The organism is Clostridium sp. CMCC3677 (assembly GCF_023845585.1).
Classification (GTDB): Bacteria; Bacillota; Clostridia; order Clostridiales; family Clostridiaceae; genus Clostridium; species Clostridium aquiflavi.
Map to the genome: position 1 here is coordinate 115,343 of NZ_JAMQHS010000007.1, position 115,343 is coordinate 230,685.

Genomic DNA, 115,343 nt, shown 5'->3' on the forward strand with positions numbered 1-115,343 from the left:
AACCTGATATAGCTCCAAATGCTAGCATCAAAGGAACTGTTCCTAAAGAAAACAAAAACATTGATATAGCTCCAGTTATAGCACTGCCAGTACCTAATGCATAAAGCTGCATTGTTTGAAGTGGTCCACAAGGCATTAATCCATTTAACATACCAACTAAAAATGATGATTTAGATTTATTTTTTATATTGCATGAAGACCATGGCAATTTAATATTAAATTTTCTAAATAAAGAGAAACCAGTCATATTTAATCCCATTATTACCATAAATAATCCTGCAAATATTTGAAGTCCAGCTTTTACATTAAGTGATAAGGATAATACAGAACCTAAAGCCCCTACAATACCACCTATGATGGTATATGATGTTACTCTTCCCGCATTATATAGAATTGAAGGCATTAAAATTTTAAATTTATTCTGCTTTTCATTTACAATACTATTTTTAGATAAGCTTTGTGTAAGCATTATACCCCCGCACATACCAACACAATGGATAGAAGTAAGCATGCCGACAATAAATAATACTACATAAGATGCATTGTTTAGCTTAGCACTCATATCAAAGCCGGTTGTTGAATTACCAAGGAGTAAAACAGCTGCAGCTACAACTAAAAAACCTGTAATTTTAATAGTGCTTGAATTTTTAGTACTATACCCTGCTTTATTAATAGCTTCATTTAATTGTTCTTTAGTACAAAGTACGTTATCATATTCAACAATTACTTGCTGAGAACTATAACTAGCCATTACATTTACAACGCCATCAACCTTCTTTAATGCTTTTTCTATTCTACTTTCACATGAAGTACATGTCATATTATAAACTTTAATTATTTCTCTTTTAATAGTCATACTATCTCACCTCTTATATAATTTTTATTTCACCAATATGTTTTAATTAAAATTCCATCTTATGAAATGAATTATAATAAAAAGTTATGAAGATTTTATGTTTATATTAAAAATAGCACAGATTTTTTCTGTGCTATTTTTGATAACTACTAAAATAAAATTTATATTTTTCTACTGATATTATACTATTTTATAATTTACTATGTGATTTCATTATTTTTCTTTATACATACTATAAATTTAGTTCCTATATTTTCTTTACTTTCTACATCAATAGTTGCAGCATGCAATGTTAGTATTTTCTTTACAATCGTAAGACCAACTCCGTTACCTTCAATTTTGTGTCTACTCTTATCTCCACGATACATCCTTTCAAAAACATATGGCAAGTCTTCTTTTTTAATACCAATACCATTGTCCTTAATTTCAATTCTAACAAAATTTATATCACTATTAACATTAACCCATACAGTTCCATTTACATAATTAAATTTAATTGCATTAGAAATAAGATTTATAAATACTTGTTTTAATTTATCATAATCACCTAATACTATAAGATTTTTGCTTTCATCTTCATTTATAAGTAATTCTATATTTTTTTTTGTTGCTGCAATTGAAAAGTCGTCTATTACTGTTAAAAGTAGTTGCTCTATATTAACTAAACCTAAATTGAGTGCTATTTCATCAGATTCAATTTGTTTTAGTTCATTTAAGTTATTTAAAAGCTTACCAAATCTCACTACTTCATCATTTAAGTTAATGAGCTTATCAATAGTTATAGGTATAATGCCATCTATCATTGCTTCTAAATTATTCTGAAGTACATTTAAAGGAGTTCTTATTTCATGAGATATATCTGCAATAAGCCTCTTTCTTAGTAAATCTTGACTATTTAACTTATCACCTAAAGAATTTATGCTCTCAGTTAAGTTTCTAATTTCTTCAATGCTACTTTTTATATTTGATTTTGAGTTATAATTTCCTTTTGATAAACTTACAGAAGTTTTTGCAACTGATTTTATAGGTTCAGAAAATTGCTTTGATAAAATTAAACTTATAACTGCTACTATTACTAAAGTTAATATACCACTAAATACAATCCCCTTATTAATCTGTCCCTTAAAACTTAGATCTTCTTGAGAAAGTAAAACAGGTGAGTATTGACCAACTATAATATATCCCACTGTTTTTTCATTAACATTTATATCAAAAGTGTTAGAAGTATAAATTCCTGTTTCTTCTTTACCGTTTATTGTCATATGATTTTTATATTGTATATCCTCATGATTCATCTGCCAAACAACTTTTTTATTTTCATCTAAAAGAGTTAAACAATAATTACTCATATATGCTTCGTGCATCATTTCTTCCCCTGAAGTTTTATTCCAATTACCATCACTTCTATAAACTTGTTGAAAATATTCTACCAATCTTGTGTTTCTTTTAGTTTGTATATCCTTCATGTATTTATTAAAAGTGTTTGTTATTGTCATATTTATAATTAAAGCTGATAAAAGTACTGAAACTATGGAACAAAAAATTAAAATAAAACTTAAGCGTTCTCTAACATTTTGTTTCATATTTCATCACCAAACTTATAACCAATTTTGGTAACAGTAATTATGTATCTTGGAGATTTACTGTCTTCTTCAATCTTTTTACGTAGATTCTTAATGTGTACATCAATAATTCTATCTGAGCCATCAAAATCAATACCGAATACTCTTTCTATTATAGCTTCTCTTGAAAATACTTTTCCTTTGTTTGAAGCTAAAACATATAATATATCAAACTCATTTGGAGTTAAACTTACTTCTTGCATATTTAATTTAACTACTCTTTTTTCATTATCTATTGTTAATTTACCATCATCAAGAAAAAGAATATTATCATTACTTTCACCAATTCTTCTAAACAAAGCATTTACACGTGCAGTAAGTTCTCTTGGACTCAATGGTTTTGTTAAATACTCATCTGCACCAATATTTAACCCCTCAATTTTATCACTTAATGTACTCTTAGCAGTTAACATAAAAATATATACATCTGATATTCTTCTAAGTATTTTACAAACTTCCTCTCCATCTATATCTGGTAGCATTAAATCTAAAATAACAAGATCAATTTTTTCTTTTCTAAAAATTTCAATTCCATCTAGTCCATTTTCTGTAGAATACACTCCATATCCTTCTTTTTCTAGGTATGCCTTTAAAACTTCTGATACACTTTTTTCATCTTCAATTATTAAAATGTTATTCATTACTATCACTCCATAAAGTTTTTATTAATATTACATTATCATAAACTTATAAATTTTATATGTAAATGATATATATTACATATAAATTCCTTTGCCAATGAATAACTCAATTGTTTGAGTATCAAATACATTCACCTCTTTAACGATTTTCCTATATTAAGCTACAATACTTTACTCTATAATATATGTAAATACATTTAAGATCTTATTAGCAGTTATAGTTCTTAGGTAAATAGAAAAATACCTGTAGAACAATAGAGTAAAAAGGAGCTACTTATGCTTAATAAAATTAAACATAAATAACCCCTCTAAAATAATAATATTACTTAATTAAATATTTGAGCTTTATATTATTCACCTTGCGGTGTATATATAACTTTATCATTACCATCTATTATTATAAGAGATTTTGCTGGTATTTTTTCTCCTTCAGCATTTACTTCATTATTTGAGAAATTACACACTACTTTTATACCATCTTCATATTGAGTCATTTGAACCAATTTATCATCTGATAATATTTTGTAATCAGTCATTTCTTTATTTATTACTTTTTTACTAAAATCTGACCAAACTTTGCTATGTTTAATTATTATTTCTTTGTGCTCTACCCATTCATTTTTATCTAAATGATATAATGGTGGTACATTATAAAGGACTTCATATAACATTCTATTTTCTATCTCATCTTTTATTTTTAGTGTTCCCCATCCCCACCAATGTGTTGTTATAACTGAATCATTATAAACTAATTTATATAATGGAATAGTATAAGTTGTATCTAAAAATATTTTTTTATATTTGTCCTTTAATGGAATTTGTTTTGAGAACATTTCTGGTACGCCATTAGTATTGGAATAATATCTGCCAACATAATATTCACTATCTTTATTTTTATTCATATCCTTATCCATCCAAGAAAATGATGGTGTTTCTATTCCCTGTGCAAAAGCTATATTTTTGCTTGCAAAATCATTTCCACCTTCAGTACCAACTACCATGTTGTACTCTTTTTGAAGATAATCCATTCTTTCAAGTCTTGCTTTTATATCTTCTTCTTCAGTTGTAATATGATTTGATGAATAATCATCAAAAATTTCTCCAGTTCCATCTGTATCTAGGAACCATGAATTAAATTGTAATCCTGTATTTAAAATTGATGTTACTCTTTCCTTTACACTAGGCATTGCTAAAGTTGGATTTAACTTTCTTCCTACACCTTGGAATCCTTCAATTTTCTTTCCATCCTTTTTGGCTACAGTAGCTTCCTCAAAAAGAGATTTATCATTAAATTTAGCTGTTATCCATTGTTCTTCCCCTGGTTTGTGAATTGAATGATATGAGTCATAAGTTCCTATTAAATATCCTGCTTTATTTGCACTTTCCACAAGTTCAGGCTTTATAAAACCTTCTTGCCAATCATCTAGTCCAAGCCACATATTATCTAACCCTGAATTTTTCATATCTTCTATTACATCAACAGTGTTAGCATCAGACCATTTTTCAATAGGTACTAAATCATCTGATAGTACACTTTTTAACAATCTTTTATTTAAATTTATAAGTTCTACTGAATTTAAGTTATCAATACCTTTGTCTACTAAAACTTTGCTTTCATTATCTAAATTAGTGAAAATTTCAGAATTATAGAACTCTTTTAATTGCAATATTTCATTAAAACCTTTAAGCATTCTATTTTTAGTATACTTATCTGTATAATCTAACTTTTGAAATTCATCAAAAGCTGTTGCAAGCTCACCCCCATCTAAAACTTTTGTATTCAATAAATTTTGTATCCAAAGTTTTATATTTTGAGGCATATTTTCTCTTAATCTATTCCACTTAATATTTTCTTCTGATATAACATTTCTGTCCCAAAAATACGCATGTGGTGCTCCATATAGTTTTTCAATATTTTTATTTTCTTTAGCTTTCTCTTCTAATGTTTTAAAGTTATCATTTTCAATTAAATAATTTTTATATGTTTTAGCGATATCTACAGGACTATTTTTAGTTAAGTAGACTCTAAAACCATATTCTTTATTTTTATTTATAGATGGGTATTCATGATTAAATGTAAACTTTATATTTTCTTTAGTATCAAAAGTAATATTGTTGTTATATGGATTTTTAATTATATATAATAACGAATAATCTTTCTTACTTGCTGCAAAAAACTGCATTGAAAAAGATTCTATAACTTTCATTTCAGATTCATTTAAATACTCTTTCCAAACTAAATCATTGCTTGGAATATACTTACCCTGATTTAGTGGAAGCATATAGCTTTCTCCGCTTACATTAGGCCAAGAAAATTTATTCTCCTCATCTTTAGTAGATTTTATAGAAATATCTAAGTAATTATTTTGTTTTTTAACATCAACATTTAAATTTTTCTCATCGTATTTCCATGACACTTCATCACCATTATTTTTCAGATCAGATACCTTCATATTTTCTAATGGTTCTGAAACTATTTCATTCACTCCATTTGATTCAACTTCAACCTTAAATGTTTCTGGATCTACTTTAAAAGTAAAATCTAAATCTTCTACCTTTGAATAAAGCTTATTATTAATTTTATCTTTGTTTATGCATCCCATTAAAACTGTTGTAGCGCATGATACCGCTAGTATTAAAGATATTACTCTTTTCATTATTATCACCTCTTAAACAAAATAGCTTAAGAATGTTACATGAATGTTACATAAAACTCAATACTATCACCTTTTAAATTAAATCCAAAATCAAAGTTATATTTTTCTAATATACTTTTTATTATTGATAAACCTAACCCTGTTCCCGATATGTTTTTATTCCTTGATTTTTCTAATACACAGAAAGGTTGCCATATTTCATTTAAATTATATTTTTCTCTGTCTTCTATACCATTTGATATGAAAAATTCTACTTTCCCTAAAGTTTCTAATAATTTTATTTCAATACTATTATTGCTAGTATATTTTATAGCATTAGTAATAAAATTATTTAATACTACCTCAATATCTTCTTCATCAGCATATATGATATATTCTTTCTTTTCATCAAAATTTAAATATAGTTTTATATCACTTTCTTTAAGAATAAGCTGATATTTTTTTATTATATCTTTAATATTTTTTCCTATGTCAAAAGTTGAATTATTCCTTAGTTTATTTTCTAATTTTGCCCAAAATAATAATTTTTCTATTAAATAATCCATTTCATCAATTTGCTCTTGTATTGTATTTATATATGTACCGTCATCTAATCCATCTTCTAATCCCTGACTGTATACTTTAATCAAAGCTAAAGGTGTTTTTAATTCATGAGATATATCTGAAATTAATTCCTTCAATCTTTTATTTTTTATATTAATTTCACTATGAGCTTTCTCTAGACTTTCACTCATGCTATTTATACTTATTGCAAGTTCTTCTATTTCATCATTAGTATGTATTTCTTCTTTTCTAAAATTCAACTCAGAAATATCCCTAGATAATTTTTTAAGATGCTCTAATGGATTTATTATTTTTTTTGATATTATGGCGCATAATATAATAATTATAATTATAGATAACATATTTAAGTATATGTTGAATTTATTTACACTGCTTATAGTCTCATCAATATAAGGGATGGATAATCCTATTGCAAATATATATGAATCTTTCTTTACAAATTTTGTTAACATCCTATATTTAGGTACGCCTTGATCATATATCTTATTAATGCTTCTATTATTTATATTATTTAGTGTTTCTTCAGTAACCCAAAATTTATTTAATTTAACCTTCTTTAAATTAAAATTTGAAATTAAATTTTCATTTATATTATTCAAATTATCATTTAAGTCTCCATATACGATGACAACACTGTTTTCTTGTTCTATTTTAGGTATATCATCAATTAGTACATCTATGTCTTCTGTTAATATTTGATTTTCTACACTATTTAAAATTTTACGTTTTTCAAATATATAATATTTTCCCACAAAGAATAAGTTTATTAATATAGAAATTATTAAAACTATAATCACAACTGAAGCTATGCTAACAGTAAGCTTTCTGCTTATCTTAATTTTCATCAACCTCCAAACTATAACCTATTCCTCTATATGTTTTTATATTATCTTCTCCTATTTTTGCCCTTAATCGCCTTATATGAGTATCCACTGTTCTATAATCTCCAATATAATCAATTCCCCACACTAAATCTATAAGTTTATCTCTCGATAAGATAATACCTTTATTTTTCATAAAAACTAAAAGAAGATCATATTCTATTTTAGTTAGTTTTAAAATTTCATCATTTTTATATACTTTTTGTTCATTAATATTTAATTTAATACCATTAACTATCATTTTTTCATTAAAATTCACAAGTTTTTTAGCTCTTAATAAAAGTATTCTTGGATCAAATGGTTTTTTTACATATTCATCTGCCCCACAATTTAATGCTTCTATTTCATCATCATTTTGAGATTTTGCAGTTAATATTAGTACCTTTGCAGTACTGTTTTCCTTTATATATCTGCAAGCTTCTATTCCACTAATTTTAGGCATCATCCAATCTAACACTGCTATATCTATCTTATTTGAATGAAATATTTCTAATGCCATTTCACCATCTTCTGCCACAAAAGTATTAAATCCTTCTCTTTTAAAATAAGCTTCTAGTATTTTAAGCATCTGCTTTTCATCATCTGCAATCAATATATTCAATCTATACCGCTCCTTTTTTGTGCATCATATACATTAATTATATCCTATTAAATAAAGAAATAATATTATTTAGGTTTTAATCCTTATCCTTAAAATAAAATTATAATTTAAGTTATCTACAAATTTTTCAATAATATAATTTCCTAAATAATAAAAAAATTAGCACCTCAGAAAAACATTCTGAAGTGCTTTTTGTAAATAAATTGTTTTATAAAATGGGCTAATTTTGAGAGGATAATTTATATGATATTAAACTACTATATAATTAGTAGGATAAAGCTTTAATAAATTTATTGGTTATTTTTTAGTTCTTGTCTTCCTGCTACATAAACAAATGGAAGATATATTAATACACTAATAACTAAACAAATAAGAGCTGTAACTCCACCCCTAATTGAGTTAGTAGAGAATATTGCACCTAAAATTGGAGGTGTTGTCCATCCTGCCATAATTGAAACTTTTGGTACAAAGTGTATTGCTGTTAAACCATATGCTGTTAATGCAGATACTAATGGTGCTAACATAAATGGAATAAAGTACATTGGATTTAATATTATTGGCATACCAAAAATTATTGGTTCATTAATATTAAAACATCCTGGTGCTAAGCTTAAATTTGCAATCATCTTTTGTTGAGATCCTGATTTCTTTCCTAAAATATATATCGCTATAATTAATGCAATAGTAGCTCCTGATCCACCCATATTTACATATGAATCTAAAAATTGACTACTTACAATATATTTTGGTTCTACTCCTGAATTAATTGCTTCTGTATTTAAAACAAGCAATGGAAGTAGTAGCGCATTTATAATTGGTGCAAGTATATTAGAACCATGTAATCCAAAGAACCATAGTAATTGAGATACAAAAATTATAAGTAATACTCCACCTAAACTACCTGCAACACCTTGTAGTGGTTTTTGTAGTGCTAAGAATAATGCCTGATGAACATCTGGTATATTTATAACTATTAATAATTCCTTAACTCCAGCTGTTAAAGCTAAAACTATAATTGATGGCAATAAAGCTGCAAAAGATTTAGAAACTGCTGGTGGAACTCCCTCGGGCATCTTTATAATTAATTTAGGATTTCCTGATAACTTAACAAAAATTTCTGTAACAACTAATGCTACTATTATAGATATAAATAGTCCTTGAGCTCCTAAGAAAGTAAATGGTAATGCACCTTCAGCATTTGTTGCATATAAAAGCATTGCAGATCCTAATGATAATATACCTGCTGCTAATGGATCCTTATCATATCCTTTTGCCAAATGATAAGATATTGTAAATACTATTAATATTGACATAACACCAAAAGAACCATTAGAAATAGCTACACCCCAAGCTTTCCATCCCACTGGTAATAGCCAATCCAGAAAGTTTTGATACCATTTAAAACCTAAATTATTAAATAATACTGCAAATGCTCCTGCCATAATTAATGGTGTTATTGTTGCAAACCCATCACGTATTGCTACTAAATGCCTTTGAGCACCTATTTTAGCTGCGATAGGTACAAAATGCTCTTCCATCCAATCAAAAAATTTTTTCATAGACCTTTTCCTCCTTACTTAGGTATATTTTTTTATTCTTATAACTTTTAACCTTTTACTTCTCTAAAACAAAAACTTGTCCAAGGTTCTATATAATTTAATAAAAATACTTCTTCATCAACTACCTTTCCAACCACATTTGTTTTTCCACTATTTTTCATATCCTTTAATGCAACTTGAAGTTCACCTGCATATCTAGTGTATAAATCCGAATCTATTAATAAATCTCCTCTTTTTATATTTGGAGTATTAACTGCTGGAAAGCGCTTATCTTTATATTTAACTCTACTTTGCGTAGACCTTATCATGTATTCTGATACATCACCTCTATTGTAATGAAATTCTTCAAGAACTATCTTTTTATCAAGTTCTGTTGCAGTTTCATCAAATTCAATATTAAGCATTAATTTTTCTTTATTTATTTCACTTAATATCTTTAATTCCTGTTCTGATGCAAAAGAATTTGCTATTATTACATCATCTATAAGTCCTGTTGCTAAAAAATGTTTAGCTTGTACATCTATTGGTAAGTTTCTATGCATTTCTAAAGTACATAACCCTTCTGATACAGGCCAAGGTCCATACTTGGCTTCTTTAGAATTTACAAAGGCGGCTGTTCTTAATCCAAGTTCCTTAAATTGTTTTGAACACTTAATAAAATGTTCAAGTGAAAGACCTGTATATTTATGAGGATAGAAATTATGACATCCATATAGATTATCAATATTGGATTTGTAAGATAAAATATTATCTATATACTTAGTCCCATTGCTCATATTAAGTTCTATTTTTAATCCATACTCATTAAAACTCATGATAGATTCCTCTAATCCACTAAAGCCTAAGTCTAGCCTTATTCCATCTAATCCAATATCTTTAAACACTTTTAGGTCATATATAGATGCCCCTAAACTTTTAAATACACTTGGATCTAAATCTGCAATCACCTCCATATTTTCTTCTTTAGCTGCACATAACATAGTTTTGAAATCACTAATTACATCTTCAGTGTTTTTATCAGCTACAGAAATTAAGCATGTAAAGATTCTTTTAAATCCATATTTGCCAGCTAAATGTATATACTTCACAATTTCATTTATATCTGCATGATTAGGATAAACTGAAATCCCGAGTCCTATCATTCTTTCATCCCCCATTCCATATAATAAGCTCCTATTGTTGGAGATACTTCTTCATCTAATTAACTTTATTACTTATTTAGCTTATCATCAAATTTCTCATACATATCTATGAATTCAATAGCAAGAGATTTTACTGTCATGCTTGTCATCAAATGATCTTGAGCATGTACCATAAGCAATGACACCTCTATTTTTTCTCCACCAGCTTCTTTTTGTATTAAAGATGATTGAACATTATGAGCTTTTGACATTTCTTCATCAGCTTTTTCTATCAATTCCCTAGCTTTATTTAAATCTCCCTTTTTAGCACATTGAATTGCTTCCATTGAATAACTTCTAACTTCCCCACTATGAACTATAAGATTCATTATTATTTCTTCCATATAGTTTCTCCCCTTTTTTTGATTATTTATTATCTATAAGTTCTAAAGCCCTTGCTAGTACTTTCTTTCCATTCATTGTTCCATAATCAATAGTGTTTATAACTTCTACTGGCACATTCTTATCAGCTAGGCTTTTTTGAAATTGTTTTAATAAAAATCTAACTTGTGGCCCTAATAATAAAATATCAATATTATCTATATGATCTTTAACTTGTGCTTCTCCTGTTGCTTCTATACTACATTCAATTCCCTTCTCTTTTGCTGCTGCTTGCATTTTTGAAACTAATAAACTAGTAGACATTCCTGCACAACAAACTAACAATATCTTTTTCACTTAAAATCCTCCTTTAAATTTACAGTTTTATGTTACAGTTTTATATTACAGTTTTAAAACATATTCATTCTTGTTTATTATTTTTACCTTACACCTATATACTAAGCAATAACCATGCCAAAATTTATATTAAAGAAATTTTTCTTTAAAATCATGTTTTTCCTATGTTTATAGTCTATTCTCATATTGTAAAAATCTCAAAAAAAGTGTGTAAAATCAATTACACACTTTCTTATTTTTACACTCTATATAAAGTTAACTCCTTATATCACAATCTACAGTTAAGTTATAACTAATATTTACACTATATTTTCTACAACCATTCTAACTATATAAGCTAATTCATCATCACCAATTTCAATATTATAATTATTTTCTAAAATGCCTAAACTTTTTCTAATAATCAAAAACTCCTTTAAATACTTGTATCTATATTCTTCTAATTCATTAAACTTAGTCTGATTCATTCCATGTTTTAGTTTGTCTATAAGAAAGCTTATATGAATTAGAATTCCAATTTGTATATCATGTTGAATTTTAACATTCAAACTTTCTTCTATATCTCTTATAATATTTCTAATGTCACTAATTAAAGCCATACAATTAATTTCTGTTATTTCATTTTCTAATGCTTTTCTTACTTTTAAGAAATTACTCTCTATTTCAATTAAATCATCTAATTGCTTTACTCCATATTCCATAAAAACATCCTGTGCAGATACAAATGGTACTCCTTCAATAAATATATTTACAGTTCCAACCACAGCTAATATTATATATTTTTCTTTCAATGTACTTACCTTTTTTAAGAAATCTTCTTTATCTAATATATCAATAGAAATAATGCTAACCTTTTCTATGTTTTTCAAACTACAACTTATTCTTGTTTTTATTCTTTCCGCTGCACCTTCTCCTGTAAAACAAGTTGTAATTATTATAAATTCTTTATGGTGGCTATAATATTCCTTAGACATTTGTATTGAAGTTCTTCCTATTTCTTGACATGAACTATAAATAGAATCTAAACTTCTTCCATTTATTGCTTTCCTTCCTGCCTCTATAACAGTTAATGTTGTTACCATGTCCACTGTCTTAACTTTAATACCTAATTCATCACTAATGATACTTCCAAAATTAATCAATGATCCCATATCCACCAATATTAATAATCCTTTTTTAGTATTCATTTCTTTAATTTTTTCTTTAGCCTTTTTAAACATAACCTCTGCCTTCATTGTTAACGGCATATCTAATGATTGTATATATTCTTCCCCTATAAGTATATTAGCTACTTCAGTAATGCTGCTGGCCGTACTTCTTCCATGCATCATAACAAGGACACTAACTTTTTCTTCTACGTATTCACGAGCTTCATCATCACATGCAGATAAAAACATAGTTACATATCCAATCTCATCTAAAGGAACATCTACATTAAATTCTTTTTCAATAATTTTAACTATCTCCATGGCTACATTGAATTCTTCTCTATATTGAACTCTAATAATATTAAGTTTAGGATGATATATCTTTTTTCCACAAGTAATTCTCTCAATACTCCCTTGTAAATGTAGTGAAAGTCCAAAATAAACTCTTTGATTAAATTCTCTGTTTAATCTTTTAGAAGCTATAGATAACATATTTTCAACAACTCTTATTATTTTTAATCCAACAATCTTAGAAATTTCTTCTTTTTTTAAATTTGTATTTATTGTATTTATATACTTTTTAAAATACTCTTCAAAATCAATATTTAAAATATTATTAATACTTTCTTCATCAATTCCTTGATTCTTTAATAATTCTACCTTATTTTCTATAATTGAATAAAAGCTCTTATTTTTAACATTATTAGATTCACCAAATTCTAATTCAAAATTTCTTTGAAAATTATCTTTACTTGAAAATCTTAAAATATCAGTAATATTTTTAACTATAACCTCTATTTCTTCCCTATGTTCTTGAATTTTCATTATTCCTTTTTGAACTCTAGGCTGTAATTCTTTTTGATCTACTAAAATATAATTGCTCTTATTTATTTTATAATTTAAAAATGCCTTAGCACACGAAAGTTGAACATCACTTTTTAATTGTCCTATATTGTTAGGACAATCATATAGCAAAAAGGATATTATTGAATTTTTACTTACATATATACTTTTACCAAGTCTTAATGATTCCGCTATTATAAATTCACTTAACAGCCTATATCTTTCTTCTAGCATTCTCTCTCTAAGTGGTGGTAATACTATTGTCATTGGAATTCTTCTAGTAAATGTCTTTAATAAAAATGATTCAGGTGATTCTGTGGTTGCTGCTATAATTTGTACTTCTGCTCTTATTTTCTTTTCTGTATCACCTAAAGCTCTAAAATATCCTTTATCAATAAAAGTAAATAGCATTTCTTGTCCTTGTGGAGACAATCTATGTATCTCATCCAAGAAAAATATTCCACCATCTGCTTTTTTTAATAAACCTTCTTTATCACTATCAGCACCAGTAAATGCTCCTTTTTTTATTCCAAATATTTGCCCAATAACTAATTGAGGGTTATCAGCATAATCTGCACAATTAAACCTGACAAATGGTGCATCATTCAATATCATATTAGACTCTTTTGCAAAGTAATACATAACTTCAGCAAATAATGATTTTCCAACACCAGTTTCACCTAATATTAAAGTGTGAAGTCCTCTAGGTGGATATAATATAGCTGCTTTTGCTTGTTGTATTGGCAATTTTAGTGAATGTTTTGAACCAACAAGCATCTCTAAACTATCTTTTTTATTAACTGTTCGCTCTTTACTATTTTCGCTTAAATTATTATTTTGTTTTATTTTTATACTACTATATACAACTGGTCTTCCATCCTTTTTATCCAATCTTTTATCTTTATACAGTTCATTTAGATATCTACTTACATTAGTACGATCTAATTTCATATATAAACTTAATTGAGTAGCTGTTACTCCTTTTTCACTTTTACTTTCAAGCTCTAGTAGTTTTTTCATAACCTCTTCTTTTCTAGTTATGTTAACCATTATAATCCCCCCTTCCTATATAAAAGTTAGTTTCTTAATATTAGACTTTATTTTAATATAATCCCTATATTAATACACAAAATTGAACAAAATACTTGACTTCATACATAAAAAACTATTCAAAATGTTTTTTATTCTGAATAGTTTTTCATTGTCAATTAAACAAAACATGTTATCTATAAGCTTTTATACAATCTAACTATGCTCTGTACTATACATAATCCTTACAGACTCATTGATAACAAATTTATAACCATTAGTTTTTATAAGCTCTATCTAAATATAATAATTATGCTTGTACTAAAATACCACTAGTTCTTAAAGTATAGCGTCTCCTTTAAATTGAGGTAAATACTTTTTATGTGCTAAAAGTAATTCATCTAATACTGTCTTTGCAACATTACCACTTGGAACTAATGGATTTATTATAAAAGCTTGTAATGCTTTATTATAATCACCACTAATTGCTGCTAAAATGGTTTCTTGTTCCATAGATTTCATTAATTGAAGCATTCCCCTTGATGATGCATCTAATTGTCCAAAACATATTGGTTCTGGACCATGTGATGTTATTATACTTGAAACTTCTGCAACAGAATCATATGGAAGATCTATAATTGCTCCTTTGTTTAAAGTGCTCACCACCATAATATTTCTTTTATCGTTAAATATTGAACTTATAACTTCACATGCTGAATCGCTATAATAAGCTCCACCTCTTTTAGTTAATTGTTCTGGTTTATAATCTAAATTAACATCTTTGTATAATTCAAACAATTCCTCTTCTGTTTTTTTAACAACCTCAGCTCTTGTTTCTCCCTTTGAAAAACCTTCCAGTTCTTCATTTAGCATATCATCTGTAGCATAATAGTAATTATGGTATGGACACGGTAATAATCCTAAATCTTTTATTTGTTCATATATAAATTTTGATTCTTTAATATTTGCTACTACCGCTTCATTATTTGAATTTTCATTAATTGGATTATATAATAATTCTATTAATTCTTTTGTTCTTTCATTTCCACAACTATCCCATACCCTATGATAGTGAAAATGATTTATTCCTCCAAACTTAAAAAATAAATCTTCTTCTTCAAGTTCTAATGCTTTACTATCTTGTTTTATACAATTGATTGGAACATTACATAATCCTATAGTTTTATTCCATTCTCCATATTTAATAGCTGCTTCAGTTATCATACCTGCTGGATTTGTAAAATTTATAAGCCATGCATTTGGACATAATTCTTTTATATCTTCAATTATTTCTAAAATAACTGGAATTGTCCTAAAGGCTTTAAACATTCCACCTGCACCATTGGTTTCTTGTCCCATTAGTCCATGGCTTAAAGGAATTCTTTCATCCTTTATTCTCGCATCCAAAAGGCCTACTCTAAATTGAGTTGTTACAAAGTCAGCATCCTTTAATGCCTCTCTTCTATTTAAAGTTAAATTAATTTTCCAATTTAATTTAGCTGCCTTAATCATTCTTTTAGCCATAGCACCAACAATTTCTAGTTTTTCTTTTCCATCTTCAATATCTACAAGCCAAATTTCTTTAATTGGAAGTTCATTACTACGCTTTATAAATCCTTCAATTAATTCAGGAGTATAACTTGAACCCCCTCCAATAGTAACTATTTTTATTTCTTTTTTATCCATATTTTTAACCTCCATAAAAATTATTTGTTAAACAATATGAATATGTTTACACAATTGCTGAATTAGCATTTTAAAACATAAAATACTACTATTTATTTAAAATATTTTGTAAGGTATATTTTTAATCATTCATTAAATTCAGCAATCTTTTAGTAAAACTGTATGTATTATTAAAATTAATGTTTTTTTAATTTTATTTCTAACTTCATCAGGCAATTCACACTTTAATGTTCTTTCTAATAATCCCTTATTTTTTATTCCATTTGATATTAGATAGTCCTCTATGAAATTCACTTTTTTCTCTCTATTTGGAATTAACTGATATATAACGTACCAATCCTCTAAAGAAGTTAATGGTATATTTACTCCATTTATATTCTTAAATTCTGAAATTGACTTATTATCAAAAGTATATTTAAATACTCCACCATTATAGTTAATGTTTAATCCAGCCATGACATCAATATCAATTCCATTCACAACATATTCATAAAAGTATTTTGTAGAATATGTCTTTGACTCTTTTCTTTCTTTCTTTTCTCCAATACTTTTTAAAATTTTATCGACTCTTTCAATATCATTTGTGTCTACTAAAACATCAATATCATTAGGATGATCTGCAAGTCCATAACTATTTAATAAAATAGATGCTCCTACAGCCCACACTACTCCACTATCATTTAATTTTTCTCCTATGTAACTTAAAGTCTTAAAAATCATTGTCCACCTCATAAGTTGATTTTTTTATTGTTAATCTCTTATTATTATATTAATAATATCTTTTTATATATACAAAGCAAAGGAGTTATTGAAATAATAATACATAGCCATAATGCATATAAGTTTCTCCCCCTATGTATCTTAAATTCTTCTATATTATAATATCTTTTGTTAAATTATAACATATTTATCTGTTTGTGTTATAATTTAGCAAAAGATTAAATTTATATTTAGGAGTAATAATTATGAAATTTAATGCTACTTATATTAAACTTTCACGTGGTAATTTAATATAATAAAAAAAGAACTCCTTGCTTATAATGATTAAGCAAAGAATTTTTTTATCTGTATTAACTTAATTAAACTAATATTTATTTTTAGAATTTTAAATTAAATTTCCTATTTTATAAACTTCATATTAAAATACAAACATAATCTAAAATAGCAATCCTCTACTTATTAAAACTATAATAATTAGATGAATGGGATAAATTACATAAAACATCCATTTACTAAATTTATTACGCAAACCTAATTTTCCATTATACATAAGTATTAATATTATTGAAAATACCATCATCCATTGATAATCCCAAATAAATATTGATTCCATAAAATATTCTCCAAGACTTAATGATGATAAAATAGGTGATATACTAAATAGTATATATGCTATGGACATTAATATCTTCTTTTCTTTTAAGAAATAAAATATTAATGTCATTCCCAAACCATATACAGATGCTTCTGTAAAAATCATCAATATTCCAATTACCACACTACACAATATTCCAATCCAATAATCCTTACCTTCTTGTTTACACTTTTTAGTGTACTCTATCATATTCATAAGCGCTACTGCTAATCCTAATGATAAAAATATATTGTTATGGATATTAAATGTAATATCAACAAAAATCATTATAATTCCAAATACAAATAGTCTTTTCATATAACTAATTCTACTCTTAGTCTTAAAAAATCCTTCTACTATTAAATAAAAGAATACTGGTGCTGCAAGTTTTCCTAAATATCCAAACCATATAGGAATATTTACTCCACTTACTGGTCCCATATAAGTATAAATGTGATCTAATATCATAAATATTAAAGCTATTACTTTTAATTGAAATGAGTTAAACATAAATCATCTTCTCCTTTGTTATATTCTACATAAATTATTCTATACTAACTTAATAGAATCACATATTTAAATATCTTTCATTTACATTACATTTTTGTAAGATAAATTTCTATTAAATCTGCATATATTTCTATTAATTGCTCATATTCTAAAATATATCTTATTATTTTTGGATTTTAGTCATTGAATACCTGAAAGATGAATATATATTTAATAAATTATAATTAGAGAGGATTTATTATATTATGAGTAAACATTGTTTTAATTTTGATAATTTAACCGATAAGTTAGTTCACATTTTATATGTAGCAAAAGTAGAAAATGCTTTAGGATTAGTTATTGTTGAGTTAATAAACTATTATGGAGAAAATACTGTTAAAGACTGTATCAATATATGTAAAAGCCGATATCCTTATATATTTAATTAAATCTCTTCCTTATAATAAAATTAAATCCTCTCATATAATATATAAAAATTTGGGCTACATCTTAAAAATATGAAATATTCTTAAGATGTAGCCCGCATTCGTAATTTTAATTAATAACCTGCCATTTCATTATACACTTTTTAACTAACCACGTACAATAGTATATTTATAAAATATTTGCTTATTATAGTTATACAACAAAATTTTAAGTTGTATGGTAAATTTATGATTCAAGTTCTAATAATTTAAATGCTTTTTCTTCCTCTACTGGTTTAGAAAATAAAAATCCTTGAACATAATCTACATTCATTTTATTTAATTTTGCTAATTGTTCTTCTGTTTCTACGCCTTCAGCTACTATTGGTAAATTTAAAGAATGAGCTGATGCAATAATTAATCTTAAAAGCTTTATATATTCTTTTTTTACATTCATTCCGCTAATAAAACTCTTATCTATCTTTATTAATGATAAAGGCATATTTACAATATAATTAAGAGATGAATAGCCTGTACCAAAATCATCTAAACTAATTATAATTCCCATATCCTTTAATTCTTTAATCTTCATTATATTTTCTTCTATATTTTTAACTAATATTGTTTCTGTTATTTCTATTCCAATACAATTAATAGATACACCGGTCTTATTAATTATTGATTTTACCTTTTTTATAAAATCTTTTTCCATTATTTGAATAGCAGATATGTTTATTGAAACTACTATCTTCGCTTTTCTATTTACATTTATTTTTTTTGCAAATTTACAAGCTTCACGCATTATATAATAGCCCATATCTATTATTAAGTTTGTGCTTTCCATAACTTCTATTATTTTTATAACAGGAACACTAGCATATTTTTTACTTTGCCATCTAAATAACGCTTCAAATCCTTTTAGTTTTCTATCTATTGTATACTGTGGTTGATAAAATACCTTTACTTCATTTTTGGCTATTGCATACTTTAAATCTTTTTCTATATTTAAAGTTAAGTTTTTTTCTGCTTCTAATTCTTTAGTATATGTCATAAATCTATTTTTACCTAATTCTTTAGATTTGTACATTGCAAGGTCTACCTTTACAAGCAACCTATTTATATCTGATATATTATCTCCCATTGCAATACCTATACTAACAGAAAAATCATGCTCTTTATACAAACGTATTTTTTCTAATATTTTTTCAGCTTGATTACTTATAACATCTTCATTTTCTACATCTTTAAAAACAATCAAAAATTCATCTCCGCCAAATCTACATATAAAAGCATCGTTACAGATTTCCTTAAGTTCATTTGCTACATGTACAATTACTTTATCACCAAAGTTGTGACCATAATAATCATTAATATCTTTAAAGTTATCAATATCTATAAGCATCATACCTATTTTACTATAATCATTTTCATCTTTCATATAATCATATAATGCAGTTCTATTTGATATTTGAGTTAAAGCATCTGTAAAAGCTTGTTTCTTTATTTTTCTTTGTGCTTCTTTAATCTCTGTAATATCTATAAGAGCACTAGTGATACCAATAACCTTATTTCCTATATCAAAAACTGGAGTTTTATATATTTCTACATTTCTAATTTCACCTTTAATTTTAATATCAGACTCAAATTTTCTAGTCTCTTTGGATTCCATTACTTCATTATTTTCATCATGAATATTTTCTACAACATCTTCTCCAAAAAATTCATGTGGGACTTTTCCTATTAATTCATCTATGTTTACATTAAAATAATCTGAAAATTTATTGTTTCCATTAACGTATCTTGCTTTCGTATCAGTTAACCATACTGGAAATGGTAAATTATTCATGAGTATTTGTAATTTTGCATCTTTATTTTTTAAATCAGTAATATCTCTTGCAATACCTATAGTACCTATTACTTCATCAAATTCATTTAATACTGGTGCCTTATACATGTTAAATTGCTTAAATCCCTTCGCTCCAGGAATTATCTCATCAAAAACTACTTGTGTTCTTTTATTCATTACTTCTAAATCAAACTGTCTACACCTATCTCCTACCATTCCACTCCATACATAATGATCACCTTTACCTTTTATTTGCTTCATGGTTTTTCCACTATGTTCCATGAATTCATTGTTTACCTTAATATAATTACTGTCTTTGTCCTTAAACCAAGCCATAAAAGGAGTGTTATTTAATAATGCATCAAACTGAATATCTTTTATCTTAGAATTTGTTTCTGCTTTCATTAACTTAATTTGATTACTAATTCTTAAATCTATTTCTTCAAAGCTAAATGGTTTTAATATATAATCATCTGCTCCAATTTTTATGTACTCTTTTAAACTCTCAATATTCTCTTTATCTATACATATTATAATTCCTAATTTAACTTTTAAAAATTCATTCTTTAGTTTTTTTATAGTTCTAATAACTTCTTCATTACCTACATTAGTGTCTATTATTATTAAATTTTCATCTAACTTAATAACTTCATCTATGCTTTCATGTATTGAAAATTCAAATTTATTATTTTTAGCTTTATTAGATACTTCTAAAAATTTTTTTGCATTACTAGAGATTATAACTAGTTGCCTTTTATCCATCCGTGAATTGCCTCCTAATATATCCTATAATCAGTAGTATAGCATAATGAAATAAAATATTCCTTAATATCTTGTTTTTTCTTACTCTATAATAAAAATATTGGCTATGTTTTATAGTAGAGTGTTGATATATACATAAGTAAAATGGACTGAGTAATTGAACTTCTCCTAACCAGTTATTTTTTGCTAATTACTTTGAAATTTTCTTTAATCTATTATATTGTTAATCTTTTCTGCTTCATATTCAGCATTATCATTTATTTCATTTGATATTGTAGATATTGAATTAGATATCTCACTAGTTTTATTTAATAAGATTGCATCCAATTTATCTGCTAACTCCCTACTTTCTAAAAACTTTTTATCTACTACTTCAATTAATTTTCTATTCCAGATAGTAATACAGTAAATTAAAATTGTGATTCCATTTAAAATAACAAAAAAATTTAACATATTTGAGTATGAAAAATTTTCCCCTAAAAGACTTCTAGGATTAAACAAAAATAAGATTGCAATGCATATATCTAAAACAAATGCATCTATAATTAATACTTTTTTACTAAAATATAATGCACCACATACAATACCTGCTTCAAAAACTAATGCATCCGATGCAGTAGTTTGTTCATTAAAGTTTGCAAATAAAAGATATCCAAAATTTGAGAGTATTATACTTAAGCTAAAAGATATAGCTTTTATGAAATCATTTATATTTGAAAAAAATATTATAATTGAAACTATTATTGTTATTATGAATGGTAATAAATCATTAATACGTAGTTTAAAATTAAGCATTGACATAGTAGTTAAACTCATAAGTAAACTTATAACAATTATAGTTATATAATTTACTTTATGTATAATTTTAATATCAAAACTCCAATCGTTTTCCATTTTAATACATCTCCTAATCAAATTAATTTCCAATTCCATTATATATTATCGATATTAATACATTTAACTTTAGTAATCGTTGTCATTTTTGTTTATATTTTGAATATATTAATACATTAATTTATTGAAATTAACAAAAATGCATACTAATTTACAGTATGCATTTTAACTTGTATTTAAAATATTAAATTTCTTTTTCACTAAATAAATGTTAACGTACTGCTTTCTCTCTATGTTTTTTAATTACTATCTATCTAGAAGAAAGTTTCTTTAAATTTTTACTTAATTCGCTAATTTCTTCTATAGATAAAGTCATTGAGTTAATTTTCTTGCTTTGCTCATTGATTGTTCTATCAATTTCTTCTGTAGATGCTGAATGTTCTTCAGTAATACTTCCTATCCCTTCAATCTCTATTTTTATAGGTATAAAATTATCCACTACATTTTTAATAAGAGTATGTTCTTCTCCTATATACTCATTCATTGTTTTAAAATATTCTTCAATGTTATTGAAAGAACTACACACATCATTAACAACTTTAATTCCATCATCTGCTGAAGTGTTTCCTTCAGAAACCTTAACAACTGCATCATTAGTAATTAAATTTATTTCAGTAATTATTTCATAAATATTTTTTACTATCTTAGTACTTTGATCAGCAAGTTCTTTAACTTCTTCTGCAACTATAGCAAATCCCTTTCCATGTTCTCCAGCTCTAGCTGCTTCAATGCTTGCATTTAATGATAATAAATTAGTTTGAGATGAAATCTCATAAATACTATTAATTTCAGAATTTATTTTATCAATGCTATTTTTTAGAGTGTTAACTGTATCCAAAGATATTTCTACAGCTGATTTAATTGTCTCCATAGTACTATTCATAGAATTGATTTTTTCTGATCCATCTTTAACATTATCATTCATCTCATTTGCTATCATAGATATTGAATTAGATATGTCACTAGTTTTATTCAATGAATCAGTTGAGTTATTTATTCTTAAGTTTATATCTGACATACTCCTTACTATTTCTTGAACTCCAATATTTATTTGTTCCATAGACTCATTTATATCTTTACTAGTACCATTAACAAGTTTAATATCTTCAGAAAAATTTTCGATGTTACCATCTAAGTCATTAGTAACACTTTTAATATTTAATAACAGTTCATCTAATTTATCTATTAAATTTTTACTTTCTGAAGATTTTTTATTTGCTGCTTCAATAAGCTGTCCCCCCCAAATAGTAAGACAATAGATTAAAATTATAATTCCATTTAAAATTACAAAAAAATTTAGCATATTAGAATATGAAAAACTTTTTCCTAAAATACTTCCTGGATTAACCCAAAATAATATTGCAATACATATATCCAAAATAAGTGCATTAGTAACCAATAATTTTTTGCTAAAATATAATGCTGCACATACTATTCCTGCTACAAAAACTAATGTATCAGAAGCTATGGTTTGTTCATTAAAATTCGCAGATAAAAAATACCCAAAATTTGAAAGTATTATAGCTAAACTAAATGCTATAGCTTTTATCATATCCTTTATATTCGCAAAGTATATGATAGTTGAACCTATTAATATTATTATGAATGGTAATAAGTCTTCCATACTTACTTTAAAGTTAAGCATTGACATAGTAGTTACACTCATAAGTAAACATATAACAATTATAGTTATATAATTTACCTTATGTATCTTTTTTACATCGAACCCCCAGTTATTTCCCACCTTATACATCTCCTTCTTATATCTAGTGTACTAAAATTTTATAGTATCTTGTAAATTAGATTCTTTATTAAATTAAATTGCAATTTCATTATATATTATCGATATTAATCTATTTTGCTTTAATAAGATTTCAACATGTTGTTTAAAACTTCATATATATTAATGTATTAATTTATTCATATCAATAAAAAAAGATCTAGATTAAATCTAAATCTTAATTTTAAACACTATTTAACAATGCTTTATTCTATATTTATTGTTTATAATCTTAGTTCATATTTTCAATTTCATTCATTAATTTATCACAGTATACTTTAACAAAAACTACCTTAAGATAATCGCCTTCAGGATATTTATCTGAAACCGCAAAATCCTCTGGTAATGTATGTTCCTCAAGAATAAAATACTTCTTATTACTTTCTACAAATGCTTTATCAATAAACTTCTTAAATTTATCCATATTAAATGTAGAACAATTAGTAGAACAAACTATTACTCCCTCATCTTCAGTAACATCAATAGCACTCTTAACTAAATCTTTGTAATTACTTGCTGCACTAAATGTATTATCTTTAGAAGTAGCGTAACTTGGAGGATCTAATATAACTAAATCAAATTTCTTATTATCTTTTTTAGCTTCCTTAAAGTAATGGAATATGTCTTCTACAATAATTTCATGATTATTTGGATCAATCTTATTTAATTCAAAATTTTCAATAGTCTTTTTTAAACTTCTACCTGCCAAATCCACACTAGTAGTTATAGCACCACCCATTGCTGCTGCCATTGAGAATGCTCCTGTATATGAAAAAGTGTTTAATACTCTCTTACCATTAGAATAAGTATTCTTTATAGATTTTCTAACATCCTTTTGATCTAAGAATACCCCAACCATAGCACCATCATTTAAATAAATGGCAAAATTCACGTTGTTTTCTTTAACAACTAAAGGTTCTGGTGCTTTTTGACCACAGTAATAGCTATCTTCATCTACAACCATTCCATTGTCTTCAAATCTCTTCTTTTCATATATTCCTTCAAATGAAACTAAAGATTTTATAGATTTTATTATATACTCCTTGAATGCATAAATACCTTTGCTATACCAGGTTATAAGATAATATTCATCAAAATAATCTATAGTTAATCCACCAATTCCATCACCGCTGCCATTAAATACTCTAAAAGCATTTGTATCTTTAGAATGGTATAATTTCATTCTTTTTGAAAAAGCATTTCTTAACTTATCATAGAAAAACTTATTATCAAAATTACACTTTTTACTATTACTTAAAACCCAACCACAACCCTTGTTTTGCTTTCCATAATAGCCTTTACCTAAAAATTGTTGCTTCTTATCTACTAATGTAATAATATCTCCTTCATTTTTTAACACCTGTGGATTTTCTAATGTTTCCGCTGATATTAATGCATATTTATTGCTATATTTTTTTACATATTCATTTTTCACTATAACTTTTAATTCTTTCATTTGTTATCCCTACCTTAAATTAATACTTATATTATATATTTATCTCAATTATATAGCAAAGATTTTTAATTTATGTAATTAATAAAATGGTTAAATTAACATATCCTAATACTATTGACTCTAAGGCAACACTATGTTTTATTATAAATAGTATGAATTTTAAAATTATATTAAGATATAAATAAGAATACTCTTATTTTGATTAATAAAAGGGGTTAATAAAATGGTAGAAACGCATAGGAATTATTTAATTGATAATAGTAAAGGTATATTAATTTTTCTAGTAGTCTTAGGACATAGCTTAGAATTCTTACGAAAGGATTATGATATTGTTAGAATTATGTATACCTTTGTTTATCTTTTTCATATGCCAGTATTCATCTTTATATCAGGTTATCTTTCTAAAAATATAGAAAAAGGACGTAAAAATGCAGTAAAAAATTTATTTATACCATTTCTATTTTTCAACATAATATGGAATATAATTGAGATGTATTCTAGATATTTTCTAGGAAATAATGCTGTTGAAATTACAAGTATAACTGTATTTTCATTTTTTACTCCTGGGTGGGCATTATGGTATATATTTTCAATGTTCCTTTGGAAAATATTTTTACCAGATCTTTTAAAAATTAGAAATATATTTATGATCAGTATCATTGTAGGAATAGCTGCTAGACTTTTTAGTGAATTAGGTACATTCATGTCGCTTTCACGTACTCTTGCATTTACTCCATTCTTTCTAGCTGGATATTATACAAGTGAAAAAAAATTACATGAATTAAGAAAATTTGGACAAGTCCCTTCTATATTAATTACTGGTATAGGTATTACACTTGCAATTCTATTTGTTAAGCTTTTTAATATTCCAGGAGAATTTTTATGGGCTGATCGTTCTTATAATCATTTTGAAATAGGTATGATAAAAAGTATTATTCTTGCTACACTAAACTACGGAATTGGTTTTCTATTTATATATGTATTTGCAAATTTGGTAACTAAAAAGGAAACTTTTTTATGCAAATTGGGTAGAAATACTTTATCGGTATATTTACTACATACTTATTTTATTGGTGTTGTGTTGGGCATATGTTCTCTTATACCAAGTGATATTGTTAAATTTATAATCATTATAATAGGTACTTTTATTATTACATTTTTACTTTCACGAGATGTTGTAGCTATTAAATTTAATTGTTTCTTAAATGGTCTTAATAAAAAAATATTTGCTAAGGAAAAGTAAATCTTAAAAAGGTTGTTACAAAATAAAATGAACTGCTCCCTGTCTGCTTAACAGGGAGCAGTTCAAAATGTAACAACCTTTTATATTTAGTTACTTAAAAAACTCTATAATCAGCTCTAACATTAAATGCTAAAGAAGTCATACATAAACTCTCCATTTTACTCCCATTATTTAAAGCTTTATTAATTGCATTAAATAATGAACTTTTAAAAACAATATTCATTATCTCACTATTTTCATAGTATCCACTTTTAATAGTTCTTTCAATAATATCATATATTAAATTATAAGACATAATTTGTTCTTTAAATAATTGAATCTTTTCATTTCCTTTTAGTAATATAATTTCATCTGAATACTTTACCTCTGGGAATATAAACTCACAAAAAATTTCTGGTATAAAGCAAAATAATTCAGTAGTTAAAGTGTTATCAGCACAGAAATTAAAAATTTGAGTATATAAATTATTGTATTTTTCTGCTGAATCACATTGTTTGTATAAATCCAATGCTTTCATAGTAATATTACTAATATGTATTGGGGTAAAATTATATGGTACATATGTATTTTTTCCTTGAATTAAAACAAAAATTTGTTTTTCGGAATACAATGCTTCTTCTATTTTCCACACTTTAATATGTTCATTAATAATCTTACTTATGCTAATATTAACTGTTCCATTTATTCTACATTCGCAGTTTGTTGAATTACCAGTTTTAGATGCATATATCTTTATATAATAAACCCTTTTATTTCCTAAGCGCTTTTTTATTTCTTCCCCCAATAGTTCCCAATAATCTATTTTTTTACCTTCCAACTTTTTTCCTTGAGCTGTTAAACAGCTTTTATAGAGCGTAAACTCATTTATTTTATCATAATATTTTATTTTTAATTTATGACCTTCTTCATTTCTTAATGCATGTGTTATTCCACATAATGATGATAAAGAAAAACTAGATACTGCATGTTCAATAGCTGAATTAATATTACTTCCAACTCCTGCTACACATTCAAGTAAATCTTCATCAAAAATCTCATGCTTAAGTACAAATATAACTTGAATAAATCCTTTATTTATTTGTGATACATGTGCTTCTATTCTTAATTCTATGTCTTTAATATATAAATTTTCATTTTTTATTTCACTTCCTTTTATTACATTGTTTAGTACTCTAATAACTTTTTGATCATTAGTTAAATTTACATTACTTTTCATATCTTCCTTATTGGTTTCTATATCTTTTATATTTTTACTTTTTCTATTAAATATCTTGTTAAATATTCTCATTTGATTATTTTTCCTTTTAATTTGATTTTTAGTAATTTACTTAACCTCTTTAACATATAAAAACCTATTAGTTAAGTTACACTTTAATATCGGATTATTTTTCCATTACTTTATATTTATCCCTATTTTTATACTTAAAGTTTTTAATAGAATATATATTTATTTTATAAAAAACAAAAAAAATCCTAAAGATTAGCAATATTATCTATAAGAATTTTACATATTTATAATATTTCTTTTAATTATATATTAATATTTCTTTTATTAATTCTCTATCATAAACAATATTTAGCAGTATTTAATCAATGAATTCTCCTCAAAACTCGTATTAATTATACATATTATGGTATGAGCCTTGACATTTTATAAAAATTTATTATAAGCATACTTATACACTCATAATAAATTAATTTCTAGAAGCCAGTAAGTTAAGCCTTCAATAAATTTTGCCTACTGGTTCTTATTTTTATTAATAAATCTTTATAACAAAAAAGACTGTAGTTTAAACTACAGTCTTATTTATAACAATATAAAATTATCTTCTATTTTGTTCTTTTTTAGCTCTTCTACAAGCTGCACATCTTGTTGGTTCATTATCGAATCCTTTTTCTTTGTAGAATTCTTGTTCTCCTACTGAAAATATGAATTCACTACCGCAATCTCTGCATACTATTGTCTTATCTGTCATAATAATTCCTCCCTAATTTAAAGATCTTAATTCATTAATAATCTCCATTTACGAGAAACTATTTATCAAATACAAGTCTTTATTTTAGTAACATTTCTGCTACTCATTTATAATAACACATAACTTTATTTATTACAAGGTAATTTTATTATTTTATATATTTAATCTATACTTTCATATATACAATACAATTAACTTATATTTTAATTTGTTAAACATTTTTATTGATAATATCTAAAAATATGTTCTCTGAAGTTATATCCTTTCTTAAAATTTTCTATGCTACCATATAATTGATATTTAACAAGCTTATCCTTCAATTATTTCTACAAATTTAGTTGAAGCTAATGAAAGTGGAACTCTTTTTAAATAACACACCCCTATATTTCTTTTAGGAATTTCCTCTACTGTTTTTACTTCATATATTAAACCTTTATTTAAATATTCCTTTGCAAATTCCTTAACTACACATGCTATTCCTAAATTTATTTTTGCAAATTCTAAGAGCAAATCATATGAACCGAGTTCAAACTCTGGTGATATTTTTATACCTTTTGAAATCATAAAATTTTCCACATATTTTCTTGAATTTGATGTTTGTTCTAAAAATATTAACGGCAAATTAGCCACATCGTCAAGTGACATATTATCATTTAATAAATACTTGTACTTCTCTCCACAAACGAAAATATCTTGTACTTCTACACATGGTCTTAATTCTAAAGATGGGTCATCTATTGGAAAATTACATATTGCTATGTCTATCTCACCACCTTTTATAAGTGTGCACAGCTCTAATGTTGTACTATTAATGATTTTAAACTTAATATTAGGATACATATTATGAAACTTCTCCAAATAAGGCATTAAATAATATTTTGAAATTGTATCACACACACCAATTTTAAGTTCTCCTACAGATAAATTGTGAAATTCTAAAATCTTTTCTTCTCCAGCTTCTATTAAACCTATAGCTGAATCTACATATTCAAAGAGATGTTTTCCTTCATTAGTTAATGATACTCCCTTAGGTGTTCTATTAAAAAGACGAGTGTCTAATTCTCTTTCAAGCTGCATTATAGATTGACTTATAGCTGGTTGTGTCATATAAAGTTCCTCTGCCGCCTTTGAAAAGCTCTTACTTTTTCCTACTTGACGAAAAATTTTATATAGATCTAATTTACTTATCATATAAGCTCTCCTTATATTAGATATATTTACTATTTATTTTACTTATATCATTAATTGGAGTATATTACAAGTATAAACCATATTATTTTGAATTTATTTTAAGGGAGAGATTATTGTGGAAAGAGTTATCGGAACAGTTGTTAGAGGACTTCGTTGTCCAATTATAAAAGAAGGAGACAAAATTGAAGAAATCGTAGTTGATAGCGTATTAAGAGCTTCAGCATCTGAAGGAATTTCTATTAATGATAAAGATATAGTTACTGTAACTGAATCAGTTGTTGCACGTGCTCAAGGAAACTATGCTTCAATAGATAACATAGCTACAGATGTTAAATCTAAGTTTGGTGATGATACAATTGGTGTTATATTCCCTATCTTAAGCCGTAACCGTTTTGCTATTTGTTTACGTGGTATTGCTAAAGGAGCTACTAAGAAAATAGTTTTAATGTTAAGCTATCCATCAGATGAAGTTGGAAATCACTTAGTAGATTTAGATCTTTTAGATGAAAAAGGTGTTAATCCTTGGACAGATGTTTTAACTGAAGCAAAATTCCGTGAATTATTTGGATATAACAAGCATCCTTTCACAGGAGTTGATTATATCGACTACTATAAATCTTTAATAGAAGAATACGGTATAGAATGTGAAGTTATCTTCTCAAATGATTGTAAGACTATTTTAAATTACACTAAGAGCGTTCTTACTTGTGATATACATACAAGATTTAGAACTAAGAGAATATTAAAAGCTAACGGTGGAGAAAAAGTATATAGCTTAGATAATATATTATCAGAATCAATTGATGGAAGCGGATGCAATGAAGCTTATGGATTATTAGGTTCTAATAAATCAACTGAACAAACAGTGAAGTTATTCCCTCGTGATTGTCAACCAATCGTAGATAATATACAAGCTTTACTTAAAGAAAAGACAGGTAAAAATGTTGAAGTTATGATTTACGGAGATGGCGCTTTCAAAGATCCAGTAGGTAAGATTTGGGAACTTGCTGACCCAGTTGTTTCTCCAGCTTATACTCAAGGATTAGACGGAACTCCAAATGAAATTAAATTAAAATATCTTGCAGATAATGATTTTGCAGATTTAAAAGGTGAAGAATTAAAAACTGCAATTTCAAATTACATTAAGAATAAAGAGGCTGATTTAGTAGGTTCTATGGCTGCACAAGGTACAACACCAAGAAGACTTACTGACCTTATTGGATCATTATCTGACTTAACTTCAGGTAGTGGAGATAAAGGAACACCAATAATCTTCATTCAAGGATATTTCGATAACTACACAAAATAATACTTAATTAAATATAATAGCCACTTAGATAAATTAACTTCTAAGTGGCTATTTTTCATATCAATATACTCTGGTTATCCAACCCTATGTTATAAATCAAATTTCATTGACTACAATACTTTTAAGTGATATTATTTTACTAAAACAGTTATTATTTAAATATTGATTATTTGTAGAGCTTGGTTGTTTTTAACAGATACCAAGCCTTTATTTATTTAATGGATATTCTAAGAAATAATAGTCTCATCTGCTAGTCTATTTTAGGCTATTATTTTCTTACATTTGCATAATATTAAAATATACTAATTGAAAGGATAATAATTATGAACTTTAAAACTTTAGGCATAAATGAAAATATAGTTAATGTACTAAACAAAAATGGAATTAAAACTCCAACTCCAATTCAGGAAGAAAGTATACCACAAATTTTATCAGGTAAAGATGTTATCGGAGAAGCAAAAACTGGAACTGGAAAAACTCTTGCTTTTCTTCTTCCCATTTTTCAAAACATATCACCTAATACTAATGGAACACAGGTGTTAATTCTGTCTCCTACTAGAGAATTAGCAATTCAAATAACAGAGGAAACAAAAAAACTTAATGTAAATAATGATATTAATATATTAGCTGCATATGGTGGTAAGGATATTGGAAGTCAATTAAAAAAACTTAAACATAATATACATTTGGTTATTGCCACTCCTGGTAGACTGCTTGATCATATTGATAGAAAAACTATCGACTTATCAAAGCTAAAAACTATAGTTATAGATGAAGCTGACCAAATGTTATTAATGGGATTTAAAAATGATATTGAAAAAATTATGAAAGCAGCTTCAAAAAAGCACCAAACACTTTGTTTTTCCGCTACTATGGATTCACAAGTAAAAAAACTTGCCTATAGATATATGATTGATCCATTATTTATAGACATAAAATCACCAACTATAGCTGTTGATAAAATCAAACAGCAAGTTGTAGAAACCACTGATAGATGGAAACAAGATGCCCTTTGTACTACTTTGCAAGAAGATAATCCATTTATGGCAATGATATTTTGTAGAACTAAACGCAGAGCTGATGTCCTTGAGATTGCACTTCATCAAAAAGGTCTTAATTGTCAAAAAATACATAGCGATGTTCCTCAGTCTAAGCGTGAAAGAATAATGAAATCTTTTAGAAATGCTGATATTCAATATTTAATAGCAACAGATGTAGCTGCAAGAGGAATAGATATTTCTGGTGTTTCACATATTTATAATTATGATGCTCCAGAAACTCCAGAAAGCTATATTCATCGTATAGGAAGAACAGGACGTGCAGGTGAAAATGGTTATACCTGTATGTTCATTGCACCAAAAGATTCTTATCATCTAAATGCAATAGAAAAAAAATTAGGATTTACAATACCTAGACGTGAAATTTAAAAGATTTCTTTTATTTAGGCTATGTTTTAGCAGAGTGTTGATATATGCATAAGCAAAGTGGGTGGAGTAAATGAACTTAAGAACACTAAAATGATTATAGTCCCATTTTAGCTTGCTCCCAATATAAAATTAGGACAAGCAGTAAATGTGACAATACTCATTAAGGGTTCTAAAAGTCCATTTACAATGCCACTTTACCTATTGCATATATCAACACACATTTAAAACATAGCCTTTATTTAAAATATAATTTAGTATTTTTTTACTTCTTTACAGTGTTGTGCTATTGAATTAGCAACATTCATCCCACTATTTAAAGCCCCTTGCATCCACCCATGTTTATTTGAAGCATGTTCACCTGCAAAATACACTTTATCTTTATATTCTGATTTTGTCATTGAATATAAAAAGTTAGTATGTTGATTAGGTGTAAAATAACAGAACGCGCCTAAAATTCCAGGTTCATTATTCCAATTTATTGTTTTAAAATCCATTACTATTTTATCAAGATATTTACTTGGGAGACCATTCACCTTCTCAACTTGTCTTTTTATCGTTTCAAAACGCACATCATTATTTAAGTTTCCTAAACGTATAGCATCTTGTCCAAGATTATATGAAGCTAAAAGTACTCCATAATTATTATATTTACTATGTTTTTTTATATTATAATTATAATATGGATACCATATACTTTGAATTGGCAAATCGGTGTAAGATCCACCCCCTAATATTTTTTCATTATCATTACCTTTTTCCCAAAAACGTTCATTACACATAAAAAGTGTTTTTTGAGATGATGAATAATTTACTTCTTTTATTGCTTGCATTTTTTCAGTACTAAACATTGGAAATATATTCATATTTCTAAGACTAGAGAGAGGAATTGCACAAATAACATAATCAAAACTTCTACTGAAATTTTTTGAAAAATTTTTATATTTATACTCAAGTATAACTTTATTATTCTTATTATCATTAAATATACTAGTTACTGTTTTTCCATTTTCTAAAGTCACTTTTCCTAAATTCTTTTTTTCTATGTTAGTATATTCTTTAGGATTTTTAGAAATTAATGAATTATAAAAAGCAAGAGGTAAATTAACTGAACCACCAACTATTTCATATCTATAAGCATAATCTACACTATAGTCTTCTTGCAAATTTTCTAAATAGCTATTATCATAAAAAGCACCAAGAAAAGGAGCAACACATGATATGAGTTCTATAGCACCTTCACTTAAGTTCATTTTTTTTAATTCATCTCTTATACTTAAATTGTCTAAAGATTGAATTAGAACTGAATATTGCTTTTTTATATGTAATAGTTCATTTCTTATAGATGGATTTATCTTTAAAAGATTATCTGCTAGAGCATAATCTATAAGTTTTTGCCAAGAGGTATTTTTTTCTTCAGGAGTTAGATTAAATTCAGGATAAATTTTTTCCATTACATTTTTACCTTCAGAATCATTTCTTACACGTTTATTTCTTATGTACATAAATGCATTTTCATTTGTTTGGATAAATGGTCTTGTTTGTAAATTAAAAGTATTTATATAATGCCATGTACTTTCATGACTTATTGGTATACGCATAGCTCCAAGTTCACCATAAAAATTTTTATTTTTATCAAAATAATGTGTATAGACTCTACCACCAATACGGTTGCTTTGCATTTCAAAGATTGTAACATCAAAACCTAACTTTCTAAGTTCAAAAGCAGAAGATACGCCCGCAAGACCACCACCTATTATACCAACTTTAATTTCTTTACAATCTTTTGGAGAGGCAATTGTTGTAATATCATTTGGTGGAGCAAGTGCTGATATTATATCATCAAAATCTTCAATACGATTGGATTTTTCTAAAGCAGTTTTTAACATTTTATATCTTTCTTCATTGGATGGATTGAGTGATTGTATATATCTAAATTCTGCATTCATCTAAATTCAACTCCATTTTATAATGATATATTTAAGTTATATATTAAATATATTACTTTTTAAAAATAACATACCAATTATTTTTTAGATTAAAATTCATTAAATAAAGTATCTACATAAAAAATAAATAGAATTTATTACTCTAAACATAAAAATCCTTAACAGTACATTCCGGTATTGTCAAGGATTTTTCCTTTGATGAAAATTAATTCAACATATCATTTAATCGGGCATTAATATGAATCTAATTGTAAATAATATCGCAAATATGTATGAAAGTTCATGTACTTCTTTTCCTCTTCCAGTTGATACTTTCATGATAGGGTAAAATATTGTTTAGTTATAAAAGAATGTGTCCCTTATGGGAAATAACAAAAGATATTAATATAGATTTAGAATAGATATATTGTGAATTTTATAAAGGAAGATATGAAATCCTTATGCTTATAAATGCTCGAATTGCTATTTAGTTGTTTGAAAAATTTGTATAGTGATAATTCATCTGATATAATTGAGTTCATAAACATTTATACATATCTCCAAGTTGTATTTTGTGTAGGAACTTAATTATAATAAGGATTTTGTATAAATGTTTTTTATTCAATTGTAAAAATTATTGAAATGTTTTTTGCACTATCATAATTATATACATATCTTAATTTTGCATAAAAGTATAATTATTTTCCTATAAGTTTATCATTTGAATAGATATGTCCTGTTAACCAATCATTTAGAAGTTGCAATATACTGACTATATATTCATCTTGATCCTCATCAATCTTTGAAAAATCTACATCTTTAATTCTTTTTATAAACGCATCATGCTCAACTTTCTGAGTAAACATTCTTTTATAATTAATACTTTTCATGTATTCTTCTTCAGCATTAAAATGAAAAACAGTGTAGTCTTGAAGTTCTTTTATTAAATCTACTACTTTATCATATTTATCAATTGTAAGATCATTTTTTAATAAAGCATAAGTTCTATCAGCTATTTCAAAAAGAACTTTATGCTGTTCATCAATAAAATCTATTCCAGTCTTATATTCTTCTTTAAATTCATACATTAAACACTACCTTCTTTCAATCTTTATATTTTGTAATTATTATACACCCAATAATATATTTTATCAATTAATAATTATTACACATTAAAGCAAACTCCTAATTTAATAAAAGTAAAATAATGTGCAACAAAGTTTTATTGTACGCTATTTTACTTTTTAATATCATTTCTATTGTTACTTTTTAAATACTGATTTTTTCTGACCACATATTGGACAAATATAATCATCTGGTAATTCTTCAAATGGAATGTCTCCTGAATACTCATATCCACATACACTGCATACATATTTTTCACTCTTGTTTTCTACTTTTGTATCTTCTGCAATATAAGTTGGAGCATTTTTAGGGCTTTTTCCTTTTACAACTTTATGATAATAGGAATATGTCATAGCATCATCCTTTGAAAGAACATCTCCATCTATTACTTTACCTAAGAAAACAGTATGTGTATCTGTTTCCATCTTATTAACTACCTCACAGGTAATATAAGCACATCCTTCCGTTACAATTGGCATATTCCCTTTGATTTCATACTTTACTGAATCAAATTTATTTACATTTTTTCCAGACTGAAATCCAAAAGTACCAATGATTGATGGATCTGAATTCTCTCCTAAAATTGAAATTGCAAATTTTCCTGTTTCTTTAATACACTGATTTGTATAGTTATCATGATTTATACTAATTGCAATTGTCGCAGGTTCTGATGTAATCTGCATAGCACTATTAGCTGTACAACCAGTTGGTCTTCCTTCATCCCATACAGAAATTATATAAACTCCATATGATAGGTTTCTAAATGCGTTGTTATTCATAATTGTTGCCTTCTTTCATATATAAAATTTATAATTCTCTAATTTTAAAATTAATAATTCTCTGCTTTTATTTCAAAATAGCTTTGTGGATGTGAACATACAGGACAAACTTCTGGAGCCTTCTTCCCAATACATATGTGTCCACAATTAGAACATTTCCAAATTACATCTCCATCCTTTGAAAATACTAAATCATCTTCAATATTAGCAAGTAATTTTTTATATCTTTCCTCATGCTCCTTTTCAATCTTAGCAACCTCTTCAAATAAATATGCAATCTTATCAAATCCTTCTTCTTTTGCTTCTTTTGCAAAGTTTACATACATATCTGTCCACTCGTAATTTTCGCCTTCAGCAGCTGACTTTAAATTATCAGAGGTATTGCCAATTCCATTTAAAAGTTTAAACCACATTTTAGCATGTTCTTTTTCATTATTAGCTGTTTCCTCGAAAATAGATGCTATTTGTACAAATCCATCTTTTTTAGCTTTTGATGCAAAATAAGTATACTTATTTCTTGCTTGAGACTCTCCTGCAAATGCAGCCCATAAATTAGCTTCTGTCTTTGTTCCTTTTAAATTACTCATAAATCATCTCTCCTTATAATATACATTAGTTAACTATTTTTATTTGTTAATTATTTTTATTTGTATATGTAATATTATATCATTATGCATATTAAATTCCAATTTTTTTAACAAATTTTGATGTTATATATAATAAAAATTTAAAGTCTGATCAATAACTATCCTTTTATTTACGCCTCTTTATTTGCATATTTTAAGTTCGATATTAAATATTTTACTAAATACTATTTTTGTATTTAATTCTTTTACTAATAAGTGAGATGACTCTGACTCTATACTGTCCTGTAAAATCTATATTCATTTTTTCTTAATTATGGTATATAATAAAAAAAAGAAAGAGGAGGTTATTTAGATGAGTTTTAAAATAAATGATACTGTAACTTGGGTTGGAAAAATCGATTGGGAATTAAAACAATTCCATGGAAATGAATTGTCTACAGATAAAGGTTCCTCATACAATTCATATTTAATCAAAGATGAAAAGACAGTATTAATAGATACTGTTTGGACACCATTTACTACAGAATTTATTACTAATTTAAAAAAAGAAGTAGATATACAAAAAATTGATTATATAGTTATGAACCATTCTGAAGTTGATCATAGTGGTGCCTTAGTAGAACTTATGAAAGAAATACCTAACACTCCAATTTATTGTGCTAAAAATGGGGTTAGAATATTAAAAGGACTTTATCATCAAGATTGGAACTTTGTGGAAGTGAAAACTGGAGATACATTAGATATCGGTAAGCATAAACTTACTTTTATAGAAGCTCCAATGCTTCATTGGCCAGACACTATGTTTACATATTTATCAGGTGAAAATATATTATTTAGTAATGATGGTTTTGGTCAACATTATGCTTCAGAGCTTATGTATAATGATAAAGTTGATCAATCAGAACTATATCATGAAGCACTAAAATATTATGCAAATATTTTAGCTCCATTTAACAGACAAGTTGCAAAGAAAATTGAAGAAATATTAAACCTTAACTTACCAATTGATATGATTTGTCCAAGTCACGGTATAATATGGAGAGATAATCCAATGCAAATAATAAATAAGTATGCAGAATGGGCAAATGAATATGCAGAAAACCAAATAACAATAATATATGATAGTATGTGGAATGCAACAAGAAGAATGGCAGAATGCATAACAGAAGGAATAACAAGTAATAATAAAGATGTTGTAGTAAAAATTATTAATTCAGGTAAGACTGATAAGAATGATGTAATTGTTGAAGCATTCAAGTCAAAGATAATTCTTTTAGGTTCCTCAACTATAAATAATGGTATTTTGGCTTCAACAGCTTCAATTCTAGAAATGATAAAAGGTTTTAAATTTAAAGGCAAAAAAGGAGCAGCTTTTGGTAGTTATGGTTGGAGTGGCGAATCTATAAAATTAATTACAGAAGAATTAGAAAAAGCTGGAATTAAGACAATTAATTCAGGAATAAGAGAATTATGGACTCCTGATGAAGAAGCATTAGAGAGATGTAGAGAGTTTGGAAAAAATATTGCAGAAGAGCTTTAATTATATACATATTTACAATTAATAATTTGCTTTATATAAAGGAAATTATTATTCTTATAATATGTATATTTAATTAATATTACTAATTCAAAGGAGGATTTATATTATGGAAAAATACGTTTGTACAGTATGTGGTTATATTTATGATGAAGCAGCAGGTGATCCAGATAATGGTGTTGCATCTGGAACAAAATTTCAAGATATTCCAGAAGATTGGGTTTGCCCATTATGTGGAGTTCCAAAATCAGATTTTGAAAAAGAAAACTAGTATAAATTTTAATTAATATAATAAATAACATATAATGCACAATGTTTTTGTCTATGTGCATTATATGTACCTCTTCTATATAACATATATAGTAATGTATGTATCATCATTACATCTTTTACAGCAGCATTGCAGGTTTTCTTTTACGTCTTTTCCTAATCCTGATTTATATTAATTATACAATGAATGTGGGTTCTTCAGAATTCACATTTTTTTATTCTTTAGGAATTTATATTATTAAAAAATTTGTGGATAACTTTTAAAATAATGTGTTTTAAAGGTATTATGAGTACCCCTAAAGAATAAAAAATAATCATATGCCGCACCATTATTCCTGCACTGCGTTTGGAAAGGGCGCATGGCTAAAAAAATCCACGGCTCCAAAGTCGCCTTAGCGATTTTGTTCTTTTTACAACAAAATGGGCCGTTGCAAAACTAAATTTTAAGTAAGTTTTGCAACAGCCACAATTTTTATTATTTTATCTAATTTATGTTCTCTTATTATTTTGCAGTTTCTTTAGTTGATGGAAGTATAACTTCTACTTCTGAGTGTGGACGTGGGATAACGTGAACTGACACTAATTCTCCAACACGTTGTGCAGCAGCAGCTCCTGCATCAGTAGCAGCTTTTACAGCTCCTACGTCGCCTCTTACCATAACTGTTACAAGACCACCACCAATATATTCTTTACCTATTAAATAAACATTTGCAGCTTTCACCATAGCGTCTGCAGCCTCAATTGAACCAACTAATCCTTTTGTTTCTATCATTCCTAATGCATCAAATTTCATTTTAAATTCCTCCTAATTTCTTCATTATTATTTTGTTATTTTTATATTTTAATTTTTTATTTCACAATTTTAATTTTTGACTTTGAATTAACAATCATTGCATTTGCTTCATCTATATCAATATGGCATTCAAGTGCGCAATCATCATTTGCTCTAATTGCTACATTATTGTAAATGCCACCTCTCAAACCATCAAATTGTATTGAAACTATCTGTCCATCTTCAACATCAAAATGCTTAGCATCTTGTGGTGTCATGTGAATATGCCTTTGTGCAACAATCAAACCTTCTTGAAGCTGTACTGAACCTTTTGGACCAATTAAAGTAATTCCAGGTGTTCCACATAAATTTCCAGATAACCTTGTATGTGGTGCAACACCAAGACTAAAACAATCTCCAGCTAATACTTCAACTTGTGTTTTACTTCTTATAGGTCCAAGTATTCTAACTTTTTCAATAGCACCTTTAGGACCACAAATGGTTAAAGTCTCCTTGCAGGCATACTGACCTGGCTGTGATAAATCTTTAATCTTTGTCATTTTATAACCTTCACCAAACAAAATATCTAAATCTTTTTTTGAAAGATGTATATGTCTATTTGAAATACCTACTGGAATTTCCCATGAATCTTTTTTCGCTTCTCCATTAGCTAAATTAGCTTGTAAAGTTTCCAGCAGAAGTTTCAACATAGCTTCACATTCATCCATCTATGCTTCCCCCTTCATCACCTTAACTAACTTATTAATCATATCCAAAAGTTCTTCATTGTTAGCATTTTTAATATCATCAGTATTGATACACTTTGATGCAGCTGCATACTGATCAGGGCTCAAGCTTCCACATTGATTTTGTGTATGGTGACAATTATTTTCTGTTTTAATGTGATTAAAAGTTGGATCGTTAGAAGCTAATGTTGCACAATCCTTTAAACCATATGCAACTCTCTTGATGTTAATCAAGTGCATTGGGGTAACATTTTCAGAAACTGAACTACCGCCCCAAGTACCACAACCTAGTGTAAATGATGGTATAAGTCCTGTACTTGCACCTGTTCCACCTTGGCTACCACCAGTATTAACTAAAATACGTGATGCTGGCTTTCTAGCAAATTTCATTACTATATCTCTATCTTCAGTATGAATACTCATTGTATGACCTATTCCATTTTGAAGTAATTCAATACTTAATTCACATGCTTCATGCCAATCCTTTACTGTATAGAATGCAAGTACTGTTGTAAGTTTTTCAAAAGATAATGGATAACCTTCACCAACACCCTTTTGTTCTCCTATAAGTACCTTTGTATCTTGTGGAATAGAAATTCCTGCTGAACTCGCTATAACTTGTGGAGATCTACCTACAAATTTAGCATTCATGCTATGCCCATTCTTAAACAACAGATTACAAACTTTATCTGTTTCTTCTGCTGTCATGAAATATCCGCCTTGTTTCTTTAATTCTGCAACTACTTCATCATGATTATATTCTTCACATATAATAGATTGTTCTGATGCACAGATTGTACCATTATCAAATGTTTTACTTGCAATAATATTTCTTATAGCTTTTTCAACATTTGCACTTCTTTCTATATATGCTGGAGAGTTTCCTGCCCCTACTCCAAGTGCTGGTTTTCCTGAACTATAAGCAGCTTTTACCATTCCTGGACCACCTGTTGCTATTATTATAGCAACTTCTTTACTCTTCATTAATTCATTTGTAGCTCCAATTGTTGGAGTAGAAACACAACCAATAATATTTTCTGGAGCTCCAGCTTCTATAGCTGCCTCATTCATCAATTTAGCTGCTTTTATTGTACATTGTGCTGCTGATGGATGTGGTGAAAATACTATTGCGTTACGAGATTTTATAGCAATCATTGCTTTAAAAATAGCTGTAGATGTTGGATTTGTTGAAGGTACTATTCCCATTACTAATCCAACTGGTTCAGCAAGTTCTATTAACTTATTAGCCTCATCTTCTTTAATAACACCAATAGTTTTCATATCTTTAATTGAATCATATAATATAGTAGATGCCATATGATTCTTATAAGTTTTATCTTCAACCTTACCAAAACCAGTTTCTTCTACTGCCATTTGTGCTAAGCAAACAGCATTTTCTTCTGCAACCTTAACCATGTTGCATAAAATTTTATCAATTTGTTCTTCAGTATAATCAGCAATTTTTTCTGCCGCAACTTTTCCTAAGCGAGCAAGGTTTCTTGCTTCTTGTATTGAACACAAATCTCTATCAAAATTCTCCATATCAAATTACTCCTTTTTAACGTATTTGTGTATTAAAGTTACTCATAATATGCTCTAAATTTTGTTATTAATAGCTTTTTACTTGCTTTAGAAATTTTTCCTTCCGTAACTTTAAAATCTTTGTATTGACGAGCTAATTCTCTAAGTTTTGCTACTTTAACATTAGATAGTATCTTAAGAGTTTTTTCTATTCCACTTTCATTTACTAAATTATCTACAGTAGCTTTTTGTAAATTGTTTAAATCAATTTTTGAATCATTAGAATGTTCCTCTTTTAACTTCTTAGGTAATGAATGATCTATTGTTAAATTTATTTTTTCAGACTTAGTATCTATACAGTCAATATTTTCATCTTTTTCTAAATTCGTTTCCTCAGAATCATTGATTATACAATCAATGGTTTCTATTGTTTCTTCTTTTTTAGAAATTTCATTCTTAATAACCTCAACTTCAACAACCTCATTTAGGTTTTCACAAATCTCATTTTCAGATTTAGACGAAACTTCTAACTTTTTTAAAGAACTTTTTATTCCAATTATATTATCTAATTCATCATGAGGACGAGGTATCACATGTTCTGAAATCAACAATTTACTATCTAGTTTTTTTACAGCTGCAACGCCAGCCTCTACAGCTGCTTTTACTGCGCCTACATCTCCAGTTACTGCGATTGAAACAAGGCCTCCACCTACATAAGTTTTCTCCAAAATGCTAACATCTGCTGACTTAAGCATTGTGTCTGCACCTTCAATAGCTGCCAGTAATCCTCTTGTTTCTATTAACCCAAGTGCTTGCATAGTTTATCCTCCCTAAAGTTTGCTATAAGAGATCTGCCCAATTGGCAGGATATGTTGAATAAAATACCCTTGCCTTATCAGGTGAACCCCAAACTACCTTAGAACCTGATGGTACAAATAATACATCTCCTGGATATGCAGTAAATGTCTTACCATTGATTTCAATTGTTAAGGTACCTTCAATAACATAATCAATTTCTTCATAAGTTAGCTCCCAATCAAATTTTGAATTTTCAATTACTAAAAATCCAGCACTCATTTTAGATTCATTTTTACTAACTAATTCTTGATAATAAGCTTTTGCATTTGGATTTCCTGTATCAAATACATCCATTTTAACTGTATTGCCTCTAACAACTTTCAATCCACCAGAATCACATTCTGAAACATATGGCATATTTTTATCTTTTTTTAAGCAATTAAGCATTTCCTGCAAGAGACCCTTTTCCATCATAGATTTAAAGAAGCTTAGAAGCATTTCACTGTCCATTCCATCGGCACAAACTTTTGGAATTTCCGAATGTTGTACTTCACACTTAGGCGCTTCTGTAGAAAATACTATACCATTAGCTTTTGCTAAATCCTTAGCTGACGGTGTTATAATCACATTATCATCAACATAGAATTTAGTTTCACCTTGTTTTATCAAGGCTTCAATATCTTTTATACAAATCAATTTTTTCATATCCTCACATCCTTTCATTAATATACTTTTAGATAGTTATTAAATCTAAAACTTATTTAAAGTAAAGACTGTAATAATCTATCAGATGGAGATGGTATAACCTCAGCATTAACTAATAAACCTTTTTCTTCTGCAATAGACTTTCCTGCATCAATACCAGCTTCAACTGCAGCTACATCACCGGTAAAAGTAAAGAATGATTTTCCTCCTAATCCAGTTCCAAGTCTTAGATCTAATGGTTCTAAATTAGCAGCCTTTAAAATAGCATCAGCAGCTATAACCATGGTTGCTAAAGAGAAAGACTCCATAATTCCTAATGCCTGTATACTATCAGGCATTGTTGCACCAGTAATTGCTGGAAAAACTAAAGGATTAACATTAGGTATAATAATTGAATCTACCCAAAATTCTCCTGCTATTTTTTCCCCTACACTTACTGATTCTTTAACAGCTGCAACATCACCATTAACTATAGCTATATATTTTCCAGGACAAACAGAATTAGCTGTAACTATTTCAACATCAGAAGTCTTTAACATTTGATCTGTTGCATAAATACCACGTGAAATACTTGTAAATTCAACCATTCCTATTGCATTGGCCATATTAATCCCTCCTTATGGCTACAAAACCATCTTCATTTTTAATTACAGTTCCTGAAATACTTGCATGAATTGTAGCACCTAAACTACCTTCTGGAATTTTACCAATTACTTCACCATTCTCAACATGTTGTCCTAGATGTACACAGGCAATTGAAGGTGCACCTACATGTTGTTGCATTGCAATATATACAATTTCAGAATCTACTAAACCATCTATCATAGGAGCTGGTTTATCAAAATCTCGTAACCCTAATCTTGCTATAAGTCTCTTACTTGGTACTAAGCGATACTCTCTAGCTTGTCTTGCTTCAAACTTATCTTGAACTGGCTTGTATCTAATATTTTGTTCTGCCAGCTTTTGTTTAAAATATAGATTTGATGATTTAGGATATAATCCTGCTGGACATGAAAATAGCTCACATAAATTACACTGACAACATAGTTGTGCAATTTTTTGTCCTTCAATATTATCCAAGTTGTAAGACATAGCTCTCATCATCTTGTGTGGTTGTGTATTATGTCCAAGTAGAAAACGTGGACACATATCTGTACACATACGACATTGCTCACAAGAAGATTTATTTATCTTTTTTGCTTGATCCATGGTAACAGATTTTTTACGAATCAGCGGATGATCATTTTTTAATATTACAAATCCTTTATTTTTCTTTGTAACATACCCGTCTAGATTTTTCATAACTGGGCCCATCATAGGTCCACCATCAATGACTGAATACTTATCAAAATTTTCAATTCCACTAAGTTTTAACACATCTATAATAGGAATTCCTACTGGAACTTTTACAGTTTTTCTATTTGGTATATCCCCTGCAATGGTAATGTATTTTTCAGTAACTGATTTTCCCATAGAAGCATTATAAATGTTTAATGCTGTTTCACTGTTTACTACTACACATCCAACTTGAATTGGTATACCAGCTTCTGGTACAACTCTTCCTGTTAATTCATAAACAAGAACTTGTTCATCTCCTGCAGGATAAATATCTGGAAGCTCTTTTACTTCTATTAAATCTCCTACATGTAATTCATTAATTCTATTTCTTAAAATAGATATTACTTCTTTATGCTTTCCTTTGATTCCTATAATACCTTTATTAGCGTTAACTATACTTCTTGCAGTTTCAAACCCTTTTATAACTTCATCCGGAAATAATTCCATTAACTGTTGATCAACTCTTAAAAGGGGTTCACATTCAGCTCCATTAAGAAGTATATATTCAGCTTTTGATGCAAGTTTCGCATGTGTGGGAAATCCTGCTCCACCAGCACCTATAACACCAGCATCTTTTACCATATCTAAAAGACTCATCTTAATACCTCCTGAATCTATACAAAATTGCAATCTTCATCTATTATTCCAACAACAACAGCATCTACCGGAATATCATCGCTTCCTAACATTCTTCGTGCTGAAGCTCCTGTACAAATAATTACTCTATCACCTATTCCTGCACTAATGATATCCACTACTACTAGCCTTCTACCTTGTCTGCTTCCGCCAATTTCTTCAGCTAACATAAACTTAAAACCATTAAGTAATTCTGTCTTTCTGGTTGCCCATACATTATCAATTAATTTTGCTATTATCATAAACTCTTGCCTTCTTCCATCTTAAGTTTAATTTCTTTAACTGCAGATTCAACTGATGCTGTATCTCCAAAAATTCCAATTAATATCATATGTTGAGGACAATTTCCTCTAATATCTTCAACTGTAACTCCAACAGCTTTTTCAGCGATATCAGCTGCAAAAATCATATCAATCATTCTACCTTGTACAAGGCCTACTGCATCAATATCATTTAAATCTGTTTTACAATTCGCTCCCATACGCCGTCTAAGAATATCTATTGTACTCTCAGAAGGTGATTTTATAATTCTAAAATCCACCTTTTAACACTCTCCTTATTCGATAATTTCTTTTGTACAGCTAAGAGCTATCCCTAATGGAGTAACGAACATAGGATTGTGGGGTTTATGAGTGTATATTCCTGTTTGTTTTTCTATAATTTTTTCTATACCTTCTAAGCAGCATGTACCACCTACTAAAGATATTTCCTTAACATCATGACCATCTATATGCTTATTTATGATTGCAGCAACTTTTTCAACTACAGGCTTTAATATAGGCAATAATTCTTTATGCTTTTCACTGTCTCTTTTGTATTTATCAGCGTCTCCAAAAGACATACCATATGCTCCTGAAATAACTAATGAAAAATGAGTTCCACCTGTAGGTTCATCAGCAACATATACAACTTTTCCATTTTTCAAAATAGAAATACCTGTTGTTCCACCACCAATATCTACAACTGCACCATTTTCTATTTTAAGTACTGCATTTGCAGCTGTAGGTTCATCTAATAGACTTGTTAATTCAAATCCAGCAGCTTGTACTACATTCTTAATTGCCCCTGAATCCAAAGCATCTGTTCCTGGTGGAATTGCTGCTGCTGCATAAAGTAATTCTGCACCTAATTTTTCCTCAAGTTCCTGCTTTAATTCTCTAACAATTCTTACTGCTCCAATATAATCAACAATCATACCGTCACGGACTACATCTGCATATCTGTATACACCTGCAACTGGTTTATAGTTTTCATCTAAAACTGCTAATACTATACAGGCAGTTCCAAGGTCAACACCTGTGTAATATGTAGATGTTTCACTTACAATGGTTTTATTTATAACTTCTTCAAAATCATGAACAAGATTATCACAGTATTCAAAATTTATGCTTTTCTCTGACATTTTCCCCCTCCAATAGTTAGACAAATCATTTGAGATAATGAATTAATAATTGCGTTAATATTTTTTATAATTTGATTTCCTACGTTATGATTGTCTCCATATACTTCAAACACAATTGGTTCTATTTCACGAATAGCACAACGTAGTGCATTTAACTTTAAAATTTCGTTGCTTTTTTCAAGTTGCATATGAAATTCTGTTATTTCACAACAATCATCAATATCATCACAAAAATTCTCTGAATTTATTCCAGTACATTCTTTATGGCAAGGTTGTTCAATTGTACTTTTTCCTTCTATAAAATTTCTAATGTTTGAAATTCTTTTTTCTAAATTAATAATACTTTGTGCTAAAATAATATCTTCCTTTATAATTTCACTACTAGTAACAAGGAATAATGCCTCTATAGATTTTAGTTTGAAGCAAATCTTCTTATTAAAATTTTTATTTTCCTTTGGCAATGCTTCTGATTGCTTTACTATAGGAATTTTATTATTTTTGCAAGAAGCATCATCCCACATCTTTATACCTTTATCTGACAGATATTGTCTTGCTCCAGGCGTAAGACGCTCTCCTTGATCTAATTCGTAAACACTAAAAGGTTCTTTCTTATATAAGGATCGCAAATACTCTTCAGTAATAAATTTCATCATTGCCCCCCTTTACTTTTACCTTTTTTCAAATAAATATTTTTTTAAATCATCAATACCCGTTTCATTTGGAAAACTAACATGAAAATATGGTTCTAAGACTCCTATCATTTTTAGCTGCCTTAAACATAACTTTTCATTTTCAGGCATCAAGTCGCTTTTTGTTATTACACCAATTACAGGACATCTAAATGATTTCGCAAAGCCATGAGAATATACTTCTGTGCATCTAGATTGATCTACTAAAATCAAAATATGAGATGCATCCTGAGAAGTTGCAATTATGTGTTTATACATCCAAGCATTTTCTATATAGGAACCAGGGACATCTATAGTATTTTCACCATAAATAATTTCCTGTGTTCTTCTTACTTTTCCATCATAATTATTTAATGCATTAACCAATGTAGTTTTGCCACAATATGAAGGACCTATTACCATTATTCTCTTCTTTCTCATGTTCTTGTAATGGGAGCCTGAGTAAATCCAAGCAAGTTTTTCAATGTATCATTTACTGCATTTAGTGCTGTCTCAACACTTTCTACATCACCATTTATAACTACTGATCCTGTAAAACGATCTAAAAATCCGATTTCAACATCTGAAGCCTTTGCCGCAATATCAGCTGCAATAATAGCTGTTTCAAAAGGAGTCAAAGTTAAAATTCCTATAGCTCCCTTTTCATCAATTCCTAGACGTTCATATATATCAGGCATTGGTGATGCAATAACATGAGCTATTGTAATTTGCTTTCCAGGTACTGACTCTTGTATAACACGCTCAATATTTCTTTCAAGAAATTCTCCCATAACTCTTACCTTCCATTTTATTATCTATTTAAAAATTCTTTAGTGACGAATCACTTTAACTGTTAAATCATATTTCTTAATCCAGCTTTCAATTTTATCTAAATCTTCATTATTTAAGCTTGGATCTCCTTCAATAGGATATTCAATTCCTAGTTGATTATATTTATTTACCCCCATCTTATGATAAGGAAGCAAATCAATGCCTTTGAAGTTTTTATAATCCTTAAACTGAATTAAAAATTTCATAACATTTTCAATATCTTCATTACTATCATTTACTCCTTTTAATAAAGGCATTCGAATCTTAACATTATATTTACGACGAATAAGTTCTTTTAAATTCTCTAAAATTTGTTCATTTCTCACTCCAGTTAATTGGAAGTGCCTGTCAGAATCAATATGCTTTATATCAAATAGGAACAAATCTGTGAACTCAGCAACCTTTAGCACTGATTCTAGCTTTGCATAACCGCAAGTTTCAATTGCAGTGTTTATTCCCTCTTGTTTACATGCCATAAGCAGGTTGCAAGCAGCTTCTGGTTGCATTAAAACTTCACCACCACCTAATGTAACACCACCACCGGAAATATCATAAAATGCTCTATCTTCTTCTATAATCTCTAAAAGTTCAGAAATAGTTTTTACCTGTCCTACTATAGATAATGAAGATTCAAGACAAGCATCAACACATTTCCCACATCCAAGGCAATCAATATTACGATTCACTTCGTGTTTTAGACTTTCCTTTGAAATAGTATGTATTCCTACTGGACAAGCATCAACACAAGCACCACAATTAACACATGAATTATTTTTAAACATTACCCTATATTTTTTTATCATTCCTTCAGGATTAGCACACCATTTACAACGTAAAGGGCATCCTTGGAAAAATATAAGAGTTCTTATTCCTGGTCCATCATACATATTGTATTTTTGTATATTAAAAATTGTTGCTTTTCGTTCAATCATTCCTAAATTCATATTCCCCATAGTATTCAATCTCCAGTTTTATTTATCTTGATTTTAAATAATGTTTTAAATGTTCCTTGCACACTAACATGATTTAACTCATGTTAGTGACAAGTTTTATAAAAATTAATTTAATGTCAAAATATACTTCTTTACTATCTGCAATTTGTAAAACAATTTACAGCATTTTAAAAGTGTGTAAGCATAGTTCTACTAATAATTTCATCTTGAACATCTTTGCATAATTCAACGAAGAATGCACTATATCCAGCAACACGTACAATTAAATCACGATATTGTTCTGGATGTTTTTGCGCTTCAATTAACGTATCATTATCTAGGTAGTTAAACTGAACTTCACCAAGACCAAGAACACATGCACTACGCAATAAAGTAATAATGCCATCTTCTCCTTCTTTGGTATCTAATAATCCAGATATAAGCTTAAAGTTATGAACCATACCTATATTCATACTGTCACAAGACATTTTAGAAACTGATTTTATAATTGCAGTAGGGCCCTTATAGTCAGATCCTTGTGATGGACTTATACCATCAGATAACGGCATCCATGCTCTACGTCCGTTTGCTGTTGCTCCAGTTAACTGACCAAATGGAGTGTTATTAGATATTGATAAAGTACCATGACTAAGTACTGAATATAATGTCTTAAATTTACGATGTTCTAGTTCTGTAAAATTGATTAAATCAGCAGCAATATAATCTGCATAATCATCATCATTACCATACTTAGGTGCCTCTAAACAATCTTTTCTAAGTTTTTCATATCCAACAAAATCAGCTTTTAATGCTTCATTTAATTCTTGCAATGTATATTTCTTTTCTTCAAATACTAACTTTTTAATAGCTGCCATAGAATCTGTATAAGTTGCAAGTCCACTCCATATTACTCCCGGCCCAAAGTTATACATAGCTCCGCCAGCTTCAACACCTCTACCATTATCCATACAACCTTCATACATAATAGACATAAGAGGTTTTGGTGCAAGTTCTTTATGAACACGTTGTGAAATTACAGTAGCAACACTTGTCCACTTAGTAATGTATTTTATTTGTTCCTTAACAGCACTTTCAAATTCCTCATAATTTTTAAAACTATTTATATCTCCCATATTAGGGCAAACTTGTTTTTCATACCAAAGAGGAATACCATTGTTAAGTACAAGTTCTATACATATAGGCCATTGAGTATATGCTGTAGATGTCCATTGATATAATCTTCCTGATTTTTGAGGTTCAACACATCCCATTAAGCAGTAATCTCTTGCATCCTCTATAGAAACACCTTTAGCAAGCATCATTTTTATATGCACATCATCAAAGTGACAAGCTGGGAATCCCATACCTGCACGAATTACATCCACAATTTTCTTAAGGTACTTTTGTGGTGATTGGTTATGAATACGACAAGCTAATGATGGTTGATAAATTTTAACATGACGAACTGCATCCATAAGCAGATAAGTCAATTCATTTGTAGCATCTCGTCCTTGTCTATCAACACCACCAACACACATATTGACAAATGGTTGATAACCTGCGAAGAATTTAGAACCACCTTCACTTGTAATCCACATCATTTCAGACATTTTAATAAGCATACATCCTGATAATTCAAATGCCTCAAAATCATTCATACGACCACTTTCAATATCATTTTTATAATATTCATACATGTATTGGTCAACACGTCCTATAGACATACCTGTTTGATTTTCTTCAACTACTAGTAAAGATTCAATAGTCCAAACAGCTTGAATCGCTTCCCAGAATGTACTTGGTTTATGTGCTGGTACTCTTGCATTAATTTCAGATATTTTTTGTAATTCTGCTTTACGCTTAGGATTTGTTTCTTTTTCGGCTAATTCAGCAGCATATTTAGATAAACGCTTAGCATAAATCATAACACCTTCAGTAGTATCAATAATTGCTTTATAGAAATAGATTTTTTCTATATGTTCTGGATTTTCATAATCAAGTTTTTCAAGATGTTCTTTTGCTTCTAATTGAATATCTAGCATACCCTTTTTCATTAGAATTACATCATATCCTGGATTTGAATCTCCTCCACCATTAATAGCATGATATGAACAATCTGAAACAAATGACTCTCCTGAAAGCTCCCATACTCCTGCTTCACGATATTGATTTTCACAATATTCATCAACAGATTTACCTGCCCAATATGGGAACAATTCTTCACGCATAATCTTCTTATCTTCTTCAGAAATATAGAATGGATCTTGCGCTCTTGTACCTATAGTATCTATTTCATCAACCATCCATCTCCATGCAATATCTGGAGAAAAAGCGCCCGCACGAGGTGCACCACAAGGAGCTCCTACAATCAATTCATTATCTTGAATTACTAATGGTGCAGTTTCACAGCAATATTTAAAACATTTAGCACGTAATAAAATCTTAGGCATGCCTGGATTTTCTTTAGCTATTTTAGTAATTGCCCTAGCACGATAAGTAGTTATTGATGGAACTTGTTTCAAATAATTTTCTTTTAATTTTAATAAACGTTGTGTTATTCCATCTGGAATTTTATCGCCTTCAGTACATACTACATGTTCTAAAACAGGTTCTTCTTTTGTGATTTCTTTTGAAACACCCTCAAATATCTTCATTAAACATTCACGTTCTTCAGCAGACATGTTTTGAGTGGCTTCTACAAATTTGTTTGAAAATTCACGAATATCCAATTTTTTACCTCTCATTCTTTAAATATATTTCAGACTTATAGCCTGATTGTTTAGTTTATTTTAAGTCTTTAATAACTTCTTTTAAGATATTTTGTAGAAATTCTACGTTATCTATGTCACATACTTCTGATTTTTTTTCAATGTTATCACATAAACCTTTATCTGATAACACTGAATCAATAATCTCATTTGTTTTACGTACTCCATATCCAACCTTACGAATATATATTAAGTTCATTGGAGAAACGTTATCGGATGTCATTCCATGACCTGCTGATCCACTTCCTAACGTCATTGAAGGAAACAAATTAGTTGTCGCTCCCATACTTCCAAAAGAACCTGGAGTATTTACAAGTACTCTACCAACTGGTTTTTTTAAAGCAAATTGACGAATAACTTCTTCATCTTTTGAATGAATTATTAGTGTATGGCCATGTCTTTCACTAAGTAACAATTCAATACACTTTTCACAAGCATGCATCCAATCATCCTCAATATAGTAAGATAAAACTGGACAAAGCTTTTCTCTAGAATAAGGATTGCCTTTTGACACATATTTTTGTTCTGAAATCAAAACCTTTACATCATTTGATACAATAAATCCTGCTCTTTTAGCTAAGTATTGAGGCGATTTGCCAACCACTTCAAAATCAACGCTTCCATCTGTATGATAAAAGATAGATCCAAGCTTTTCAGATTCATTTGCATCCATAAAGTAAGCTCCATTTTTTTGTAACTCTTTTTTCACTTCAGATGCAATTGGACTATCTACAACTATCGACTGTTCAGCTGCAGAAACCACACCATTGTCAAATATCTTACTATCAATAATATCTTTTACAGCTTGTCTTATATCAGCTGTACGTTCTATAAAAGCAGGTCCATTACCTGTACCACCATAAATTACTGGTTTGCCTGATTTATATGATTCCTTTAACAAACCTGGAACTCCTGTGTTCATTATTAAAGAAGTATCTCTATGATTCATTAATTCAGCAGTTCCACTAGGTGTTACATTATGGAGATATGCAAGTGCTCCTTCTGGTAAACCATATCCTTCAGCAGCTCTAATTAAAATATCAAGAGTTTTACTCATAGTATTTTTCGCTCTTGGATGAGGAGAAAATATAATAGCATTTCCTGATTTAATTGCAATTAATGCTTTATATATTGTAGTAGAGACAGGACTAGTTGATGGGCAAAATGCTATGATTACACCCATAGGTACACCTACATCCATAGTCTTATTCTCTTTATCTTCATTAATTATACCTACACATTTCATGCCCTTTAATCTATTAAACAAATACTTGCAAACAAAACGATTTTTTATACATTTATCTTCCCATTTACCATAATCTGTTTCATCACTAGACATCTTAGCAAGTTCTGAAATATGCTTTTTAATTTCCTCTATCATCCGTTCAACGATCTCATCAAGCTTTTCCTGTGAGAATGTTGCTAATTTTCTTTGTGCTTCTCGAGCATTTTCAACAAGAATTCGTGATTCTTGTATGGAGAGTAAATCATTATCAATAGTACTCATTTTCTTCTCTCCTTTTCATTAGAAATATTTTTTTAATTCCAACATATTCTACTTAATATGCATAAGTCTTCACCTTTATGGAAGTAAATTTTCAATCTTATAACGCGCAATAATCTTTTCAAGATCCTGATGTGGACTTGCAATAACAACTGAGCTATAAACATTACCATTTTCCATATCATTAACAGCTTTTACGCCAGCTTCTACTGCCGCTTTACAGGCTCCTACATCTCCACGAACCAATACAGAAATGTAACCTGATGCAACATTTTCATAGCCTATAAGTTCAACATCTGCTGCCTTGCACATAGCATCGGCTGCTTCTAAAACAAAAACTAGACCAAAAGTTTCAATTAATCCTAAAGCTTGATATCTTGCCATCTCTATATCCTCTCTCTTCCTTGTTTTTATGAATCAACATCATGTACAGAAACAATATCTCCAACTTCTCTAATAGGACGTGGCATAACATTTTTTGCTGTTAATTTACCTATAGCAGCAGCAGCTTCAGCACCTGCTTCTACAGCTGATGTAACTGCTGCTACATCACCCTTAATCATTATTGTAACAAGGGTTGATCCTACATTTTCATATGAAATCAACTCCACATTTGCAGCCTTTAACATTTTGTCTGCCGCTTCAATTGCTGGAACCATTCCTAATGTTTCTACAAGACCTAAAGCTTCTTCACCATAATATCTCATTTAGAATACCTCCCTTCCTTGTTATTAACCTTTAATATATTTATTAATTGTTTCTGCTCCTTCTTTGTGTGCATGATAATAAACCCTTAATTCACCATCATTGTCCAAATCAAATCTTGTTTCTTCAAGAAGTCCATTAGCTTCAGCTGTCATTAATGCTGTTAATACATCTTTCTTGTTAAGAGCTTTAAAATTGCCATACTCATCTTTTAATGCATCTATAACATCATCAGTACACGCTTCTTTAACTTTAGTGAAATATTTTAGAATTGCATAATTAAGTGGTTTCATTACTTAGCTTCCCCCTTTTTTCTAAATAAATCTAATGGGTTCATAGCTATTGTTAATATTCCAAATACCATTAACACAGCTGCAATCCAAACTATAGGAGGTAATGCCCATCCATCTATTTTGCAAAATACTCCAAGTACAATCCAGCAACAGAATGGACCCCAGAATGAGAATGTACCATTACATGCCATACCAAGTGCAGCACCACACATACTATTACCGTTATACCAACACATATAAGAAACGAATGCGAAAAGACCACTTAAAGCAAAGCAAATCATAGCAGGTCCGCTTGTAAATGCTTTACCAACTAAATTAGCTGAAAAACCAACACTTCCGCCAAAAATAATACCAAATATAGGTACTAAAATTATTAAGTTTGAAAGACCTGATGTTGCTTGACGTATAGTAATACCAATCTCTGAATCAATCATGGATGTACCATAACCAGCTACGCAGCCTTCAAATCCCCATCCTAGAGCAGCGATAAATGCTATACAAATACCTAAAAACATCCCTTCTGGAGCATCTCCCCCAATACTTGTACTACCAATCATAAAACTAGATAAAACACAAATACCTATACCAAGCATCATACGTTTATTTAATTCTTGTTTAAATAAAACCCTACCTAAAATAGCACCAATAGCTGGACAAAGAGCAGTAATCGGAATAACAATTGAACCTGCCATTTGAAGACCAACAACATAAGCTGTGCTTGCAATAGGACCACCTATAAGAGCTGCCAAAATCATTACTCCACCCGGAGTAGTTTTAATACATCTAAAGAAATCTCCAATTTTCCCTTTTACTATTGCATAAAGTATAGCCCAAACGGCACTACATGTATCATTTACCGCACTACCAAGTGCACCTAGTAAGTAAGTAATAACAAGCAATGATAAACCCGCTGTGTTTTCTCCATACCAATCTGCCCAAACTCCCTTAGTCATACCAAGTGTTAAAAATGCTGAATAAAATCCATACATTAATCCTGAAAATAAAGCAATTGAAATACCTTTTTTAAGAAAGTTAGATGATAACTTCTTTTTAGCAGCAATTGCAGACAAATTATCTACACCTGACATTTCACTCATAAACTAAAACCCCTTTCATTCATAAACATTAAATATATTGTTAAAAATATATTGTTAAATAAAAATTTATACTGACTATATTTGAAGCTAAGTAAACAATAAGATATCTAGTAAAGGTTTACAAGAGCCATTTAGAATTTTATTCAAATACAGTCTCATAGGATTCACAATTGTTATAATTTTATTAACATCTATTATCTGATTTTGAAATTACAGAATAACTTTTCATTTTTTATATCTTTGTAAGTATTTTTATCATTAATTAAATTATAGTCCTTACCCCCTAGGGGAAAGTCAATAGAATATTTTATATATGAATTTACAAATTATTTTTAATTTATAAATTTATACAAATTAGAATTATATAACATTATTTAGGAAGTTAAAAATTATCTATACGCTAGGTTTAATCAATGTTTTACTATAAGCAAATCTAAAAATATTATCACATTATTTTAAATAAATATTATGTACTTAAACTAAAAACAAGAATTCTTTTATTCTAAAAAAAAGAATTCTTGTTTAAAATACACTTATCTATCTCTTATACATTCCCCCTTAGGGCAACGTTTTCATTTAGTGGTTATTTCTTTTTTCTATTAACTTTAACCATTATTTCTGTTACAAATTTATCACTATTTTTAGTTGTCCAATAATCTGTAACATATCTTTCATATGATTTTTCTTCACATTTATAACCATTCTTACCTGCCCACACTTTTATCTTTTTATATGTTTCATCAATAGTCTCATGTGTTCCTATATGATAACAAGAAGCAACCATAAATCCTCCAAATCTAGTAGTTTCATTCTCCTTGCATTTTAGAATTGTTTCCTGCATTATCTTCATTTTATTGCAATTGCCATTAATTTTTTCCTCGAATGAAGGAAATTCTATTATCACAGGACCTGTTATAGCATTATCTATACTTTCTATGTAATTAGTAAACTCTATGTTTATTATGGAATCCATATAGTCATAATCAAAATCTTGATTTAAATAAACCATTGTACGAGCTTCAACATATTTTATAGATATATCTTTGATATCATTTTCAATTACCATCTGTGCCTCAATTATAAGATCATACCAGTCTTTTATTGATTTAAGTTTTAAATTAATTTCATTTTCTATTTCTTTAAGTTCATCAATTTTTTGACCAAAGCTTTTTTCAAAAATCGAATAATTTGTTCCTTCAAGAAATTCCTTCATTTCTTCAAGTTTAAATCCACTCTGCTTATAATATTTTATCATTGGTACAGATAGTAACGTTTTTTTGCTATAATATCTATAACCATTTTCAGCAGATACTTTATCAGGGCTTAGTATTCCTTTTTTGTCATAATATCTAAGTGCTTTTTTAGATAAATTGCAGATTTTCTCAACTTGTCCTATACAATACAATTTATTTTCTCTCATAAAATACCCCCACTTATTTTCATACTAAAATTTAACTATAATACAACCGAATATAAGCTTTTCTTATATTATTTTATATAATTGTAAGATAATATTCAATAAGTAAATAATTCATTCACATTCTTAATATTATAAATAATTAAACCTAATATTACAAATTTATATCTAATTTCAAAAAAATGAACTAATGTAATAAAAAAACCACTCATTTTTGAGTGGTTTTCATTAAACTACTTGTTTCCTGTAACTTTATCTAAAATATTTAATAAATCTTCTTTTGTTGCTTCTCTAGGATTTGCAGTTGTACAAATATCCTTCATAGCGGCATTTAAAATATCTTCCTTAACTTGATCTAATAAACTTATGTCAGCTCCCTGTTCTTTTAATGTAGTAGGAATCATTAATTTTTTTTGTAACTCAACAATATGTCTAATTAGATTATTAACTCCAATATTTACAGTAGATGCATGTAAATTTAATATTTTAGCAATTCTTTGATATTTTTTAGCAGCTACTTCATACTCTTTATTATAAAAATTGTTATTAAGTTTAGCATTATATTCTATTATATGAGGCAGTAGTATTGCATTACTTCTTCCATGAGATATATGTAGTTTACCACCTAATGCATGTGCTAAACTATGAGTAATACCAAGTCCTGCTGAATTAAACGCCATACCTGCTAAGCAAGATGCATTATGGATTTTTTCCCTTGCTAAAAGATTACCACCATTAGAAAAAGCTTCTGGTAAAAATCTAAAAGCTAAAGAAATCGCTTTTTCCGCCAAAGCATCTGAAAAATCATTAGCATTTTTTGAAACATAAGCTTCAATAGCATGGGTAATTACATCCATTCCTGTATCTGCTGTAATAACTGGAGGTACAGAAGTTACAAGTTCAGGATCAAGTATTGCTACCATAGGAAGAAGTGCTTTATCTGCTAACGCATATTTTAATCCTTCTTGCTTGTTAGTTATTACTGCATATTCAGTTACTTCAGATCCTGTACCGCTTGTAGTTGGTATTGCAAAACATTCTTCTATTTCATTGACTGATCCTAAAATTTGTTTTGAATACTCTCTTATTGCCTTAGCCGCATCAATTGATGAGCCACCACCAAGGGCTATCATAATTTGTGCATTACAAACTTGTAATGTTTGAATTCCAGCAGCAATGATTTCTACTGGAGGATCAGGTATTATATCACTAAATATTGTTACCTGACAATCAACTAACTTTTCCTGTACTTTTGCAGCCATTCCTGAAGATTCTATGAATTTATCACATACAATCAATACTCTTTTATTTTTTATTTCACTTAATCTACTTAAAGAACCTTTTCCAAAATAAACATTTGTACTAATACTAAATTCTTTCATATATATTCTCTCCTAATTTTTAAGTTTATAAAATATGAATGATTTAGTTATTCTTTAATTTACAATACAAAGACTAGACTACAATGTTAAAATTATAACAATTTAAAGCAAATACCTATTACCACATTATATCACGATAAAATGATAATAGGCAACATATTTATAAATAAATAATTTTATTAACTTCAGTATCAGAGATAGCTATTAATTGCTCTTTTTATCTCCCCCATATGTTACTATCTTTATAATAATTTATACCTTGATTTTTCATTCTTTCCCCCTGTTTCTCCAATCTGCTCTTATACTGATTCCAATCTCTATTTTCTTTTTGTGTCCATCCTATCTCAGCATAACCTAGTAACCTTGGATATATCATATAATCCATAGCTTTTGTATTAGTAATTGTCTCTGTCCATAATGGTGCTTCTATACCTAAAACCAATTCCTTTGGTGCATAATCAGTAGGATCCCATTGATATGCGGTTTCTACTGGAATGTAACCTGCCCATGTTAATCCATATGGCGTACTATCATCATATTTCATATCCAAATAAGCTTTTTGTGCAATTGAAACAATCATTTTCATTTCTTTTTTCCTAGCTGCTTCATTTGAATCTTTCCAATTTTGTAATATTAAACTTGAATTTATTTCTGGAGATGTATCAATAGGATCCCAACCTATTGGAGTTTTCCCATACTTTTCAACTATTTTAGATACTCTACCTACAAAATAATCATAATCTTCTTTTTTAGTACTATTAGCCTCATCTCCACCTATATGAATATATTTTGAAGGTGATATTTCTGAAACTTCTTTAATTACATTATCTATAAATTCATATGTTTTTTCACTGTCTGTCATAAGAGAACTGAAACCCACCTCAGTTCCTGTATATAAAGGCTTCTTTTTACCATTTTTATTTAAAAATCCATAAGAAGCTAATGCAGCATTGCTATGGCCTGGCATATCAAATTCAGGAATTATTTCTACATATCTTTCTGCTGCATATTTAACTAAATCTTTAAACTCTTCTTGTTTATAATATCCACCTTTTCCTCCACCAACTTCTGTACTTCCACCGATTGTAGTTAAGTCAGGATATTTTTTTATTTCTAGACGCCATCCTTGATCATCACTAAGATGTAAATGAACTCTATTTATTTTGTATTGAGCTGCATAATCTATCTGACGTTTAACTTCATCTATAGTAAAAAAGTGCCTAGCCACATCAATCATTATTCCTCTATAATTGTATTCAGGTTTATCGTCTATTATTGAAGCTGGAACACTCCATTCTACATCAGTAGCTATAGTATTTTTTTCAATGTCTGGTGGCAATAATTGTCTTAATGTTTGAACTCCTCTTGAAATACCTTCTGCCTTATATGCTAAAATTTTAACATTTTTAGGTGTAGTTACCATTTCATAACCTTCATTACCTTGATTTTCTTCTGATCCTATAGTAGTTAAATAAATACTACCTGATTTACCTTCTTTTCCTTTAATAATATTTAATTCAAATCCAGTTGAAGCCTTTAATTTTCCTCTTATAAACTCTGCAATTTTACTAATCTCTTCTGTTTCTTCTTTAGTATTTCCTTTTACATAAATTGAAGTATCTTTTGTAAGTATAAAATTTCCGTCACCTTTTTTATAATTTAGAGATCTTGGAATAATATCATTCTTACTATCTGCTGCTGAAAAAATCGCTTTTGATTCATTATTTCCCTTGAAAATTATTCCAATAGAAACAGTTACTAATATCAGCATTAGCATAATTATAGATATGAACGTCCAATGCTTATTAGATGTATTCTTCATTAACTCACCATCCTTAAATATTTTAAAATATATGATTTCTTTGTATATTATTATAGAAATCACTTTTAAACCTTCATTATTATTTTATAACCTAAGAGAGGCAAGTATATACTATGAAATCACTGACTTACTAATTTTTATTTCTTCCTACATATTTTATTTTTAATCATATTGTTTTATTATCTAAAATATCTAATAAACTTCTTGCTATTAAAAAACTACTCTTAAAGGGTTATATTTACTCATACAAATTTTAGCAATAATATAATTTTACAGATAAACAATATTAATTCACTTTAATTTTTATAATTTTCATCATTCTTTTAAATCTTGGAATGCACCAAAGCAATCTCATGTTTTTCCATCTTTTGTTTCCAATATCAAAATGATACCATTCTTTTATAAAATTAAGTCTATCATCAAAACACTCAATCTCTTTTCCAGACTTAAACCCAGAATAAAATTCTGATTTTGTTTTTAGCTTGTTCACTGAATCATGATGTTTGGCTTTTCCTACAGCCATAGGATCCATTGCTTCAAAAATAATATTTGAATTTGTAAAGTTATCTGCTAATTTCTTAAATAAATTTTTTAATTGTTTCATATCAAAGTACATAAAGATACCTTCTGCAATAATTAACACATTATCTTTTTTATCTATTAAATCAATCCATTCATAATCAAACACCGATTTTTCTATAAATTTAAGTTTATCTGTTTCCTTTATGAATTTTCTTCTTATATTTATTCCTTCTGTTAAGTCTATATCATACCAGTGAATGTTTTTAATATCTATTCTAATTGGTCTTGTATCTAAACCAGCGCCTATATTTATTATAGTTCCATTAGAATTTTTTTCTATATATTCTTTAGTTAAATCATCTAATATTTTAGTTCTTGCTGCAATACCAACTTGTGTTTTGTAAAACTTATCATATTCTCCAAATACAGAAAAATCGTAATCAATTCTTTCTACTATATCTAAAGCTTTAAAATCTTTTATAATACTATCTTCTCTTTTTGTTTCCTGTGCTCTTGCCCATATTGGTATAAGCATTGTTTCTGGAACTCCTGCTAATTTTGACTCATATTTTTGCATATTCATTCATCCTTTCTTTATGTTTGAAATCTTTATTTTTATACTCTTATTAAATAACTCTTAATAAAATTTTATACGCCTTAAGATATTGATACTCATTATCAGTATATTTCTAAAAAAATATGTATTCTATAAATACATAAGCATTAAATCTACCATTACTTTAATTCTTCTATTTTACTTGTCCTATTTGAATAGACATTATTTTTATCAAAAATTTTTCTGTACAAACAATATTATATTCTAGCCTATTGTTAATGTCAATTATAGGAAATTTAATTTTATCTTTAGAATTAACTCTGAACATAAAACCCTGATTAATTAAACCAAATATCTATAGGCTATAGTTAACATAGTAAAACTACTAATTGTATTAATTTTGCTATTAACAAAAAGAGCTAACTAATTTTGCTAGCTCTTTCCTAAATATTAACATTTTATTATTGACTATTAATTGCTTATTAAAATAATTACATCAAAAATAGACTAACGTATATTTTTTTATATCTATTTATTATTCTTTAACCATTCAAATGCACTATGTGCATAAACAGCTGCACCTACGTGTAAACAATCTTCATTAAATATAACCTTTGGGTTATGTTGACCATACTTAAATCCTTCTTGTTCACTACCCCCTCCTAAAATAACCATAGTTCCAGGTACTTTATCTAATATTTGAGAGAAATCTTCAGAACCACCTAAATTTATATCTATTTTAGATATATTGTTGCCTAATTCTTTTTTTAAATATTCACCAAATTCCTCAGATATTTTAGGTTCACAATATAAAGCAGGTGTAGAATCAATAATCTCTAGTTTAGCTTCTGCCTTAAAAGTTTTAGCAGTAAAATCTACTACTTCATTCAATCTTTCAAGTAATTTTTTTCTATTTTTCTTTGAAAAACTTCTCATAGTACCAGTTAAAGTAGCTTCTTCTGGTATAATATTAGCACTATCTCCTGAATTAAATGTTCCAATAGTAATTACAGCCATATCATTTGGATCGCTTTCTCTACTTATTAATTCCTGTAATGCTAAATGTATATGTACACCTACATTTATAGGGTCTATTGTTTGATTTGGCATAGCCCCATGTCCACCTTGCCCTTTAATAAAAATCTTAAAAATATCTGAAGAAGCTGCACAATATCCTGTGCTATAAGCTAAATATCCTGTTGGCATAATTTTAGATAATATATGCATTCCAAATGCACTATCTACTTTAGGACTTTCTAATACTCCTGCATCTATCATTGCTTTTGCTCCTCCCAGACCTTCTTCGTCTGGTTGAAACATAAGTTTAACTGTTCCTTCTAGTTCATCTTCTTTTTCCTTTAATAACTTGGCAGCACCTAATAACATTGCTGTATGGGTGTCATGACCACAAGTATGAGCACATTGTGTCTTTGAAGAAAATTTTAATCCACTTTCTTCTTTCATTGGCAAAGCATCCATATCAGCTCTTAACAATATTACTTTCCCGTTTCTTTTTCCTCCTATTGTTGCCACTATTCCACTCTTGCATATTTCTTCTGGACTACATCCTATTTCTTTAAGTTTTTCTATTACATATTCTTTAGTTATAGGTAATTCATTTCCAAGTTCCGCATTTTCATGTAAAAACCTTCTATTTTTTATAATTTCTTCTTCAATTTCCTTTGATCTTTCAAAAAATCCACACATATTTGTACACCTCTACTACTTTATTATTTAAAAATTTAATCTTATTATATGTATTTTTATAATAAACTATATTAGTTTCTAATACTTTCTATAAATAAACCTTATGATAACATTACGAAAGTATTATCATGTGATTTAAAGTTTCCACTTAACATACAATTTATCTAAATAAGTTTTATTAAAAATCTATTTATTATATACATTTAAATATATTCTATATTATTTTTTTCACACCAATCAATAGCTAATTTGTATTCAGTATTTTCTCTATAATCATACCATTCACTAAGATGTTCAATATTTTCAATATATTCTCTTAGTTTACGTAATGAATATTTTTCTTGTAATTCTTCTAATTTCTTATCTTTAAAGTTTTCATCATCTAAAGACTTACAAAAATCTATCATCATTCCATATTCATTTATCTCATCTTCATTTGGTAATTGAATATAGTCTTCAAAGTTTTCCTTTAAATCATGCAAACAGATTATTAATTCCCTTTCCCACTCCTCAAAATTTTCAAGATTGTTAATATCATCTGCTTTATAATTTGAAGTACTTTCATCTTCTAAATATATAATTACACCTGTTTTTTTATTGTAATAATGACTCAATAATTCTCCTTCAAATTCTATTGCCTCTATTACATCACTTAAATTTACTTGCATGTTTTTACCTCTTCAATTATATTTTAAGTTAATACTTTTATGTAAAGTATATTATACTCTAGCTTGATTACATAAAACATTTATTATTATAATCATTACACTTTTGTTTGTAATTCATACCATTCTTCTTATTTAAGTTAAATTATTAATATAAGAAGATCTGCATCAAATTCATTTTGATACAGACCCTAAATCAAATCTATTTAATCATATTATCCATTTCATTATTAAGAACATTGTGAATAGCTTTTGCAACACCAAAATTATCATTACTATCTGTTATGTATTTAGCTATATCCTTAACTTCTGGTATTGCATTTTTCATAGCAACACTTTCTTCAAATATTTCAAACATTGAGTAGTCATTAAAACTATCTCCAAGAATCATAACATTCTTTATGTCTATATCCATTTTTTTAGCTACTTGTTCTAAAATGATTCCTTTTTGAGCATTTAAATCAGTTATTTCTATATTGTCATCAAATGATGATGATATTGCGAGTCCTTCAAGCTTTCCAATAGTCTTTTTCATTTTATCTATTAGCTCTACATCTTTATGAAATGCTACAAATTTTCTTACTTCTATTCCATCTTTAAAAAATTTTTCTACATCTTCAATATATTTTAAACTTGTAAAAAATCCTTCTTTTTCTGCCATTTTTCTAGCTTCATCTTCTGTTAAGTTAGGATTAAAAGTCAAAGTTCTAAACACAACCTCTTGAAGTGCCTCTTCTCTTGTAGATGTAGTAAATACACCTTTATCCGTAAATATACGCGCTGGTAATTTATTTTCATCTAATATCTCTATTATTTGTTTTACATACTTTTCGTTTATATTTATTACCTTTAAAATATTACCATCTTCATCTCTATACTCTGCTCCATTAGAAAGAATACATTGACATTTTATATTATGCTTATCTAATATGCCTTTAACACTATCGTACTCTCTACCTGTAGATATTGTAAATATTATTCCAGCCTCTTCTGCTTTTCTAATTGCATCAACTGTTTCTTCATCTATATCATGGTTATTATTTAATAAAGTACCATCCATATCTGATGCTATAAGTTTTATCATTAGAATCACTCCATTCTCAATATAGTTTATTATCCTTAATATATAGTATCATGTATTCTGCATAAAATTATATAATAATTAAAATTTTTCTTACTATATTAAAATTGTCTTCTAAATTTAAGTCTATTTAAGAGTCTTCTGTATATCTGATATTATTATCTCTTCAGTTAGGTGATAACGTTCATATAGCTCTTCTAATGGTACACTGTCAGTAAATTCTTTTGAAGCACCAAAGTTTAGTACTTTCATTTCTTTATCTCCATAGAACCTTGAAATTTTTTCTCCAAATCCCCCATCAAGTATTCCATCTTCTAATGTTATTACTAGCTTATGATTATCTAATAATTCATTTAATAGATCTTTATCTATTCCACTTATGAATCTAGGATTAATTAATGTAGCATTTATTCCTGTTGATTCTTTTAATCTCTTTTGTACCTTTTCTCCAAGATCATAGAAACTTCCAAGAGCAATGATTGCTACTTCATTTCCATCTTTAACCTTCTTATAAGTGTTTAACTTATCAAAGTTAGGTTCAATTTTAACTCCGCTTGATACTACAGTCATATTTGGAACACGTATTGCTACTGGATATTTATCTTGTTCTATTCCCCATTCCATCATTGCAATATATTCTTCTTTGTTTGTTGGTGCAAGATATACTATATTAGGAATATTAGATATTAATGGTATATCAAATATTCCAAGATGTGTTACATCTCCACCACTTATGCCTCCACCATGAACCATAATAAGTGCCGAATTATTATTTATAGCAAGATCTTGAGATAATTGATCATAAGTTCTTTGGATAAATGAACTTACAAAAGATGCAACTGGCTTGCCTCCTTGTGATGCTATTCCTGATGCCAGTGCTATAGCATGTTCCTCTGCTATTCCAACATCTATAAATTGATCTTTAAATTCATGTCTAAATGAACTTAAACCTACTGAAGCTGGGGTAGCAGCTGTTATTGCTACAATACTGCTATCTTTTCTTGCTTTTTGTGATAAAATTTCTCCTGCAATATTTCCATATGTCTCACTAGCACTTTTCACTAAAGATTCTTTGGTTTTTAAGTCAAATGGCATTACCCAATGAAAAGCTTCTTTGTTTTGCATTGCATCTTCATATCCTTTTCCTTTAACTGTATGCATATGAACTACAACTGGATGATCTATATCTTTAACTTTTGAAAATGTTTCAATTAATGATTCAATATCATTTCCATCTTTAACATAATGATAATCAAATCCTAAAGATTTAAAAAAATTATTTTCTGCTTTTCCATTAGTTTTACGAAGTAAAGCTAAATTTTGATAAAGTCCACCATAATTTTCTGCTATAGACATATCATTATCATTTACAAGTATTATTATATTTTTTCCTGATGCAGATGCATTATTTAAGCCTTCATAAGCTTCTCCCCCACTTAAAGATCCATCACCTATAACAGCTATAATATTTTCCGTATTTCCCTTTACATCACGTGCTTTTGCCAATCCACACGCTAAACTAATTGAAGTTGATGTATGCCCCACTGTAAAGAAATCATATTCACTTTCATTTTGTGAAGTATATCCTGTAACACTTTTATATTCATCTGGATTTGTAAATGCATTTTTTCTTCCAGTTAAAATTTTATGTGTATATGATTGATGTGAAACATCATAAACAATCTTATCTATTGGTGAATTAAATACACAATGAAGTGCTATTGTTGCTTCAACCATACCTAAGTTTGATCCAAAGTGTCCACCAGTCTTACTTACTCTTGTTATTAAAATTTCTCTTATTTCATTAGATAATAATTTTAATTCCTCATTATTAAGTCCTTTTAAGTCTTTTGGCTCATTAATTCTATTTAAAATATTCAATGACATACTAATGCCTCCTAATTTTTTTAAGTTTTAAAGCAGTAATGCTTGCTATGTTGATTAGTATAAAACTTAGAGTTAACTCTAAGTCAATAGATAATTTCTAATAATTATTTTTTCTAACTTTTTCTTTACTTAGAGTTGACTCTAATTGGTATAATATAATATCACTTATTTTTAGGAGGTAACATAATGCCATATACTATTAAAGAAGTAGCTGAAAAATATAACTTATCAGTTCATACTCTTCGCTATTATGAAAAAGAAGGTTTACTTCCATTTATTGAACGTAATAAACAGGGTAATAGAATTTTTAGTGATAAGGACTTGGAATGGCTTAATATAATATGTTGTTTAAAAAATACTAATATGCCAATAGCTAAAATCAAAGAATACGTTGATTTATGCATAGAAGGTCCTGAAACCATTTGTAAGCGTGAAGATATACTTTTAAGACATAAAAAATATATAGAAAGTGAAATAGAAAATTTTAATTCATATCTTAGAGTTGTAGATAATAAGATAAATCATTATATTAAAGAACAAAAGTCTATAATTTGTAAGTAAAAGTATAGATTTTTTTCTAAATATAATTTAAATGTTAAAATTGAGAAAATAGTTTAATTATTAGTTTAGCTATAAAAATCCACGATAATATAATCAAAACATTACCGCGGATTTTATAGTTTATTCTAAAAAATCATCTTTATTTTTCTTTTCATAGCTGCCATACATTAACCACGCAACTACTGAGAAGATTAAGGGGCCAGCTACACTCCAAATTGTTGTTTGCATATCCCCTTCTATAGCTGGCTGTATTATACAAAATAAATTAGCGAGTCCTACTGTTAAAACAACTATACAAGTCCAAAAATTTGCAATTCCTTGAGTTTTGAACACTACGAATGGTTTATTGATTTCTGTTTTCTTCTTAAAATACGGGAATGCAAGAGCTATGAACACATATGGCAGTGTCATAGCTACGTTAGTCATGGAAACAAGTATATTGAAGAATGCAGCCATTGAGCTTCCTCCAAAAGCTACCAATCCTATCATTACACAAACTATGGTAGCTTGAATCCACATAGCATTAATAGGCAATCCGTGTTTAGTTTCTCCAATTTTTCCAGGCCATAATTTAGTAGGTGTGCCTTCAATTATCTGCTTTAATGGTGAATACATAAGTGTAAAAAATGCGCCGGATAATGCTAGAAACATTGAAAGTCCAACATATCTTGCAACCCCCTTACCTAAAACTATAGCCATGTTCTCGCTTGCTCCAAAAGCTGTACCAAGTGAATATCCCAGATTAGACATAACTATATAACTTGCATTTCCCAGATTAACTTCCTTAATCCCCATTACACTTTCCCAATTAGTAAATACACCAATGAACAGTATTCCTAATGAATATCCTACTGAGATTATAGCTGCTGAAATAAGAATTCCTTTGGGAAAAATTTTTTCTGGCTTTTCAGTTTGATCAACTAATCCACCCACAGCCTCTATTCCTCCATAAGCGAATAGAGCATATACTACAAATGCTAACGAAGCAATTATATCTCCAATATATTTAGGATTTGGCGTTTGTGTAAATGATTTAACTCCTTCAATTGGCTCAGCTAAATTTCCATGGTTCCCTAAAAATACTGCTATAGCACCAGTCCAAAGGAATATATTCAATAATAAAACTGCTGTTCCACCTAATGATGTTACTTTCTTTATCTTATCCATCCCTTTGGTTGATGTATAAGTTACTACTAGTATCCATATAATTCCTAAAACTCCCAAAACTTGTGGTCCTTGAATACCAAATAAAGCCCAGCTTTGTGTTGTATCTTTTCCGAATATAGCATTTGATACTGGAATCCACATACCAGATGCAACGTTAACCATCCAAGTTACATAAGAAAAATACCACATAAATGTTCCTATGAATGCGAATCTTGGTCCAATGGATTTCTTCATCCATGAATAGATTCCACCTTTTTCATCCTTAAAAGCAGAACCAAATTCAGCTACCATTAATGCAAACGGAACAAAAAAGGTTATTCCTGAAAAAATGTACCAAGGAATAGCTGCATAACCCATCTTGTAAAATGATCTTGGAATATTGTTAAATCCATAAACAGATGTAAAAATCATTAATATCAAAGGTACCAAGGTTAATTTTTTTGTTGATTTTACGCTTGACTTCATTTTTTTCCTCCTTATTTTAAATTTGTTAAATATTTTCTTTCATATTTTCTAAACTGTTGTTTTATTTCAATTACAACAACAATACTTTTTCCATATTACATTATTTTTATGTATCAACTCTAATAACTAAATTGCACCACATAGAATTCATATAACTAAGAAGAAAAATCTCTCAATATTATTATATAATGTAAATACATTATTTTTTATTGACTTATTTATAATTTTACGCCATAATTATGTATGAATTAAAAAGTAAATAACTTAGATAGAGGCGCGAAATTTAATAGTAGTATTATGGAGGTAAGCTCAATGAAGTAATACGAAAGGAACTTTCGCCGAAGTAAATAGTTGATTGCTTTCATGCTATTTACTGGTCTTATGTAAAATATATATAAGACTGTCACAAATTATTTTGTGGAGAGCTATTTTCAATGGAAATTTACGATATTGTAATATTTATTTAAATATACAACTTTCGTATTTATGTCATGAGTATATGCTCATGGCATTTTTTATTGTTTAAAGCACATAAAAAAATCGCCAAGGCGACTGTGGAAACGTCGATTTTTTAGCCATGCACCCTTTCTAAACGCAGTGCAGGAATAATGGTGCAGCATTGGTCTATTATTTTTTCATGTGCCTAAATCTTTATATTATCTTAGTTACTTACTTATGGAAATTTAAACCATAAGGAGGATAAAAAAATGAGTGAAGAAAAAAATGAATTAAAAAGAAGTTTAAAAGCAAGACACTTAAACATGATAGCAATAGGTGGTTCTATTGGTACTGGTATATTTCTTGCAATGGGTGATACCTTACATGTAGCTGGACCCGGCGGTGCATTGGTAGCTTATGGATTAGTTGGCATCATGGTATACTTTTTAATAACTAGCTTGGGAGAAATGGCAACTTATATGCCAATTGCTGGCTCTTTTAGTTCCTATGCTAATAAATTTATTGATCCAGCACTTGGATTTGCCCTTGGATGGAACTATTGGTACAACTGGGCTATAACAATAGCAGCAGAAATGGTTGCCGGTTCTTTAATTATGAAGTATTGGTTTCCAAATGTAAATGCATTATTCTGGAGTATATTATTTTTAACAATAATAGTAGGTTTAAACATTTTATCATCAAAAGCATATGGTGAATCAGAATTTTGGTTTGCTGGAGTTAAAGTAGTTACAGTTCTTATATTTTTAGTAATAGGTGTTTTAATGATTTTAGGTATAATGGGTGGAAATGAAATAGGATTTCATAACTATACTATAGCTGATGGTCCATTTCATGGAGGTATTAAGTCTATATTTTCTATATTCTTAATTGCAGGTTTTTCTTTTCAAGGAACTGAACTTATAGGAGTTGCTGCTGGTGAAAGTGAAAATCCTGAAAAAACTATACCCAAAGCTATACATTCAATATTTTGGAGAATATTAATATTTTACTTAGGAACAATAATTGTCTTAGGTGCTATAATACCATTTACTAGTGCAGGACTTGATACAAGTCCCTTTACAATGGTATTTGAAAGAGCTGGTATAGCAGGAGCAGCTTCCTTAATGAATGCAGTTATATTAACTTCTGTATTATCTGCTGGTAACTCTGGCATGTATGCATCAAGTAGAATGCTTTTTTCCATGGCTAAAGAGGGTATGGCCCCTAAAATATTTGCTAAAACCAATAAAAAAGGAGTACCTGTAAATGCTGTACTTTTAACTACATTAATTGCTTCAGCTTGTTTTTTAACTGGTATATTTGCTGAAAGTACCGTTTATGTTTGGCTTGTTGCTGCATCTGGTCTTGCTGGATTTATAGCTTGGGTAGGTATAGCCATATGTCACTATAGATTTAGAAAAGCATTTATTCACCAAGGTAAGGATTTAAAAAGTTTAAAATACAAAGCTATATTATATCCATTTGGACCTATATTAGCTTTAATAATGTGTACAATCATAATGTTGGGACAAGGCTACTCATGTATAAAACCCGATGGAATTGATTGGCAAGGTTTAATTGCATCTTATATAGGAATTCCCCTATTTCTTGCATTGTATATAGGTTATAAAATTAAACATAAAACTAAAGTTATTTCTTTAGATGATGTTAATTTAAATTTCTCTGAAAATAATAATGATTTAGAGGAAGTTAAATTCAAAACATCAGAATCAGTATAATTGACATAATAAAATTTAAATGTAAAAACCCACGGCTAAGTTTAATGAACTGCACCCTTTATAAAAACAGTTTTATTATTTTAACTGTCTACTATAAAGGAAGCATATCATAATTAATCGTGGGTTTCTTGTTTGATGCCATCATGACCTTTAAAATCCATCACCAAATAAATCAATTGTATCTAATTCTATAAAATATCTGTTGAACTTTAATGAGTATGCACTCCTGTAAATCCATCTTCATGTATATGATCTATTCCAAGTCCTTTAATATGTTCATGTGTGTGCATAAATGATACTTGTAATTTTTTATTTACAGGGTTAACTCCCACATATGCGTTTACACCAAACACGTCTTTTAACATTTCAGAATTTATCACTTCTTCTACTGTTCCAAAATTCTTTATCCTTCCATCTTTCATTACAATTAAATAATCACAATACATAGATGCTAGATTCATATCATGTATAGCTGCTAACGTAGTTATATTAAGACTTTTAACTAAGTCCATAATTTGTATCTGATATCCTATATCTAAATGATTTGTTGGTTCATCTAATATTAAAAATTTAGTATTTTGAACTAAAGCCCTTGCTATTAATGTTCTTTGTTTCTCTCCACCTGATAAATGAGAAAAACTCCTCTTACTATAGCTTTCTAAGCCTACCTTTTTTAGCATTTCTCGAACCATCTGTAAATCATCTTTAGAGTAATCTTCAAAAACAGATTTATATGGATATCTTCCCATCTTTACTATTTGCTCAACAGTAAAATCAAAGTGAGTATTACTTTCTTGAGCTAAAACTGCAATTTCTTTTGCACAATCTTTATGTTTCATCTTATCTAATTCTTTATTATCTAATAATACACTTCCACTTGATGGTTTATAGAGTCTGTATATATTTTTAAGTACTGTAGATTTTCCTGAACCATTAGGACCTATAATTCCTACAAATGAACCTTTTTTAATCTCAAAAGATATGTCTTTTAATATTTCTTTTTTCTCTATATTAAACCTTAAATTTCTAACCTGTACTTTAAACATTACTCTTTTCCTCCAAACGAATAGTTTTTCTTAGAAATTAAGTATAAGAAAAATGGACCTCCAACTAATGAAGTTATTATTCCTATAGGTATTTCTATTGGTGGGAAAAGCCCTCTAGCTATAATATCTACTGTTATTAAAAATATAGCACCTATTAATGATGAAAGTATTATAAGTTTTTTATGATCACTTCCTACTATAGTTCTACATATATGCGGCACTACAAGTCCTATAAATCCTATTGCTCCAGTTATAGAAACTAATGATGATGTAAGCAGTGTCGCTAATATTAAAATTATAGATTTTATAAGCTTTATATTTATTCCAAGTATTATTGCACTGTCATCACCAAGAAGTAATATATCTAGTGATTTAGATATCATTAACGCTATTATCATAACTACAACTAAAATAATAAATGGGAATAATAACACATCCCACTTCGCTCCCCCTAAGCTACCAACAGTCCAAAATAAAGCACTCTTTGCTTGATTTGAATTTTCTGCTGAATATATAATTAAGTTAGTAAGTGCCGAGAAAATTGTTGATATTGCCATCCCTGATAATACTAATCTTGTTGTAGATGTTGCTTTTCCCATTTGAGTGCCTATAGCAAAAACTAACATTCCTGATATAAGAGAACCTAAAAAGGCTCCTGCTCTAATACTATTTATTCCAAGTAATGACATACCACCTAAAACTATAACAAAAACAGCACCACAAGATGCCCCTGATGATATACCCAATATATATGGTTCAGCTATTGGATTTTTAGTGACACATTGCATAAGAACTCCACAAATTGCAAGTCCTGCTCCACATATAGCTCCAAGTAATACTCTAGGGAATCTTATTTCCCATATTATATTTTGTGTCATTATAGTTCCAATATCACTATAAACTATACCATTTGTTAATTTACTAAGCAGTACTTTATATACTTCTCCAGGTTCTATATATGTACTACCTATTGCTATTGCTCCAACTGCTGCACCTGCTAATATTGCAGTTAAAGCTATAACCCAAAATAAAAAACCTTTCTTTTTAGAAAGGCTTTTTTTATCTTCTAAAGCTACCTGCATTACTTATTTTGTCCAAAAAAATATCTGTACATTTGCTCGATAAGCTTCGGATTTCTAATACCTGGAGATAAATCAGCTAATCCTACAACATATATTTTATTATTTTTTATAGCAGGTACATCTTTAAGCGCAGGATGAGCTTTTAAGAAATCTATTTTCTCTTGTACTGGGTTTCCTGCCATGAAATCAGTTACTAATATAACTTCTGGATTCTCTGCAACTATGCTTTCCCACGAAACATTTATATAAGGCTTAGTCGCATTTTTAGAAAATACATTATTTCCACCTGCAAGTTCTATTAAGTTGTTAGCAAGACCTGATCCAACTACCATTGCATCATTTTCGCCAGAATCATATACCATCATTTTTACTCTATCTTCTTGTTTTATATCTCCTACTTTATCAGTTACAGCTTTTATATCACTTTTCATTTTAGCTATTACTTCTTTAGCTTTGTCTTGTACTCCAAATATTTTCCCCAATAGCTCAAAATCTTCATAAACAGTTTCTACTGTAGAATCTGCTCTATAAGACTTAGCCATAAATGGAGTTATATCTTTTGATATAAGTTCATCTGGTGATCCTGTAGTTTGTTCACTTATAGATGAATCCCATCCACTTACAAAGTCTGCACCTGTAGCCATAAATCCTTCTTTAGATACAGAATGACCTTCTCCAATTTTAAGTACTGGTATTTTATTATAGGCTTCTTCAAATTCAGGTAATATAGGATTATCTAAAAGTGCTGTCCCTATCATTTTATCCTCTAAACCTAATACTAATAACATTTCTGTCATAAATTGAGATAATGTAACTGCCTTTTGTCTTGGTGATTTTACTGTTACATCATAATCCTTAGCACCATCTGAATATACAAATTTTACTGCTTCAAAATCACTTGTATGAGCTTCAGTATTTGATTTTTCCACTTTATCTATTTGATTACTAGAGCACCCTATTCCACCTACTGCTAATGCAGATATAGTTAATGCAGCTATAATTCTTTTTAACTTCTTGTTCATTCCTATTTTCTCCATTTCTTTGTTTTATAAATAATTCCATAAATGTTAAGATGGTAAAGCAGTTTTAACAAGCGATGATTTCCTTAATCATAAACTCTTTTCCGCATAATAATTCCCAGTGTTTATCTCCACAGTTTGAGCATTCACCATTATTTTGAATAATATTAAAAACTGTATTACACTTTTTACACATACCATTACCTGGTAATATCTCAATTCTTAATTTTGTATTTTGTAATAAGGTACCATCAACTGCTGCTGGATAACAAGCTTCAATATATTTTGGAATCATAGATGAAAGTTCACCAATTTGAAGCACTACTGTTTCTATTTTGGTCAATCTATTTTTTTCTGCGAAATTTTTAACAGTCTTAACAACTTCAAACACCACTCCTAATTCATGCAACTAAAACCACCTCTACTTCCCTATATTAAAAATCTAAATGGAATTTTGTGTTCCCCACTGTATTTTTTTGTACAATGTTTTGCTATTCCACCTTACTTTTTTCTAATTAAGAATTTCTTTTGAGACTCTTTTTAATTCTTCTAGCTTTAATTACTAATTTACGCTTAATTACATTTTTAATAACTTTAGGTTTAAGCTCTTTAAGTGTTACGCTTTGTGCATCATATTTTCTGTAAAGTGTAATAGCATCAAATTTACATCTAGTTGTACATGCACCACAACCTATACATTGATATTCATCTACAGTTGTAGCTCCACAACCAAGACAACGTTCTGTTTCCTTCTTCACTTGCTCTTCTGTAAATGTAGGACGTAAATCTCTAAATGTTTCTTTTGATTTAGCACCTTCTATATGATCTATTTTTTGTCTCTTAATATGATCATAACCTTCTAAAGTTAAGTTTTCTTTATCCAATGCATGATACACTCTTCTATCACGTCCATAAACTAAGCTTTGTCCAGGATGAACATAACGGTGAATTGATATTGCACCTTCTTTACCTAAAGCAATAGCATCTATAGCAAATTTAGGGCCAGTCAAAGCATCTCCACCTGCAAATACATCTGGTTCTTTTGTTTGTAAAGTAAATGAATCTGCTTTAATTGTCCTGTTTGGATTTAATTCTACTTTACTATTTTCTAGCAAATTGCCCCAATCTATTCCTTGACCTACTGAAATCAGAACATGATTTGTGTTAACAATCTTTGTTTCATTTTCATCAAATACAGGACTAAATTTTCCACTCTTATCGAAAACTGAAAGACATTTTTTGAATTCTATTCCTATAACTTTTCCATTTTCTTTAATAATTCTTTTTGGACCCCAAGAATTGTTAACCTCGATATCTTCTTCCATTGCTTCTTCAATTTCTTCATCAAGTGCCGGCATTTCTTTTCTACTTTCTAGACAGAACATATTAACTTTTGAAGCACCAACTCTTGTAGCTGTCCTTGCAACGTCAATTGCAACATTTCCACCACCAATTACAACTACATTTCCTTCAAGTTTTACTTCATTGCCTAGATTTACATTACGTAAAAAATCAACACCTGTAATAACACCTTCTGAATCTTCGCCCTCAACACCAAGTTTTCTACCTGTCTGAGCACCGATTGCAAGATAGAATGCCTCGTATCCTTGGTCTCTTAAATATTTAAGACTTACATCTTTACCAACTTCAACACCAACTTTAAATTCCACTCCCAATTCTCTCAAAATTTCAATTTCTGCATTTATAACATCTTTTTCTAATCTATAAGATGGAATTCCAAGTGTCAACATACCACCAAGCGCTTTTTGCTTTTCAAATACAGTTACCTTGTAACCATCAAGTGCTAAGTAAAAAGCACAAGATAGACCCGACGGACCAGCGCCAACAATAGCAATTTTATTACCATATTCATGTCTTAATTTTGGCACATAACGATTTTCCATATTTAAATCTTGTTCAGCAATAAATTTCTTAATTTCATCAATAGCAACTGGCTCATCAATATCTCCTCTAGTACAATCAGATTCACATTTTCTTGGGCAAATACGTCCACATACTGCTGGAAATGGATTTTCATGTTTTATAAGTTCAAGTGCTTCTTTATATCTACCTTGAGACGCTAACTTAATATAACCTTGAACAGAAATATGAGCTGGACAATTTGTTTTACATGGACTTGTACCAGTCTCAACAACATTTTCTCTATTGATACGATAATCAACATTCCATTTGTCATCACCCCACTCTGTATTGTGAGCAAAATCTTCTCTCTTCTTCTCAACAATCGGTGTTTTAGTACATAATTTTTGACCCAATTTCAATGCATTAACTGGGCAAACTTGAACGCATTCTCCACAAGCAACACATTTATCTTTATCTATTCTCGAAACATAATTTGAACGCACCATATCATTATTTTGGAACATTCCAGCAATTCTTGTAGCGTAACATGAACATCCACAACAGTTACATATAGCATGAGTATGCCCTGGGCCATCTGCATTTGGTATTTGATGCATTAAACCGTTTTCTTCAGCTCTTTTAATAATCTCAAAAGCTTCTTCACGAGTAATTTTTCTACCTCTTCCTGTGCGTATATAATATTCCGCAGCATGTCCAAGTTGAATACACATATCTTCCTTTAAATGACCGCATCCTTCTCCCATAGCTTCTCTTGATGTACGACAAGAACAATCTGAAACAGAGAAAACAGTGTTTTCATTAAGATATTTAGAAATTTCTTCATATGATGCTCTTCTAGTCTCACCTTGAATAGCTGTTTCTATAGGAATAACACGCATAGGACCTGTTCCTACTGAAAAAACACCTGCTGTTATATAAGCTTTTTTTCTTCCATACCCTTCAAAAGCCTCTGCAATTTGCTTATAATTTTCAATACTTTCCCTACTAGGGTGGTTAACTATCATTTCCATTTGCCCTGGAACCCAAAGATCAAACCAAAATTTATCAACCCCATCTATTTCATTTACAAAGCAAGCACCTGCAAAAGCTAAATCTAATAATAGCTTTGCTGTTTCTTCTACAGATTTACCACACAAAGCAGCCACTTCTTCAGCACTCTTCTTTTTACGTAATTCAAGACAAAGTCCTACTTCTGCCATTTCATCCGTAACAACTGGTTCTAAAATTTTATATTCTGGGTCTTCTGGTGTAATTGCAGCTTTTGAACCTCTTTTTTTCATACTTATATGATTAGCAAAATCCAATACTTTTTGTTTTACCATATCTATTCCCCCATTTAAAATTTGCTATGCTTTAAGCGCCTGTTGATATTTTAGTATTCTTAAAGTAAATTCCTCTGTCCATGAGCTTTATACTACAATATCAACATGGTTTTAAAATATAGCTTAAAATTTATATCACATTATTTTTCGTTCCAAGTCTTAACTTCAGTACGTATCCATTCAGTCCATGTATCAATTCCTTCTCCAGTTTTAGCAGAAATAGGAATTATCTTAATATTTGGGTTCAATCTTGTAGCATACTCTTTAACTGCTTCTAAATTAAAATCAAAATAATCTATTGCATCTATCTTATTTATTAATAAAACATCAACAATAGAAAACATTAAAGGATATTTTAGAGGCTTATCATCCCCCTCTGGTACACTTAAAATCATTGCATTTTTTGATGCACCAGTATCAAATTCTGCTGGGCATACCAAATTTCCTACATTTTCTAATATTGCAAAATCAATTTCTTCTGTTCCTAGTCCATATAGACCTTGTTTTGTCATATCTGCATCCAAATGGCACATACCACCTGTATGCAATTGTATTACTTTAGTACCAGTTTTAGACACAGTACTTGCATCTACATCTGAATCAATATCTGCTTCTAAAATTCCTATTCTCATTTCATCTTTCAAAGCTTCAATAGTTCTTAAAACAGTTGTTGTTTTGCCAGAACCTGGTGAGGACATTAAATTTAATAAAAAAGTTTTACTTTTTTTTAATTCTTCTCTAAGCAAATCTGCTTGTCTATCATTATCTTCAAAAACACTTTTCTTAATATCAATGACTTTATACTTATCCATATAATTCTCGACCCCCATTTTTGTTAAATTCCATCCTTTTATTTTTTTATATTTGGCTATGTTTTAGCAAAGTGGGCTGAGTAAAATGCCACTTTACCTATTACATATATCAACACGCATTTAAAACAGAGCCTTACATTTAAATAATAAAAAGCATTACCTTTAGGAAAATTATATCATATAATCCATAATAAGGATTGATATTTTTCACATAATTTTCTTATTCTTATAACTGTATTCATAAATTGCTTTGATTTTTTCATACTATACTTGAACAAAATATAAAATCACTGTGTTTTTATATTAAATATAATATGAAACTATTAATATATGTTATGATATAATTTTTGACTTAAACTTAATACTCGCTAATTACAAAGATTAATACAAAAATCCACAATACTAATTTATTGTGGATTTTATGGTAGAGACGAGATATCTATATGCTCCATTAGCTCTTTCTCGCTATCGTTATAATTTTTTATTTATATTCTATTATTTATTAATGCTTATTACGTCTGTCTCATCTTTTGGTAAAATTAAATTTAAGGCTATAGCTACTAATGTAGTTACAACTATTGAAGATTTCCCAAAAATTGATATAAACCAAGCTGGGAATAAAGCTAATGCATCTGGAACTTGAACTATTCCTACACCTAAAGCAATTGATAAGCCTACAATAGCAGTATTTCTAGCTGTAAGTTTAATTGATGAAATCATCTTAATTCCAGTCATTGTAATAGTTGCAAATACTGATAGTGTAGCTCCTCCAAGTACACACTGTGGAATACTTGTTAATATTGATGCAAATTTAGGTACTATTCCTGATATTATAATAACTATTGAAGCAAATACAAATACGCTTCTATTTATAACTTTGTTCATGGTTACTATGCCAACATTTTGACTAAATGTTGCAGTAGGCATACCGCCAAAAAATGCACCAACAATGCTACTAATACCATTACCAATTATTCCACCTGAAAGCTCTTTGTCTGTAGGAACTCTATTCATTCCTCCCCCAGTAGTAGCTGAAAAATCACCTATTGCTTGAACAGAATTTACAATATGCATTATAACCATAGATATAATTGCTGTAGCATTAAAGCTCATTCCAAAATGCATAAATTTAGGTATTTGCATCCACCCTGCTGTTTGAACATCTGTAAAAGAAACCATTCCAAAACATAAAGCAACAATATAACCTACAATAATTCCTACTAATATAGATGCAAGCTTTAATGATCCTTTAGTAAAATAATTTAAAAATATTACTACACATAAAGTTATAAGTGCAATCCCCCAGTTTTTAGGTGAACCAAAAGTTGAACTTCCAGATCCACCAGCTATATATCTAATAGCAACTGAATATAATGATAAACCTATTGAGAATATAACAGTTCCTGTTACTATTAATGGAAATAATTTAATTAACTTTTTAACAAATATTCCAAAAATAACAGCTACTATTCCTCCAATTACTTGTGCTCCCAAAATTGTTGCAATATTAAATTCATCAGCTATGGCTATTAATGTTGGTACATAAGCAAAACTTGTTCCTACAATTATAGGCAATTTAGAACCAATTACTCTAAATATAGGGAAAAGTTGAATTAAAGTTGCTATCCCTGCAAAAAATAATGATGATTGAACAAGTAGAATTTTATCTTCTGGGCTTAATCCACATACACCTGCTACTATTATAGCTGGAGTAACGCACCCAATAATCATAGCTACAACATGTTGTAATCCTAACGGAACTATTTCTTTTAAATTTGGTCTACCTTCAAATTGAAAAAGTAAAGACTTCTCATTTAATCCCATAAAAAAACTCCCCCTTGTACTAAAGCCTTGTTATACGTTTACAATGATTTTTATAAATATTATTACGCAATACTTATGCCAATTAAATTTACTATTTTTACCCATTACTTAAGTTTATAATAATTAAATTCATTTTATATACAAAAAAATTTTTAATAATTATCACTTTGATAACTTTTTTCTCATTTTGATAACTTTTTTCTTTCTTAGTCCCTTGATTTTCACTTATTATGCGTTATTTAATTTATCATTTTAATAAATTAAATTAGAAAGTGCTAATATTTCTTAAAAACTCAATACATAATTTATTATAAATTGACAACAAATATAACTATTGGTATTCTAAATACAATAATAGGTAGATTTATGTAAAATAAATCTACCTATTATTAATTTAATTAGTTCTATATTTTTTCTAAAAGATATTTATATATATGATAACTTATATATTAAAAATCTATCTCTACTATCATTTTTAAAATTATCTAATCTTATTTCTTTCTTTATCATAAAAAATGCATATTGTTCTAAGAAAAATATATAATCATTTGAAGGATAAAAAAGTATAATTTCTATATTTCTTTTATTTTTATATACTGAACCTATAATATTATCTATTACCTTCATAAAAATTTCTATTGAAAAGGGATTAAAAAAATAAAACTTATTATCTTCTGGTTGAATCTCATATTTTTCTGCTAATGTACAAACAAATTTAATCTTATCTTCGTCACCGTTATGCTTTTCTAAATAACATTTTTTATTATTTAAAGCTTGTTTATAAAAATATTTACTCATTTCAATTCCAGTCACTTCACATTTGAATAAATAATTTAAGTAAAAATTAAGCCTGCCTTTTCCACATCCGAAATCAACTACTGAATCCGTATTATTTAATTTATATTCTTCACATAATTTATTTAAAGCTTCATAGGCTGTTGGTTCATATCTATTATAATGTATAGTTGCCTCTTCTAAATCTTGTTTTCCAGCTGTTTTAATATTTAATATATTTTCATAATATTGTTCTTCCATATAATATCCTCTTATTAAATGACTAATGTCCCTTATGTTTTTCTTTGCGTTTATCTTTCTTCATTTTATACTGTTTTCTTTCTTCTGCTTCCTTTTTTTCTTTGTTTCTCTTCCTACCTTCTATCTTATTAGCTTCATGTTGCTTTTTTAAGGCTATTTGTGCTTTCGTTCCAATCCCCTTGTTTTCTAACTGTTTTTTTATTAGTCGTTGTTCCCTCTTAGGATTCACACGCTTTATTAAAAACTTTTTCTCTTCAAATTCCTGTTTAATAAAACTCAATTTGTAATAATTGTTTAATACAAATTCAAAAACTTCTGCATCCTTTGGTTCTGCACCAAAAATTATTTTACTAACTTTGTAGTATTCCCCTTCTTGAATTTCAAAAATTCCTATCCAAAAAGGTTCGTTGAAAAAAACTGTTAGTTTAACTGATGTTAACATAAATTTCTCCTCCTGAAAATAAAAAATTCTCAAGAGAATGGACAACCCAGGAGGGCAGGTTACTGCTATATATTTATATAGGTTCTGACTACCAACAGAACTGTGTTTTTATCTCTCATTTAATATTATACCTAATTTATATAAAATGATAAACATTTTATATAATAAATAACTTTGACTAAAGACACTTTTTTATAAGTATATATTCTATATGTACCAATTTATTTCTACTTGATTCTTTTATAACAATTTTTCTATTGTGGTATTAAAATATATCTTAAAACAAATAGTGCTGCTAAGATATACATAAGAGGATGAACCTCTTTTCTTTTACCTGCAACCAACTTAACTATTGGATAAGTAATTATACCCCAAGCTATTCCATTAGCTATTGAGTAACTAAAAGGCATCATAACTATAGTAAAGAAAGCTGGTATAGCTTCATCTAGTGTTGAAAAATCAACCTTTGTTATTGTTTGAATCATTAAAATACCTATAAGAATTAAAACTGGTGCAGTAGCTTGTGCAGGTATTATCCCAACTAAACCAGAAAATAATAAAGTTAAAGCTGTAAATATACTTACCACTACAGCTGTTAAACCTGACCTCCCTCCCTCTGCAATTCCAGCAGTTGATTCAATATACACTGAGATAGTAGGAAGTCCAAAACATGCACTAAGAGTGGTTGAAAAGGAATCTACTATAAGAGCTTTATTCATATTTTTAGGTGTTCCATTTTCATCTATCATATTTGCCTTCTGTGAAGTACCTACCAAAGTTCCTATAGTATCAAACATATCCACTAATGAAAATGTTAAAATAACCATTACCACAGCTGTTATTGCTCCTACAGCGCCAGCCCCATTATGAGATACAAGACCACTAAAATCCATCTTCATAAATGTTGGTGCCAAAGATGGAGGAAGTGAGAATATTTTTACATTAGCTAAATTTGTTATACCCATAGGGATTCCAATAAGAGTAGTTGCAGCTATGCCTATAATCATATATCCCTTAACATTTTTTACCATTAAAATTACCATTATGAAAATTCCTATAATAGTAAGTAAAATTCCCTTTTGAGTAAAGTCTCCAAATTGCATTAAAGTTCCTGGATTTGCTATTACTATTCCCCCATTTTTAAGTCCTATTAAAGCTATGAATAGTCCTATACCAGAAGTCATTGCGATTTTTAAATTTTGAGGCAATGAATTTACTATTAACTGTCTTAAAGATGTCACTGTACATATTATGAATACAATACCTGATATAAATACAGCTGCCACCGCTTGTTGCCAGGTAAATCCCATGGTTAAACATACTCCATAAGTGAAGAACGCTACAAGTCCCATACCTGGTCCTAGCACATATGGAAGGTTAGAATATAACCCCATAAATAATGTAGTTATTGTGAAAATAACACAAGTAGCTGTAAATATAGCACCTACTACAGGGTCATTTATTATACTTAAATTATTAGCTGCATCTCCTAAGGCTCCTTGAGAATTCATACCAGCTTCCTTAAGAATATTTGGAATAACTAATATGGCGTAGGCTATAGTTATAAAACTTGTTATTCCAGCTAAAATTTCTGTTTTAGTTGTTGTGCCATTTTCCTTTAACTTAAATAATTTTTCGAGAATTCCTTTATTATTCATACTCTCCTCCTAAAAATAAATATAAAAAAGCTACCATTGGATATAGGTAAATCCAATGGTAGCTACAGCTTCTAATTTTATATAGAATATTGTATAGCAAAAACGGATTAACCCATAGCTAAGAAGTTTACGGCTTCTTGTAGAAACTCTTTGCCCAATTGCAAAAATTATATGGATATCATTAAATTATAAATTTATTATAACAGAGAATTTTCTAAATGCAACGGTATTATTTCCCACGATTCAACAAATTTAGATTTCATTTTAAATGAAAAACCACCATTGAATATAGATAAATTCACTGGTGGCTACAATTCTACTTTATTTGTTTATACTACTGGTCTATTACATGATATTCACTAATCCTATTAAATAATTATTTTCTATCTTTATAATTTTCTTTAATATAAATCCGCTGTAGGTTTTTCCTTAACTTCACCAGTTTTCTTATTTCCTTCTATAAATACATTTATATCTTCCATATTACATTCTGATAGTTCTTCATCTCTAACCTTATTTATTTTTGATATAGTCTTTTCTAAATCAGTAGATTCCCCTACCAAATCTCCGATTTCCTTTATATATCTTATGAAAACCTTAAACTCTTCATTGGTATATTTAGAATGATGAGATGGTATATAATATTTCGATCCATAAGAAATAAGCTTATCTAAAAGTGGATATAGCTTTTCTCTTGAATAACTCCATGGCCCATTATACATATCTAAATACATCGCATCTCCCATAAATGTTACCTTTTCTTCTACTACATTTACTAAGCAGCAATCTTTTGAATGGTCAGCATTTATATATTCTACCATTACTGTTACTCCACCTAAATCTATCCCTATACTTCCATCAAATATAATATCTGCATTTGCTAATTCTATATTTCTATCATTATTTGGATGCTCTATTTTTATATGTTGTTCACAAAATTCTATTTCTTGTCCATTTTCTACTCTCTCCCTAATAGCCTTATCAGTCCATTCTAATCCTTTCATCCATTCTAATTTTTCATTAGACTTTTTATGTACTATATTAATTAAATTCATAGTTTTCATTCCCAAAACATGATCCCAATGCCAGTGAGTTAAAACTAAATATTTAACCTTTGGTATATCTAATTCCTGTACATAATTCAAAAACTTTTCTGCATGATCTTTTGAGTTACCACCATCAATCACTAATGAATACGAATCTCCTACTACTAATCCTAAAACTGGTCTATCCCCTTCTTGTTCAAAATCCATATAATAAACTCTATCTGTTAATTTATTAAACATCTTATTTCCTCCTTCTATATCCTTGTCTTTTTTACATTACTATCATAATTACATATATATGATAAGCTCAATTACAAAATCGTTTATAGCATTGTTTAAAAGGAACTAATGAAGATCATAGCATTAAATAGAGTTAAAAAAAAGCAATATTAGTATTAGTTATTTCAACGATAATAATAGCCATAGAAAATAGATTTTTTCAATTTTCTTAAATAGTAATATTAAATCCTTTGATATTACTATTTAAGTTGACTAATCCATATAAGTTATTTTATACTTTTATTGGAATAATAAGTATCTGTAAATATATTATTGAAATTGTAACTAAATACAAAAGGAGATTATTTAATGGGTTTTATACGCAACTTATTCAAAGGAAAAAAAGACAAAAATCATATGGATTCAAATAATTTTTATAATACTCAAGAAAATGAAAATGCTTTAAATAATTCTGATTTAACAAATGAAGAAAAAGTACTTAATATACTGATTAATTCTGTTGAAAATAGTGTACTAGAATCTAATTCATTATTTATAACAGATATAAAGTTAAAAATAGAAGTACATGTTCCTCAAGCTACTGAAAATATGGCACAAGTTATATTTGTGTTAAAACATAATTTATTTAATGAAGAGTTTGTTGAATCATCAGCAGGTGTTGGAAATACTACAGATATAGCATTACAACAGGCAACTGCCAGCTTCTGTTTTTCTGCTTTATGTGGTATAACACATGCTTTAAAGGATGAATATGGACAAGACTTTGAAAGTAAATTTAACAAAAAGATAAGTAAATTCAAACTATATAAAAGCTGCATATCATCTCAAGGTAAAAAGAAAGTTCAACAAAATCCTATAGATTATTGGGAAGTTATTAATAATGAAATAAAAAATAGATTAGGCATCAAACCAGTATACTGGGTAAAAATATATCTTAGCAAAACTGCTAATTCAGTTAACTGTGAATGTCGAATAAATGGAATAGTAAGTAACAACATTACTAAAATATTAAATAAAATTGCAGAAGAATGGGATGTAGAAACTACTTTATATTCAGAAAAGCAATTCTTTGTTTTGATACAAGCTAAGGAAACCTACACTCAATACAAATTCAGCAAAGAACAAGTCATTCACAATACACTAAAAGCATTAGATTTGTTTAAATTATGTGATACAAACGAAAAATATGAAAATTTATATTATCAGTTCATAAAAATGTGTAATGATCCATCTTTAGCATGTGACTTATTTAACTTTATTCCAGAGATATTCTGTAAATTTATCTTTCCTGAAGTACAATATGCTGAGAATATGACACTATGTAGTAGCATCGAAAATGTTACTTTATTTAAAGATCAGCTTACTTCTTATAACTGGATATATCAAACTATTGATAATCAAATAAGAAGAGGTTGTTTTAATAATGATGAATTTAGAAATATTGTAACCTGCAGTGCTTCATTTAACGCTATAAACAAAGCTCTTAATGATGGAAGTAAAATAGAAGATTTACTTATGTGTCCTTTATCTTTTAATATTTTTGAAGATTACATTATTTCATAACTTATTTATTGTAAATTCCTGTACAACCTCAAACAGCAGATAGTTTCATGTCAAATCAAAACTATCTGCTGCTTTTATTTAATTACCTTAATATATATAACTTGCTTACAAGAAATTAAAATGTTCCAACATAAAATTATTTTTTATCTATCCTTATCTCTTCACCCTTTAATGCTTTTTCAAGTAATTCTGGAAGAAAATTGGGTGAACATGCAAAACTCGGTACTCCAAACTTAGCAAACTTATTTGCAAGATCCTTATTGTAATATGGTTCTCCATTATCACTTATTGCAAGAAGACACACAACAGTTACTCCACTTTCTTTAAGATATTTTATCTTATTTATTAGTGCACCCTGATTACCCCACTCTTCAAGATCTGATATGAGAAATAAAAGTGTTTTCTTTGGATCTCTTATAAACTGCTCACAATAAACTACTGATTTATGTATATCAGTACCTCCACCAAGCTGTATTCCAAAAAGCATATCAACAGGATCATCATATTTTTCAGTAAGGTCAACAATACTTGTATCAAATGCAACAACCCTTGTACTTACAGATGACATTTTTGCAAGAATACATCCCATTACTGTTGAATATAAAATTGATTCTCCCATTGATCCACTCTGATCAATATCAAGTATTATATTCCATCCATTTGCTTTATTCATATGCTCAAAAAAATACATTTTTTCAGGTATTATTTTATTTAAATCTTTATTGAAATTTTTTAAATTCCTTCTTATTGTATAGTTAAAATCAAGACTTGATGCTGTTCCTCTTGAAACATGATTCTTTTTGTTTAGTGCTGCAAGAACTGCTTTCTGCACATCATTATTTATTCTTTTATTTATATCCTCTACAATATTTTGTATATACTGACGTACACTTTCTTTTGAACGTTCTGGAACCTGGTTTTTGAGTGTTAATAATGTGCAAGCAAGATTTATATCTGGTGCCATTCCATTTAATACTTCTGGTTCAAGCAAAAGTTGTTTCATTCCTTTTCTTTCTATTGCATCATTTTGAATTACCTTAACTATATCCTTGTCAAATATTTTTCTTATGTCTCCAAGCCATTTTGAAATCTTAGGAGCAGAAAACCCGTTACCTGCACCGCCATATTTCTCAAGTTCATGATTGCTGTTGTCATAAATGGCATCTAATGCATTAGCCATTAGGAGTTCTTCTTTATCAAGTGCTATAATTCCTTTATCTCCAACTGTGCTTTTAAATGATTCCTCACTTTCTTTTCCAAGAACCATTCTCCACTTTTTTATATTTTCAGTTTTCTCCAAACATTCTACCCCCTAAAAATCATCAAAATTGAAATTATCAAGATCTTCTAATATTTTTTCTTCATCTTCTGATAATTCTTCATTTAAATATTCACTTAAATCATCTGCACTTATTCCCCATAAGTTTGCAAGATTTTCTGCTACCATATATTTTTCTTTTCCATTAAAGGTACTGAATGTTCTGTGAAGAAATACTACTGCACTTTTGAATTCTTCCTTATCAAGATTCATAATATATTCATCAAGCTTTTCCCATATAGTGAGATTTCCTAAAATAACATATCTGTTTCTACATGCCAGCCCTTCAAACCATCCTGCTCCTATATCTGGTGGAATTCCTGGAAGAAGTCTTCTTCCAATTTCACTGCTAAGCATTTCCTTATCAATAAGTCCTCTTTCTATAAGAATTGAACATGCTATTCCTGAAAGTTTTGAATTTCTGTCATCTCTGTTTGAAAGCTCTATGAGTTCTCTTATATAAATTTCAGTATTAACTACATCCTCATGGTATTGTGCTATTACATCAAGCTGTTCAATTGATTTGCTTAATAATTTTGCTGCAGCATCATCACAGTTTGAACATTCAACCATTATAAGCGCTGCCCTTAAAAACAGTTCTGATAAAATTGGCTTTAATATTTCTGTGTCTATCTTTCTTATTGTTCCAAATCTAATTATATATGATAAATTAAATGCAACTTCTGAAATTTCATCTAAAGCATTTATATCCACTGCAAGTTTCTGAAGTATATTAATTGAATATGATGCCATTTTATCCATACCACACTCATAACATTTTGAAATCATCTCTGAAACTTCTTTTATCTTACTTGCTTTATCAAGCCTATCTTTCAGTACATACGCTGCTGCTATCTCTATTGTATCCCCCATTAGTGATGCTTCAACTATTTCAATTTCAGTTTCAGGCCTCCATGCTAATGTCCATGCTTCCTTCCAGTTATTATCTCCATTTAATCTTCTCTGAATTTTACCAAAAGAAATATTTAATACCTCAAGCTGATGTAAAAATGATGAACGATTTAAATCCATAAAAGCTGATTTCTCACTTTTTACTCTTCGGTTTTCCCTCAAATCCAAAGTTACATCAGTAGCAACTAAAGTTTTATATGAAGTAAGCTTTAAATCCTTTATCATAAAATTAAAATTATTTTGCAAAGATGTATTACACATTCCTTCTGGAAGATGCCCTATTTTAGTACCTATTTCAACTTCAGCAGCTGCTGTCACAATTTTACTGAACGTTCCTTCTCCAAGACATGTTTTTGCCCCGTCCCTTAAGTCCTGAAGAATAGGAATATTCCCTCCATGCATATTTGAAAGTGCTTTTGCAAGTCTTACGGCTTCTATAACTTCTGCTGATGACTTTATATGACCTTCTTTTCTCATACTTCTTACTATTACAGTAAGATATCTTTGTGGAAGTTCATCAAGTTTATTTTCATTTAATAATTTCCACATCATTTCAAAATAATTTGGTGCCTTATTTCCTGCCCCATAGCCACTTCTATCACTTAACCTGTAATATGAATAAGGCATAAGAGTAAGCTTTGAAGATTTTCTAGGAAGTTTTTTTATTTCTTCTTCACTAAGTGGTAAAGTCTTTTCACTCATAAGGCTTAATGTATGATATGCACCAGTGACTATTACCATTTTATTTTCTCTGTAACCGTCTTTTACAGCCCTTTCAATTTCACTTTTCATAAAAGCTTCTCTTAAAATATTTCTCGCATCATCTTTTTGTCTGCTTTCCTGTATCTGCCTTAAATTGCTTCCAAATTCCATCATGGCCTGTCTATAATAATTATAGTCAAGATGTTCAAAGTTCCTTTCCCAGAATGCATCATAGTCAAATTCATCACATGATCTATATAATGTTTCATATATATCTGTATAAATTTCATCTTCATTACTGATCTGTTTATCATTAAGTTCCAGATCCTTTTTTATATTGGAATCATCAGATCTTTCTGTATTTTCTTCGTCTTCACAAAGCATATTTTCCATTGCCAAAAACACATCTGATGGCAAATCAATAAAACGTACTTCCTTGTTATTAGATTTTGCCCATTTTATTGCAACATACTCTGGTGAATATGATGCAAGAGGATAAAGAATTGTTTTAACAGGCATTTCATCCGTATAAGCCAATATTGCAATTGGAGGCACAACATGTCTATTTACTATATTATCAAGTTCATTATTGGCATCACTTGGCCCTTCTACAAGTACAATATCGGGATTTATCTTATCTAAGTATTTTTTTAAAGCATATGCTCCATTAGGGGAAAGATGTCTTACAGGGAAGAAGCTGGCTGCATAATTTTTTTCATGGATATTTACTTCTTTATTGCTTCCACTCATACTTTTTTCTCACTTTCCTTAAAACTTTTTTCAATTAATAGTCTAAGAATTCATCTCATTGCATGCTGTATAAAGCTCACGCCACTCTTGTCCTCTTTTTTTCAATATATTGTTTAGATATTCCTTCCATGCCAGAACATCTTTTTCATCATCTTTTATAACTGCCCCCTGAAGTGAAGAAGCAAGATCATAATCGCTTATATCACCATTTCCAAATCCGGCTGCAAGTGCCATACTATTTGCAAGAAGTGAAATAGCTTCTGCTGTAGATAATACACCTGAAACAGGCTTTATTTTTTGTTTTCCATCAATTGTTACACCATTTCTTAATTCTCTAAATATAGTAACTACCTTTTCTATGATTTTTTCTGATGGAAGTGGTGAATTAAGTTGAAGATTTTCTGAAAGTTGTGCAACCCTTTTTGTTACAATATTAACTTCTGTCTGCATATCATCAGGAGCTGGAAGAACAACTATATTAAATCTTCTTTTAAGTGCTGCTGACATTTCATTTACACCTTTATCTCTTGTATTAGCTGTAGCAATAATAGAGAAACCTCTTGTTGCTGGAACTTCTTCTCCAAGTTCAGGAACTGAAATCCTCTTTTCTGAAAGAAGTGATATAAGTGCATCCTGAACTTCAGATGGACATCTCGAAATTTCTTCAATACGCGCTATTCCCCCTTCTTCCATTGCACTATAAACTGGACTTTTTATAAGAGCTTCTGAAGTTGGACCATTAGCAAGAAGCATTGCATAATTCCATGAATAACGAATCTGTTCTTCTGTTGTACCTGCTGTGCCTTGTACAACTTTTGTGGAATTTCCATAAATAGCAGCAGTCAAATGTTCTGAAAGCCATGATTTTGCAGTTCCTGGTTCACCAACTAATAAAAGTGCTCTATCTGTAAGAAGTGTTGCAATACATATTTCAACAAGCCTCTTGTTTCCTATATATTTAGGAGTTATTTTCTTGCCATCAACTTCACCGCCTATAATATATGTAAGAACTGCTTTAGGAGACATTTGCCATCCTGATGGTATTGAATTTTTATCACTTTTCTTTAAAATATCAATTTCTTTTTTATAAAGAACTTCTGCTGGATGTCTTAATATATCTTTTTTCTTTTTCATTCTACGTTTATCCTTCCCGCTTCTAATTTTTATCATTTAATTTTTCAAATGTTATTTATAATTCCACTAAAACAAATATGTTTATCTACCTAAAGCTAAAATGTCTATAAGATAATCAATTCTCTTTAATACAGCATCATCATAAAGTACATATTCTGATACTTCATTTTTAAGATTTTCTAAAAATGTAATATCATCAGCATTCATATATACTTGATAAGCAGGTGTTAAATATCTGAAATATTTTGAAAAATATAAAACATTATTCAGGGCTTCTTCTTTGGCTCCAATTTTAAATAATATTGTCATTATACTTCTTATTCTGTTTCCATCACATATATTTTTACTATGGTTTGTGTCAAGATAATATACTTTCTTGCCTTTTGATTCAGGTTCATTTTTCATATTTTCAATATAATTTAAACAGAACTTTTTTACCCTGCTTTTTTCTTGATCATTTAGATCTTTGCTTACAAATTCATATGCATAATCAATAAGGTTTTTATCATTCATTGCAGTATATACCCATCTTTCGTCCCACGACTTAAAATTTATTATATTTACAGGTATACGATCAGATGCTCCTACAACATAACCTGACATATAATAATAATTAAACATAATTTTTATTGAATTTGAAAGAGTTGATTCATTTGGTGAAAATTTCTTATTTATAATTTTTGAAAATTCTTCAAATATCTCTTCTTTTGAATATATCTTTTGTGCAGCTGCAAAACTTATTCCAATATAAAATTCACTCTTTTTCTTAAGATCAAAAAGATATTTATATACCGCCTCATCGTCCTGGTAAAAAAGGTTTACTGCTGCATTTCTCTTATACTCTCCTAAATTAAATTCAAAATCAACAGCCTTCTTTAAGACTTCTATAATCCTTTTGGATTTAAAATTCTTTGATGCATCAAGTATTTCATAAAAAAACTCATAATCCTTAGTATTTTTTTCTCCAAATTCCTTTGTCATGCTTTCTTCAATAAGTTCAATAATTTCATCTTCTTTAATAAATAGTCTTTCATTTAAAACTTCATTTAAAAATTTTATGTTTTTTAAGCAATATTTTTTAACTTCTTCATCTGCCTTTTCAGTGTCCATACATGCTAGCGCTAATATTCTTGCTTCTTTTAATGCTTTCTTTTTTAATTTTAAATCCAAAAGAAATTGTTCATTATTTCTATCATCTTTTAATGCTTTGATTGCTACAGCTATTACATTATCAGCATCCTCTTCAAGAACACACTTTTTATAAAAATTATTATATTTTTCTTTTCCAACATTAGATATTATTTTTACAATATTGCATTTTGCAACTTTATCACTTTTTTCAAATTTCTCCATTAATATATGTACAATATCCTCATTATATTGTGAAAGAATAGTTACAATACTAAAATCATACTCATATACATATGAATTAGATAATTCGCCTAATAAATCATTTAATAGCCTGTAATCAAAAAGTTTATTTTCCTTAAATGCTTTTTTTAATGAAGCCCATTTTGTAGTAGTTCCACCTTTTAAAATTTCTTTTATATTTCTTATTTCTGAATATCTTAAGACTGAAGTTCCTTTTATATTTTCATCAATTTCAAATTTTTCTTCCTTTTCAATGCTTTGGGAATTTCCCTGTGTATATAAAACTGCATTAATTAAATTCACAAGCTCACACATTATAATATAAGTATTTTCACTACTTTCATTTAAAAGACCTTCAAGCATTGAATATATTTTAGAAAAAACTTGCGCTTTACCGCTTAATAACTTTATTTTCTCAGATATTTTCTTAAGTCTGAAATCATCACTTAAAGACTTTGTTCCCAAAACAGCAGCTTGTCCTAAGGAATGTTTTAACTGTATTAATAATTCGTTCATAATATCACCTTTTACTATCCTAATATTCTTATAATTTGATCATCTGTAACAACACTTATAGGCTGCATTGTAAGTTTTCCTGTATTTAAATCATGTTCAAATATACCAAGCATTACATTCTCTTTTAAATATTTACTACCAAGCATAAACTTTAAATTTTCAAGTGTTGAAGGCATTGAGGTATCTTTTGTATTTTTAAGCATAATTGTTTCTCCATGGTCATCCTTTATTGCTAACTCCTCTCCAAACTTAACTAGCTCATTATAATGCATTAAGAAAATTGGATGTTTATCATATAATGTATTTTTAAGCTGAATCTTTACTTCTTTTAAAGCTTCTTTATAATTTGTCTTAGCAGATTTTCTTATTTCTTTTATATCTTCTTTTGAAACTTTTCTCATAACTCCGCCTTCAAATCTTATACGTGGATTATTCTGACCTGGATAAATATAAAATTCAGGTACCTCAAAAACTTCAAATATCGTATCTTCTTCCTTAATTTTGTTACTTATTCGATAAGGTCTGTAATTCATCGTCTTATAGATCTTATCTTCACTAAGATTTATGTAAAATCCTGTATCAATATAGGTTTTTCTTAAGTCATCTTCTTCACAATAAAAACCAAGCTGCAATAACTTTCCATTTTCACTGTAAAAGCCAAGATTTCTGAGTTCACTAAGTTTCCATATATAACCGAGCTTTGTAAATATATCAGCACTCTCTTCATCTATAAATTTCTTTTCTTTAATATGCTTATTTAAAACAGCTCTAGCTTTTACATTAAGATTTTGAATATATCCTAATGAATCCAATGTTTTTTCATAATATATTTCATCCTCTATATCTTTATCTTCTTTAATAATTCTTAAATTTTCTAAAATATCCCCCATTATTACTGAATGTTCTGGAAGATAATAATTACTGTTTAAAGATTTTATTAGCTCTTTGTTGTATATCTTTATCTGTGATAATGTAATAGATGCAAGTCCAACTGAAAGCGTGTCATTTATAAATTTATCTACAATTTCTAAACCTTCAAGCTGTGTTTTCATTTTCTTTATAAATGCACTTACATTAACCTTCTTAGGCTTTATTATCTCTTCTTTTTTCTTTTCTTCCTTCTTTTCTATTTTTTCTCTTTTCCTTAAAACATCCTCAGGAATTTCCCCTGTTTCAAACTTACTGCTATCTTCAAAATATTGATATAAAAGTGCAGTTGCATGTTTGCATGGAATCTGTCTGCTTGGACAGCTACATCTGAAAACAGGTTCATTTTCATTAATAAAGTCTACTGATACTATATAATTCTTTTTTCCACTCCCCATACACTCCCCATAAATGAGAGTCTTATCTCCTATAATATGTGTTTTTATAATTTGATTTTTGCTTACAAGCTTTTTTGCATTATTAAATGAACTTGCATTATAAGCAGTTGATTCAACATATTCTTTGGTTAATTTCAAAATAACGTCACCTAACCTTATAACAATTTTTTAGTTTTTATGTAATAAATAGTATTATACAATCAGTTTATCATATTTATGTAATATACTTAATATTTTTATATAAATTTAATAACATAAAATATATATTATGTTATTAAATTGAAACTAAATTAATTGTATATTATGGTTAATCTAAAGTATAAAAATAAAAAATGCTAAAAATCCACGAAAATGAACTGCTCCCTGTCAAGTAGACAGAGAGCAGTTCAAAATCCAATATTCAGATTTTCATAGTTTTCCTTATACTCCTATTATATTTAATACTTAAATTTATATATCATCTTAAATAAATATTAAAAAACAAAGTCTTTTAACATATTATTTAATTTTTCAAAAATTCTCAACACAAACTTTAATATATAAGGTAAGAAGAATGATGCTAATAATACTGAAGTAGCCAAAATCAGTATATTATAATTTATAACTTGTCCTAAATTAACCTGATATAGGTGTATAGCTCCTATTGATATAGATCCAACTATTAATACTTTAGATGCTATCCATGAAACTACATTTATGATCTGACATAATAATATTATTATTGATAATACAGCTATTAATGGTAAAGCTAATATCTTAAATGGTAACATAAACAAATCAAATATTTGCTTAGTATTACTTTTGGGACTTTTTTCAACCATTTTTTGTTTTCTAAGTTTTTCTTCTCTATTATCATTCCTATTATTTTTCTTATCTTTATTTTCTGAAAATCCTCTTTTACCATCGTCTTTCTTTTTTGTGCTAGTATTTCTAACTTTGCTTTTTGATCTATTTCTAGAAACTGAATTTCTATTTTTATTATTAACTTCCAATTCCTTTTCTATTTCTTGCGGCTGCATAATTAGCGTTTCATTTTTATCCATTAGTGGACTTTCTTCTAACCTATTTAAAGCTTCATATGCCTCATTAAATAACTTCAAAAATTCATTAAGTCGTTTTTCATTAACTACTTCCTTTTTAATTTTTTCTACTTGCTTTTCATACGCTTCTCTTATTTCTTTTTTTGATGCATTTTTTTCTACACCTAATATTTTATGATAATCCATCATTTATCATCTCCATTTAAATATGCTATTCCTGCTACCAGTGCTGCTTCTATCCCCTTTAATCCATTTGTATTTGGTACAATAATACTTTTTACATTTTTAATAATGTTACTGCTTACCTCAATTTTACATTTTTCAGGAACTCCACCTAAAACCTCTCTAGTCTTAGCTCCTCCATAAGCTATTGCAATTGGTTCTGTGCATCCCATTGCTGGAACTAGTTCTTCCTTCAATATTTGAACATAAGCATTATAGATTCTATCATTTTTTTCATACTAAATTACTCCCTTACATAGCATTTACCAGTTTGTAAGTAGTTTATTTAAATTTTCACCTTATTATTACTTAAAATATTATACTGAAAATTAAAGTTAATTTAAAGTACTATCGTTCATCAAGAAACGTTTAGAGATTTTAAAAGTAGTGGATTTAATATAGACGATACTAGGGATAATTGGCTAAATAAAAATAAAAGAGTTGTATAAAAACATAATTTTACACAACTCTTTTATAATTATATACTTCTTGCTACTTCATATGCATCCCATATAGCATACATGATATTCTTTACTTGTTTTGCATCTCCTAATATATATAAATCTTCTATTTCCATTTTCAACTCATCATATAAATTTTTATTTGATCTATATCCTATAGACATTATTACTGTATCTGCCTCTAATATTTCTTCTATACCATCACTGTTTTTAACTATTGCTCCCTCATCATTAGCTGCTGCTATAGATGTTGATGTTATTATTTTAACATTTTCATATTTTAATAAATTTTTAAGCATATCATAGTTCATAAACGGTAAATTGTGAGGTCCTCCTAAAATTTCCTTACTTGCCTCTACAATTGTTACTTCTCTTCCTTTTTGAGCTAACCATAACGCAGTTTCGCATCCAACTAAACCAGCTCCAACTACAACTACCTTTTGCCCTGCTGATTCTGGATTTAATAAAATTTTATCAGCTGTTACAACCTTCCCATTATCAAATCCTGGAAGATTTAACATTATAGGATTTGAACCTGTAGCTACCACAACTACATCGAACTTGCTTTCTTTAATTTTTTCAGCAGTCATCTCAGATTCCATAAATACCTTAACCCCTGCATCTTTAACTGCTTTTGTATACCAATTAACTAAATGATAATCATCTTTTTTGAAGTTTGGTGCTCCCCCTGGTATTATATTTCCGCCTAGTTTATTTGATTTTTCGTGTAGTTCTACTTCATGCCCTCTAAGAGCACTAACTCTTGCAAATTCAAGCCCTGAAATACCCCCACCTATTACTAATACTTTCTTAGCTTCATCAGCTTTACTTATTCCATAAGTAGCTTCTCTTCCGCAGGCTGGATTTACTGCACAAGATAATCCTGATGCCTTTTCTATTCTTCCCATACAACCTTCATGACAGGATAAGCATGGTCTTACATCATCAATTTTTCCAACCCTAATTTTTTTAGGTAAATATGGATCTGCAAGTAAAGGTCTTCCTAATCCTATTATGTCAGCTTCACCATTTTCTAATGAAGTTAAAGCTATATCCGGGTTATCCATTCTACCTGCTAATATTACTGGTACGTCTACAACTTCTTTTACCATCTTTCCAAATGATCTATACATACCATCTTCAAAATACATTGGTGGATGATTCCAGTACCAAGAATCATATGTTCCTACATCTACATTTAATGCATCATATCCAGCTTCAACTAATATTTTAGCTGCCTGCAATCCTTCTTCATAATCACGACCCACTTCCACAAATTCTTCTCCTGGAAGTGCACCTTCTCTTAGTCCCTTCATCATACTTTTTAATGAATATCTTAAAGAAACTGGAAAATCTTCTCCACAAACTGCTTTTATAGATTTAACTATTTCCGTTGCAAATCTTAATCTATTCTCTAAGCTTCCACCAAATTCATCAGTACGCTTATTATAAAAAGATATTGCAAACTGGTCTAATAAATACCCTTCATGAACTGCATGTATTTCTACACCATCAAAACCTGATTTTTTTGCTATTGCTGCAGACATTGCAAATTTTTGTATGTAGGTTTTAACTTCTTCAGTTGCTAACTCTCTATGTTTTATATTTGCATCCCATCTATTTTCTTGTGCTGATGGTGCTACACATTTACCTTTCAAGAAACTTGGTATTCCTGAACGTCCTAATCCTGCAGTTAACTGCAAAAATATCTTAGCTCCATATGCATGAACTCTTTCTGTTAATATTTTTCCACTTTGTACAAAGTGTAGTGGACTCTTTGTAACACAAGGTATGCTTGGATTTTGTAAAGGCTCTATATCATTTTCCACATTACAAATACCAGTAATTATAAGTCCAGTTCCACCCTTTGCTCTTTCTACGTAATAATCAATTCCAGCTTTATTAAATGCTCCTTGTTCACTAGTAAATCCAACTGGTCCCATTGGTGCCATTGAATAACGATTTGGTATTTCTACTTTACCTATTTTAATAGGTTCAAATAATTTACTATACTTTTTGTTCATGTAATACTTCCTCCATTTGCTTACTATTCTATATACTTCATTGAATATATTCATCGAATACATTCAATGAATATATTTTAACATTATCACATTGATAATTTATTGTCAATATTTTGATTCGTAATTTTCTAAACTCATTTCACTGATAATATAATGAAATTTATTATATAGATCTTTATTTGTTTAAAAAAAAATTCAATTATAAAATATATCCCATTTTAGCTTTACTATGATATACTATGAAATGCATGAGATTAGATAATAATAGTCAAGTAAAATATATATGCTTCGCATCGAAAGATGCTAAACGGAATAATAAAATAGGACTAATGAAAAGATAATGCTATATAATGTTCGTTAGAATGATATTAAGTTTTCTATGAAATTTTATAACTACATCATACAAGGAGGGATTTTATTTGGATACGAAATTAACCAACAGGCAATATCAAGCTCTTAAAACTAAAGAAAATATACTTCATTGTGCATTACAATTAGTTAAAGAAATAGGCTTTGAAAAAGTTACTATATCCTCTATTTGCAAAAAGGCCAATGTATCAATCGGTTCCTTTTACCACTATTTTAAATCACTAGATTTTATAATAATTGAAACTTATAAATACTTCGATGAAATACTTACAAATTTAGACGAACAAGGGCATTTTAATGGAAATACTATAAATAGAATTATGCTAATTGTAAAAGAACAGCTAAGATATGCAGAAATTGAAGGAGTTGAAATTGTTACACAATTTTACAAAAGCCAAATTACAGTTGGAAATGAATATTTTTTATCCTTTGATAGACATCTATCAAAACTAATTTTAGATGCTGCAAAAGATGGTCAAAAATTAGGCATTTTAGACACTACCATTGATGCCTTAGAAATTACAAATGATATATTAACTATTTCTAGAGGTGTAATTTATGATTGGTGCTTAAAACATGGAAATTTCAACTTAATAGAGAAGGGTTGCAAACTAACTAAAGTTTATTTAGATTCCTATTTAGTTAATAGTTGTCCTTAGATTTTGAATTTATAATACCAATTATTATTGCAATTAAATTATTTAATCTTTTCGAAGATAAAAGTATAATTTTTCCAGTGTTTTTCAAATGTATTCTTGATTATTAATCATAAAAAACCACCTTTTCTTAGTAAATTTATTTGTTGCAAATAAATTTCACACTAGAATTGGTGGTTTTTTTATTATTTTCAGATTAATTTTTTTCTTAGAATGAATTTTGGAAATTATCTAGTTATTAGTTGTCCGTAGCCTCCATAATCTACATCTATTCTTATATCAATTTTTCTAAATTAATCACCAATTCACTAATAACTCTAACATACCTACGAATAATTACATTTAGTGTTTACTTTGTACTGTTTATGTACTCCCTGTAAGTTAAATGAACTGTAAATCCTGTATCGTCAAATTTATAGCTTGTATTTTCAAGAGGAGGATTGCCAGATGCTAAATTTATTCCAATAGAATAAAGAGCTTCAGCAAGATCGTGAGGATCTAAAGCAACAGTACCTGTCATAAAACCTTTTTGTATTAAATCTTTGGCAGCTGGCATTCCATCAATACCTAAAACTGGAATTGTTTCTGATTTATTTCCTTTATTATATCCATACTTCTGTAAAGCCTCAACAGCACCTACTGCCATAGCATCATTATTAGAAATTATAGCTTCAATTTTATTACCATATTTAAGAAACAGAGCTTCAATAGAACTTTTAGCGCAATCTTGCATCCATTCACAGTTAGAGGATGTAATCTCTTCTGTTTTTATTCCAGCCTCTTTAAGTGCTAAAATAGAGTATTTTGTTCTTAAATATGTTAACGGGCTACCAATTCTGCCTTTTAACATAACATACTGCAATACATCATCATGATTTTTATCTATGAACTCTTTATTAGAATTCCATTCATTAACAAGTATTTTTCCTTCCATAGTACCCGATTGCTCAAAATCTGCTCCAATAACAACAAATCGCTTATACGGTTTAATAAAGTTTATTATTTCTTCAGTGGGGTCTGGATTTAAAATTAAAGGAATATTTTTTCTCATGATTTTAATTAAAGTACTTTTTACATCGTCTAAGTTATGAGTAATTAAATTTATAATAAAAAGGTCATATTCTTCTGTAAGGGCTTTTTCTATACTTTCATTTTGTAAACTTTGATTATCTTTTGCATCAAAGAATGTAAATTTAACTTTATCTTTATTTTCTTTTTCAATACGTTCCAAATTTTGTTTAAGTAAAGAAACATACATAGCATTAGAATTGTCTAAGAATACACCTATCTTAACTGGAGTTTCTTTACTAAAATTTGAATTAGCAAATACATTATTTTTCAAAACTCCTATTAGGATAATTGGAATCATAATAAATATTAATATTTTTTTTAAAATGCTCATTTAAATCCTCCAAGATATCTCTTTAATTATAATAATTAATTTTAGCATTTGTATTAATAATAAAAAATATTCTAATTCAATATACTTTTCCTTAATTATATTTTCATTACATGATTTACCTTCTACAATACATTTTATATTAAACATATTGCTTTATTTAATTGCATTAATCAATTCATCTAATCTTCTTTTGATTTATCCATTTATGGACACTTTCTTTTTTAACTAAAAAAATTTTACTTAGTTCGACTTAAAGTGTCCACTATTTTATACTAACACCAGTATAAAATTTACTTTAAGTCAAATAATAACTGTATATTATTAAGATTAGGAGGTAAAGAAAATTGAATGAAGGATTAGTAGTTTTTGTGCGTTCTATTATCGGATTTTTTTCCTTACTTATTTTTGCTAAAATATTAGGTAAACAACAAATAAGTCAATTAAGTTTTTTCGATTATGTCCTTGGAATAACAATTGGATCTATTGCTGCAACTCTTACAACAGACTTATCTAGTAGAGCTTGGCCTCATTTTATAGGTCTTTTTGTTTGGGCTCTACTAGGATATACAATGGAATATATTACATTAAAATGGAGATATGCTTCAAAATACATAGATGGAGAACCTACAATTATAATTATGAATGGTAAAATAATGGAGAATGCATTACGCAAAATGAAATACAAAGTCTCTGATATCATGGCACTATTAAGAAATAAAGATGTTTTTGATTTGTCACAAGTGGATTTTGCAATTATTGAACCAAATGGACAATTATCTGTACTTAAAAAACCACAATATGAACCTCTAACACCTAAAGATATGAATATTACTAAAGCGCCAACAGGCATAAGTACAGAACTTATTTACGATGGAATACTTATACATCAAAATTTAAAACAACTTAATAAAACTGAAAAATGGCTTATGGATCAGCTAAAAATGTACCAAATCAAGGATGTTTCAGAGGTATTTCTTGCAACACTGACTCCTTCTGGTTCCTTGTATATAGATAAATATGATGATCACACTGTAAAAATAACTGATGTTGGTGATTATAAGGGCCCATATTAAGGAGGAAAACTATCATGAGAAAATTTTTAGTCATAACTACACCTATAGTAGCATTAATTCTTTTTGTAGTAATTATGCTTAGTAGTACTATTTTAAAAAAATCATTAGGAAAAAATGATAATATTCCTGAGTCAATACAATTAATTATTCAAGATGTAGAATCAGAAAACTGGGAAGATGCTAGTGATAAAACAAAAAATTTGTCAAATGTTTGGAAAAGAGTAGTTAAAAGAATTCAGTTTAGTTCAGAAAGAGATGAAATAAATTCTTTTCAAGAGAGTATGGCACGTCTTAATGGTGCCATAATGGCAAAAGATAAATCTGCTTCACTTATTGAATTAAATGAAGCTTATGAGCATTGGGATGGATTAGGTAAATAAACTCTAAATGTGTTATAAAAAGCATAGTTATAATATGCTTTTTAACAATTATTTTTATATTGAAATTTTATTTATGTAATTAATTTATAGTTTAATAATTCCAGTAAGAACTCAAAATTATATTACATATTAATATACTCCCATATCTATAAAATATAAATTTAACTAGATATGAGAGTATATCAATTATTAATTAACTATTTATTATATTGAGGTTCTTCTTGTTTTACAAAATCAAGTCTTGATTGAATTGTTTGTTCTACATTTTCCATTGTATTTGCAAGTTGATTAAACATTTGTTTTGCTTCTTGATTATCTGTATCTAAAGAAAATGTCTTCATATCAGCACCTAATCCCTTAGCACTAGCTAATGCTGTTTCAAGTTTTGTTCCTGTTGGCATAACAACTCCTCCTTTGTATTTTTTATTACAACTATATTTTGTTCATAATTAATTTAAATATTCAATTTATTCATAATGAAATATATTCCTTTTTAAATCTAGTTTATATTTATTAATCCTTAACAATTTGTCTTTAATAATTTAAATAAATATATATATTAAAAATGAATTAAAACTAAGATTATTGGTTAAAGTAACCTAGAAAACAACTTAATAAATATAAAGGAGACTTTTATATGACTGCGATTTCAAAGGTAAAAGAAACATTAGCTACACTAAAGGGGTCTGAGGCCACCTTAAGAATGTATTCATTGCAAGAACGTGATAAAGAAGCTAGCGCTATTTATAATCAGGCATATAAAGAAATAAATGAAATTAAAACAGACTTAGAAAAAAGAATAGGCTTTATGGAGTTTGAGGAACCCCAATATAAAGGCAACTAAGTGAGGTGGCATATGGATTCTTGGTTAATACTATTATTTAATTCGATAATTTTATTTTTTTTAACATTAGTTATAACAAAATATATGAAAAAAAAGACCTTATCTAAGGCTACACCCTTTGATTTTATTTCTTATGCCGTCATTGCTATTATAATTACTTTAATTTCTTTAAATATAGTTAATAATATTTACTTCGGATTAATTACACTGTCTGTTTGGGCACTGATGCCTATTATCTTAGATTATGCTTCCATGAGAAGTAAATGGATTTATAACCTAATGCACGGTAAAGAACGGGTTCTTGTTAAAAACGGTAAAGTTATGGAAGATAACTTATCCAAAGAAAGAATTACAGGGCAAGAATTCCTACAACAAATGCGTTTAAAAAAAGTATTTAACTTAGCCGATGTTGAATTTGCTGTAATGGAAACAACTGGAGATATAAATGTTAGTTTAAAAGCTGATAAAAAGCCCATTACCCCATATGATTTAGGAGAAAAAGTAGCACCTAAGACTGAACCACAAACAGTTATTTTAGATGGAAACATATTAAATGAAGGTCTTACTAATGCTGGATTAAATCGAGGCTGGCTTACAACTCAGCTAGAAATCAAAGGGGTTATCCTTGAAAATGTTTTTCTTGGTCAAGTAGATTCTTCTGGCGACTTATATATAGATCTTTTTGATGATATGATACAAGTCCCTAAAACACAAATTAAAGAAATGCTCTATGCTAGTATTCAAAAAAGTCAAGCAGATCTTATTTCATTTTCTTTAGACTGTGACAATGAAGATGCAAAAACTATGTACTCACAAAGTGCTAAAAAATTAGAAAAAACCATAAAAAAATTAGAACCATATTTATTACGTTAGAAGGTGAAATAAATGTCAAATATGAAAAAGAAAAAAATGACCTCAGCTCAGCAGCAATATGATACATTAGTAAATAGTATAGAACCTAAAAGACCCATTTTAACTAATTGTATTAGAGCCTTTCTCGTAGGTGGCACAATATGTACAATTGGTCAAGGACTACAGTGGATTTTTATTAACTACTTTAATTTTGATGAAAAAACCTCAGTAGGTCCTACGTCCCTAGTTTTAATATTTTTTGCAGCTTTATTTACTGGCCTTGGAATTTACGATCATCTTAGTCAGTGGGCTGGATGTGGATCTGCTGTTCCTATTACAGGCTTTGCCAATTCTATAGCTTCTGCTTCAATTGAACATAAAACTGAAGGATTTGTACTTGGAGTAGCTGGAAATATGTTCAGTCTTGCAGGCGCAGTTATTGTTTATGGAGTTTTTGCTTCTTTTGTAATTGCTACAATAAAAATAACAATAACATGGTTGGGGGCGATGTAAATGCTTAAAGGACATCAATCCTGGATTTTTAATTCTAAACCTACAATATTAGCTTCTGCCGCCGTTGGTGGTCCTTTTGAAGGTAATGGTGCTTTAGCTGATGACTTTGATATACTTTATGATGATTTATGGCTTGGGCAAGATAGCTATGAAAAAGCAGAAAAGGCTCTACTTGAGCATGCTTGTGAAAGAGCAATACAAAAATCAAAGATACAAAAAGAAAATATTAACTTTTTCTTAAGTGGAGATTTAATGAATCAAATCATTTCTAGTAGCTTTACTGCAAGAACTTTAGGAATACCTTATTTAGGAATATTTGGTGCTTGCTCTAGCTCCATGGAAGGTTTAGCATTAGCTGCTCAATTAATAGAAAGTAAAGCAGCTAAATATGTTATAGCAGCTGCAAGTAGTCATAATGCAGCTGCTGAAAAACAATTTAGATATCCTACAGAATATGGTGTGCAAAGACCACCTACTGCTCAATGGACAGTAACTGGAGCTGGAGCTGCAGTCCTTGGACAAAATGGAAACGGACCTAAAATAACTTCTGCGACCATAGGAAGAGTAGTAGATATGGGTATTTCAGATCCATATAACGTTGGTGCAGCCATGGCACCAGCAGCTGTAGATACCATTGAAGCGCATTTTAGAGATTTAAATATTGATGCTTCTCATTATGATCTTATTGCCACTGGTGATTTAGGAAAAGTTGGCCATGAACTTGCTAATGCTTTATTAAAAAAACATGAAATAAATATGCCAACGGATATATTTACAGATTGTGGTCTTTTAATATATAAAGAAGACCAACCAAGCTTTTCTGGTGGAAGTGGCTGTGGTTGTTCTGCTACTGTAACTTATGGACATTTACTTAATCGTATGCGAAAAGGGGAATTAAAGAAAATATTGATTGTTGCAACAGGTGCCTTAATGTCTCCTATCTCCTTCCAACAAAAGGAAAGCATACCTAGTGTTGCCCATGCTGTTTCTATAGAAATGTAAAAAAGAAGGTGTGAGTTAAGTTATGGAAAAATTTATTTTTGCATTTATAATAGGTGGATTAATTTGTGTTATTGGGCAACTTATAATGGATACTTTAAAGATTACCCCTGCACATACAACTTGTACACTAGTTGTAATTGGTGCAATTTTAGGTGGATTTGGTCTATATGATCCTTTGGTGAAATTCGCAGGTGCTGGAGCATTTGTACCTATAAGTAGCTTTGGAAATACCCTTGTAACAGCTGCTATAACTGAGGCTGAGCAAACGGGTTTTATAGGAATATTTACTGGTGTTTTAAAGACAGTAAGTGTAGGTGTTTCCTCCGCAATAATATTTGGATTTATTTCTGCCATGATATTTAAACCAAAAGGTTAGGCATATGAAAAAATTCTTTTCAAAATAACCCACGTGAACACTTACATTGAACTGTTTCCTGTCTACTTTACAGGGGGCAGTTCACATTCATATTATCGTGGATTTCATAGTTGAGACAAGACGCGACCTTTAAAATCCACCAATAATATAAAATTATTTTATTATCTTCTCTTGTTCTTCTTAATCATACTTATTTAATAAAATATAGCCATATTTAATTTTAATTATTAAATAATCCTGCTCCTTCTATGATTTCCTGCTCCATAAATAAACTTGAAACTGCTTCATTATAATCACTTAACTTTTGTGACTTCTTTATTTTTTTAGCATATTTTTTATTATCTGAAAACATGTAAATCATATATCCCCATAGTTCTTTCATTCTAAAGATTGCATTTCTATCTTCATTAAATAATTCTATATATTTATTAAAAATTTCACTATGAAAATCTTTTAATACTTCTTTATCTATAAAAGTATTATTTTTAATCTGATTCATTAACCCTGGATTTGCTAGTATACCTCTTCCTAGCATTACTTTGTTTACTTCTGGAAAAGCTTTTATTAATTTATTATGATCATCAACATTAAAAATATCACCATTATAGCATACTTGATTGGTGCTTAAAGATAATGCATCTTTAAATACCTCTAAATTAGGTTTATTTCCATAAAAATCTTTTTGTGTTCTAGGATGAATAATTAATTCTTCTATAGGATATTTATTGTAAATTTTTATTAGTTCATAAAATTCTTCTGGACTCTCCTTTCCTATTCTAGTTTTTATAGAAATTTTCATATCATCTATTTTAAATATTTTATCTAAAAACATATCAAGTTCTTCTCTTTTGGCTAGAAATCCTGATCCTCTATTTTTTGAAACAACCGTTCCAGCAGGGCAGCCTAAATTTAAATTAACCTCATTATAACCTAATTGTTGTAATTTTCTAGAAGTATTAATAAAACCTTCTGAATCATTGGTAAGTATTTGAGGTACAATATTCATCCCTTTATTATTTTCAGGTAAAACATCCCTTAACTCTTTAGTTTTAAGACTTCTGCTTTTATTTGTAACAATAAAAGGGGTAAAATATTTATCAATATTATGAAAAAATTTTTCATAAGCATTTCTATATATATATCCTGTAATTCCTTCCATTGGTGCTAAATAATATTTCATTTAATGACTCCTCATAATCTAAGTTATATTTGCTTATAAAAGTAGTATTTAATTTCCCACACTATTATTCTTTTATAAACTTTCCAAAAAACATTATATCAGGATGAACTTTTCTTATCTACTTAATTTATTTATTATAATAATCTATATCCCAACTTTTAGGCAGCCTTATAAATAAATTACCTACATAATATTCATTCCTTGGTTTCTCTATTTCTCTATTACAATTAGCATCTTTATCATTTTTTTTAGATCTAATATTATTAAAGACCCCCTTCAAACTAAGCATTCCATATCCCCACTGAGGATTAGGATATACGTCTCCTGGTCTTTGCTGAGCACCTCTTATCAAATATGTTTTTAATTTGTCAGCATACATTGTAGTATCATTACCATCAATAATTCCCCATTGAAATAGTAATGCACAGGATCCTGCTACAACAGCACCTGCCACACTTGAACCACTAATAATTGCAGTGATTCCATCTACCGAAGTGGTCTTAGCATTAACTCCTCCAGCTGCAATATCAGGCTTTATCATATCATTTCTTGTAAACCCTCTTCCTGATTCTGGTACGATCGAATTATTATTTTGATTATAGTATGCTGCAGTTATAACACTGCTAGATGTTCCTGGAAGAGTCAATGTAATATATGGGTTAGGTCTAAGAAATCTTGTATCAGGTGCTATAAGTTCTCTCTGTAATATCCATGCATCATATCTTCCTACTAAAATTAATTCTCCTATAAGCTTAAATTGCCATATACCTACTCTAATATCTCTTGCCACAATAACTATTTTTTGATCTCCACTTATTTCCTCTGGTATAAAATATTCTATTGTCATTTTAGTTTCTTCATATACAAAAGTAACATCTACAATTTCCTTAAGCTTTGGAGGTATTCTTTTAATAACCTCACCAGTTGGAGATGTTATTGATAGTGCTACTTTATCTGGCTTTGAAATCCATATTTCAATACGTATATCTTTCTGTTTTTCTCCTATTTTAAGTTCTATAATGCCAATATCTCCTGCACTCTTTATTGTTCCTGAAGTATGAGTTGCAGTATTTCCTTGATTACCAGTTGGAGCAACTACTGCAACTCCAATATTTTTACAAATTTCTTCTGAATATCTTTCAACTAAGGACTCTCCAGTATGAGCACCCATATTTGTTCCTAATGGAATATACATTATAATAGGCTTATTTAATTTAGATGCTAAATCTAATAAATATCTCATACCTAAAAATACTGAAGTATTTTTATATGAAATTTCATTTCCATAAAGTGCATAAGCTTGTCTGAAAGCCTTATTACCTGATCTAAGCTTTACAACTGCTAAGCTACACTTCGGAGCTACTCCTATAAGTTCTGGATTAGCGCCTTTTGCTGCTATAATACCTGCTATTTTTGTTCCATGACCTATTTCATCCTTAGATGGTACAATTTTATATGGATCACTACCATTTCGATTTGCTTGTATTGCCTTATTAATATCATCTTGCGTGTATATAGTCCCCGCTATAATTTCTGGTTGTAGAGTATCGTTTTCAATATTTTGATCATAAATTGATATAATCCTAGAAGTTCCATCTTTATTTATAAATTCATCATTTAAATAATCTATTCCAGTATCAACGATGCCAACAATAACCCCCGAACCATCTAATGATAAGTATTCGCTATTGTGAAATAGTGTTGCTTCTGATGCTATTACAGGTGATATATCACATAGTGTAAGAGCTGAACCTGGATCTGCAAAAATTATTTCTTTAGTTGTCTTTAATACCTTGCTATTTATTTCATATGGCAATGTTATAAACGCTCGTTTTTCATCTATTATATATACATCTGAATCTTGAAACTTCTTTATTGCATTAACTATATCTCCTCTATATTCAACTACTGTATTTAAATTATTTTCTTTTAAAAAATAATTTATTTTTTTATTTATTGATATTTCTCTGTTTTTCTCTTTTTCAAGTCCTCTAATATTATCAAAAACCCCTTTTACATCTAGCATACCATAACCCCACTGAGGATTAGGATAAACGTCTCCTTGTCTTTTATTTGCTCCTCTTATTAAATATGTTTTTAATTTTATAGCAAACATTGGACTGTCATTTCCCTCAACAATCCCCCACTCAAGCAATAGTGCGCATGCCCCCGCTGTAACAGCACCTGCCACACTTGAACCACTAATAATTTGAGTTCCTCCACCTACAGAAGTTGTTATAGTATTAATTCCACCTGCTGCAATATCTGGCTTAACCATATTATTCCTAGTATAACCCTTACCTGACTCAAGTACAATTGAGTTGTTATTTTGATTGTAATATGCTATAGTTATTGCCCCCTTGGAGGTTCCTGGCGTAGTTAATGTAGTATTGGGAATAGGATTAAGAAATTTTGTATCTGGCGCTAAAATCTCTCTTTGTAATATCCATGCATCATATTTTCCAACTACGATTAACTCACCTATAAGTTTAAATTTCCATATGCCTTCTCTAATATTTCTTGCAATGATAAGTATTTTTTGCTCTCCTGTTAATTCCTCAGGTATAAAATATTCTATTGTCATTTTAGTTTCTTCATACAGAAAATTAATATCTGTCACTGTTTTAAGCTTTGGAGATATTTTACTAATAGCTTCACCTGTAGGAGATATTATTGATAATGCTACCTTATCTGGCTTGGACATCCATATTTGGATACGTATATCATGCTGATTTTTTCCTATCTGAATTTCTATAGTTGCCTCTTCTCCTTTATTTTTTATTACTCCTGAAGTATGAGTATCCGTATTTCCTTGATTACCACTAGGAACAACAACTGCTACACCATTATAATTAGAAATTTCAGTTATATATTTTTCAATAAATGCTTCTCCATTATGAGGTCCAGTATTGGTGCCTAATGGAATATATATTACAATAGGCTTCTTTAACTCAACTGATAAATCATACAAATATTTTATGCCAAGTAATATGTCTGAATTTTGGTATACAGGCTCATTTCCATAAACTTGATAATACTCTCTAAAAGACTTAAATGCTGGTCTAAGTTTTACTATTGCTAAATTGCACCTAGGCGCTGCACCAATTATCCCAGGTGTAGCACCTCTTGCAGCTATTATCCCTGCCATATTTGTTCCGTGACCTATTTCATCCTTAGATGGTACAATTTCATATGGATCTTGCCCATTTTTTTTAGCTTGTATTGCCTTATTTATATCCTCTTGTTTATATACAGCACATTTAAGCTTAGATGAGTTATCTGGAATACTTCTATCCATGATTTCTAAAATTCTAGTGGTTCCATCCTCATTTATAAATTCTTCATTTAAATAGTCTATTCCTGTATCAATTATCCCTACAATTACACCTAAACCACTTAGTTGTAAATAAACATTATTATGAAACACAGTAGCTCCAGATGCTTCTACTGGTGAAATATCGCAAGTTGTATATGCATCGCCTAAATCTACATATACTATTTCATGTGTTGATTTTACCACATCATCATAAATTTCATATGGTGTTGCAATTAATGCACGTTTTTCGTCTACTATATATACTGACGTATTTTTAAAATTCTTCAATGCATTAACTATATCACCTTTATATTCAACCAAAAAAATCATATTATTTATATCAAAAAAATTATTTGGAGGTTCCGCCATCTCTCTGCTATTTTGTTCTTTTAATCCTCTAATGTTATCAAAAACGCCCTTCATATTGATGATTCCATAACCCCACTGTGGATTAGGATACTCATCACCTTCCCTTTTGGATGTTCCTCTTATTAAATATGTTTTAAGTTTTATTGAATACATAGATCTATCTTTACCCTGAACAATTCCCCACTGGAATATAAGTGCACAACATCCTGCAACTACAGCTGCTGCCACACTGGATCCACTGATAATTTTGTCGCTATTATTTCCGTAAATTGCTAATGCATTAACTCCACCAGCTACTATATCTGGTTTTATTCTATCATCCCTTGTATAACCTCTACCAGAATCTACTTCAATTGCATTGTTAGTTTGATTATAATACCCAACAGATATGGCATGTCTTGATGTTGATGGAATCATTAATGTTCCATCTGGATTTGGACTTAAAAATTTTGTATTTGGTGCAATTATTGACTTCTGTGGTAAATAAGCATTATATTTACCTACTGACACCATTTCTCCTAAAAGCTTAAAATCCCATATACCTTCAGCTATATTTATGGCTGTAATATTAATTTTTTCATCACCACTTATTTCCTCTGGTTTAAGATACTGAATAAACATCTTAGTTTTTTCATATATAAAATTAATTTCTGTAATCTTTTTGTTTATGGGCGCTATTCTATCAACTATTTCTCCAGAAGGAGATGTAATTGATAATGTTACTTTATCTGGTTTAGAAATCCATATTTCAAATTTTAAATTTTTTTGTTTCTCATCTACTATAAGCTCAATATTAGCAACATCACCATCTTTAACTATTACTCCTGACGTATGAGTATCTGCATCTGCTTCATTTCCTGTTGGTACAACAACAGCTACTCCTCTAATTCTTGAAATCTCATCTATATATCTTTCATTAAGAGCCAATCCATTGTGAGCCCCCATATTGTAGCCTAGTGGTATCAATATTACAATCGGTTTCTTTAGATTCATAGAAAGCTCATATAGATAGCTTATTCCACTAAACACTGCAATACTTGAATAGATAGGTGCATTTCCATATACATAACCTTCCTCTTTTAATTTTTTACTTGCAGGCAATAGCTTTACAATAGCTAAATCACATTTAGGTGCTGCTCCCGCAAGTGATGGTTTTGCGCCTCTACCAGCAGCAATTCCTGCCATATTTGTACCATGACCTATTTCATCCTTTGAAGGTACTATTGCATACGGATCTTTACCTTCTCTCTTAGCTTTAATTGCATTATTTATATCCTCTATTGTATACTCAGTTCCTAGAGCTTGACCACTAGGTATTTTTCCTGTATTAATTGTTTGATCAAAGATAGCTAAAATCCTTGAGGTACCATCTACATTTATAAATTCTTCATTTAAATAATCTATTCCCGTATCAATTATTCCTAATATAACACCTGATCCATCTAATGGTAAGTACTCATTGTTATGAAACTGCGCAGCTCCAGATGCTTCCACTGGTGAAACAGCACATAATGTATATATGGCTACAGGATTTCTATAAGTAATTACATTAGATAGTTTACTGACTATCTCCTCTATATCTTCATCTATAACTGATAGTAATGCAGTATTTTCATTAATTACAAATACCTTAGCATTTGTAAATTTATTTACAGCACTAACAATATCTCCACTGTAGTCTACTAGTGCATATGTTACATTGTCTCCTGTAAAAACATCATCTGAATCCTTTCTATGATCTTTTTTATAAATCTTACTCTTTTTTATACTAATCCCCCCTTTTGACTATCTATGCACTAATATAAAAATTGAGACTAGAGAAGTAATAATGAATTATAAAACTCCTCAGAAAATTCATAATTCATTCTCAACTCCTAACTCTCAATTAAATATTCTTTAGGTAATCTTATAAATAAATTACCAACATAATACTCGTTTTTATATATTGTTTTTTTTGTAACTATATTTTTCTCTTCTATACTATTGTTAATTTTAAATCTAATATTATCAAAGACTCCCTTCATATTAACCATACCATATCCCCACTGTGGATTAGGATATACATCACCTTCCCGTTTTGATGTGCCTGCAATAAGATAAGTTTTAACTTTTGTTGCATATAAATTTATATCATTTCCATTAACAATTCCCCACTGAAATATCAGCGCTGAACATCCTGCTACCACAGCTGCTGCCACACTAGATCCACTAACAAGTTGCGTTCCAGCATCTCCAGCCTTAGATACTAAAGCATTTATTCCACCTGCTACTACATCTGGTTTAACTCTACCATCTCTTGTATATCCTCTTCCTGACTCTCTTACATTAGAATTATTATTTTGATTATAATAGCCAGTGGATATAGCATATGCTGATGTTGATGGAACAGTTAAAGTTATATATGGATCTGGATTTAAAAATTTTGTACCTGGTGCTAACAATTCTCTCTGAATTAAATATGCATCACATTTCCCAGTTACAACCAATTCTCCTGTAAGTTTAAATATCCAGATTCCTTCCCTTATATTTCTAGCTTTAATTGTAATCCTTTCCTCACCAGTTAATGTTTCTGGTATAGAGTATTCTACATATATTATGGTACTTTCATATAAAAATTTAATTTCTGTTATTTTATTAAGAGCAGGTGGTATTCTGCTAATTACTTCTCCAGAAGGAGAAATAATTGATAATGAAAATTTATCTGGTTTAGACATCCAAATTTCAAATTTTATATTTTTTTGACTTTTATCTATTTTAAGCTGAATACTCTGAGTATCACCTGTTTCAACTATAGTTCCAGATGTATGAATATCTGAATCTCCTTGATTTCCATTTGCCACAACCACAGTTATTCCTTTAACCCTTGAAATCTCATCTATATATCTCTCAATAAAGGATAGTCCATTATGAGGACCACTATTTGTACCTAAAGGTACAAGTATTACCATAGGTATTTTTAACCTACGAGATAAATCATATAAATACTTAATACCTGCAAATACAACTGAAGTTGAAAAAGCAGGTATATCTCCGTATACCCCAAAGTCATCTCTTAATGATAATACTGCAGGACTTAATTTTACAACAGCAAAATTGCATTTCGGTGCTACGCCTCTAACTTCTGGATTTGCACCTCTAGCTCCTATAATTTCTGCCATACTAGTACCATGACCAGTTGAATCCTTTGCTGGTACTATTTTATAAGGATCCTCACCACTTCTCTTAGCCTTAATTGCTTTATTTATTTCTTCTCTAGTATACTCACTACCTCCGTACTGGCCCTCAGGTGGTTTCCCAGTAGAAATATTTTGATCCCAAATAGCTAAAATTCTTGATGTGTCATCTTCATTAATAAACTCCTCATTTAAATAATCTATACCCGTATCAATTATACCTATAGTAACGCCACGACCATCTAGTGGTAAGTAAATACTGTTATGAAATACAGTTGCTCCCGATGATTCTACTGGTGAAATATCACATAATGTATGCAATACAGTAGGAACTGCATAAATAATTACATCAAAAAGTTTATTAATTACTTCATTTAAATCTCCTTGTACCGCTAATATTGCATAATTTTTATCAGCAATAAAAATACGAGCATTGGTGATTTTTTTTACAGCACCAACAATATCCCCCTGATATTCTATAGTTGCAAAGATAGTGTCTTGTAATGTAAAAAACTCCTCATCTGTAATATTATCCATGTTATTTTTTGATGTATTTTCACCTCTAACATTCGCTAATTTTAGTAAATTTAAAGAATCATAAGCACATACAATGCCATAACCCCAGTTAGGATCTGGATAAAGTACCTCTGTCCTGTCTCTTTTAGCACCTTTTGAAAGATAATACTTAAGCCTATCTCCATAAAGAAATGGATCGTTGCCCTTAACTATTCCCCACTGTAAAAGTAATGCGCATATTCCTGCTACATGAGGTGCAGCCATTGAAGTTCCACTTTTAGTATCAAACCCATTATCTGATACTGTAGATAATATTTGTTCTCCTGGAGCTACTATATCTGGTTTTGTAAATGAAGTTTTATAAAATTTTCCCCTACCTGAAAAAGATGAAAAAGTATTTGTTCTATTGTTATAGCTACCCACTGATATTACACTCTCTACTGTAGCTGGAATTCCTAAGGTATTATATACATCTGGCTTAAGAAACCTTGTTTTTGGATTAAGAGCTTCTGTAATAGGAAGCCATATATCATATACTCCCCTATATTTATTAAGAACTTTTAAAATTAATTTCCATTCACCACTTGGTAAAGATTCTGAACTTGGCAAAATACTTATAGATATTTCTCCATTTATATCAAAAGGCTTAGGTCCTGTATTATAAATAATACATTTATCAACGCCTATATTAATTTCTCTATATCCATCACGAAGGACTATTTCTCCACTTTTTTCACCTAATGAATTCTCTATCTCAATAGAAACATCAACTAAAAGTGGTTTATATAATTGTAGATTTATTGCTACTTCAGAATCTGCTACACCAAATGGAATTACATTCACATCGCTTAATTCACCACCAACATGATGAGCTGCCTCTCCTTCATTTCCTGATGCAATAACCATTGCTACTCTTTCAAGCTTACATATAGTGTCTATATATTGTTCTAAAAGACTAGTACCATTATGGGCCCCATCATTAGTACTTAAACTAATATTTATAGCAAGTGGTTTATTAATTTCATTTGCCTTATCTACAAGAAACTTTATTCCTCTCATAATCTGAGTACTTAACGCAAAATTTAAAAAACCATATCTAGTAATTTTCACCATAGCAATTGAGCTTTTAAAAGCTACACCATAATTTTGTTTTGGTATTTTACCTCCTGCACAAGCTATTCCTGCCACATGTGTTCCATGATTTATATGATCTCTTACATCTACAATTGCATATGGATCTGTTGATTTTAAGGCTTCATTTATTTGAACTTTATCATAAACTTTTTTATTCTCTCCTAAATCATAAATAAAATCAATTCTCGTGTTGCCATCTTCATCTATAAAAGCAGGATGAGTATAATCTATACCAGTATCAATAAATCCAACTAGTACACCCTCTCCAGTTAAGCCATACCTATCCCAAACATTTGGAACACAACAAGCCTTATTGCTTTCAAAATCAGAAGTAAATAAAACTTTTGGTAACTCTACATATTGCACACCTTCTATCTGAGATACTTTGCGTATGTCTTCTGACTTTAAAGTAACAATACCAAAACCAAAACCTAAATTTTCAAATATACCACCTATCTGCTCCACAGACTTCGTTACTTTATCCAAATTATTTCCAAACAAAACTACTATTTCTATATTTCCTTTATTAATTTTTTCATTTTGTGCTAAAGATGTTACCTTATATAGTAACTGTTCTGGTATTCTATTCAATAAGTTTAATTTAGAATCAAACTTGCTAATTTCTATGTTAATCTCCTCCTGAAAATATAGCTATCTATAATAGATTATTCAAATATTCCTTAATAAAAAACCATTTAGCATTTATATTTTTAACTTCAATTGTAAACTCTAAATTAACTAATAGATAAATTCCTTGGGAACTTCATCAATCATTTTTAACTAATTACTTTCTGGGTAATCTTATAAATAAATTACCAACATAATACTCATTTTCACCTATTGTTTTTTCAATAACTATATCATTATTGCCTATAAACTCATTAACGTTTAATCTAATATTATCAAAGACCCCCTTCATATTAACCATGCCATATCCCCATTGTGGATTAGGATATACGTCACCTTCTCGCTTTGATGTGCCTGCAATAAGATA

The 115,343-nt window shown here is 28.8% G+C and carries 95 protein-coding genes, 1 pseudogene and 2 riboswitches (2 of these 98 running past the window's edge); of the genes and pseudogenes, 17 read left to right on the forward strand and 79 right to left on the reverse strand.

Annotation, left to right across the window (positions count from 1 at the left end; genetic code table 11):
* The 14 genes from NG901_RS10320 to NG901_RS10385 form a co-directional block, all read right to left on the reverse strand.
* Positions 1 to 856, reverse strand: the 5' portion of a protein-coding gene (locus NG901_RS10320; RefSeq protein WP_252214212.1) for an urease accessory protein UreH domain-containing protein. The gene continues 968 nt to the left of window position 1, outside the view; only the first 856 of its 1,824 coding nucleotides appear in the window; the start codon lies at positions 854 to 856; the stop codon falls past the left edge of the window.
* A gap of 200 nt (positions 857 to 1,056) precedes the next feature.
* Positions 1,057 to 2,439 carry a sensor histidine kinase gene (locus NG901_RS10325; RefSeq protein ID WP_252214214.1) on the reverse strand — a complete coding sequence of 461 codons (1,383 nt, stop codon included), beginning with the start codon at positions 2,437 to 2,439 and terminating at the stop codon, positions 1,057 to 1,059.
* Positions 2,436 to 3,119, reverse strand: a complete 684-nt coding sequence (locus NG901_RS10330) for a response regulator transcription factor (RefSeq protein WP_252214216.1) — start codon at positions 3,117 to 3,119, stop codon at positions 2,436 to 2,438. Before NG901_RS10330 ends, NG901_RS10325 begins: the two co-directional genes overlap by 4 nt.
* 350 nt (positions 3,120 to 3,469) lie before the next feature.
* Entirely contained in the window at positions 3,470 to 5,776 is a 2,307-nt protein-coding gene (locus tag NG901_RS10335; RefSeq protein WP_252214218.1) for a glycoside hydrolase, read from the reverse strand.
* Between the two features lie 35 nt (positions 5,777 to 5,811).
* The gene (locus NG901_RS10340) at positions 5,812 to 7,185 is read right to left on the reverse strand and encodes a sensor histidine kinase (RefSeq protein WP_252214219.1); all 1,374 of its coding nucleotides are present in this window, start codon (positions 7,183 to 7,185) and stop codon (positions 5,812 to 5,814) included.
* The gene (locus NG901_RS10345; RefSeq protein WP_252214222.1) at positions 7,175 to 7,822 is read right to left on the reverse strand and encodes a response regulator transcription factor; all 648 of its coding nucleotides are present in this window, start codon (positions 7,820 to 7,822) and stop codon (positions 7,175 to 7,177) included. Before NG901_RS10345 ends, NG901_RS10340 begins: the two co-directional genes overlap by 11 nt.
* A 290-nt stretch (positions 7,823 to 8,112) precedes the next feature.
* Positions 8,113 to 9,381, reverse strand: a complete 1,269-nt coding sequence (locus NG901_RS10350) for a PTS sugar transporter subunit IIC (RefSeq protein WP_252214224.1) — start codon at positions 9,379 to 9,381, stop codon at positions 8,113 to 8,115.
* 47 nt (positions 9,382 to 9,428) lie between these two features.
* Positions 9,429 to 10,523, reverse strand: a complete 1,095-nt coding sequence (locus tag NG901_RS10355; RefSeq protein WP_252214388.1) for a DUF871 domain-containing protein — start codon at positions 10,521 to 10,523, stop codon at positions 9,429 to 9,431.
* A 68-nt stretch (positions 10,524 to 10,591) separates the two neighbouring features.
* On the reverse strand, positions 10,592 to 10,906 hold the full coding sequence (locus tag NG901_RS10360; protein ID WP_252214226.1) for a PTS sugar transporter subunit IIA: 315 nt from the start codon (positions 10,904 to 10,906) through the stop codon (positions 10,592 to 10,594).
* 22 nt (positions 10,907 to 10,928) lie between these two features.
* A complete protein-coding gene (locus NG901_RS10365; RefSeq protein ID WP_252214228.1) occupies positions 10,929 to 11,240 on the reverse strand; it encodes a PTS sugar transporter subunit IIB in 312 nt (103 codons plus the stop codon).
* 299 nt (positions 11,241 to 11,539) lie between these two features.
* The gene (locus tag NG901_RS10370) at positions 11,540 to 14,281 is read right to left on the reverse strand and encodes a sigma-54-dependent transcriptional regulator (RefSeq protein WP_252214230.1); all 2,742 of its coding nucleotides are present in this window, start codon (positions 14,279 to 14,281) and stop codon (positions 11,540 to 11,542) included.
* Positions 14,282 to 14,599: 318 nt separating this feature from the next.
* Positions 14,600 to 15,946, reverse strand: a complete 1,347-nt coding sequence (locus NG901_RS10375) for a 6-phospho-beta-glucosidase (RefSeq protein ID WP_252214232.1) — start codon at positions 15,944 to 15,946, stop codon at positions 14,600 to 14,602.
* Between the two features lie 138 nt (positions 15,947 to 16,084).
* Complete coding sequence (locus NG901_RS10380) at positions 16,085 to 16,666, reverse strand: nucleotidyltransferase family protein (protein ID WP_252214234.1); 582 nt, start codon at positions 16,664 to 16,666, stop codon at positions 16,085 to 16,087.
* A gap of 436 nt (positions 16,667 to 17,102) precedes the next feature.
* Positions 17,103 to 17,810: a TraX family protein gene (locus NG901_RS10385; RefSeq protein ID WP_252214236.1), complete on the reverse strand. Its 708-nt coding sequence runs from the start codon at positions 17,808 to 17,810 to the stop codon at positions 17,103 to 17,105.
* Positions 17,811 to 18,055: 245 nt separating this feature from the next.
* On the opposite strand from NG901_RS10385, the gene NG901_RS10390 reads away from it, so the two are divergent.
* Positions 18,056 to 18,238, forward strand: coding sequence for a hypothetical protein (locus NG901_RS10390; protein ID WP_252214238.1), 183 nt, complete (start codon positions 18,056 to 18,058; stop codon positions 18,236 to 18,238).
* 223 nt (positions 18,239 to 18,461) lie between these two features.
* On the opposite strand, the gene NG901_RS10395 is transcribed toward NG901_RS10390, so the two are convergent.
* The 4 genes from NG901_RS10395 to NG901_RS10410 form a co-directional block, all read right to left on the reverse strand.
* Complete coding sequence (locus NG901_RS10395) at positions 18,462 to 20,822, reverse strand: EAL domain-containing protein (RefSeq protein ID WP_252214240.1); 2,361 nt, start codon at positions 20,820 to 20,822, stop codon at positions 18,462 to 18,464.
* A 207-nt stretch (positions 20,823 to 21,029) separates the two neighbouring features.
* Positions 21,030 to 21,716, reverse strand: a complete 687-nt coding sequence (locus NG901_RS10400; RefSeq protein WP_252214242.1) for a hypothetical protein — start codon at positions 21,714 to 21,716, stop codon at positions 21,030 to 21,032.
* A 250-nt stretch (positions 21,717 to 21,966) separates the two neighbouring features.
* Positions 21,967 to 23,460 carry a methyl-accepting chemotaxis protein gene (locus NG901_RS17245; RefSeq protein ID WP_252214244.1) on the reverse strand — a complete coding sequence of 498 codons (1,494 nt, stop codon included), beginning with the start codon at positions 23,458 to 23,460 and terminating at the stop codon, positions 21,967 to 21,969.
* Positions 23,461 to 23,728: 268 nt separating this feature from the next.
* Positions 23,729 to 24,952, reverse strand: coding sequence for a class I SAM-dependent rRNA methyltransferase (locus tag NG901_RS10410; protein WP_252214246.1), 1,224 nt, complete (start codon positions 24,950 to 24,952; stop codon positions 23,729 to 23,731).
* A 223-nt stretch (positions 24,953 to 25,175) separates the two neighbouring features.
* On the opposite strand from NG901_RS10410, the gene NG901_RS10415 reads away from it, so the two are divergent.
* Positions 25,176 to 26,195, forward strand: coding sequence for an acyltransferase family protein (locus tag NG901_RS10415; protein WP_252214248.1), 1,020 nt, complete (start codon positions 25,176 to 25,178; stop codon positions 26,193 to 26,195).
* A gap of 94 nt (positions 26,196 to 26,289) precedes the next feature.
* Here NG901_RS10415 and NG901_RS10420 read toward each other — a convergent pair whose 3' ends face one another.
* The 3 genes from NG901_RS10420 to NG901_RS10430 all read right to left on the reverse strand — a co-directional run bounded on the left by NG901_RS10420 (position 26,290) and on the right by NG901_RS10430 (position 29,362).
* Positions 26,290 to 27,483, reverse strand: coding sequence for a DUF6348 family protein (locus tag NG901_RS10420; RefSeq protein ID WP_252214250.1), 1,194 nt, complete (start codon positions 27,481 to 27,483; stop codon positions 26,290 to 26,292).
* 535 nt (positions 27,484 to 28,018) lie between these two features.
* The gene (locus tag NG901_RS10425) at positions 28,019 to 28,171 is read right to left on the reverse strand and encodes a zinc-ribbon domain-containing protein (protein ID WP_003373161.1); all 153 of its coding nucleotides are present in this window, start codon (positions 28,169 to 28,171) and stop codon (positions 28,019 to 28,021) included.
* Positions 28,172 to 28,480: 309 nt separating this feature from the next.
* Positions 28,481 to 29,362, reverse strand: a complete 882-nt coding sequence (locus tag NG901_RS10430; protein WP_252214252.1) for a LysR family transcriptional regulator — start codon at positions 29,360 to 29,362, stop codon at positions 28,481 to 28,483.
* Between the two features lie 115 nt (positions 29,363 to 29,477).
* Between NG901_RS10430 and NG901_RS10435 the strand changes: the two genes are divergently transcribed.
* Positions 29,478 to 30,671, forward strand: coding sequence for a coenzyme F420-0:L-glutamate ligase (locus tag NG901_RS10435; RefSeq protein ID WP_252214254.1), 1,194 nt, complete (start codon positions 29,478 to 29,480; stop codon positions 30,669 to 30,671).
* 323 nt (positions 30,672 to 30,994) lie between these two features.
* Positions 30,995 to 32,098: a DEAD/DEAH box helicase gene (locus tag NG901_RS10440; RefSeq protein WP_252214256.1), complete on the forward strand. Its 1,104-nt coding sequence runs from the start codon at positions 30,995 to 30,997 to the stop codon at positions 32,096 to 32,098.
* Positions 32,099 to 32,349: 251 nt separating this feature from the next.
* Here NG901_RS10440 and NG901_RS10445 read toward each other — a convergent pair whose 3' ends face one another.
* The 4 genes from NG901_RS10445 to rbr form a co-directional block, all read right to left on the reverse strand.
* On the reverse strand, positions 32,350 to 34,044 hold the full coding sequence (locus NG901_RS10445) for a flavin monoamine oxidase family protein (RefSeq protein WP_252214258.1): 1,695 nt from the start codon (positions 34,042 to 34,044) through the stop codon (positions 32,350 to 32,352).
* A 677-nt stretch (positions 34,045 to 34,721) separates the two neighbouring features.
* A complete protein-coding gene (locus tag NG901_RS10450; RefSeq protein ID WP_205449427.1) occupies positions 34,722 to 35,111 on the reverse strand; it encodes a bacteriohemerythrin in 390 nt (129 codons plus the stop codon).
* 174 nt (positions 35,112 to 35,285) lie between these two features.
* Positions 35,286 to 35,927: a flavin reductase gene (locus NG901_RS10455; RefSeq protein ID WP_252214260.1), complete on the reverse strand. Its 642-nt coding sequence runs from the start codon at positions 35,925 to 35,927 to the stop codon at positions 35,286 to 35,288.
* A gap of 50 nt (positions 35,928 to 35,977) precedes the next feature.
* Positions 35,978 to 36,514: a rubrerythrin gene (rbr, locus tag NG901_RS10460; protein WP_252214262.1), complete on the reverse strand. Its 537-nt coding sequence runs from the start codon at positions 36,512 to 36,514 to the stop codon at positions 35,978 to 35,980.
* 352 nt (positions 36,515 to 36,866) lie between these two features.
* Between rbr and NG901_RS10465 the strand changes: the two genes are divergently transcribed.
* The gene (locus NG901_RS10465) at positions 36,867 to 38,054 is read left to right on the forward strand and encodes an anaerobic nitric oxide reductase flavorubredoxin (RefSeq protein WP_252214264.1); all 1,188 of its coding nucleotides are present in this window, start codon (positions 36,867 to 36,869) and stop codon (positions 38,052 to 38,054) included.
* 106 nt (positions 38,055 to 38,160) lie between these two features.
* A complete protein-coding gene (gene rd / locus NG901_RS10470) occupies positions 38,161 to 38,322 on the forward strand; it encodes a rubredoxin (protein WP_252214266.1) in 162 nt (53 codons plus the stop codon).
* A gap of 501 nt (positions 38,323 to 38,823) precedes the next feature.
* Here rd and eutM read toward each other — a convergent pair.
* The 28 genes from eutM to NG901_RS10610 form a co-directional block, all read right to left on the reverse strand.
* Positions 38,824 to 39,114 (reverse strand): ethanolamine utilization microcompartment protein EutM, encoded by a 291-nt coding sequence (gene eutM / locus NG901_RS10475; RefSeq protein ID WP_012425061.1) that lies wholly within the window; start codon positions 39,112 to 39,114, stop codon positions 38,824 to 38,826.
* A 56-nt stretch (positions 39,115 to 39,170) separates the two neighbouring features.
* A complete protein-coding gene (locus tag NG901_RS10480) occupies positions 39,171 to 39,821 on the reverse strand; it encodes a phosphate propanoyltransferase (RefSeq protein ID WP_205449419.1) in 651 nt (216 codons plus the stop codon).
* Positions 39,822 to 41,381, reverse strand: a complete 1,560-nt coding sequence (locus NG901_RS10485) for an acetaldehyde dehydrogenase (acetylating) (protein ID WP_252214268.1) — start codon at positions 41,379 to 41,381, stop codon at positions 39,822 to 39,824.
* 38 nt (positions 41,382 to 41,419) lie between these two features.
* A complete protein-coding gene (locus NG901_RS10490; protein WP_252214269.1) occupies positions 41,420 to 42,178 on the reverse strand; it encodes a BMC domain-containing protein in 759 nt (252 codons plus the stop codon).
* 22 nt (positions 42,179 to 42,200) lie between these two features.
* Positions 42,201 to 42,863 carry a EutQ-related cupin domain-containing protein gene (locus NG901_RS10495; protein ID WP_252214271.1) on the reverse strand — a complete coding sequence of 221 codons (663 nt, stop codon included), beginning with the start codon at positions 42,861 to 42,863 and terminating at the stop codon, positions 42,201 to 42,203.
* 56 nt (positions 42,864 to 42,919) lie between these two features.
* Positions 42,920 to 43,468, reverse strand: coding sequence for a BMC domain-containing protein (locus NG901_RS10500; RefSeq protein ID WP_252214273.1), 549 nt, complete (start codon positions 43,466 to 43,468; stop codon positions 42,920 to 42,922).
* 1 nt (position 43,469) lies between these two features.
* On the reverse strand, positions 43,470 to 44,798 hold the full coding sequence (locus NG901_RS10505) for a 4Fe-4S dicluster domain-containing protein (protein WP_252214274.1): 1,329 nt from the start codon (positions 44,796 to 44,798) through the stop codon (positions 43,470 to 43,472).
* 17 nt (positions 44,799 to 44,815) lie between these two features.
* Entirely contained in the window at positions 44,816 to 45,079 is a 264-nt protein-coding gene (locus NG901_RS10510; RefSeq protein ID WP_252214275.1) for a EutN/CcmL family microcompartment protein, read from the reverse strand.
* Entirely contained in the window at positions 45,076 to 45,378 is a 303-nt protein-coding gene (locus NG901_RS10515; RefSeq protein ID WP_003374733.1) for a BMC domain-containing protein, read from the reverse strand. Before NG901_RS10515 ends, NG901_RS10510 begins: the two co-directional genes overlap by 4 nt.
* A 15-nt stretch (positions 45,379 to 45,393) precedes the next feature.
* The gene (eutJ, locus tag NG901_RS10520; RefSeq protein ID WP_252214276.1) at positions 45,394 to 46,239 is read right to left on the reverse strand and encodes an ethanolamine utilization protein EutJ; all 846 of its coding nucleotides are present in this window, start codon (positions 46,237 to 46,239) and stop codon (positions 45,394 to 45,396) included.
* Positions 46,221 to 46,892: a cobalamin adenosyltransferase gene (locus NG901_RS10525; protein ID WP_252214277.1), complete on the reverse strand. Its 672-nt coding sequence runs from the start codon at positions 46,890 to 46,892 to the stop codon at positions 46,221 to 46,223. The genes eutJ and NG901_RS10525 overlap by 19 nt, the downstream gene beginning before the upstream one ends.
* Before the next feature lie 15 nt (positions 46,893 to 46,907).
* Positions 46,908 to 47,348 carry a EutP/PduV family microcompartment system protein gene (locus NG901_RS10530; RefSeq protein ID WP_252214278.1) on the reverse strand — a complete coding sequence of 147 codons (441 nt, stop codon included), beginning with the start codon at positions 47,346 to 47,348 and terminating at the stop codon, positions 46,908 to 46,910.
* Complete coding sequence (locus NG901_RS10535; protein ID WP_003372783.1) at positions 47,345 to 47,698, reverse strand: BMC domain-containing protein; 354 nt, start codon at positions 47,696 to 47,698, stop codon at positions 47,345 to 47,347. The genes NG901_RS10530 and NG901_RS10535 overlap by 4 nt, the downstream gene beginning before the upstream one ends.
* Positions 47,699 to 47,737: 39 nt before the next feature.
* On the reverse strand, positions 47,738 to 48,691 hold the full coding sequence (gene cutD, locus NG901_RS10540) for a choline TMA-lyase-activating enzyme (RefSeq protein ID WP_012423521.1): 954 nt from the start codon (positions 48,689 to 48,691) through the stop codon (positions 47,738 to 47,740).
* A gap of 167 nt (positions 48,692 to 48,858) precedes the next feature.
* Positions 48,859 to 51,399, reverse strand: coding sequence for a choline trimethylamine-lyase (cutC, locus tag NG901_RS10545; RefSeq protein ID WP_252214279.1), 2,541 nt, complete (start codon positions 51,397 to 51,399; stop codon positions 48,859 to 48,861).
* 55 nt (positions 51,400 to 51,454) lie between these two features.
* On the reverse strand, positions 51,455 to 52,945 hold the full coding sequence (locus NG901_RS10550) for an aldehyde dehydrogenase family protein (RefSeq protein WP_252214280.1): 1,491 nt from the start codon (positions 52,943 to 52,945) through the stop codon (positions 51,455 to 51,457).
* Between the two features lie 75 nt (positions 52,946 to 53,020).
* Complete coding sequence (locus tag NG901_RS10555) at positions 53,021 to 53,326, reverse strand: BMC domain-containing protein (protein WP_252214282.1); 306 nt, start codon at positions 53,324 to 53,326, stop codon at positions 53,021 to 53,023.
* Positions 53,327 to 53,352: 26 nt separating this feature from the next.
* On the reverse strand, positions 53,353 to 53,649 hold the full coding sequence (locus NG901_RS10560; protein ID WP_003373634.1) for a BMC domain-containing protein: 297 nt from the start codon (positions 53,647 to 53,649) through the stop codon (positions 53,353 to 53,355).
* 24 nt (positions 53,650 to 53,673) lie between these two features.
* The gene (locus tag NG901_RS10565) at positions 53,674 to 53,940 is read right to left on the reverse strand and encodes a hypothetical protein (RefSeq protein ID WP_252214284.1); all 267 of its coding nucleotides are present in this window, start codon (positions 53,938 to 53,940) and stop codon (positions 53,674 to 53,676) included.
* Complete coding sequence (locus NG901_RS10570) at positions 53,940 to 55,037, reverse strand: DMT family transporter (RefSeq protein ID WP_252214286.1); 1,098 nt, start codon at positions 55,035 to 55,037, stop codon at positions 53,940 to 53,942. Before NG901_RS10570 ends, NG901_RS10565 begins: the two co-directional genes overlap by 1 nt.
* A 583-nt stretch (positions 55,038 to 55,620) precedes the next feature.
* On the reverse strand, positions 55,621 to 56,457 hold the full coding sequence (locus NG901_RS10575) for a MerR family transcriptional regulator (RefSeq protein WP_252214288.1): 837 nt from the start codon (positions 56,455 to 56,457) through the stop codon (positions 55,621 to 55,623).
* Positions 56,458 to 56,687: 230 nt separating this feature from the next.
* Complete coding sequence (locus NG901_RS10580; RefSeq protein WP_252214290.1) at positions 56,688 to 57,836, reverse strand: 1-propanol dehydrogenase PduQ; 1,149 nt, start codon at positions 57,834 to 57,836, stop codon at positions 56,688 to 56,690.
* Positions 57,837 to 58,053: 217 nt separating this feature from the next.
* Entirely contained in the window at positions 58,054 to 59,658 is a 1,605-nt protein-coding gene (locus NG901_RS10585; RefSeq protein WP_252214292.1) for a beta-N-acetylhexosaminidase, read from the reverse strand.
* Positions 59,659 to 59,944: 286 nt separating this feature from the next.
* Positions 59,945 to 60,757 carry a class I SAM-dependent methyltransferase gene (locus NG901_RS10590; protein ID WP_252214294.1) on the reverse strand — a complete coding sequence of 271 codons (813 nt, stop codon included), beginning with the start codon at positions 60,755 to 60,757 and terminating at the stop codon, positions 59,945 to 59,947.
* A 507-nt stretch (positions 60,758 to 61,264) separates the two neighbouring features.
* Positions 61,265 to 62,443, reverse strand: a complete 1,179-nt coding sequence (locus NG901_RS10595) for a M20 metallopeptidase family protein (RefSeq protein WP_252214296.1) — start codon at positions 62,441 to 62,443, stop codon at positions 61,265 to 61,267.
* 203 nt (positions 62,444 to 62,646) lie between these two features.
* Positions 62,647 to 63,111, reverse strand: coding sequence for a UPF0158 family protein (locus NG901_RS10600; RefSeq protein WP_252214298.1), 465 nt, complete (start codon positions 63,109 to 63,111; stop codon positions 62,647 to 62,649).
* 199 nt (positions 63,112 to 63,310) lie between these two features.
* Entirely contained in the window at positions 63,311 to 64,192 is an 882-nt protein-coding gene (locus NG901_RS10605; protein ID WP_252214300.1) for a Cof-type HAD-IIB family hydrolase, read from the reverse strand.
* A 123-nt stretch (positions 64,193 to 64,315) separates the two neighbouring features.
* Positions 64,316 to 66,076 (reverse strand): 1-deoxy-D-xylulose-5-phosphate synthase, encoded by a 1,761-nt coding sequence (locus NG901_RS10610; protein ID WP_252214302.1) that lies wholly within the window; start codon positions 66,074 to 66,076, stop codon positions 64,316 to 64,318.
* A 186-nt stretch (positions 66,077 to 66,262) separates the two neighbouring features.
* Between NG901_RS10610 and NG901_RS10615 the strand changes: the two genes are divergently transcribed.
* Complete coding sequence (locus NG901_RS10615; RefSeq protein ID WP_252214304.1) at positions 66,263 to 66,637, forward strand: MerR family transcriptional regulator; 375 nt, start codon at positions 66,263 to 66,265, stop codon at positions 66,635 to 66,637.
* Between the two features lie 120 nt (positions 66,638 to 66,757).
* Here the strand turns inward: NG901_RS10615 and yjeM are convergent, their stop codons facing one another.
* Positions 66,758 to 68,269, reverse strand: a complete 1,512-nt coding sequence (gene yjeM, locus NG901_RS10620) for a glutamate/gamma-aminobutyrate family transporter YjeM (protein ID WP_252214306.1) — start codon at positions 68,267 to 68,269, stop codon at positions 66,758 to 66,760.
* 261 nt (positions 68,270 to 68,530) lie between these two features.
* Positions 68,531 to 68,705, forward strand: a riboswitch (Lysine riboswitch).
* Between the two features lie 271 nt (positions 68,706 to 68,976).
* Between yjeM and NG901_RS10625 the strand changes: the two genes are divergently transcribed.
* Entirely contained in the window at positions 68,977 to 70,446 is a 1,470-nt protein-coding gene (locus NG901_RS10625; protein WP_252214308.1) for an amino acid permease, read from the forward strand.
* A 209-nt stretch (positions 70,447 to 70,655) separates the two neighbouring features.
* Here NG901_RS10625 and NG901_RS10630 read toward each other — a convergent pair whose 3' ends face one another.
* The 11 genes from NG901_RS10630 to NG901_RS10680 form a co-directional block, all read right to left on the reverse strand.
* A complete protein-coding gene (locus tag NG901_RS10630) occupies positions 70,656 to 71,492 on the reverse strand; it encodes an ABC transporter ATP-binding protein (RefSeq protein WP_252214310.1) in 837 nt (278 codons plus the stop codon).
* Complete coding sequence (locus NG901_RS10635; protein WP_252214312.1) at positions 71,492 to 72,574, reverse strand: FecCD family ABC transporter permease; 1,083 nt, start codon at positions 72,572 to 72,574, stop codon at positions 71,492 to 71,494. Before NG901_RS10635 ends, NG901_RS10630 begins: the two co-directional genes overlap by 1 nt.
* Positions 72,574 to 73,596, reverse strand: a complete 1,023-nt coding sequence (locus tag NG901_RS10640; RefSeq protein ID WP_252214314.1) for an ABC transporter substrate-binding protein — start codon at positions 73,594 to 73,596, stop codon at positions 72,574 to 72,576. The genes NG901_RS10635 and NG901_RS10640 overlap by 1 nt, the downstream gene beginning before the upstream one ends.
* Positions 73,597 to 73,660: 64 nt before the next feature.
* The gene (locus NG901_RS10645; RefSeq protein WP_252214316.1) at positions 73,661 to 74,002 is read right to left on the reverse strand and encodes a hydrogenase maturation nickel metallochaperone HypA; all 342 of its coding nucleotides are present in this window, start codon (positions 74,000 to 74,002) and stop codon (positions 73,661 to 73,663) included.
* Between the two features lie 106 nt (positions 74,003 to 74,108).
* Positions 74,109 to 76,799: an FAD-dependent oxidoreductase gene (locus NG901_RS10650; RefSeq protein ID WP_252214318.1), complete on the reverse strand. Its 2,691-nt coding sequence runs from the start codon at positions 76,797 to 76,799 to the stop codon at positions 74,109 to 74,111.
* 140 nt (positions 76,800 to 76,939) lie between these two features.
* Positions 76,940 to 77,611: a hydrogenase nickel incorporation protein HypB gene (hypB, locus tag NG901_RS10655; protein ID WP_252214320.1), complete on the reverse strand. Its 672-nt coding sequence runs from the start codon at positions 77,609 to 77,611 to the stop codon at positions 76,940 to 76,942.
* A gap of 495 nt (positions 77,612 to 78,106) precedes the next feature.
* Entirely contained in the window at positions 78,107 to 79,435 is a 1,329-nt protein-coding gene (locus NG901_RS10660) for a uracil-xanthine permease family protein (protein ID WP_252214322.1), read from the reverse strand.
* Positions 79,436 to 79,861: 426 nt separating this feature from the next.
* The gene (locus tag NG901_RS10665) at positions 79,862 to 80,470 is read right to left on the reverse strand and encodes a methyltransferase (protein ID WP_252214324.1); all 609 of its coding nucleotides are present in this window, start codon (positions 80,468 to 80,470) and stop codon (positions 79,862 to 79,864) included.
* A gap of 22 nt (positions 80,471 to 80,492) precedes the next feature.
* Complete coding sequence (locus tag NG901_RS10670) at positions 80,493 to 80,912, reverse strand: YjdF family protein (RefSeq protein ID WP_252214326.1); 420 nt, start codon at positions 80,910 to 80,912, stop codon at positions 80,493 to 80,495.
* A gap of 254 nt (positions 80,913 to 81,166) precedes the next feature.
* A complete protein-coding gene (locus tag NG901_RS10675) occupies positions 81,167 to 82,570 on the reverse strand; it encodes an NCS2 family permease (RefSeq protein ID WP_252214328.1) in 1,404 nt (467 codons plus the stop codon).
* Positions 82,571 to 82,665: 95 nt separating this feature from the next.
* Positions 82,666 to 82,765: riboswitch (purine riboswitch) on the reverse strand.
* A 206-nt stretch (positions 82,766 to 82,971) separates the two neighbouring features.
* Complete coding sequence (locus tag NG901_RS10680) at positions 82,972 to 83,856, reverse strand: MBL fold metallo-hydrolase (RefSeq protein WP_252214330.1); 885 nt, start codon at positions 83,854 to 83,856, stop codon at positions 82,972 to 82,974.
* A 348-nt stretch (positions 83,857 to 84,204) separates the two neighbouring features.
* On the opposite strand from NG901_RS10680, the gene NG901_RS10685 reads away from it, so the two are divergent.
* Positions 84,205 to 85,419 (forward strand): DUF6348 family protein, encoded by a 1,215-nt coding sequence (locus NG901_RS10685; protein ID WP_252214332.1) that lies wholly within the window; start codon positions 84,205 to 84,207, stop codon positions 85,417 to 85,419.
* Positions 85,420 to 85,555: 136 nt separating this feature from the next.
* Here NG901_RS10685 and NG901_RS10690 read toward each other — a convergent pair whose 3' ends face one another.
* The 8 genes and pseudogenes from NG901_RS10690 to NG901_RS10725 form a co-directional block, all read right to left on the reverse strand.
* Positions 85,556 to 86,719: a VWA domain-containing protein gene (locus NG901_RS10690; RefSeq protein ID WP_252214334.1), complete on the reverse strand. Its 1,164-nt coding sequence runs from the start codon at positions 86,717 to 86,719 to the stop codon at positions 85,556 to 85,558.
* 12 nt (positions 86,720 to 86,731) lie between these two features.
* Positions 86,732 to 89,101, reverse strand: a complete 2,370-nt coding sequence (locus tag NG901_RS10695) for a DUF5682 family protein (protein WP_252214336.1) — start codon at positions 89,099 to 89,101, stop codon at positions 86,732 to 86,734.
* Positions 89,102 to 89,143: 42 nt separating this feature from the next.
* Positions 89,144 to 90,235, reverse strand: coding sequence for an ATP-binding protein (locus tag NG901_RS10700; protein WP_252214338.1), 1,092 nt, complete (start codon positions 90,233 to 90,235; stop codon positions 89,144 to 89,146).
* An 81-nt stretch (positions 90,236 to 90,316) separates the two neighbouring features.
* On the reverse strand, positions 90,317 to 92,122 hold the full coding sequence (locus NG901_RS10705; RefSeq protein ID WP_252214340.1) for a hypothetical protein: 1,806 nt from the start codon (positions 92,120 to 92,122) through the stop codon (positions 90,317 to 90,319).
* Between the two features lie 14 nt (positions 92,123 to 92,136).
* On the reverse strand, positions 92,137 to 93,585 hold the full coding sequence (locus tag NG901_RS10710; RefSeq protein WP_252214342.1) for an SWIM zinc finger family protein: 1,449 nt from the start codon (positions 93,583 to 93,585) through the stop codon (positions 92,137 to 92,139).
* A gap of 335 nt (positions 93,586 to 93,920) precedes the next feature.
* A complete protein-coding gene (locus tag NG901_RS10715) occupies positions 93,921 to 94,676 on the reverse strand; it encodes a J domain-containing protein (protein WP_252214344.1) in 756 nt (251 codons plus the stop codon).
* A gap of 23 nt (positions 94,677 to 94,699) precedes the next feature.
* Positions 94,700 to 94,930 (reverse strand): annotated as a pseudogene (locus NG901_RS10720) (serine dehydratase subunit alpha family protein); the annotation flags it as partial.
* Positions 94,931 to 95,187: 257 nt separating this feature from the next.
* Positions 95,188 to 97,194, reverse strand: a complete 2,007-nt coding sequence (locus tag NG901_RS10725; protein ID WP_252214346.1) for an FAD-dependent oxidoreductase — start codon at positions 97,192 to 97,194, stop codon at positions 95,188 to 95,190.
* A 419-nt stretch (positions 97,195 to 97,613) separates the two neighbouring features.
* On the opposite strand from NG901_RS10725, the gene NG901_RS10730 reads away from it, so the two are divergent.
* The gene (locus tag NG901_RS10730) at positions 97,614 to 98,222 is read left to right on the forward strand and encodes a TetR/AcrR family transcriptional regulator (protein WP_252214348.1); all 609 of its coding nucleotides are present in this window, start codon (positions 97,614 to 97,616) and stop codon (positions 98,220 to 98,222) included.
* Between the two features lie 346 nt (positions 98,223 to 98,568).
* Here NG901_RS10730 and NG901_RS10735 read toward each other — a convergent pair whose 3' ends face one another.
* Entirely contained in the window at positions 98,569 to 99,621 is a 1,053-nt protein-coding gene (locus NG901_RS10735) for a galactose ABC transporter substrate-binding protein (RefSeq protein ID WP_252214350.1), read from the reverse strand.
* 344 nt (positions 99,622 to 99,965) lie between these two features.
* On the opposite strand from NG901_RS10735, the gene NG901_RS10740 reads away from it, so the two are divergent.
* Both NG901_RS10740 and NG901_RS10745 read left to right on the forward strand, forming a co-directional pair.
* A complete protein-coding gene (locus NG901_RS10740; protein ID WP_252214352.1) occupies positions 99,966 to 100,694 on the forward strand; it encodes a DUF421 domain-containing protein in 729 nt (242 codons plus the stop codon).
* A gap of 14 nt (positions 100,695 to 100,708) precedes the next feature.
* Entirely contained in the window at positions 100,709 to 101,074 is a 366-nt protein-coding gene (locus NG901_RS10745) for a DUF4363 family protein (protein ID WP_252214354.1), read from the forward strand.
* Positions 101,075 to 101,271: 197 nt separating this feature from the next.
* On the opposite strand, the gene NG901_RS10750 is transcribed toward NG901_RS10745, so the two are convergent.
* Complete coding sequence (locus NG901_RS10750; protein WP_252214356.1) at positions 101,272 to 101,475, reverse strand: DUF1657 domain-containing protein; 204 nt, start codon at positions 101,473 to 101,475, stop codon at positions 101,272 to 101,274.
* A 236-nt stretch (positions 101,476 to 101,711) separates the two neighbouring features.
* Here NG901_RS10750 and NG901_RS10755 point away from each other — a divergent pair, with 236 nt between their 5' ends.
* From NG901_RS10755 to spoVAE, 5 genes are read left to right on the forward strand one after another with little or no spacing between them, the layout of a single operon-like run.
* Positions 101,712 to 101,918, forward strand: a complete 207-nt coding sequence (locus NG901_RS10755; protein ID WP_252214358.1) for a DUF1657 domain-containing protein — start codon at positions 101,712 to 101,714, stop codon at positions 101,916 to 101,918.
* 12 nt (positions 101,919 to 101,930) lie between these two features.
* Positions 101,931 to 102,791, forward strand: coding sequence for a DUF421 domain-containing protein (locus tag NG901_RS10760; protein WP_252214360.1), 861 nt, complete (start codon positions 101,931 to 101,933; stop codon positions 102,789 to 102,791).
* 12 nt (positions 102,792 to 102,803) lie between these two features.
* Entirely contained in the window at positions 102,804 to 103,283 is a 480-nt protein-coding gene (gene spoVAC, locus NG901_RS10765; RefSeq protein ID WP_252214362.1) for a stage V sporulation protein AC, read from the forward strand.
* Positions 103,284 to 104,285: a stage V sporulation protein AD gene (spoVAD, locus tag NG901_RS10770; protein WP_252214364.1), complete on the forward strand. Its 1,002-nt coding sequence runs from the start codon at positions 103,284 to 103,286 to the stop codon at positions 104,283 to 104,285.
* Positions 104,286 to 104,307: 22 nt separating this feature from the next.
* Positions 104,308 to 104,661: a stage V sporulation protein AE gene (gene spoVAE / locus NG901_RS10775; protein WP_252214366.1), complete on the forward strand. Its 354-nt coding sequence runs from the start codon at positions 104,308 to 104,310 to the stop codon at positions 104,659 to 104,661.
* Between the two features lie 220 nt (positions 104,662 to 104,881).
* Here the strand turns inward: spoVAE and NG901_RS10780 are convergent, their stop codons facing one another.
* From NG901_RS10780 to NG901_RS10795, 4 genes are all read right to left on the reverse strand, one after another.
* Positions 104,882 to 105,841 (reverse strand): tRNA dihydrouridine synthase, encoded by a 960-nt coding sequence (locus NG901_RS10780; protein WP_252214368.1) that lies wholly within the window; start codon positions 105,839 to 105,841, stop codon positions 104,882 to 104,884.
* Between the two features lie 127 nt (positions 105,842 to 105,968).
* On the reverse strand, positions 105,969 to 111,020 hold the full coding sequence (locus tag NG901_RS10785) for a S8 family peptidase (RefSeq protein WP_252214370.1): 5,052 nt from the start codon (positions 111,018 to 111,020) through the stop codon (positions 105,969 to 105,971).
* 380 nt (positions 111,021 to 111,400) lie between these two features.
* Entirely contained in the window at positions 111,401 to 114,982 is a 3,582-nt protein-coding gene (locus tag NG901_RS17250; protein ID WP_353735868.1) for a S8 family serine peptidase, read from the reverse strand.
* 151 nt (positions 114,983 to 115,133) lie between these two features.
* Positions 115,134 to 115,343: the final stretch of a S8 family peptidase gene (locus NG901_RS10795; RefSeq protein WP_252214372.1), read on the reverse strand. The gene runs 1,599 nt beyond the window's last position; the window shows 210 of its 1,809 coding nt (coding positions 1,600–1,809); the start codon falls outside the window, past its right edge — the gene reads right to left on this strand; it ends in the stop codon at positions 115,134 to 115,136.

Excerpts from the sequence above, each read along its gene's own strand:
- NG901_RS10325 (WP_252214214.1), bottom strand. The coding sequence starts at position 2,439 with ATGAAACAAAATGTTAGAGAACGCTTAAGTTTTATTTTAATTTTTTGT.
- NG901_RS10330 (WP_252214216.1), bottom strand. The coding sequence starts at position 3,119 with ATGAATAACATTTTAATAATTGAAGATGAAAAAAGTGTATCAGAAGTT.
- NG901_RS10335 (WP_252214218.1), bottom strand. The coding sequence starts at position 5,776 with ATGAAAAGAGTAATATCTTTAATACTAGCGGTATCATGCGCTACAACA.
- NG901_RS10340 (WP_252214219.1), bottom strand. The coding sequence starts at position 7,185 with ATGAAAATTAAGATAAGCAGAAAGCTTACTGTTAGCATAGCTTCAGTT.
- NG901_RS10350 (WP_252214224.1), bottom strand. The coding sequence starts at position 9,381 with ATGAAAAAATTTTTTGATTGGATGGAAGAGCATTTTGTACCTATCGCA.
- NG901_RS10355 (WP_252214388.1), bottom strand. The coding sequence starts at position 10,523 with ATGATAGGACTCGGGATTTCAGTTTATCCTAATCATGCAGATATAAAT.
- NG901_RS10360 (WP_252214226.1), bottom strand. The coding sequence starts at position 10,906 with ATGGAAGAAATAATAATGAATCTTATAGTTCATAGTGGGGAAGTTAGA.
- NG901_RS10370 (WP_252214230.1), bottom strand. The coding sequence starts at position 14,281 with ATGGTTAACATAACTAGAAAAGAAGAGGTTATGAAAAAACTACTAGAG.
- NG901_RS10375 (WP_252214232.1), bottom strand. The coding sequence starts at position 15,946 with ATGGATAAAAAAGAAATAAAAATAGTTACTATTGGAGGGGGTTCAAGT.
- NG901_RS10380 (WP_252214234.1), bottom strand. The coding sequence starts at position 16,666 with ATGATTTTTAAGACTTTAAGTTACATAGGAGAAAAATTAAATGATAGT.
- NG901_RS10385 (WP_252214236.1), bottom strand. The coding sequence starts at position 17,810 with ATGTTTAACTCATTTCAATTAAAAGTAATAGCTTTAATATTTATGATA.
- NG901_RS10390 (WP_252214238.1), top strand. The coding sequence starts at position 18,056 with ATGAGTAAACATTGTTTTAATTTTGATAATTTAACCGATAAGTTAGTT.
- NG901_RS10395 (WP_252214240.1), bottom strand. The coding sequence starts at position 20,822 with ATGGATAAAAGGCAACTAGTTATAATCTCTAGTAATGCAAAAAAATTT.
- NG901_RS10400 (WP_252214242.1), bottom strand. The coding sequence starts at position 21,716 with ATGGAAAACGATTGGAGTTTTGATATTAAAATTATACATAAAGTAAAT.
- NG901_RS10410 (WP_252214246.1), bottom strand. The coding sequence starts at position 24,952 with ATGAAAGAATTAAAAGTTATAGTGAAAAATGAATATGTAAAAAAATAT.
- NG901_RS10415 (WP_252214248.1), top strand. The coding sequence starts at position 25,176 with ATGGTAGAAACGCATAGGAATTATTTAATTGATAATAGTAAAGGTATA.
- NG901_RS10420 (WP_252214250.1), bottom strand. The coding sequence starts at position 27,483 with ATGAGAATATTTAACAAGATATTTAATAGAAAAAGTAAAAATATAAAA.
- NG901_RS10425 (WP_003373161.1), bottom strand. The coding sequence starts at position 28,171 with ATGACAGATAAGACAATAGTATGCAGAGATTGCGGTAGTGAATTCATA.
- NG901_RS10430 (WP_252214252.1), bottom strand. The coding sequence starts at position 29,362 with ATGATAAGTAAATTAGATCTATATAAAATTTTTCGTCAAGTAGGAAAA.
- NG901_RS10440 (WP_252214256.1), top strand. The coding sequence starts at position 30,995 with ATGAACTTTAAAACTTTAGGCATAAATGAAAATATAGTTAATGTACTA.
- NG901_RS10445 (WP_252214258.1), bottom strand. The coding sequence starts at position 34,044 with ATGAATGCAGAATTTAGATATATACAATCACTCAATCCATCCAATGAA.
- NG901_RS10450 (WP_205449427.1), bottom strand. The coding sequence starts at position 35,111 with ATGTATGAATTTAAAGAAGAATATAAGACTGGAATAGATTTTATTGAT.
- NG901_RS10455 (WP_252214260.1), bottom strand. The coding sequence starts at position 35,927 with ATGAATAACAACGCATTTAGAAACCTATCATATGGAGTTTATATAATT.
- rbr (WP_252214262.1), bottom strand. The coding sequence starts at position 36,514 with ATGAGTAATTTAAAAGGAACAAAGACAGAAGCTAATTTATGGGCTGCA.
- NG901_RS10465 (WP_252214264.1), top strand. The coding sequence starts at position 36,867 with ATGAGTTTTAAAATAAATGATACTGTAACTTGGGTTGGAAAAATCGAT.
- rd (WP_252214266.1), top strand. The coding sequence starts at position 38,161 with ATGGAAAAATACGTTTGTACAGTATGTGGTTATATTTATGATGAAGCA.
- eutM (WP_012425061.1), bottom strand. The coding sequence starts at position 39,114 with ATGAAATTTGATGCATTAGGAATGATAGAAACAAAAGGATTAGTTGGT.
- NG901_RS10480 (WP_205449419.1), bottom strand. The coding sequence starts at position 39,821 with ATGGATGAATGTGAAGCTATGTTGAAACTTCTGCTGGAAACTTTACAA.
- NG901_RS10485 (WP_252214268.1), bottom strand. The coding sequence starts at position 41,381 with ATGGAGAATTTTGATAGAGATTTGTGTTCAATACAAGAAGCAAGAAAC.
- NG901_RS10490 (WP_252214269.1), bottom strand. The coding sequence starts at position 42,178 with ATGCAAGCACTTGGGTTAATAGAAACAAGAGGATTACTGGCAGCTATT.
- NG901_RS10495 (WP_252214271.1), bottom strand. The coding sequence starts at position 42,863 with ATGAAAAAATTGATTTGTATAAAAGATATTGAAGCCTTGATAAAACAA.
- NG901_RS10500 (WP_252214273.1), bottom strand. The coding sequence starts at position 43,468 with ATGGCCAATGCAATAGGAATGGTTGAATTTACAAGTATTTCACGTGGT.
- NG901_RS10505 (WP_252214274.1), bottom strand. The coding sequence starts at position 44,798 with ATGAGTCTTTTAGATATGGTAAAAGATGCTGGTGTTATAGGTGCTGGT.
- NG901_RS10510 (WP_252214275.1), bottom strand. The coding sequence starts at position 45,079 with ATGATAATAGCAAAATTAATTGATAATGTATGGGCAACCAGAAAGACA.
- eutJ (WP_252214276.1), bottom strand. The coding sequence starts at position 46,239 with ATGTCAGAGAAAAGCATAAATTTTGAATACTGTGATAATCTTGTTCAT.
- NG901_RS10525 (WP_252214277.1), bottom strand. The coding sequence starts at position 46,892 with ATGATGAAATTTATTACTGAAGAGTATTTGCGATCCTTATATAAGAAA.
- NG901_RS10530 (WP_252214278.1), bottom strand. The coding sequence starts at position 47,348 with ATGAGAAAGAAGAGAATAATGGTAATAGGTCCTTCATATTGTGGCAAA.
- NG901_RS10535 (WP_003372783.1), bottom strand. The coding sequence starts at position 47,698 with ATGGGAGAATTTCTTGAAAGAAATATTGAGCGTGTTATACAAGAGTCA.
- cutD (WP_012423521.1), bottom strand. The coding sequence starts at position 48,691 with ATGGGGAATATGAATTTAGGAATGATTGAACGAAAAGCAACAATTTTT.
- NG901_RS10550 (WP_252214280.1), bottom strand. The coding sequence starts at position 52,945 with ATGAGTACTATTGATAATGATTTACTCTCCATACAAGAATCACGAATT.
- NG901_RS10555 (WP_252214282.1), bottom strand. The coding sequence starts at position 53,326 with ATGGCAAGATATCAAGCTTTAGGATTAATTGAAACTTTTGGTCTAGTT.
- NG901_RS10560 (WP_003373634.1), bottom strand. The coding sequence starts at position 53,649 with ATGAGATATTATGGTGAAGAAGCTTTAGGTCTTGTAGAAACATTAGGA.
- NG901_RS10565 (WP_252214284.1), bottom strand. The coding sequence starts at position 53,940 with ATGAAACCACTTAATTATGCAATTCTAAAATATTTCACTAAAGTTAAA.
- NG901_RS10570 (WP_252214286.1), bottom strand. The coding sequence starts at position 55,037 with ATGAGTGAAATGTCAGGTGTAGATAATTTGTCTGCAATTGCTGCTAAA.
- NG901_RS10575 (WP_252214288.1), bottom strand. The coding sequence starts at position 56,457 with ATGAGAGAAAATAAATTGTATTGTATAGGACAAGTTGAGAAAATCTGC.
- NG901_RS10580 (WP_252214290.1), bottom strand. The coding sequence starts at position 57,836 with ATGAAAGAATTTAGTATTAGTACAAATGTTTATTTTGGAAAAGGTTCT.
- NG901_RS10585 (WP_252214292.1), bottom strand. The coding sequence starts at position 59,658 with ATGAAGAATACATCTAATAAGCATTGGACGTTCATATCTATAATTATG.
- NG901_RS10590 (WP_252214294.1), bottom strand. The coding sequence starts at position 60,757 with ATGCAAAAATATGAGTCAAAATTAGCAGGAGTTCCAGAAACAATGCTT.
- NG901_RS10595 (WP_252214296.1), bottom strand. The coding sequence starts at position 62,443 with ATGTGTGGATTTTTTGAAAGATCAAAGGAAATTGAAGAAGAAATTATA.
- NG901_RS10600 (WP_252214298.1), bottom strand. The coding sequence starts at position 63,111 with ATGCAAGTAAATTTAAGTGATGTAATAGAGGCAATAGAATTTGAAGGA.
- NG901_RS10605 (WP_252214300.1), bottom strand. The coding sequence starts at position 64,192 with ATGATAAAACTTATAGCATCAGATATGGATGGTACTTTATTAAATAAT.
- NG901_RS10610 (WP_252214302.1), bottom strand. The coding sequence starts at position 66,076 with ATGTCATTGAATATTTTAAATAGAATTAATGAGCCAAAAGACTTAAAA.
- NG901_RS10615 (WP_252214304.1), top strand. The coding sequence starts at position 66,263 with ATGCCATATACTATTAAAGAAGTAGCTGAAAAATATAACTTATCAGTT.
- yjeM (WP_252214306.1), bottom strand. The coding sequence starts at position 68,269 with ATGAAGTCAAGCGTAAAATCAACAAAAAAATTAACCTTGGTACCTTTG.
- NG901_RS10625 (WP_252214308.1), top strand. The coding sequence starts at position 68,977 with ATGAGTGAAGAAAAAAATGAATTAAAAAGAAGTTTAAAAGCAAGACAC.
- NG901_RS10630 (WP_252214310.1), bottom strand. The coding sequence starts at position 71,492 with ATGTTTAAAGTACAGGTTAGAAATTTAAGGTTTAATATAGAGAAAAAA.
- NG901_RS10635 (WP_252214312.1), bottom strand. The coding sequence starts at position 72,574 with ATGCAGGTAGCTTTAGAAGATAAAAAAAGCCTTTCTAAAAAGAAAGGT.
- NG901_RS10640 (WP_252214314.1), bottom strand. The coding sequence starts at position 73,596 with ATGAACAAGAAGTTAAAAAGAATTATAGCTGCATTAACTATATCTGCA.
- NG901_RS10650 (WP_252214318.1), bottom strand. The coding sequence starts at position 76,799 with ATGGTAAAACAAAAAGTATTGGATTTTGCTAATCATATAAGTATGAAA.
- hypB (WP_252214320.1), bottom strand. The coding sequence starts at position 77,611 with ATGGATAAGTATAAAGTCATTGATATTAAGAAAAGTGTTTTTGAAGAT.
- NG901_RS10660 (WP_252214322.1), bottom strand. The coding sequence starts at position 79,435 with ATGGGATTAAATGAGAAGTCTTTACTTTTTCAATTTGAAGGTAGACCA.
- NG901_RS10665 (WP_252214324.1), bottom strand. The coding sequence starts at position 80,470 with ATGGAAGAACAATATTATGAAAATATATTAAATATTAAAACAGCTGGA.
- NG901_RS10670 (WP_252214326.1), bottom strand. The coding sequence starts at position 80,912 with ATGTTAACATCAGTTAAACTAACAGTTTTTTTCAACGAACCTTTTTGG.
- NG901_RS10675 (WP_252214328.1), bottom strand. The coding sequence starts at position 82,570 with ATGAATAATAAAGGAATTCTCGAAAAATTATTTAAGTTAAAGGAAAAT.
- NG901_RS10680 (WP_252214330.1), bottom strand. The coding sequence starts at position 83,856 with ATGTTTAATAAATTAACAGATAGAGTTTATTATATGGATTTTGAACAA.
- NG901_RS10685 (WP_252214332.1), top strand. The coding sequence starts at position 84,205 with ATGGGTTTTATACGCAACTTATTCAAAGGAAAAAAAGACAAAAATCAT.
- NG901_RS10695 (WP_252214336.1), bottom strand. The coding sequence starts at position 89,101 with ATGAGTGGAAGCAATAAAGAAGTAAATATCCATGAAAAAAATTATGCA.
- NG901_RS10700 (WP_252214338.1), bottom strand. The coding sequence starts at position 90,235 with ATGAAAAAGAAAAAAGATATATTAAGACATCCAGCAGAAGTTCTTTAT.
- NG901_RS10705 (WP_252214340.1), bottom strand. The coding sequence starts at position 92,122 with ATGAACGAATTATTAATACAGTTAAAACATTCCTTAGGACAAGCTGCT.
- NG901_RS10715 (WP_252214344.1), bottom strand. The coding sequence starts at position 94,676 with ATGATGGATTATCATAAAATATTAGGTGTAGAAAAAAATGCATCAAAA.
- NG901_RS10725 (WP_252214346.1), bottom strand. The coding sequence starts at position 97,194 with ATGAACAAAAAGTATAGTAAATTATTTGAACCTATTAAAATAGGTAAA.
- NG901_RS10735 (WP_252214350.1), bottom strand. The coding sequence starts at position 99,621 with ATGAGCATTTTAAAAAAAATATTAATATTTATTATGATTCCAATTATC.
- NG901_RS10745 (WP_252214354.1), top strand. The coding sequence starts at position 100,709 with ATGAGAAAATTTTTAGTCATAACTACACCTATAGTAGCATTAATTCTT.
- NG901_RS10750 (WP_252214356.1), bottom strand. The coding sequence starts at position 101,475 with ATGCCAACAGGAACAAAACTTGAAACAGCATTAGCTAGTGCTAAGGGA.
- NG901_RS10755 (WP_252214358.1), top strand. The coding sequence starts at position 101,712 with ATGACTGCGATTTCAAAGGTAAAAGAAACATTAGCTACACTAAAGGGG.
- NG901_RS10760 (WP_252214360.1), top strand. The coding sequence starts at position 101,931 with ATGGATTCTTGGTTAATACTATTATTTAATTCGATAATTTTATTTTTT.
- spoVAC (WP_252214362.1), top strand. The coding sequence starts at position 102,804 with ATGTCAAATATGAAAAAGAAAAAAATGACCTCAGCTCAGCAGCAATAT.
- spoVAD (WP_252214364.1), top strand. The coding sequence starts at position 103,284 with ATGCTTAAAGGACATCAATCCTGGATTTTTAATTCTAAACCTACAATA.
- spoVAE (WP_252214366.1), top strand. The coding sequence starts at position 104,308 with ATGGAAAAATTTATTTTTGCATTTATAATAGGTGGATTAATTTGTGTT.
- NG901_RS10780 (WP_252214368.1), bottom strand. The coding sequence starts at position 105,841 with ATGAAATATTATTTAGCACCAATGGAAGGAATTACAGGATATATATAT.